Source organism: Streptomyces sp. CRN 30 (genome assembly GCF_034105845.1).
Genome location: NZ_JAVRHI010000184.1, coordinates 1 through 82,229, shown reverse-complemented (window position 1 = coordinate 82,229; position 82,229 = coordinate 1). Strand labels below are relative to the sequence as shown.

At 72.2% G+C, this 82,229-nt stretch carries 70 protein-coding genes, 1 tRNA gene and 2 pseudogenes; 30 read left to right on the top strand and 43 right to left on the bottom strand.

Annotated features, from left to right (window positions below; all coding sequences use genetic code 11):
* Positions 1–1,001 (bottom strand): annotated as a pseudogene (locus UW392_RS18940) (hypothetical protein); the annotation flags it as partial.
* Positions 1,002–1,276: 275 nt separating this feature from the next.
* On the opposite strand from UW392_RS18940, the gene UW392_RS18935 reads away from it, so the two are divergent.
* Together UW392_RS18935 and UW392_RS18930 are read left to right on the top strand one after the other, a co-directional pair.
* The gene (locus UW392_RS18935; RefSeq protein ID WP_414496385.1) at positions 1,277–1,675 is read left to right on the top strand and encodes a hypothetical protein; all 399 of its coding nucleotides are present in this window, start codon (positions 1,277–1,279) and stop codon (positions 1,673–1,675) included.
* Positions 1,676–1,766: 91 nt separating this feature from the next.
* On the top strand, positions 1,767–2,636 hold the full coding sequence (locus tag UW392_RS18930) for a fused MFS/spermidine synthase (RefSeq protein WP_320776205.1): 870 nt from the start codon (positions 1,767–1,769) through the stop codon (positions 2,634–2,636).
* 107 nt (positions 2,637–2,743) lie between these two features.
* On the opposite strand, the gene UW392_RS18925 is transcribed toward UW392_RS18930, so the two are convergent.
* On the bottom strand, positions 2,744–3,343 hold the full coding sequence (locus UW392_RS18925) for a hypothetical protein (RefSeq protein ID WP_320776204.1): 600 nt from the start codon (positions 3,341–3,343) through the stop codon (positions 2,744–2,746).
* A gap of 118 nt (positions 3,344–3,461) precedes the next feature.
* Here UW392_RS18925 and UW392_RS18920 point away from each other — a divergent pair, with 118 nt between their 5' ends.
* From UW392_RS18920 to UW392_RS18910, 3 genes are all read left to right on the top strand, one after another.
* A complete protein-coding gene (locus UW392_RS18920) occupies positions 3,462–4,169 on the top strand; it encodes a response regulator transcription factor (protein WP_320776203.1) in 708 nt (235 codons plus the stop codon).
* The gene (locus tag UW392_RS18915; protein ID WP_320776202.1) at positions 4,166–5,578 is read left to right on the top strand and encodes a HAMP domain-containing sensor histidine kinase; all 1,413 of its coding nucleotides are present in this window, start codon (positions 4,166–4,168) and stop codon (positions 5,576–5,578) included. The genes UW392_RS18920 and UW392_RS18915 overlap by 4 nt, the downstream gene beginning before the upstream one ends.
* A gap of 166 nt (positions 5,579–5,744) precedes the next feature.
* Complete coding sequence (locus UW392_RS18910; RefSeq protein WP_320776201.1) at positions 5,745–7,217, top strand: cellulose binding domain-containing protein; 1,473 nt, start codon at positions 5,745–5,747, stop codon at positions 7,215–7,217.
* A gap of 98 nt (positions 7,218–7,315) precedes the next feature.
* Here UW392_RS18910 and UW392_RS18905 read toward each other — a convergent pair whose 3' ends face one another.
* The 4 genes from UW392_RS18905 to UW392_RS18890 form a co-directional block, all read right to left on the bottom strand.
* Positions 7,316–8,764, bottom strand: a complete 1,449-nt coding sequence (locus UW392_RS18905) for a GH1 family beta-glucosidase (protein WP_320776200.1) — start codon at positions 8,762–8,764, stop codon at positions 7,316–7,318.
* Between the two features lie 145 nt (positions 8,765–8,909).
* Complete coding sequence (locus UW392_RS18900; protein WP_320776199.1) at positions 8,910–9,815, bottom strand: carbohydrate ABC transporter permease; 906 nt, start codon at positions 9,813–9,815, stop codon at positions 8,910–8,912.
* A 12-nt stretch (positions 9,816–9,827) separates the two neighbouring features.
* Positions 9,828–10,835, bottom strand: coding sequence for a sugar ABC transporter permease (locus tag UW392_RS18895; RefSeq protein ID WP_320776210.1), 1,008 nt, complete (start codon positions 10,833–10,835; stop codon positions 9,828–9,830).
* A gap of 5 nt (positions 10,836–10,840) precedes the next feature.
* The gene (locus UW392_RS18890; RefSeq protein ID WP_320776198.1) at positions 10,841–12,166 is read right to left on the bottom strand and encodes an extracellular solute-binding protein; all 1,326 of its coding nucleotides are present in this window, start codon (positions 12,164–12,166) and stop codon (positions 10,841–10,843) included.
* A gap of 358 nt (positions 12,167–12,524) precedes the next feature.
* Here UW392_RS18890 and UW392_RS18885 point away from each other — a divergent pair, with 358 nt between their 5' ends.
* Positions 12,525–13,580 (top strand): LacI family DNA-binding transcriptional regulator, encoded by a 1,056-nt coding sequence (locus tag UW392_RS18885; protein WP_320776197.1) that lies wholly within the window; start codon positions 12,525–12,527, stop codon positions 13,578–13,580.
* A 71-nt stretch (positions 13,581–13,651) separates the two neighbouring features.
* Here UW392_RS18885 and UW392_RS18880 read toward each other — a convergent pair whose 3' ends face one another.
* Positions 13,652–14,464, bottom strand: a complete 813-nt coding sequence (locus UW392_RS18880; RefSeq protein ID WP_320776196.1) for an RICIN domain-containing protein — start codon at positions 14,462–14,464, stop codon at positions 13,652–13,654.
* A gap of 358 nt (positions 14,465–14,822) precedes the next feature.
* On the opposite strand from UW392_RS18880, the gene UW392_RS18875 reads away from it, so the two are divergent.
* Entirely contained in the window at positions 14,823–15,101 is a 279-nt protein-coding gene (locus UW392_RS18875) for a hypothetical protein (protein WP_320776195.1), read from the top strand.
* Between the two features lie 56 nt (positions 15,102–15,157).
* Here UW392_RS18875 and UW392_RS18870 read toward each other — a convergent pair whose 3' ends face one another.
* The 5 genes from UW392_RS18870 to UW392_RS18850 form a co-directional block, all read right to left on the bottom strand.
* Complete coding sequence (locus UW392_RS18870) at positions 15,158–17,836, bottom strand: hypothetical protein (RefSeq protein WP_320776194.1); 2,679 nt, start codon at positions 17,834–17,836, stop codon at positions 15,158–15,160.
* A 231-nt stretch (positions 17,837–18,067) separates the two neighbouring features.
* Positions 18,068–18,140: transfer RNA gene (locus UW392_RS18865), tRNA-His, on the bottom strand.
* 108 nt (positions 18,141–18,248) lie between these two features.
* Positions 18,249–18,851 carry an oligoribonuclease gene (gene orn, locus UW392_RS18860; RefSeq protein WP_320776193.1) on the bottom strand — a complete coding sequence of 201 codons (603 nt, stop codon included), beginning with the start codon at positions 18,849–18,851 and terminating at the stop codon, positions 18,249–18,251.
* 93 nt (positions 18,852–18,944) lie between these two features.
* The gene (locus UW392_RS18855) at positions 18,945–20,183 is read right to left on the bottom strand and encodes a helix-turn-helix domain-containing protein (RefSeq protein ID WP_320776192.1); all 1,239 of its coding nucleotides are present in this window, start codon (positions 20,181–20,183) and stop codon (positions 18,945–18,947) included.
* A gap of 386 nt (positions 20,184–20,569) precedes the next feature.
* Positions 20,570–20,821 carry a hypothetical protein gene (locus UW392_RS18850; RefSeq protein WP_320776209.1) on the bottom strand — a complete coding sequence of 84 codons (252 nt, stop codon included), beginning with the start codon at positions 20,819–20,821 and terminating at the stop codon, positions 20,570–20,572.
* Between the two features lie 523 nt (positions 20,822–21,344).
* Here UW392_RS18850 and UW392_RS18845 point away from each other — a divergent pair.
* On the top strand, positions 21,345–21,872 hold the full coding sequence (locus UW392_RS18845) for a universal stress protein (RefSeq protein ID WP_320776191.1): 528 nt from the start codon (positions 21,345–21,347) through the stop codon (positions 21,870–21,872).
* A 160-nt stretch (positions 21,873–22,032) separates the two neighbouring features.
* Here the strand turns inward: UW392_RS18845 and glmS are convergent, their stop codons facing one another.
* Positions 22,033–23,850, bottom strand: a complete 1,818-nt coding sequence (gene glmS / locus UW392_RS18840) for a glutamine--fructose-6-phosphate transaminase (isomerizing) (protein ID WP_320776190.1) — start codon at positions 23,848–23,850, stop codon at positions 22,033–22,035.
* 14 nt (positions 23,851–23,864) lie between these two features.
* Positions 23,865–24,122, bottom strand: a complete 258-nt coding sequence (locus UW392_RS18835) for a hypothetical protein (RefSeq protein ID WP_320776189.1) — start codon at positions 24,120–24,122, stop codon at positions 23,865–23,867.
* A gap of 165 nt (positions 24,123–24,287) precedes the next feature.
* Between UW392_RS18835 and UW392_RS18830 the strand changes: the two genes are divergently transcribed.
* A complete protein-coding gene (locus UW392_RS18830; RefSeq protein ID WP_320776208.1) occupies positions 24,288–25,856 on the top strand; it encodes a metallophosphoesterase family protein in 1,569 nt (522 codons plus the stop codon).
* A gap of 4 nt (positions 25,857–25,860) precedes the next feature.
* Here UW392_RS18830 and UW392_RS18825 read toward each other — a convergent pair whose 3' ends face one another.
* From UW392_RS18825 to UW392_RS18795, 7 genes are all read right to left on the bottom strand, one after another.
* A complete protein-coding gene (locus UW392_RS18825; protein WP_320776188.1) occupies positions 25,861–26,733 on the bottom strand; it encodes a DUF4429 domain-containing protein in 873 nt (290 codons plus the stop codon).
* A gap of 108 nt (positions 26,734–26,841) precedes the next feature.
* Positions 26,842–27,276, bottom strand: a complete 435-nt coding sequence (locus UW392_RS18820; RefSeq protein WP_320776187.1) for a GNAT family N-acetyltransferase — start codon at positions 27,274–27,276, stop codon at positions 26,842–26,844.
* 67 nt (positions 27,277–27,343) lie between these two features.
* Positions 27,344–28,396, bottom strand: a complete 1,053-nt coding sequence (locus tag UW392_RS18815; protein ID WP_320776186.1) for an ABC transporter substrate-binding protein — start codon at positions 28,394–28,396, stop codon at positions 27,344–27,346.
* A gap of 120 nt (positions 28,397–28,516) precedes the next feature.
* Entirely contained in the window at positions 28,517–29,677 is a 1,161-nt protein-coding gene (locus tag UW392_RS18810) for an acyl-CoA dehydrogenase family protein (RefSeq protein ID WP_320776185.1), read from the bottom strand.
* A gap of 5 nt (positions 29,678–29,682) precedes the next feature.
* Positions 29,683–30,603, bottom strand: coding sequence for a hydroxymethylglutaryl-CoA lyase (locus UW392_RS18805; protein ID WP_320776207.1), 921 nt, complete (start codon positions 30,601–30,603; stop codon positions 29,683–29,685).
* Positions 30,604–30,611: 8 nt separating this feature from the next.
* Positions 30,612–32,525 carry a biotin carboxylase N-terminal domain-containing protein gene (locus tag UW392_RS18800; protein ID WP_320776184.1) on the bottom strand — a complete coding sequence of 638 codons (1,914 nt, stop codon included), beginning with the start codon at positions 32,523–32,525 and terminating at the stop codon, positions 30,612–30,614.
* Positions 32,526–32,539: 14 nt separating this feature from the next.
* A complete protein-coding gene (locus UW392_RS18795; RefSeq protein WP_320776183.1) occupies positions 32,540–34,159 on the bottom strand; it encodes a carboxyl transferase domain-containing protein in 1,620 nt (539 codons plus the stop codon).
* Positions 34,160–34,256: 97 nt separating this feature from the next.
* On the opposite strand from UW392_RS18795, the gene UW392_RS18790 reads away from it, so the two are divergent.
* The 4 genes from UW392_RS18790 (at position 34,257) to UW392_RS18775 (ending at position 38,011) form a co-directional block, all read left to right on the top strand.
* On the top strand, positions 34,257–34,856 hold the full coding sequence (locus UW392_RS18790) for a TetR/AcrR family transcriptional regulator (RefSeq protein WP_320776182.1): 600 nt from the start codon (positions 34,257–34,259) through the stop codon (positions 34,854–34,856).
* A gap of 101 nt (positions 34,857–34,957) precedes the next feature.
* Positions 34,958–36,115 carry an acyl-CoA dehydrogenase family protein gene (locus UW392_RS18785; protein ID WP_320776181.1) on the top strand — a complete coding sequence of 386 codons (1,158 nt, stop codon included), beginning with the start codon at positions 34,958–34,960 and terminating at the stop codon, positions 36,113–36,115.
* A gap of 10 nt (positions 36,116–36,125) precedes the next feature.
* On the top strand, positions 36,126–36,998 hold the full coding sequence (locus UW392_RS18780) for an acyl-CoA thioesterase II (RefSeq protein WP_320776180.1): 873 nt from the start codon (positions 36,126–36,128) through the stop codon (positions 36,996–36,998).
* Positions 36,999–37,003: 5 nt separating this feature from the next.
* On the top strand, positions 37,004–38,011 hold the full coding sequence (locus UW392_RS18775; protein WP_320776179.1) for a cation diffusion facilitator family transporter: 1,008 nt from the start codon (positions 37,004–37,006) through the stop codon (positions 38,009–38,011).
* On the opposite strand, the gene UW392_RS18770 is transcribed toward UW392_RS18775, so the two are convergent.
* On the bottom strand, positions 37,950–38,738 hold the full coding sequence (locus tag UW392_RS18770) for a phosphatase (protein ID WP_320776178.1): 789 nt from the start codon (positions 38,736–38,738) through the stop codon (positions 37,950–37,952). The genes UW392_RS18775 and UW392_RS18770 overlap by 62 nt on opposite strands.
* Positions 38,739–38,899: 161 nt before the next feature.
* On the opposite strand from UW392_RS18770, the gene speB reads away from it, so the two are divergent.
* A complete protein-coding gene (gene speB / locus UW392_RS18765) occupies positions 38,900–39,868 on the top strand; it encodes an agmatinase (RefSeq protein ID WP_320776177.1) in 969 nt (322 codons plus the stop codon).
* Positions 39,865–41,550 (top strand): thiamine pyrophosphate-binding protein, encoded by a 1,686-nt coding sequence (locus UW392_RS18760; protein ID WP_320776176.1) that lies wholly within the window; start codon positions 39,865–39,867, stop codon positions 41,548–41,550. Before speB ends, UW392_RS18760 begins: the two co-directional genes overlap by 4 nt.
* Before the next feature lie 4 nt (positions 41,551–41,554).
* On the opposite strand, the gene UW392_RS18755 is transcribed toward UW392_RS18760, so the two are convergent.
* The 4 genes and pseudogenes from UW392_RS18755 to UW392_RS18740 form a co-directional block, all read right to left on the bottom strand.
* On the bottom strand, positions 41,555–42,349 hold the full coding sequence (locus tag UW392_RS18755) for an endonuclease I family protein (protein WP_320776175.1): 795 nt from the start codon (positions 42,347–42,349) through the stop codon (positions 41,555–41,557).
* A 162-nt stretch (positions 42,350–42,511) separates the two neighbouring features.
* Positions 42,512–44,737, bottom strand: coding sequence for an ArnT family glycosyltransferase (locus tag UW392_RS18750; RefSeq protein WP_320776174.1), 2,226 nt, complete (start codon positions 44,735–44,737; stop codon positions 42,512–42,514).
* A gap of 44 nt (positions 44,738–44,781) precedes the next feature.
* Positions 44,782–45,012, bottom strand: a complete 231-nt coding sequence (locus tag UW392_RS18745) for a DUF397 domain-containing protein (protein WP_320776173.1) — start codon at positions 45,010–45,012, stop codon at positions 44,782–44,784.
* Positions 45,005–45,675, bottom strand: a pseudogene (locus UW392_RS18740) (helix-turn-helix domain-containing protein). Before UW392_RS18740 ends, UW392_RS18745 begins: the two are co-directional and overlap by 8 nt.
* A gap of 110 nt (positions 45,676–45,785) precedes the next feature.
* Between UW392_RS18740 and UW392_RS18735 the strand changes: the two are divergent.
* Positions 45,786–46,067 (top strand): hypothetical protein, encoded by a 282-nt coding sequence (locus UW392_RS18735; RefSeq protein WP_320776172.1) that lies wholly within the window; start codon positions 45,786–45,788, stop codon positions 46,065–46,067.
* Positions 46,068–46,082: 15 nt separating this feature from the next.
* On the opposite strand, the gene UW392_RS18730 is transcribed toward UW392_RS18735, so the two are convergent.
* Positions 46,083–46,727 carry a dihydrofolate reductase family protein gene (locus tag UW392_RS18730; RefSeq protein ID WP_320776171.1) on the bottom strand — a complete coding sequence of 215 codons (645 nt, stop codon included), beginning with the start codon at positions 46,725–46,727 and terminating at the stop codon, positions 46,083–46,085.
* A 129-nt stretch (positions 46,728–46,856) separates the two neighbouring features.
* Here UW392_RS18730 and UW392_RS18725 point away from each other — a divergent pair, with 129 nt between their 5' ends.
* The 4 genes from UW392_RS18725 to UW392_RS18710 all read left to right on the top strand — a co-directional run bounded on the left by UW392_RS18725 (position 46,857) and on the right by UW392_RS18710 (position 53,672).
* The gene (locus UW392_RS18725) at positions 46,857–47,900 is read left to right on the top strand and encodes an esterase-like activity of phytase family protein (RefSeq protein WP_320776170.1); all 1,044 of its coding nucleotides are present in this window, start codon (positions 46,857–46,859) and stop codon (positions 47,898–47,900) included.
* A 58-nt stretch (positions 47,901–47,958) separates the two neighbouring features.
* Positions 47,959–51,678, top strand: a complete 3,720-nt coding sequence (locus UW392_RS18720; RefSeq protein WP_320776169.1) for an ABC transporter ATP-binding protein — start codon at positions 47,959–47,961, stop codon at positions 51,676–51,678.
* A 126-nt stretch (positions 51,679–51,804) separates the two neighbouring features.
* Positions 51,805–52,194 carry a hypothetical protein gene (locus tag UW392_RS18715; protein WP_320776168.1) on the top strand — a complete coding sequence of 130 codons (390 nt, stop codon included), beginning with the start codon at positions 51,805–51,807 and terminating at the stop codon, positions 52,192–52,194.
* 53 nt (positions 52,195–52,247) lie between these two features.
* Positions 52,248–53,672, top strand: coding sequence for a S28 family serine protease (locus UW392_RS18710; RefSeq protein ID WP_320776167.1), 1,425 nt, complete (start codon positions 52,248–52,250; stop codon positions 53,670–53,672).
* A gap of 82 nt (positions 53,673–53,754) precedes the next feature.
* On the opposite strand, the gene UW392_RS18705 is transcribed toward UW392_RS18710, so the two are convergent.
* From UW392_RS18705 to UW392_RS18695, 3 genes are all read right to left on the bottom strand, one after another.
* The gene (locus tag UW392_RS18705; protein WP_414496374.1) at positions 53,755–54,432 is read right to left on the bottom strand and encodes a hypothetical protein; all 678 of its coding nucleotides are present in this window, start codon (positions 54,430–54,432) and stop codon (positions 53,755–53,757) included.
* Positions 54,433–54,554: 122 nt separating this feature from the next.
* Positions 54,555–56,402 (bottom strand): glycoside hydrolase family 3 protein, encoded by a 1,848-nt coding sequence (locus tag UW392_RS18700; RefSeq protein WP_320776166.1) that lies wholly within the window; start codon positions 56,400–56,402, stop codon positions 54,555–54,557.
* A 304-nt stretch (positions 56,403–56,706) separates the two neighbouring features.
* The gene (locus UW392_RS18695) at positions 56,707–57,624 is read right to left on the bottom strand and encodes a LysR family transcriptional regulator (RefSeq protein ID WP_320776165.1); all 918 of its coding nucleotides are present in this window, start codon (positions 57,622–57,624) and stop codon (positions 56,707–56,709) included.
* A gap of 89 nt (positions 57,625–57,713) precedes the next feature.
* Between UW392_RS18695 and UW392_RS18690 the strand changes: the two genes are divergently transcribed.
* The 3 genes from UW392_RS18690 (at position 57,714) to UW392_RS67015 (ending at position 60,187) form a co-directional block, all read left to right on the top strand.
* Positions 57,714–58,625: an EamA family transporter gene (locus UW392_RS18690; RefSeq protein ID WP_320776164.1), complete on the top strand. Its 912-nt coding sequence runs from the start codon at positions 57,714–57,716 to the stop codon at positions 58,623–58,625.
* A gap of 138 nt (positions 58,626–58,763) precedes the next feature.
* Positions 58,764–58,994 carry a hypothetical protein gene (locus UW392_RS18685; RefSeq protein WP_320776163.1) on the top strand — a complete coding sequence of 77 codons (231 nt, stop codon included), beginning with the start codon at positions 58,764–58,766 and terminating at the stop codon, positions 58,992–58,994.
* Positions 58,995–59,005: 11 nt separating this feature from the next.
* A complete protein-coding gene (locus tag UW392_RS67015; protein WP_414496372.1) occupies positions 59,006–60,187 on the top strand; it encodes a hypothetical protein in 1,182 nt (393 codons plus the stop codon).
* Between the two features lie 19 nt (positions 60,188–60,206).
* Here UW392_RS67015 and UW392_RS18675 read toward each other — a convergent pair whose 3' ends face one another.
* The 4 genes from UW392_RS18675 to UW392_RS18660 all read right to left on the bottom strand — a co-directional run bounded on the left by UW392_RS18675 (position 60,207) and on the right by UW392_RS18660 (position 63,843).
* Positions 60,207–61,007: a sugar phosphate isomerase/epimerase family protein gene (locus UW392_RS18675; RefSeq protein ID WP_320776162.1), complete on the bottom strand. Its 801-nt coding sequence runs from the start codon at positions 61,005–61,007 to the stop codon at positions 60,207–60,209.
* A 30-nt stretch (positions 61,008–61,037) separates the two neighbouring features.
* On the bottom strand, positions 61,038–61,970 hold the full coding sequence (locus UW392_RS18670) for a GNAT family N-acetyltransferase (protein ID WP_320776161.1): 933 nt from the start codon (positions 61,968–61,970) through the stop codon (positions 61,038–61,040).
* Positions 61,971–62,087: 117 nt separating this feature from the next.
* On the bottom strand, positions 62,088–62,693 hold the full coding sequence (locus UW392_RS18665; RefSeq protein WP_320776160.1) for a dihydrofolate reductase family protein: 606 nt from the start codon (positions 62,691–62,693) through the stop codon (positions 62,088–62,090).
* Positions 62,694–62,796: 103 nt separating this feature from the next.
* On the bottom strand, positions 62,797–63,843 hold the full coding sequence (locus UW392_RS18660) for a LacI family DNA-binding transcriptional regulator (protein ID WP_320776159.1): 1,047 nt from the start codon (positions 63,841–63,843) through the stop codon (positions 62,797–62,799).
* 195 nt (positions 63,844–64,038) lie between these two features.
* Here UW392_RS18660 and UW392_RS18655 point away from each other — a divergent pair, with 195 nt between their 5' ends.
* The 3 genes from UW392_RS18655 to UW392_RS18645 are packed head-to-tail and all read left to right on the top strand — an operon-like array spanning position 64,039 to position 67,165.
* Positions 64,039–65,190, top strand: coding sequence for a Gfo/Idh/MocA family oxidoreductase (locus UW392_RS18655; protein ID WP_320776158.1), 1,152 nt, complete (start codon positions 64,039–64,041; stop codon positions 65,188–65,190).
* On the top strand, positions 65,187–66,338 hold the full coding sequence (locus tag UW392_RS18650) for a dihydrodipicolinate synthase family protein (protein WP_320776157.1): 1,152 nt from the start codon (positions 65,187–65,189) through the stop codon (positions 66,336–66,338). The genes UW392_RS18655 and UW392_RS18650 overlap by 4 nt, the downstream gene beginning before the upstream one ends.
* On the top strand, positions 66,335–67,165 hold the full coding sequence (locus tag UW392_RS18645) for a sugar phosphate isomerase/epimerase family protein (protein WP_320776156.1): 831 nt from the start codon (positions 66,335–66,337) through the stop codon (positions 67,163–67,165). Before UW392_RS18650 ends, UW392_RS18645 begins: the two co-directional genes overlap by 4 nt.
* Before the next feature lie 183 nt (positions 67,166–67,348).
* Here UW392_RS18645 and rbsD read toward each other — a convergent pair whose 3' ends face one another.
* The 6 genes from rbsD to UW392_RS18615 are packed head-to-tail and all read right to left on the bottom strand — an operon-like array spanning position 67,349 to position 73,678.
* The gene (gene rbsD, locus UW392_RS18640) at positions 67,349–67,738 is read right to left on the bottom strand and encodes a D-ribose pyranase (protein WP_320776155.1); all 390 of its coding nucleotides are present in this window, start codon (positions 67,736–67,738) and stop codon (positions 67,349–67,351) included.
* Positions 67,735–68,637, bottom strand: a complete 903-nt coding sequence (locus UW392_RS18635) for a ribokinase (protein ID WP_320776154.1) — start codon at positions 68,635–68,637, stop codon at positions 67,735–67,737. Before UW392_RS18635 ends, rbsD begins: the two co-directional genes overlap by 4 nt.
* A gap of 58 nt (positions 68,638–68,695) precedes the next feature.
* Complete coding sequence (locus UW392_RS18630) at positions 68,696–70,630, bottom strand: substrate-binding domain-containing protein (protein ID WP_320776153.1); 1,935 nt, start codon at positions 70,628–70,630, stop codon at positions 68,696–68,698.
* Entirely contained in the window at positions 70,620–72,149 is a 1,530-nt protein-coding gene (locus UW392_RS18625; RefSeq protein WP_320776152.1) for a sugar ABC transporter ATP-binding protein, read from the bottom strand. The genes UW392_RS18630 and UW392_RS18625 overlap by 11 nt, the downstream gene beginning before the upstream one ends.
* Positions 72,146–73,174 (bottom strand): LacI family DNA-binding transcriptional regulator, encoded by a 1,029-nt coding sequence (locus tag UW392_RS18620; protein ID WP_320776151.1) that lies wholly within the window; start codon positions 73,172–73,174, stop codon positions 72,146–72,148. Before UW392_RS18620 ends, UW392_RS18625 begins: the two co-directional genes overlap by 4 nt.
* 27 nt (positions 73,175–73,201) lie before the next feature.
* Positions 73,202–73,678 carry an ATP-binding protein gene (locus tag UW392_RS18615; protein ID WP_320776150.1) on the bottom strand — a complete coding sequence of 159 codons (477 nt, stop codon included), beginning with the start codon at positions 73,676–73,678 and terminating at the stop codon, positions 73,202–73,204.
* Between the two features lie 138 nt (positions 73,679–73,816).
* On the opposite strand from UW392_RS18615, the gene UW392_RS18610 reads away from it, so the two are divergent.
* Positions 73,817–74,668 (top strand): helix-turn-helix transcriptional regulator, encoded by an 852-nt coding sequence (locus UW392_RS18610; protein ID WP_320776149.1) that lies wholly within the window; start codon positions 73,817–73,819, stop codon positions 74,666–74,668.
* A gap of 7 nt (positions 74,669–74,675) precedes the next feature.
* Positions 74,676–74,873, top strand: a complete 198-nt coding sequence (locus UW392_RS18605; RefSeq protein ID WP_320776148.1) for a DUF397 domain-containing protein — start codon at positions 74,676–74,678, stop codon at positions 74,871–74,873.
* Here UW392_RS18605 and UW392_RS18600 read toward each other — a convergent pair.
* Positions 74,839–75,519 carry a hypothetical protein gene (locus tag UW392_RS18600; protein WP_320776147.1) on the bottom strand — a complete coding sequence of 227 codons (681 nt, stop codon included), beginning with the start codon at positions 75,517–75,519 and terminating at the stop codon, positions 74,839–74,841. The two genes, UW392_RS18605 and UW392_RS18600, sit on opposite strands and share 35 nt — an antisense overlap.
* A 116-nt stretch (positions 75,520–75,635) precedes the next feature.
* Entirely contained in the window at positions 75,636–76,601 is a 966-nt protein-coding gene (locus UW392_RS18595) for an SGNH/GDSL hydrolase family protein (protein WP_320776146.1), read from the bottom strand.
* Between the two features lie 164 nt (positions 76,602–76,765).
* On the opposite strand from UW392_RS18595, the gene UW392_RS18590 reads away from it, so the two are divergent.
* Complete coding sequence (locus tag UW392_RS18590; RefSeq protein ID WP_320776145.1) at positions 76,766–79,015, top strand: ATP-dependent RecD-like DNA helicase; 2,250 nt, start codon at positions 76,766–76,768, stop codon at positions 79,013–79,015.
* A 238-nt stretch (positions 79,016–79,253) separates the two neighbouring features.
* Entirely contained in the window at positions 79,254–80,564 is a 1,311-nt protein-coding gene (locus UW392_RS18585) for a citrate synthase (RefSeq protein WP_320776144.1), read from the top strand.
* Positions 80,565–81,262: 698 nt separating this feature from the next.
* Here UW392_RS18585 and UW392_RS18580 read toward each other — a convergent pair.
* Positions 81,263–82,229, bottom strand: a 967-nt coding sequence (locus UW392_RS18580; protein WP_320776143.1) for an HAD-IC family P-type ATPase, incomplete at its 5' end; no start/stop codon positions are given.

Below are 82,229 nucleotides of genomic sequence, written 5' to 3'. Positions count from 1 at the left end.
CGCGCGGCGCGCTGCGCGGCCTGCGCGGCCCGGACGGCCTCGCGCGGGCGGCCCGCGTCCCGCGCGAGGAACGCCGTGTTGCAGAAGGCGTGCGCCTCCAGCGCGGGGTCCCCGGTCATCCGCGCGGTCGCCAGGGCCTCCGCGTAGTGGGAGCGGGCGTCCTCGAAGCGGCCGGAGTCGTGCGCCAGCCAGCCCACGGAGAGGGACAGTTCACCGGCGCCCGCGTAGAGCCGGTCCGCCGTCGCCTGGCGCATCGCCCCGGCGTCCAGCAGCGCGTACGCGGCGCGCAGCGGAGCCGCCGAACGCCGGTACAGTCCGTCGGCGCCGTGCCGGTCGTCGAGCAGCCGGATCCGGCGGACGGCGTCCTCCAGGGCACCGGCGTCGCTCGCCCCCGGGCGGCGTACGGGGCGTTCGGCCGCCGCGGCGTCCAGGGCGAGCCCGAGCGGGCCCAGCGAGGCGGCGGCCACGGTGGCGCTCCCGCCCGTCATGAAGGCGCGACGCAGCACGTCGTTCTCCTCGTGGTCGTCGTCGTGCGAGGGGTACGGGGCCCGCGGGGCGCACGGTCCGGCGGGTGCGGGTGCGGGTGCGATCGGGGGTACGGGTGCGGACAGGGGTGCGGGCGTACGGTCGTCCGCGCTGTCGGCCGGACACTGTGTACCGCCACCGCCACCGCCTTGGTCCCTGCCTTCGCCTCCGCCGCCGCGCGAGTGCCGGCCGCGGACGGTCGAGCGGGGCGCGAACCCCAGGTCGGTGAGCGTGCGGCCGGGGAACATGTGCAGGAACACCCGCTCGTAGGCGTAGTTGGGGCAGCGGATCTCGCCCGTCTCCACGCGGCCGACGTACCGCGCGTCGCAGCTGACCCGCTCGCCGATCTCCCGCGCGGCCCGGCGCACCACCGCCGCGAACTCCGCCGGCGAGCGCTGTCCGCGCAGTTGCCGGAAGACGACGTTGGGCCGCGGGGGCCGGTCGGGCTGGGGGGAGGCCGCCGTCGACGACGCCATGGCCGGGTCCTCTCGTGCGAACCGTCGAACCATGCCGGACGCAGGGCGAATTGCCAGGAACATACTGTTTGTCGTCCCGTTTCCGACGCGCACGAACCTACTCGCTGTGACGGTGTCGCCACACGGTGTTCGGCACAAAAGCGGATAACCCCTCCGTGATCCGCCATGAAGTGCCATTCTTTGCGACGGAAACGCCGTAGCCATGGACGGGTGCGGCGCGTTGAACCCTGTGGACCGGGAGACCGCCTCCGGTCCACTCGTCCAAGGAGTGTTCCGTGGTGGAGGCCGGGATGAAGACCAGCCGGATCAGCGACGCCCTCGACACGAGCGACGCGTGGGACGTCGTGACGGTGCCGACCCGGCAGGGACTGGAAGCCGTCGACATTCTCAGACGGGGGGCGGCCGACGCGGTGGGCCCCGTGCTGCACGACGACGGCCGCGGCACCCTCGGCTTCCTGGTGCCGCCGGGCACCGCCGCCGCGTGGGACGTGCCGGGCAGCACCTGTACGGAGACCGACGGCCGCGGCATGGTGCTGACCCCGCGCCGCCCGGTGCGCGGCCCCGGCTGGCTGCTGCCGCCGGAGGAGGCGGACCCGGCCACCGACCCGGCCGTGCTCCGGGCGGCCCTCGGCGAGGCGGCCCGCCTGATCGAGGCCGCGGACAACTGCCGCTGAACGTCCGCTCGCGCGTCGTCCGCTCGCGCGTCGTCCGCTCGTGGCGTCGGTCGCGACCGACGGCGTTCCGTACGCGCGCGATAATGGCCGGATGGGAAAGACCAGCAGGCCCCGGCGCGGGCGAGCCGTCGTGGAGGCCGTCGTCGAGGACGTCGACGGCGGACGCGCGGAGCTGGTCCCCGACCGCGAGCGGCCCCGGGCCCGGACCCTGCTGATCGACGGCGCCCCGCAGTCGTACGTCGACCTCGACGACCCGGCCCGGCTGGCCTTCGAGTACCAGCGGCGCATCGGACACGTCATCGACCTGGTGGCGCCGCCGGACCGCCCCGTCGACGCCGTGCACCTCGGCGGCGGCGCCCTGACCCTCGCCCGCTACGTCGCGGCCACCCGCCCCCGCTCCACCCAGCAGGTCGTCGAGCGGGACGCGGCCCTCGTCCAGCTGGTCCGGCGCGAACTCCCGCTGGACCCCGCCGCCCGTATCCGCATCCGGTCGGTCGACGCCCGCACGGGGCTCACCAAGCTGCCGCACGGCCGGGCCGACCTGATCGTCGCGGACGTCTTCAGCGGCGCCCGCACCCCGGCCCACCTGACCTCCGTCGAGTTCCTCGACGAGGTCCGCCTCGCCCTCGCGCCCGACGGGGTCTACACCGCCAACCTCGCCGACGGCCCGCCGCTCGCGTTCCTGCGGGGCCAGATCGCCACCGCCGCCGCGCGGTTCGCGCACCTCGCGCTGATCGCCGATCCGGCCGTGCTGCGCGGCCGGCGGTTCGGCAACGCGGTCCTCGTCGCCTCGGACCGGCCGCTGCCGGTCGCCGAGCTGACCCGCCGCGCCGCCTCGGACCCGGGGCCCGCACGCGTCGAACACGGCCGAGCGCTCACCGACTTCACCGGCGGGGCCGCACCCGTCACCGACGCCGTGGCGGTGGCTTCCCCCGCACCGCCGCCCTCCGTCTTCCGCTGACTGCTGACCGTGTTGATGGCCGACTGCTGATCGCTGAACCGGAAGCCGCCGAGCCGCCGAGCCGCCGAGCCGCCGAGTCGCCGAGCCGTCGAGTCGCCGAACCATCGTCAGTAGGTACCGATCTCCACGCGCGGCGGCCCGTCGTGCCACGTGCAGAAGACCGACACGCGGTCCGCGCCCGAGGAGAACTCCACCCGGATCCACGACTCCGTCTTCCACACCTGCATCGACCAGCCCGCGTCCGGCGTCGCCGACACCAGCGACGCCGAAGCCGTGCCGAGGTCGAACACCGCCCGCCCGCCGTCGGTGTCGTAGCTCTTCACCTCGCCGGAGGCGTCCGAACCACCGGAACCACCGGAGCCGCCTGAACCGGTCGCCGCGCCGGACGACGAAGGCGACCCGTCGGACGACTTCGACTTCGAGGGCTCGCCGGTCGGCTTACCGGCCGACGCGGTCGCGCCCGGCGCCCGGGAGGACCCGCTGGGCGTCGGCGTCGGCGTCGGGCTGTCCGACGGCGCGGGCCGGCTGGTCGAGGACGCCAGCGGCTTCGACTCCTGCGTGGTCGCCTCGACCGCCGTGATCGGCAGCGCGCGGGGCGGGTCGTACGCCGTGCCCGACATGACCGTGTGCACGCCCCACCACGACAGGGTGACCGCCGCGCCCGTGGCGAGCAGCCAGGCCAGTACGTGAACGAGTCCTCTGCGCATCGCGGCCATACTGCCTCACCCGCCCCACGGGTGTCGCCCGATCACCGACCCGCATCGCACACGCGGAGTTATCCACAGGCCCACACCGGGCCGTGCGGCATGGCGTACGGTGCCGCCCATGGCAAGTGTGCTCGTCGTCGAGGACGACCAGTTCGTACGCTCGGCGCTCATCCGGCATCTGACCGACGCCGCCCACACGGTGCGCAGCGTCGGCACCGCGCTGGAAGCGCTGCGCGAGGTCGCCCATCTCCGCTTCGACGTGGTGATCCTGGACCTCGGACTCCCCGACCTCGACGGCTCCGAGGCCCTGAAGATGCTGCGCGGCATCACCGACGTCCCGGTGATCGTCGCGACCGCCCGGGACGACGAGACGGAGATCGTCCGGCTGCTCAACGCCGGGGCGGACGACTACCTCACCAAGCCCTTCTCCGTGGAGCACCTGTCGGCCCGGATGGCCGCCGTGCTGCGCCGCGCCCGCGGGACCGGGGGCGGCGAGGCCCCGCCGTCCGCCGTGCTCCGGGTCGGCGGCCTCACCGTCGACCCGCTGCGCCGCCAGGCCGAGCTGGACGGGGCCCGACTCGACCTCACCCGCCGCGAGTTCGACCTGCTGGCCTTCCTCGCCGGCCGCCCCGGCGTCGTCGTCCCCCGCAAGGAACTCCTCGCGGAGGTCTGGCAGCAGTCCTACGGCGACGACCAGACCATCGACGTCCATCTCTCCTGGCTGCGGCGGAAGCTGGGCGAGACCGCCGCCCGCCCGCGCTACCTGCACACCCTGCGCGGGGTCGGCGTGAAGCTGGAGCCACCCGGGGCGGAGCTGCCCCGATGAGGTGGGCCCTGGTCAAGGTGTCGCTGGCGGTCACCGCGATGGTCGTGGTCGCCTTCGCCGTCCCGCTCGGACTGGTCATCCGCGAGATGGCCCGGGACCGCGCCTTCTCCAACGCCGAGCGGGAGGCGGCCGCCGTCGCCCCCGCGCTGTCCATCACCACCGACCGCGAGCAACTGGAGCGCGTCGTCGCCTCGGCCGGTTCCGACGACGCCGGCATGGCCGTGCACATCCCGGCCACCGGCGACGCCCCCGACGGCGTCGACATCGGCCACGAACGGGCCGCCGCCGAGGACGTCGCGGCCGTACGGAAGCTGGGCCGCGCCTCCACCACCCGGGTACCCGGCGGCGCCACCCTGCTGTCGCCCGTCGCGCTCAGCTCCGGCGAGATCGCCGTCGTCGAGGTCTACGTCCCCGAGTCCGAGGTCAGCAACGGCGTGGGCACGGCCTGGGCGGTCCTCGCCGCCGTCGGCGCCGCGCTGGTCGTCGGCTCGGTCGCCGTCGCCGACCGTCTCGGCGTGCGTCTGGTGCAGCCCGCCGAGCGCCTCGCCGAGGGCGCGCACGAACTGGGCGAGGGCAAGCTCGGCGTCCGCGTCCCGGAGGAGGGCCCGCCCGAACTGCGCTCCGCCGCCGTCGCGTTCAACTCCATGGCCGACCAGGTCGTCCAGCTCCTCGCCAACGAGCGGGAGCTGGCCGCCGACCTCTCCCACCGGCTGCGCACCCCGCTGACCGTGCTCCGGCTCAACGCCGCCTCGCTCGGCGACTCCCCGGCCGCCGACCAGACCCGCGCCGCTGTCGAGCAGTTGGAGCGCGAGGTCGACACCATCATCCGCACCGCCCGTGACGCCCGCCCGCAGACGGCCGCCGCCGGACCCGGCGCAGGGTGCGACGCCGCCGAAGTGATCCGTGAGCGCATGGGATTCTGGTCGGCGCTGGCCGAGGACGAGGGCCGCAAGTGGCGGATGGCCGGCGCCGACCGGCCGGTGCGGATACCCGTGGCCCGCGCCGACCTGGCCGCCGCCCTCGACGCGCTCCTCGGCAACGTCTTCCGGCACACCCCGGAGGGCACCGCCTTCGCCGTCGACGTGCACAACGGCGAGGACGCGGTGATCGTGCTCGTCTCGGACGCGGGCCCCGGCATACCCGACCCCGAGGCGGCCATGGCACGCGGCCGGGGCTCGGGCAGCGACGGCTCCACCGGCCTCGGCCTGGACATCGTGCGCCGCCTCGCCGAGGCCACCGGCGGGGACGTGCGGATCGGCTCCTCCGTCCTGGGCGGCACCGAGGTGCGGATCTGGGTCCAGCTCGACGGCCGCGCGGCACCCGTGCGGCGCGGGCACCGCGGGTCCGTGCGCAGGCGCAGGCAGCGTCGTCCCGGCCCCACCTTTAACCGCTCCCGATCCGTTCCTTAAGCGCACCCTAAGATCGTCAACGGCCGCCCGGAACAGGCACTTTGCCCGTTTCGGCACCGCTAGCGTGCTGCCGCACCCCCCACCCGGACCGTCCGCCGGACCGGCCACCGGAGTCTTTACCGGACCGCCCGGGGACCCCACCGTGAACAGCGAAGGCAGGCACGCGATGAGCACCCACCGACGACGGATCAGCGGCAGGAACAAGGCGATCGGCGCCGTGGTGGCGGCGGCCGTCGCGGGCGGCGGCGCGCTGCTGTTCACCGGCTCGGCCCAGGCGGCGGGCGTCGCGGCCGCGTACACCACGACCAGCACATGGGGGACCGGGTACAGCGCCCAGTACGTCGTCACCAACAACGGCGGGGAGGCGAAGAAGGACTGGACACTGGAGTTCGATCTGCCCGAGGGCGCGACGCTCGGCTCGCTGTGGAACGGCGAGAAGAGCGTGGACGGCCGGCACATCACCGTCACCGGCCCCAAGTGGGACACCGACGGCCTCGCGCCCGGCGAGTCGGCCACCGTCGGCTTTGTCGTGCAGGGCACCGGCGACCCGGCCGGATGCCTCGTCGACGGCGCCGCCTGCTCCACCGACGAGGGCGCCGCCCCCGAACCGAGCGGCCGCCCGACCGACACCCCGACGGCCACCCCCACCGACGACGCCACCACCGACCCCACCGACGCCCCCACCACCGAGCCCGAACCCACGCCCACCGTGACCGCCACCGAGGACCCCGGCAGCGGCACCACCACCGGCGCCGGGTTCGCGCCGTACGTCGACACCTCCCTCTACCCGGCCTACGACCTGGTGGCGAACGCGAAAGCGACCGGGGTGAAGGAGTACACCCTCGCCTTCGTCACCGACGGCGGCGGCTGCACCCCCAAGTGGGGCGGCGTCACCGACCTGGCGAGCGACGCGGTGGCCGCCCAGATCGGCGACCTGCGCGCGGCGGGCGGCGACGTCCGGGTCTCCTTCGGCGGCGCGGCCGGCTCGGAACTGGCCCTCGCCTGCTCCTCCGCGGACGCGCTGGCGGCGGCGTACGAGAAGGTCGTGGCCGCCTACGACCTCACCAAGGTCGACTTCGACGTCGAGGGCGGCGCGCTGCCCGACACCGCCGCCAACACCCGCCGCGCCCAGGCGATAGCGAAGCTCCAGGCCGGCCACCCCGGCCTGGACGTCTCCTTCACCCTCCCGGTGATGCCCGAGGGCCTGACCCAGCCCGGCGTCGACCTCCTCGCCGACGCCAAGGACAACGGCGTCGCCATCGACACCGTCAACATCATGGCGATGGACTACGGCGCCTCGTACAGCGGCGACATGGGCACCTACGCCGAGCAGGCCGCCACCGCCACGCAGGCCCAGATCAAGGGCGTTCTCGGGCTCGGCGACGCCGCCGCCTGGAAGGCCGTCGGGGTCACGCCGATGATCGGTGTCAACGACGTCGTCACCGAGGTGTTCAAGGTCGAGGACGCCACGCAGCTCGTGGAGTTCGCCGAGGCCAAGGGGGTCGGCTCGCTGTCGATGTGGTCCGCGACCCGCGACAAGGCGTGCGCGGGCGGCCCGAAGCAGCAGGCCGACGCCACGTGCAGCTCCATCGACCAGGCGGACGGCGCCTTCGCCAAGGCCTTCGCCGCGTTCAAGTAAGCGCACCCCGCAAGACAACAGGCGCACCCGGGAAGAACAGTGGGGCGCGGCACCCCGTCGGTGCCGCGCCCCGCTTCCCCGTTCCCCCGGTCAGGTGGTCAGGTGGTCTGGCCGGCCGTCTCCACCGGCGGCAGCGAGCCCGTCCGCGCCGCCTCGCCGTACCACAGGGCGCTCGACTTGGGCGTGCGCTCCAGGGTGACGTAGTCGACGTAGACGCCGCCGAACCGCTTCTCGTAGCCGTAGGCCCACTCGAAGTTGTCCATCAGGGACCACAGGTAGTAGCCCCGCACGTCCGCGCCGTCCGCGAGGGCGCGGCGGACCGCCGACAGGTGTCCGTGCAGGTAGGCGACGCGCTCCGGGTCGTGGACGCGGCCGTCGGCGTCCGGCTTGTCGTCGTAGGCGGCGCCGTTCTCGGTGATGAACAGCTGGAGGCCGGGGGCCTCCCGCGAGTAGCGCATGATCAGGTCGTAGAGGCCGGTCGGGTCGACCGTCCAGCCCATCTCCGTCTGCTCGCCCGGCGTCTGGTGGAAGGCCACGTCGTCGGCGGCCGGCCACGGCGTGAAGGAGCTGCTCCCGTGGCCGTCGGCGCGCGGACCGCGCGCGTCGGCGTCGGCCGCGGAGACCAGGGTCGGGGTGTAGTAGTTCAGGCCGAGCGCGTCCAGCGGCTGGTGGATCGCCGCGAGGTCGCCGTCCTTGACGTGGGACCAGTCGGAGACCGACGCGGTCGCCTCGAAGAGGTGCTCGGGGTAGGCGCCGTGCAGGACCGGGCCGTGGAAGATGCCGCCGGACAGATCGTCGATCTTGCGGGCCGCCACCAGGTCCTCCGGGCGCTGCGACAGCGGCCGGACGACGGAGGTGTTCAGGCTCAGCGCGATCGAGTTGCGGGCCGGCATCACCGAGCGCAGGGCACTCGTCGCGAGGCCGTGCGCCAGGTTGAGGTGGTGGGCCGCGCGCAGCACGGCCGCGTGGTCGGTGCGGCCGGGGGCGTGCACACCGGAGCCGTAGCCCAGGAAGGCGCTGCACCAGGGCTCGTTCAGCGTCATCCACTGCTCGACGCGGTCGCCGAGCGCCTCGCCGACGATCTGCGCGTACTCGGCGAAGCGGTACGCCGTCTCCCGCTCGGGCCAGCCGCCGGCGTCCTCCAGCTCCTGCGGCAGGTCCCAGTGGTAGAGGGTGAGGGCCGGCTTGATGCCCTTCTCCAGCAGCTCGTCGACCAGGCGGCGGTAGAAGTCCAGGCCGCGCTGGACGGCGGGGCCGCGGCCGGTGGGCTGGACCCGGGACCAGGAGACGGAGAAGCGGTAGGCGTTGAGGTTCAGGCCCGCCATGAGCGCCACGTCGTCGCGGTAGCGGTGGTAGTGGTCGACGGCGACGTCACCGGTGTCGCCCCCGGCGGTCTTGCCCGGGGTGTGGCTGAAGGTGTCCCAGATCGACGGGGTACGGCCGTCCTCCCGTACCGCCCCCTCGATCTGGTACGCGGAGGTGGCCGCGCCCCAGAGGAAGGCGGGCGGGAAGGACACCGGGGTCTCCGGTGTGGCGGACTCAGGCATGGAAGCGCTCCCATAGGAGGTCGGCGGAGGTCACGAAGACCGACGGTTCAACGGAAGGAGGGGGGAAGAAGGGGGAGGTGAGGGGCCGGAGCCGCGGTGATCCGGCCCCCGTGCGACAGGATGCCAGCCTTCGGGTGACGCGAGGTCAGCCCTTGACCGCACCCTGCATGATGCCGCCCACGATCTGCTTGCCGAAGATGGCGAAGACGATCAGCAGCGGCAGCGTGCCGAGCAGCGCTCCCGCCATGATCAGGGCCTGGTCGGGGGTGTAACCGCGGCCCAGTCCCGCGATCGCGACCTGCACGGTCGGGTTGCCGTTCTGGGTCAGCACCAGGAACGGCCACAGGAAGTCGTTCCACGTCTGTACGAACGTCAGCATGCCCAGCACGGCCATCGCGGGCCGCGCCGCCGGGAACACCACGTGCCACACCACGCGCCAGCTGCTGGCGCCGTCGACACGGGCGGCCTCGATGATCTCGTCGGGCAGCGCCTGGAGCAGGTACTGCCGCATGAAGAACACACCGAACGCGCTCACCAGCGACGGGAAGATCACCGATTGGAGCTGGTCGGTCCAGCCCAGCTCGGCGACCATCATGTACAGCGGGATGATGCTGAGCTGCGGCGGCACCATCATCGTGCCGACCACGATCAGCATCAGCGCGTTGCGCCCCCGGAACCGCAGCTTGGCGAAGGCGAACCCGGCGATCGTCGACATGACCACGATGGTGAGCGCCGAGACGCCCGCCACGATGGTGGTGTTGAGGAACGCCTCGCTCAGATTGGCGTCGGTCCAGGCCAGCTCCAGCTTGTCGAACAGGTTCGCGCCGAACCAGAGCGGCGGCGGGGTCTGCGCCAGGCGCTGGTTGTCGCGCGAGGCGGCGATCGCCGTCCACACCAGCGGTGCGAGCGAACCGAACGTGAACAGGGCGAGGATGATGTAGGCGATCGGACCGGCGTGCATGTGCCCGCCCGCGCGGGACGCCTTGGAGCCCCGGGCCCGCCGCGGGGGCGGGGCCGGATCGGCCGGGGGTTTGGTCAGGGTCGTCGTCACGGCCGGTTCTCCTTAACTACTGGCGCGCAGCCGGCGCGAGATGACGGAGTTGACGATCCCGATCACGATGAGGATCAGGAACATCGTCCAGGCGATCGCGGAGGCGCGGCCCAGGTGCTGGTTGATCCAGCCCTGCTCGTACAGGTAGAGCCCGAGCGTCTGGAACTGGTGCTGGGAGCCGCCCGAGGCGCCCTTGTTCGCGTCGAACAGCAGCGGCTCGCCGAAGAGCTGGGAGGCACCGATGGTCGAGACGATCACCGTGAACAGGATCGTCGGGCGCAGCGAGGGCAGCGTGACGTGGAGGAACTGCCGCCACCGGCTGGCACCGTCCAGTGCCGCCGACTCGTACAGGTCCTGCGGGATCGCCTGCATCGCGGCCAGGTAGATCAGCGCGTTGTATCCCGTCCAGCGCCAGATGACGATGGAGGAGACGGCGAGCTGCGACGCCCAGTGCTCGTTCTGCCAGTCGATGTTGTCGACGCCGACCAGGCCCAGGACCCAGTTGATCATCCCGTAGTCACGGCCGAACAGCAGCACGAAGACCAGCGACGCGGCGGCGATCGACGTCGCGTACGGCGCGAGCATCGCGACCCGCCAGAACGTCGAGCCACGCAGCTTGTAGTTGAGGATGTGGGCGAGGCCCATGGCCATCAGCAGCTGCGGCACCGTGGAGATGATGCCGATGGTCAGCGTGTTCCGCGCGGCGTTCCAGAAGAACTCGTCGTCGAAGATACGGGTGTAGTTCTTCATGCCGACCCAGCTCATGTCGGTCGGCGCGGTCAGCTCCACCTGGTGCAGCGAGGCCCAGCCCGTGTAGATCAGCGGGAAGAGGCCGAACGCCAGGAAGAGCAGGAAGAACGGCGAGACGAAGGCGTACGGGCTCCACCGCAGGTCGCGCTGCCAGCGCCGGGAGAGCTTGGCCCGCTTCCTCGCCGCCTCCGGTGAGGCCCCGGCCGGCTCACGGCCCGGGGCCGCGCCCCCCTTGACGGGGGGCGCGGCGGTTTCGTGCTCGGTTGCCATTCCGGTCACTGGTCCAGGTTGTTGTCGATGGTCTTGGTGGCCGTCTCCCAGGCCTCCTTGGCCGACTTGCCCTGGGTGACCAGGACGACGCCGTTGTCCGTCAGACCCTGCTGGATGATCTGGTCCTTCGGGCCGATGACCTGGGTCGGGATGGTCTCGGCGGCCTTGGCGAAGATCTCACCGATCGGCGAGTCACCGGTCAGGTCGTTCTTGGCGTCCTTCACCTGCGGCAGGCTGTACGCGCCCGTCGCGCTCGGGAAGCTGCCCATCTCACCGAAGAGCTTGGCCTGCTGCTCCGGCGCGGTCAGCCAGGCGGCCAGCTTCTGCGCCTCCTCGACGTTCTTGCCGCTCTTGGGCACGCCCAGGAAGGTGCCGCCCCAGTTGCCGGACTTCGGCGCCGCGGCCACGTCCCACTTGCCGGCCGCGTCGTCGGCCGACTTCTCCTTCAGGGTGCCGAGCATCCACGGCGGGCAGACCACGGTGGCGAACTTGTTGTTGGCGATGGTCTGTTCCCAGGACGGCTGGAACTGCGTCTGGGACTGGACCAGGCCCTCCTCGGCCGCCTTAGCGGTCAGGTCGAAGGCCGACTTGACCGCCGGGTTGGTCTTGTAGATGACCTTGCCGGAGGTGTCGTAGAACTTCTCGGACTCGCTGCTCAGGATGGCGTTGATCATGCCGCCCGGGGAGTCCATGAAGAAGGTGCCCTTCGGGGCCTTCTCCTTGTACTGCTCACCGGCGTCGACCAGCTTGCTCCAGTCGCCCGCCCAGAGCTTGCCGACCTCCTCGCGGTCGGTCGGCAGACCCGCCTTCTCGAACAGGTCCTTGCGGTAACAGATGGCCATCGGGCCGATGTCGGTGCCCAGACCGATGGTCTGACCGTCCTTGGTGGTGGCCTGCTTCCACTTCCAGTCCACCCAGTCGCTGCTCTTCACCCCCTCGATCTTGGACACGTCGACGAACTTGTCCGCCTGGGTGTCGACCACCTCGGCGATGTTGCCGACTTCGATGGCCTGGATGTCCTGCAGACCGCTGTTGGTGGTGAGGTGGTTGAGCAGAGCGGGGTAGTAGTTCTCGTTCCGCTCGATGACGGTCTGCTCGATCTTGATATCGGGGTTGAGCTTCTCGTACTCCTTGTAGAGGCCGGCCTCTTGGAAGCCCATGGTGCCGAAGAGTCCCAGGGTGATGGTGGTCTTGCCGCTGCCGCCGCCGGACGACGAGCTCTCCTCGTCGCCGCCGTCGTCGGCACAGCCGGCCAGCAGCCCGGCGCCCAGCGCGGCCACGGCCGCCATGGCCAGCGCCCGGCGGGCGGTTGTCGTGCGTGCTGCTCGCATTGCTCCTCCTGTTGCCCTGACGTGCCGACCCCCCGGCCAACTGCATTGTTGGGCCCGTTTGTTCATCGTCGTTCTTCGCTGCGGCTCGGGCGGGGAACGTGCGGGATGTGTAAGTGCCAGGTACTGTGGGAGCGCTCCCACAAGTGATGTGTTGAAGATTCGTCGGTCCGGGCGAGGGTGTCAAGGGAGCGGACACCGTGAGATGCGTTCAGTTATCGGCCTGTTAACTGGAGTTGGCGCGAACCTCACCGCGCGGACCGTCCGGGCCACCGGCGCGGGCGCGGTCATCAAACCGGACGAGCCTGTTAAATTCCAGGCCAGCCGCACCGTGCGGCGGGTCGAGATGGAGGCGGAGCCGATGGCAAGCCACGGAACGCGCGGGCGGAGCGGTGGCCGGCCCACCCTCGAAGAGGTGGCGGCACGCGCCGGAGTCGGCCGTGGCACCGTCTCCCGGGTGATCAACGGCTCGCCCCGGGTCAGCGACGCGACCCGCGCCGCCGTCGAGGCCGCCGTCGCCGAACTCGGTTACGTCCCGAACACCGCCGCCCGCGCGCTGGCCGCCAACCGCACCGACGCGATCGCCCTGGTCGTCCCCGAACCGGAGACCCGGTTCTTCTCGGAGCCGTACTTCTCCAGCATCCTGCGCGGCGTCGGCGCCGAGCTGGCCGACACCGAGATGCAACTCCTGCTGATCTTCGCGGGCAGCGACCGGGAGCGGCAGCGGCTCGCCCAGTACCTCGCCGCGCACCGCGTCGATGGCGTCCTGCTGGTCTCCGTCCACGCCGACGACCCGCTGCCCGACCTGCTCTCCCAGCTGGAGATCCCGGCCGTGATCAGCGGCCCCCGCTCGGCCGCCGAGACCCTGGCGTCCGTCGACTCCGACAACTACGGCGGCGCCCGTTCCGCCGTCGAACACCTGCTCTCCCGTGGCCGGCGCCGCATAGCGCACATCACCGGCCGCCTCGACGTCTACGGCGCCCAGCGACGTATCGAGGGCTACCGCGACGCCCTGCGCGACGCCGGCCACGCACCCGACGAGCGGCTGATCGCCCCCGGAGACTTCACCGAGGAGGGCGGCCGCCGCGCCATGACCGAACTGCTGCGCCACCGCCCCGACCTCGACGCGGTCTTCTGCGGCTCCGACGTGACGGCGGCGGGCGCCCGCCAGGTCCTGCGCGAGGCCGGACTGAGCATCCCGCAGGACGTGGCGCTGGTCGGCTACGACGACTCCGCCATCGCCCGCCACATGGACCCGCCGCTGACCAGCGTCCGCCAGCCCATCGTGGAGATGGGCCGCGCGATGATCGACCTGCTCCTCACGGAGATCGCCGACCGGCGCCCGGCCGCCTCGCGGGGGCTGGAGCGGCACCAGGCGGTACTGGCGACGCAGCTGGTGGAGCGCAAGTCGTCGTAACCCCGGCGCAAGTCGTCGTGACCCCGGCGCGGGGGACGGCCCTCGCGCCGGGGCGGTGCGACCCGATCGGGTCAGGAGAAGACCCACCGCTGGGCGGTGTTCGCGTTCTCGCCGCACGTCATCACCTGGAGCCGGGCGTCGTCACCGGCGGACACGCCGCCGTTCACGCCCAGGCACAGGTTGCTGGCCAGGTTACGGAAGGCGTACGTGCCGCCCGCGCGTGACTCCAGATACCAGAGGTGGTTGTCGTTGCGGGTGGTGTTGCAGGGGAACTCCGCGACCTGGGTGCCGGGTGAGACGGTGCCGTAGTTCGGCAGGTCGAAGCAGAGCCCGTCCTTCACGTTCTTGATGACGAACAGGGCGGCACCGCCGGGCCCGCCGTCCGCGTCCGCGACGTTCAGGTTCCACTGCTGGTTGTCGCTGCTGCCGGGCCGGCAGATGTACTGGGTGACCGGCCCGTTGACCTTCCCCGTGCCGTACGCGGGCAGATCCGCGCACTTGCCGGTCGCGGTGTTCTTCAGCAGCACGGCGTACTGGCTGGACGCGGCGTTCAACCGCTCGCGCAGGGTCGGCCCGGTCTCCTTCTCCGTGGTCGCCTTCTTCTCCGTCGTCGCCTTCTTCTCCGGCTCGGCGTCCTTCGTGGCCTTCGTCCTCCCGGCGGCCGGTTCCTTCTCCTCCGCGACGGCCGGGGGCGCGGCCACCGCCCCGGCGGGTGACGCGGCCTTCGAGGGCGACGTGGACTTCGACGGGCTCGGGGACGCGGACGGCGACTCCGACACCTCCGCCCCGGCGAGGCCGTCACCGGGCGCCTCGGGCGCGAGCGGCGTCCCGCCGACCGGCGCGGTGGCGACGGAGTCACTGTCGCCGTCGCCGAGCCCCGACACCAGGAACGGTACGGCGATCAGCGCGGCCCCGGCGACACCGGCGGCGACGAGGAGGGGGGCGCGGCGGCGGGGGGAAGGGGGAGGGGCGGTGGGGGAGAGGGAGGAGAGGGACGCGGGTCCGGCGGTTGCGGTTGCGGCTGCGTTCTTGGCGTTGCCTGCGGCCGTGGTCCTCCTCGGGGCCTTGGCTCCGGTGGGCTTCGCCGAGGCGGGTCTGGCGGTGAGGGGGGCGGAGCGGGGGCGGACGGGGGACGGGGAAGAGGCGGGGGGTGCCGATTCCGGGGCGGGCGCGGCGGGGGCCTCGGCCGACGTGGCCGGGACCGTCTCGGTCGGTGTATCCGGTGTATCCGGCGTAGCGGGTGTGGCCGGCGTATCCGGTGCCGAGGTTGTCGACGTCTTCGAGGACGCCGGCGGTGTGGCAGGCGGCGGTGTGACGGGCGGCGGCGGTGTCGGCTCCGCCGAGGACTTCGCCTTCGGCTCCGGCTTCGGCTTCGGCTCCGCCTTCGTCTCCGTCGTCGTGGCCGGCACGTCCGGTGTACGCGGCGCCAGCGCGGCGCCGGGATCCTCGTCGGGAGCCGGTACGGCCACGGCCCGCCGGACGGCGATGGGGGACGACGTCCCGGCGGGCGGTCGGTTCTGACGGGGCATGAACACTGCTCCTTGTCGGGGGGTGGGGCGGTGCTTGTCAGGAATGGCTCAGTGGACGCCGACCGGTCCGGCGCAGCGGTCCGGCCAGTCGCCGGGACCGGGCGCCGTACGGCCCGCGAGGACGTGGTCGAGACGGGCGAGCGCGGTCTCGTCCACGTCATCGAGGACGGTCGACTCGGTGGGTACGTCGGGGAGCTGGCGCAGCAGGACGAGCGGAGCCGGGCTGTCGCTCCGTACCGCCAGTACCTTGAAGGCGGTGCCCGGGGCGAAGACGACCTCGTCGCCGTCCGCCCGCAGCCCGCGCACCCGGCGGCCGGTGAGGGACCAGATCGCGTAGCCCACGCCCGCGACCGGCTCCTCGCCCGGTGCGAGAGGGAGGCAGCTCAGCGGCGCGGGGTCGCGCAGGACGGCGCCCGGCCGCACTCCGGCGAGGGCGGCCGGGGTCGCCGGACCACCCGGGCCGCGTACGACGGCGCCCCGGTGCGCGGGCAGCCGCGCGAGCCCGGACGCGAGGCATCCGGCGTACGACAGGAAGCGCTTCTCGCCCGCCCGCAGCGACTTCGTCAGGTCGGTGTGGTCGTGCGGGCCGCCGTCGTCACGGAGGTAGGTGCGGACCGCGATCAGATCCACGCGGGCCGCCTCCCGTTCGGCCTCGGACAGCCGGTCCAGCCCGTCAAGGCCGTCCAGGACCGGCTGGACCGCGTCGCTCTGCCGGTCCCACTCCGGGTCCATCAGTGACCGGAAGGAGGCGCGCTCGATGACGGAGCCGCGGTGCCGGGGCGTGACGGGGACATCCGGCAGCGGCGCGTCCGGCAGCGACACGTCCGACTGCTCGGCCGATGCGGCTGACGCGGCTGACGGGGTCGATGCGGCAGACGCGCCCGGTCCGCCCGGTCCGCCCGGCTCGGGCATCCCGGCGGAGGCCCCCTTCTCCTCCCCGGCGGCGGCCTCGTCCGTCTCCGCGGTCGTCCCGTCTCCGCGTTCCCCGTCGTCCCCGCCGTCCCCGTCCCCGCCGGAGCCGGTCGCGGACGCCGCCGGAGTCGCAGTCGTCGCGGGAGTCGCCGGAGTCGCGGCCGCCGGTGGCGGCGCTGACAACGATGGCACGCCCGCCGTCCGAGGCCCCGGCCCCGGCCCCGGCGTCGGCGTTGGCGTCGGCGCCGCCCCGTCCGGCCCGGACCCGCTCCCCGCCTCCTGCCGCGCCCCGGGGCGAGACCCCGGCCGTGAACCGGCCGTCGCCGTCGCCGCCCTCGCCGTCGTTGTCGTCGTCGTGAACCGGATGACCCGCAGGCCCTGGTCCGCCGCGAGTGTGCGGAGCGCGAGGCCGCCGTCCGTCGGGGTGCCGTGCACGTGGAGGGCGGTGCGGGCGCGCAGGTCGGGGGAGAGGCGGCCGAGGAGCCGGGACAGGACCGGCCAGAGCGACGCGTCGAGGCGTTCGCCGGCGGTGCCGATCTCGACGGTCGGCCCCTCGACGGCCACGGGGCGCGCGCTGCGCGGCGGTACGGGACCGCCGCGGCGGTCCACCCAGAGCCCGGCCCGGGTGACCGTGGCCCGCCAGGTGTCGGAGAGCAGCAGGACGCCGTCCTCGGTGTCCCGGGGGTCCGGCAGCGGCACCGACCAGCGCAGCAGCCGGGGGAGCGGCGCGGGCACCGGCCGCGAGGAGGCGCCGTCGTCGGGAACGGGGCCGGACGCGGGCCCGGCACCCGCCCCGGCCGGCTTCGGCGGCAGGCACAGTACGGCGTCGACGAAGGGCAGCCAGCGCGGCTCGCCGTCCGTACCGGCCAGCACGGACCGCACCCCGTACGCGCCGAGCGGACTGTCTGCGGCGAAGAGCGGCAGCCCCGTGGTGACCTCGACCTCGGTGTTCAGCAGGCCGGCCACCGCCTGGCCCAGCGGCAGCAGATCCCGCCGTCCGCCGGGGACGAGCCGTACGCCGGTCCGGACGGCGGCGGGCAGCGTGGCGAGGACCTCGGCGACCTCGCCCGGCAGGACGTCCTCGCCCCAGGGCACGCCGACGACGACGGCGGGGCGCCGGGGGTCGACCGGGACGGCGTGGAAGAGGTCGCCGGGCCGGGGCGCGGTCGCCTCGGCGGGGCGGACGAGGAGGCCCGCCGGTATACGGTCCACCACACAGCCGTCGGCCGTGCGCAGCGGCGCGTCCCGCAGCGCGTCGTGCCAGTCGGGCGCCGGGGTGCGCGGCCCGAGCGCCTCGGGTTCCTTCCCCGGTGCGAACCGCCACCAGTCGCCGTCCCCGGGCGGTACGAAGACCGAGCCGCCCGGCACCACGAGCACCGGCCCGTCGGGTGCCTCGACCTCCAGGCCCCAGCCGTCGGCGATGCGCCGGGCGGGGGCGGGCCGGCCGGGCCGGTCGTCCCCGGCGCGGGACATCACCAGCCGCACGGAGCGCGTGCCGGCCTCCCGCAGGGAGTCGAGGACCTCGCTCAGCCGCTCCCACAGGCCCGCCGCCGCGTCGTTCCCGGCGACGGCGACGACCGTGACGGTGCCGTCGTTCCTGGCGCGCAGGGCGCGGGCGAGGTCGGCTATGTCGGCGGTGACCAGGGTGTCGTCCGTGGGCGGGCGGAGCAGCAGCAGGCCGTCGTGGTCCTCGACCAGGACCCGGGGCCCGGTCCCCCCGGCCGGGGCGGGCCGGGCCGTCCCCTGTCCGGGACCGCCGTCCGGCGCGGTGGCTGGCGGGCGCCGCCGGGACCGGCGGCCGTTCCAGAGGCTCATGCCGTCGCCTCCCCCGGCACGCTCGCGCGTGTCCCCGTACCGCACCCGAATCTCAAACCGACCCCACCGACCACGTAGCTGCTCCGCAGGCACACAAGAAGCTCACCAGACTCGACCAACTCCGGACACTACTGGTTGCGTTGGAACTGCATGTGAATCGAGTGAATCGCTCAGAGAGAACGGAAAAGCCCCCGGCGCACGTTTCCGTGCGTCGGGGGCTTCCCTTGTCAGGGTGAGTGACGGGACTTGAACCCGCGACTTCCTGGACCACAACCAGGTGCTCTACCAGCTGAGCTACACCCACCATGACCGGCGCTGGGATTCGCGTGGTCTCCCTGACCGGCCGAGAAAAAGTGTACAGGGTCCGAAGGGGTGCTCGCGCACGCCTTTCTGGGCGGGCGCCTGAGGGCCCTCAGTGGGCGGGCAGCACGTGCTTCGCGGCGATCGCCTTCGCGGTCTCGGAGTCCGGTCCGGGCTGCGGCACGAAGACGGCCTCGCGGTAGTAGCGCAGCTCGGCGATGGACTCGCGGATGTCGGCGAGCGCCCGGTGGTTGCCGTTCTTCTCGGGACTGTTGAAGTACGCCCTCGGGTACCAGCGCCGGGCCAGCTCCTTGATCGAGGAGACGTCCACGATGCGGTAGTGGAGGTAGTCCTCCAGCGTCGGCATGTCGCGGAGCAGGAAGCCGCGGTCGGTGCCGACCGAGTTCCCGCACAGCGGCGCCTTGCCGGCCTCCTTGACGTGCTCCCGCACATAGGCGAGGACACGCTCCTCGGCGTCGGCGAGCGTCGTGCCGTGCTCCAGTTCGGCGAGGAGGCCCGAGGCGGTGTGCATCTGCCGCACCACCTCCGGCATCGTCTCCAGAGCCTGGTCCGGCGGACGGACGACGATGTCGACGCCGTCGCCGAGGATGTTCAGCTCGGAGTCGGTGACGAGGGCGGCCACCTCGATGAGAGCGTCGTCGGACAGCGAGAGGCCGGTCATCTCGCAGTCGATCCACACCATGCGATCGTTCATGCGAACACCCTAAGGCTGGCGTCCGATTTTCATGCCCTCGTGACCGGCGTCACCTCGTGGGGACGCCGGTCACGGCCGCTCGGCTCCCGGCGGTCAGGGCGCGCTGCGCTGTCCCGGCAGGCTCGGCCGGCTGCCCGCGTAGGCTCCCTCGCGGCCGGTCTCGGCGGGGGCCGCCGCGGCCGGCAGAGGGGCGGGCGTACGGCGGTTCTGGAACGGCACCCCGCCCTCCGGGTGGAGCCCGGCGGGCGGCGGGCCCATGGCGTCGGCCGGTACCGGGGCCCGTGCCTCACCGCCCTCCGGCGGACGGTCGCCCTGCGGCCGGCGCGCGCGGTACGCGGCCCGGTACGCCGCCGGGGACGAGCCGAGCTGGCGGCGGAAGTGGCCGCGCAGCGCCACCGGCGAGCGGAAGCCGCAGCGCCCGGCGACCTCGTCCACCGAGTAGTCCGACGTCTCCAGGAGCCGCTGCGCCTGGAGCACCCGCTGGGTGATCAGCCACTGCAGGGGAGCGCTCCCGGTGAGCGAGCGGAAGCGGCGGTCGAAGGTGCGCCGCGACATGTACGCGCGCGCGGCGAGCGTCTCCACGTCGAACTGCTCGTGGAGGTGCTCCAGCGCCCAGGCGACGACCTCGGCGAGCGGGTCGGCGCCGATCTCCTCGGGTAAAGACCGGTCGAGATAGCGCTCCTGGCCGCCGCTGCGGCGCGGCGGGACCACCAGGCGCCGGGCGAGCGCGCCCGCCGCCTCGTTGCCGTGGTCCGTGCGCACGATGTGCAGGCACAGGTCGATGCCGGCCGCGGTGCCCGCCGAGGTCAGTACGTCACCGTCGTCGACGAACAGCTCGCGCGGGTCGACGTGGACCGACGGGTAGCGCTTGGCGAGCGTCGGCGCGTACATCCAGTGGGTGGTCGCGGGGCGGCCGTCCAGCAGCCCGGCCGCGGCCAGCACGAAGGCGCCCGTGCAGAGCCCCACTATGCGGGCGCCCTCCTCGTGGGCCCGGCGCAGCGCGTCCAGGGCCTCCTCCGGCGGCGGCGAGGTGATGGACCGCCAGGCGGGCACCACCACGGTCCCGGCCCGCGAGATGGCCTCCAGGCCCTGGGGCGCGGTGAGTTCCAGGCCCCCCGTGGTCCGCAGCGGACCGTCCTCGCCGGCGCACACCAGCAGCCGGTAGCGCGGCACTCCGGCGTCCTGGCGGTCGATCCCGAAGACCGACAGCGGTATGGAACTCTCGAAGATGGGGCCGCCGCTGAACAGCAGCACCGCGACGATCTCCTTGCGGCGTCGCCCGGACAGCTTCCGGGTCGCGGCTTCCGGCGCGGCAGTGGAGTCGTGGCTCATCCTGCTAAGCCCCCCTCGGTGGTCGCGGCGCCCTGGTCCCTTCGGGTCTGTCGCTCCAACACGTTTCCCCTCGGTCCTGCACGAGTCCCCCGCCGTAGACAGTCAAGATCGAATCTACTGCGTCCCGTCGCGCCGGAGTGGCCGGTTCGGCACTTGGGACATTGTCGACATGGCAACTTGGCGTGAAGCATTCGATCACGAAGCGTTGCACTCCCGGGCGTCGCAGGGAAGTGCGCCTTGTGGCGGTGGCCAATCCCCGTAGGGTGCGCGGGGTCCCCGAGACCCTTTTTGTGCAGGTGGAACGGTCATTGGGGGGTGGTCCGGAGGGGGAATGCGCCAACTGTCGAAGTTGGCTGAAAAGAAGCGGGCGCGTGCGCGGAAACCGGTCAGGTGACCGGTGTGTTTCCCCCGGAGTGCCGGCCGCTCCCGCGCGCCCCCGGAGCGGCCCGGTGGTGGCGTCCGCGACGGGCCGCGCCCGCCGCGTCCGCGCCGGCCTCGGAACGGCGCAGCAGGACCCGGCAGGCCGCGGTGACGGCCGCGAGGCCGAGGGCCGTACCGGTGGCGCCCGCGAAGGAGCCACCGCACCACAGGAGCACGACCGGGACCAGCAGGCAACTGAAGGCCGCCCAGCGCACCAGGTCGGTGACGCCGTCCCGGGAGCGTTCGGCGGGGTCGGACGCGCCGGACGCGCCGGACGCGCCGGGGTTGCCGGAGGTGCCGGGAGTGGCCGTGCGGGAGGGGGCCGTGCGGGAGGGGGCCGTGCGGGACGGGGCCGGGCGGGCCTCGCCGAGGGGGCGGGGGTGGTGCGGCGGGTGCATGCGTACTCCCTGAGGGTGATCCACAGGGATTCAACGCGCGTCCGGCCGGTCGGTCACGCCACGTCACGTCCATCCCCGAACCGGCCGCCCAACGGGGCGTACGCGCGCGTGAATCCTGTGCGAACCGCCTGTACAGCGCAGCAACCATTGCGTACCGGGCGCCCCCTCGTGCATGCTCCGGTGAACCCCGGCGTGGACCCGGCCGGGGAACCGGGTGAAGGAGGCGTGCCGCCGTACCCTTGCGGGTAAGGGGTTGGGAAGTAGATTCCCGGACACAGCTCCGCGACACAGCTCCGCCGCACCTGTCGTCCCCTCCATAAAGGATCTGAACGCCGAGACAGTCATGGCCGGTCACGAATCTTTCGAACCCGCGGACCGCAAGCGGCCGGTCGCCGATCCGACGGCGGCCGATCCCCTGGCGGAGCAAGAGCCACGCCATGCGTGCGACCCCGCCTTCAAACACGGCGTCGTCGTGGGCTTCGACGGCTCCACGTCCAGTGAACGCGCGCTCGCGTACGCCATCGGCATGGCGCGGCGGCAGGCGCAGGGCCTGATCATCGTCCACGTGGCGAACCGGCTGCCGACCACGGTGTGGGCCGGCTGCGAGCCGCCCGTCTTCGTGGACGTGCCGGACCACCGCACCGAGGTGCTGGGGCTGGAGCTCGCCTGCGCCGACTATCTCGCCGAAGTGCCCTGGATCCTCGTCGAGCGGGGCGGGGACATCTGCCACGAACTCGAAGAGGTGGGGCGGGAGTACGAGGCCGACGCGATCGTCGTGGGTTCCACCCACGGGCTCGTGGGGCGGATCTTCGGGTCGGTCGCGGGGCGGCTGGCCAAGCGGGCGCAGCGGCCTGTGATGGTCATTCCGTAGCGTTCGAAGCTACTGGCGCGTAGAGGTGTTTGTACCTTTGTGAAGGGTACGTAACCGTCGTGCGTGTCGGGGAGTTGGGCGGCTGCCCCGGCGATCCGACGGCCCTCCACGTGTATCGGTGGCACACGTGGGGGGCCGTTCGGTGTTCGCGCCGGTGTTCTTACTCCACCGTCACCGACTTCGCCAGGTTCCGCGGCTTGTCGATGTCGCGGCCCAGGGCCAGGGCCGTGTGGTAGGCCAGGAGTTGGAGGGGGATGCCCATCAGGATGGGGTCGAGTTCGTCCTCGTTCTTCGGGACCAGGATCGTGTGGTCGGCCTTCTCCTGGGCCTGGTGGGCGACGGCGAGGATCTGGCCGCTGCGGGCCTTGATCTCCTCCATCGCGGCGCGGTTCTTCTCCAGCAGGTCGTCGTCGGGGACGATCGCGACCGTGGGAAGGGCCGGTTCGATCAGGGCGAGGGGGCCGTGCTTCAGCTCGGAGGCCGGGTAGGCCTCGGCGTGGATGTACGAGACCTCCTTCAGCTTCAGGGACGCCTCGCGGGCCACCGGGTAGCCCCGGACGCGGCCGATGAAGAGCATCGAGCGGGCCTCGGCGTACTCGGCGGCCAGCTGCTTGATCTCCTCCTCCTGCTTCATGACCTCGGAGATCTGCGCGGGCAGCTTGCGCAGACCCTCGATGATCCGCTTGCCGTCGCGCACGGAGAGGTCGCGGGTGCGGCCGAGGTGCAGGGCGAGCAGCGCGAAGGCGACCGTGGTGTTGGTGAAGCACTTGGTGGAGACGACGCAGACCTCGGGGCCCGCGTGCACGTACATGCCGCCGTCCGCCTCGCGGGCGATCGCCGAGCCGACGACGTTGACGATGCCGAGGACCCGGGCGCCCTTGCGCTTCAGCTCCTGCACGGCGGCGAGGACGTCGTAGGTCTCGCCGGACTGGGAGACGGCGACGTAGAGGGTGTCGGGGTCGACGACGGCGTTGCGGTAGCGGAACTCGGAGGCAGGCTCGGCGTCCGCGGGGATGCGAGCCAGCTCCTCGATCATCTGGGCGCCGATCATGCCCGCGTGGTACGAGGTGCCGCAGCCGAGGATCTTCACGCGGCGGATCAGCCGGGCCTCGCGGGCGTCGAGGTTGAGGCCGCCGAGGTGCACGGTGGAGAAGCGGTCGTCGATCCGGCCGCGCAGGACGCGGTCGACCGCCTCGGCCTGCTCGTGGATCTCCTTGTGCATGTAGGTGTCGTGGCCGCCCATGTCGTAGGAGGCGGCCTCCCACTCCACGGTGGTGGGCTCGGAGGTGGTCCGGGTGCCCTCGGTGGTGTAGGTGCGGAAGTCGTCGGCCGTGAGGGTGGCCATCTCGCCGTCGTCGAGGGTCACTATCTGCCGTGTGTGGGTGACCAGCGCGGCGATGTCCGAGGCGACGAACATCTCCTTCTCGCCGATGCCGAGGACGACCGGGGAGCCGTTGCGGGCGACCACGATGCGGTCGGGGAAGTCGGCGTGCATGACGGCGATGCCGTAGGTGCCCTCGATGACCCGCAGGGTCTCGCGGACCTTGTCCTCCAGGGAGCCGGCCTGGGCGCGGGCGATCAGGTGGACGAGGACCTCGGTGTCGGTCTCGGAGAGGAACTCGACGCCGTCCGCCTCCAGCTTGCGGCGCAGCTCGGCGGCGTTGTCGATGATGCCGTTGTGGACGACGGCGACCTTGTTGTCGGCGTCCATGTGCGGGTGGGCGTTGACGTCGGAGGGGGCGCCGTGGGTGGCCCAGCGGGTGTGGGCGATGCCGGTGGTGCCCTTGAAGCGCGCGGGGACCTTGGCCTCCAGGTCGCGGACCCGGCCCTTGGCCTTGACCATCTTCAGGCCCGCGGCCTTGGGGGAGGTCACGACGATGCCCGCCGAGTCGTACCCCCGGTACTCCAGGCGCTGGAGGCCCTCCAGGAGCAGGGGCGCCACGTCGCGCTTCCCGATGTAACCGACGATTCCGCACATGGATGTGTTGTCCCTCAGCCGTAGACGATGCGGCGCAGCTGGCGGAGCGTCAGCTCCGGCGGTGCGACCGCCCGGTATGTGAGTTCCGCCCTGATCCGTTCGAAGATCTCCGCGTTCACCAGGCCCTGGGCCTGGAGCTCGCGGTGGCGGCGACGGACGAAGTCCTCGGTCGTCTCGTCGAAGTAGGCGAGCACGTCCTGGATCACCCGCAGCGCCTCGCCCCGGCCGAGGGGTGTGGACCGCGTCAGATGATCAACCAGTTCGTCGTGCACTCGGTAGATCCTGGGGCAGTGCCGGTGCTTTCGCAAGAATCCTGCCCGATTTCGGGCAAGTGGCTGTTGAAACTCTCATGAGGGGCTGTTCGCCGGCTGTCCACCCTGTGGCCGAAATACCGTTGCCTGGGGAGACGAGTTTCAGACGCCATGGACATACCTCGCATGGGCGTTCCCGAGCAGCTCGCCGCCCGGATGAGCATGGCGGAACAGCACGAATACCTTCGCTCCCGGTTCTCGCGCCGCACCCTGGTGCGGGGCGGCGCGGTCACGCTCGGTGCCGTCGTCGGCGGCGCCTACGTGGCCGGCGGAACCGCCCAGGCCGCCGTACCCACCCAGAAGCCGGCGAGCACCGAGACCGTGGACGGCGCGCTCGTCGCCCCCTTCGGCCGCCACCTCGCCTACGGCAACGACCCGCGCACCGAGATGACCGTCTCCTGGCAGGTCCCGGTCGCCGTCAAGAAGCCGTTCATCCGGATCGGCGCCCACCCCTGGGACCTCTCCCGCAAGATCGACGCCGAGGTCCGCGCGCTGCACACCCCGGCCGGCGTCGGCACCAGCGGCGACCACACGCAGTACTACCTGCACGCCAAGCTCACCCACCTCAAGCCCGGCCGCACCTACTACTACGGCGTCGGCCACGCGGGCTTCGACCCCGCCCAGGCGCACCTGCTCGGCACCCTCGGCACCTTCACCACCGCCCCGTCCAGGGCCGAGCCCTTCACCTTCACCGCCTTCGGCGACCAGGGCGTCAGCTACCACGCCCTCGCCAACGACGGACTGATCCTCGGCCAGAACCCGGCCTTCCACCTGCACGCCGGCGACATCTGCTACGCCGACCCGGCCGGGCAGGGCAAGACCTCCGACACCGGCTTCGACTCGCGCACCTGGGACCAGTTCCTCGCCCAGACCGAGACGGTCGCCAAGCAGGTCCCGTGGATGGTCGCGTACGGCAACCACGACATGGAGGCCTGGTACTCGCCCAACGGGTACGGCGGCGAGAACGCCCGCTGGGAACTGCCCGACAACGGCCCCGACCAGGACAACCTCCCCGGCGTCTACACCTTCGTCCACGGCAACACGGCCGTCATCTCGCTCGACGCCAACGACATCTCCTTCGAGATCCCGGCCAACCTCGGCATCTCCGGCGGCACGCAGACCACCTGGCTGGAGCGGAAGCTCAAGGCGTACCGCGCGGACAAGGACATCGACTTCGTCGTCGTCTTCTTCCACCACTGCGCCTACTGCACCTCCACCGCGCACGCCTCCGAGGGCGGCGTCCGCGACGAGTGGGTGCCGCTGTTCGAGAAGTACACGGTGGACCTGGTCATCAACGGCCACAACCACGTCTACGAGCGCACCGACGTCATCAAGGGCGGCGAGGTCGTCAAGAAGCTCCCCGTCGGCGGCACCGCCTACCCCGAGACCGAGGGCGTCGTCTACGTCACCGCGGGCGCGGCCGGCAAGAGCCTCTACGCCTTCAGCGCCGACGAGTCCTACGAGGGCAACGTCAAGGACGACGCGTCCGAGTCCGTCTCGTCCTTCGTCTGCGTCGACGGCGGCAAGCAGAGCGAGACCGTCGCCTGGTCCCGGGTGCGCTACCTCGACTACTCGTTCCTGCGCGTGGACGTCACCCCCGCCGCCCGGGGCCGCACCGCCACACTGAAGGTGCGGGGCATCGCCGAGACCGGCGAGACGGTCGACCACTTCACGGTGGCGCGCAAGGCCAGGTGACGGCTCACATCCGCTTGAGCACCGCCGCCTTCGCCAGGGCGAACTCGTCGTCCGTCAGCACCCCGTCGCGGTGCAGCGCGCCCAGTTCGCGCAGCCGCCGCAGCAGGGCGTCGTGGTCGTCCTCGGCGGCCGGGAGGGAGCCGGCCGCCGAGCCCGGCGCGAGCGCCGGCTCCCGCCCGGCCGGGTGCGGCAGCCGGGCCTGCACGGCGGCGGCGACCAGCGCCATCAGAGGGTCCTTCTTGAACCCCCACAGCTCCACGGCGTTGGGGTCGTACTTGGGCGGGGCCTTGGTCGGCGCGCCCGGCACGGTGAACCGCAGGTGCCCGTTGTCCAGCCCCACCGACGGCAGCCACTCCACGGCCGTTATGTCCGCGAGGGCGAGGGTGCGGGGCCCCGCGGACACCTTGGCGTCCTCCGTCTTCCAGTTCCACTCCAGCCGGACCCGCTCGCCGTCGAAGCTCGCCGTGCCGTCCCCGGCGGAGACGGCGAGCGGCACGGCCGGGCCCGGCAGCAGGTACTCGCCGACCGGGTCGGCGGGGACCTCGTCCAGGAGCAGCGCGTTGCGGACCTCGTCGGTGAAGTACTCGGCGACGCCGTAGCGGTCGGACTCGACGAGCAGTTGGTAGGGGTCGTTCGGCTCGGTGAGCCGCCCGCCGGTGGCGTGCAGCAGCGGGTCGGCGCCGTCGCGCAGCCGCAGTCGCAGCCGCCCGGTCCGCTTCCCCTGCTCGAAGGAGATACCGGCCAGCGCGCCCAGCGGGACGACGAGTTCGCCCAGTTCCTTGCGGAGCAGTGCGACGTTCTTGTCCCGGCCGGGGGTCAGGCGCAGGGCGTCCCCGTCGAAGGCCCAGGTGCCGTCCTTCTGGATGATTTCCGCCATGGAGGGGATTGTCCCCCGGCGGACGCTCCGACGGGCACCCCGGAGGACCGTCTCCGGAGTGCCCGTCTGCTCTGGGGGCGCCCGTCCGTCCGGACGGGCGCGCGGGGCCTACGCGGCCACGCCCGTCGTCGTCGCGAAGAACTGCTCGCGGGTGCAGACGCCGAGCACGGCGGTGTCGACGTCCGCCTCCACGACGACGCGTCCCACCGCCGGGTCCTCGAAGAGGTGCGCCAGTACGGCGGTGAGGACGGAGCGGGCGGACGGGTCGCCGGGGGTACGGGTGGGCGGGGTGAGGAACCGCAGCCCGAGGTCGCCGGGGCCGGCCTCCTCGAACGTCTCCATCAGGAACGCCGGTTCGCCGTCCCGCAGGCCCAGGACGCCCCGGCGGTGCTCGTCGGCGGCCATCCGCATGCAGGCGCGCTCGACGTCCACCAGTTTCGCGTCCCGGGCCATCCAGCGGCCGGTGGTCCTGGGGTGGGTGACCCACCCGTGCACCAGCTCGGCGTCCCGCAACGGGTCGAGGGCCCGGAAGGTGACGGACATGCGAAGCCTCCTGACGTCCGGCGACGGTCGACTTAGGTTAGCCTAACCTAAGTCGACCGTCATCGGGTCAGCCGACCTTCTTCGCGTTCTCGATCGCCTCGGCGAGATTCGTCAGCAGCGGCGTGCACTTGTCGTAGGACAGGATCGGCTCCGGGGAACGGGCGATGACCTGGCCGGCCTTGACCGCGGGCAGCTTCTTCCAGGTGCCCTCGGTGATGTCGGCCGGCTGGATGGTCGAGGAGCGGTCGTCCATGATGATGACGTCGGCCGGGTACTTGTCGACGTTCTCCCAGCTCAGCGACTCGAACCAGCCGCCGGTCGCCTTCTTCGCGGACTCCGGGGGCTCGACGAAGTTCACGCCGAGCGCCTTGAAGTACTCCAGGTCGACCGAGAGGTTCGTACCGGAGACGTAGAACAGCTCGGCGCTCGCGGAGCCGGCCAGCACACGGATCTCCGGGTGGGCCTTCGCGGCCTTGCGGAGCCGCTCGGCGGCCTCCTCGAACTTCTTCTTCGCCTGGACCGTCGCGTCGGCCTTCATGTCCGCGCCGAGCGACTCGGCCAGCTCCCACATCCGCTGGAGCGGCTCGGTCAGCTGCCGGTCGAAGACGGATATCGCCACGCTCGGCGCCAGCTTCGCGATCTTGTCCTTGGAGTCCTCGGGGACGGACCAGAGGGTGCCCGCGTCGTCGAAGGTCGTCGTCACGAGGAGTTCGGGCGCGAGGGCCGCGTACTTCTCGACGTTGAGCTGGCCCCAGACGTTGCCGAGGACCGTCACCTTGTCGACGTCCATGTCGCCGGCCTGGACGTCGGGCTTGCCGTCCTTGGTCGTGGTCGGGCCGAAGACGCCCTTGACCTCGATGCCGTAGTCCCAGAGGGCGGCGGCGACACCGGTGAAGGCGACGATGTCCGCGGGCACCTTGTCGAGCTTCACCGTCTCCCCCCGGTCGTCCTTGAACGACCAGGGGCCGGACTTCGCGGCGGTGTTCCCGCCGCCCGAGCCGGACCCGTCGGAGTCGTCGTCCCCGCAGGCGGCGAGCACGGCCCCGAGGCCGAGGGCGCCGCCGGCCGCGAGGATGCCGCGGCGGGTCAGGTGGGTGGCTCTGGCGCTGGCGTTGGACATGGGTGGCTGCCTTCGAACGGGGCGGAGCACGTCCGCCGGACAATTCGAACGAAGGGTAGCCTAAGTTCGGACCGCCGGACCCGCCGGACCCGGCGGTCCGGCTCACCGGGTCCGCCTGGTTCAGCTCACCAGGCCCAGCTCCCGTGCGATCAGCATCCGCTGCACCTCGCTGGTGCCCTCGCCGATCTCCAGGATCTTGGAGTCCCGCCACATCCGGGCGACCGGGTACTCGTTCATGAACCCGTAGCCGCCGTGCACCTGCGTGGCGTCCCGCGCGTTGTCCACGGCGACCGTCGACGAGTACAGCTTCGCCAGCGCCGCCTCCTTCTTGAACGGTTCGCCCGCCACCAGCCGCGACGCCGCGTCCCGCCAGGCCAGCCGGGCGGTGTGCGCCTTCATCTCCATGTCCGCGATCCTGAACTGGACGGCCTGGTTGGCGCCGATGGGCCGGCCGAAGGCGTGCCGCTCCTTGGCGTAGCGCACCGACTCGTCCACACAGCCCTGGGCCAGCCCCGTCGCCAGCGCGGCGATGGCGATCCGCCCCTCGTCGAGGACGCGCAGGAACTGCGCGTAACCCCGGCCCTCCTCGCCCAGCAGGTTCGCGGCCGGCACCCGTACCTCGTCGAAGGAGAGCTCCCGGGTGTCCGAGGCGTTCCAGCCGACCTTCGAGTACGGCGGGGCGACCGTGAACCCCGGGGTGCCGGACGGCACGATGATCGAGGAGATCCGGGGCGCCCCGTCCGGTTTCCGTCCGGTCACCGCCGTCACCGTCACCAGAGCGGTGATGTCCGTACCGGAGTTGGTGATGAAGCACTTGGTGCCGTTGATGACCCACTCGTCCGTCGCCGCGTCCAGGCGGGCCGTCGTGCGGGTCGCGCCCGCGTCCGAACCGCCGTCCGGCTCGGTCAGTCCGAACGCGCCGAGGATCTCGCCCGCGCACAGCCTCGGCAGCCAGGTCCGCTTCTGCTCCTCGGTGCCGAACAGGTGCAGCGGCATCGCGCCCAGCGAGACACCCGCCTCCAGGGTGATGGCCACCGAGGAGTCCACCCGGGCCAGTTCCTCCAAGGCGATGCCGAGGGCGAGGTAGTCGCCGCCCATACCGCCGTACTCCTCGGGGAACGGCAGCCCGAACAGGCCCATGCGGGCCATCTCGCGGACGATCTCGTAGGGGAACTCGTGCCGCTCGTAGAGGTCGCCGATCTTGGGGGCCACCACGTCGTGGGCGAACTCCTCGACGGTACGGCGCAGTTCCTCCAGTTCGGGGGAGAGCCTGTGGTCCATGCTGATCACCGGTCCTTGTGGGTCAGGGCGCGTACGGTGCGGGAGGGGCTGGGGCGGCCCAGCCGGTCGGCCATCCAGTCGCTCGTGGCGACCAGACGGTCCAGGTCGACCCCGGTGTCGATGCCGAGGCCGCGCAGCATCCACACGAGGTCCTCGGTGGCGAGGTTGCCGGTGGCCGACTTCGCGTACGGGCAGCCGCCGAGGCCGCCCGCCGAGGCGTCGACGGTGGTGACGCCGTGCTGGAGCGCGGCGAGGGTGTTGGCGAGCGCCTGCCCGTACGTGTCGTGGAAGTGCACGCCGAGCGCGCCGGCCGGTACCCCCTCGGCGGCCAGCGCGTCGAGCAGGGCCGTGACATGGCCCGGGGTCGCCACGCCGATGGTGTCGCCGAGGCTCAGCTCGTCGCAGCCCAGGTCGAGCAGGGCCCGGCAGACCCGCACCACCCGCGCGACGGGCACCGCGCCCTCCCACGGGTCGCCGAAGCACATGGAGAGGTAGCCCCGGACGTGGACGTCCGCCACCTTCGCGCGGGCCACCACCGGCGCGAACATCGCCAGTGCCTCGTCCACCGTGCGGTTCAGGTTGGCGCGGGCGAAGGACTCGGTGGCGCTGGCGAACACGGCGACGCGGCGGGCGCCGAGCGCCAGGGCGCGGTCGAGACCCCGCTCGTTGGGGACGAGCACGGGCAGCGCCACCGGGAGGGCCGCCACCCGCGGGTACAGCTCCTCGGCGTCCGCGAGCTGCGGCACCCACTTCGGGTGGACGAAGCTGGTCGCCTCGATCGTGGTCAGGCCCGCCTCGGCCAGTCGCCGGACGAACTCCGCCTTGACCTCCACCGGAACGGTCGCCTTCTCGTTCTGCAGGCCGTCGCGCGGGCCGACCTCGTGGATACGGACCCGGGCGGGCAGACCCGGCGCGGGGATCTCCATCGGCAGCGTCACTGTTCCTCCTCGGCCGGTGCGACGACCGCCAGCACCTGGTCCATGGCGACCGTCGTGCCCGGGGTGACGTCCAGCTCGGTGACCGTGCCGGCGTGCGGGGCGGAGATGACGTGCTCCATCTTCATCGCCTCGACCACCAGCAGGCTCTGACCGGCGCTCACCTCGTCGCCGACGGCGGCCTTCACCACCGTCACCGTCCCCGGCATCGGCGCGGTCAGCGAGTCGGCGCCCGCCCGGTCCTGGCCGGTGAGGGAGGCGGTGACCGGGTCGTGGTCGCGCACGTGCCAGGCGTCGCCGTCGCGGCCGAGCCGGTCACCGGCCCGATGGAAGGTGTGCCGGACGCCGTCCAGCGTCACGGAGACCGTGTCGTCGGTGACGGTGTGGGTGCCGCGCGGGGTGTACTCGACCGGCTCGGTCACCTTCAGGTGGAAGGCGGGCGGCTTCGGCTCACCGCCCGCCCGCCACCCGTCCGGCACCGAGAAGGGGTCCGTCCAGCCGTCACCGGCCGGTGCCAGCGCGTGCAGCCGTACGGCCGCCGCCGCCTCGTACACCTCCTCGGGGACCTCCCCGCCGACCAGGGTGTCCAGCGCGCGCTCCACCAGCCCGGTGTCCAGTTCGCCCGCCGCCACCGAGGGGTGCGCGAGGAGCCGCCGGAGGAACCCGGCGTTGGTCGGCACGCCCAGCGTCACCGTCTCCGCCAGGGCCGCGCGGAGCTTCTGAAGCGCGGTCGCGCGGTCGGGGCCGTACGCGATCACCTTGGCCAGCATCGGGTCGTACAGGCTGCCGACCTCCGTGCCCTCGTCGAGCCCGGAGTCGGTGCGGACGCCGTCGCCGTCCGGTTCGCGGAGGCTGAGGACCGTGCCGCCGGTCGGGAGGAAACCGCGCGCCGGGTCCTCGGCACAGAGGCGGGCCTCCACCGCGTGCCCGGTGAGCACCACCTCGTCCTGGGTGAAGCCGAGCGGCTCGCCCGCCGCCACCCGCAGCTGCCACTCCACCAGGTCGAGCCCGGTGACGAGTTCGGTGACCGGGTGCTCCACCTGGAGGCGGGTGTTCATCTCCATGAAGCAGTACGAGGACGGGTCGCCGCCGGGGACGATGAACTCCACGGTGCCCGCGCCCCGGTAGCCGCAGGAGCGGGCCGCCCGCACCGCCGCCTCGCCCATCGCCGCCCGTGTCGCCGCGTCCAGCAGGACGCTCGGCGCCTCCTCGATCACCTTCTGGTGCCGGCGCTGGAGCGAACACTCCCGCTCGCCCAGGTGCACCACGGTGCCGTGGCCGTCGGCCAGCACCTGGATCTCGATGTGCCGGGGCCGGTCCACCCACCGCTCCACGAGCAGCGTGTCGTCCCCGAAGGAGGCGCGGGCCTCCCGGCGGGCCGCGGCGATCTCCTCGTCCAGCGCCGTCAGGTCCCGCACCAGCCGCATGCCCTTGCCGCCGCCGCCCGCCGACGGCTTCAGCAGCACCGGAGCGCCCAGCGCGCGGGCCGCCTCGGCGAGGTCGGGGTCGCGGCCGCCGGGGACGACCGGCACGCCCGCCGCGCCCACCGTCTCCTTGGCCCGGATCTTGTCGCCCATCAGGGCGATCGCGTCGGCGGGCGGACCGACGAAGACCAGCCCCGCCGCCTCGCACGCCCGCGCGAACTCCGCGTTCTCGGAGAGGAACCCGTACCCCGGGTGGACGGCCTGCGCGCCGGTCCGCGCGGCGGCCTCCAGGAGCCGCTCCGCCGAGAGGTAGCTCTCCGCGGCGGGCGGCGGCCCGATCCGGACCGCCGTGTCGGCCTCCCGGACGTGCCGGGCGCCGGCATCCGCGTCGGAGAAGACGGCCACCGAGCGCACGCCCAGCGCCCGCAGGGTGCGGATGACGCGGACGGCGATCTCGCCCCGGTTGGCCACGAGCACCGTGTCGAACATGCTGTTGCTCCCCCTCACATCCGGAAGACGCCGAAGCGCGGTTCACCGAGCGGCGCGTTGCCGCACGCGGTCAGGGCCAGCCCCAGCACCCGGCGGGTGTCGGCGGGGTCGATGACGCCGTCGTCCCAGAGGCGGGCGGTGGCGTAGTAGGCGTTGCCCTGGCGCTCGTACTGCTCGCGGACCGGCGCCTTGAAGGCTTCCTCCGCCTCGGCCGGCCACTCCTCGCCGCGCGCCTCGGCCTGGTCCCGCTTGACGGTCGCCAGCACGGACGCGGCCTGCTCGCCGCCCATCACCGAGATCTTGGCGCCGGGCCACATCCACAGGAAGCGGGGGGAGTAGGCCCGGCCGCACATCGAGTAGTTGCCCGCGCCGTACGAACCGCCGATCACCACCGTCAGCTTCGGTACGCGCGTGCAGGCGACGGCGGTCACCATCTTCGCGCCGTGCTTGGCGATGCCGCCGGCCTCGTAGTCCTTGCCGACCATGAAGCCGGAGATGTTCTGGAGGAAGACCAGCGGGACGCCGCGCTGGTCGCACAGCTCGATGAAGTGGGCGCCCTTCTGCGCGGACTCGGCGAACAGGATGCCGTTGTTGGCGACGATCCCCACCGGATGCCCGTGGATCCGTGCGAAGCCGGTCACCAGCGTCTGCCCGAACTCCGCCTTGAACTCCGCGAACCGCGAGCCGTCCACCACGCGCGCGATGACCTCCCGCACGTCGTAGGGGGTGCGGGAGTCGGCGGGCACGACACCGTACAGCCCCGACGGGTCGGCCTTCGGCTCGGTGACCGGGCGGACCTGCCAGGGCAGCGGGCCGCGCGCGGGCAGCGTGTCCACGATGGTGCGCACGACGCGCAGCGCGTGCGCGTCGTCCTCGGCGAGGTGGTCGGTCACGCCCGACACGCGCGCGTGGACCTCGCCGCCGCCCAGCTCCTCCGCGGTGACCACCTCACCGGTGGCCGCCTTCACCAGCGGCGGTCCGCCCAGGAAGATCGTGCCCTGGCCGCGGACGATCACCGCCTCGTCGCTCATCGCCGGGACGTACGCCCCGCCCGCCGTGCACGAGCCGAGGACCGCCGCGATCTGCGGGATGCCCGCGGCCGACATCCGGGCCTGGTTGTAGAAGATCCGCCCGAAGTGGTCCCGGTCGGGGAAGACCTCGTCCTGCATCGGCAGGAACGCCCCGCCCGAGTCGACCAGGTACAGGCACGGCAGCCGGTTCTCCAGGGCCACCTCCTGGGCGCGCAGGTGCTTCTTGACCGTCATCGGGTAGTACGTGCCGCCCTTGACGGTGGCGTCGTTGGCGACGATCACGCACTCCCGGCCGCTCACCCGGCCGATCCCGGCGACCACCCCGGCGGCCGGCGCCTGTCCGTCGTACATCCCCTCCGCCGCCAGCGGCGCGAGTTCCAGGAAGGGCGACCCGGTGTCGAGGAGGCGGTCCACGCGCTCGCGCGGCAGCAGCTTGCCGCGCGCGGTGTGCCGGGCGCGGGCCCGCTCGCCGCCGCCGAGGCGGGCCGCGGCCAGCCGGGCGCGCAGCTCCTCGGCCAGCGCGCGCTGCGCCTCCTCGTTGGCCCGGAAGGCCGCCGACGCGGGGTCGGCCGCGCTGGTCAGCTCCGGCGCCTCGTCGTGCATCTCGCGCCCCCTGTCTCGGTGAGCCCGTTGTTAATGAGCGTTAACACGTATGTCCCACAGGTTAACGACCGCTAACCTCCCTGTCTAGAATTGGCGCATGGCCACGAGAACCGACGCCCCGACCCGACGCGAGCAGATCCTGAAGGAGGCCGCGCGGCTCTTCGCCGAGCGCGGTTTCCACGGGGTGGGCGTGGACGAGATAGGGGCGGCGGTCGGCATCAGCGGGCCGGGTCTGTACCGGCACTTCGCCGGCAAGGACGCGATGCTCGCCGAGCTGCTGGTCGGCATCAGCGGTCAGCTCCTGACGGGTGCGAAGCGGCGGCTGGCCGAGGCCGGTGAGGGCGCCCCGGAGGCGGTCCTCGACTCGCTGATCGAGGGCCACATCGACTTCGCGCTCGACGACCGCCCGCTCATCACCCTGCACGACCGCGAGCTGGACCGCCTCCGGGACAGCGACCGCAAGCTGGTGCGCCAGCTCCAGCGGCAGTACGTCGAGCTGTGGGTGGAGGTGGTGCGCGGGGTCTGGCCCGCCGTCGCCGAGCCCACCGCCCGCTCGGCCGTCCACTCGGTCTTCGGCCTGCTGAACTCCACCCCGCACCTCGGCCGCCCCGGCTCGCTGCCGGGCCGGGCGGGCACCGCCTCGCTGCTGCACCGCATGGCCCGCGGCGCGTTCGCGGCGGCGGCGGAGGGGGAGTGACGAGGGTTACCCGCTGGGCACTCTGGACGCCTCTGCCTACCCGCCGGTACGGTGAACTCTGAGCAAGCGCTTAGACAGACGTACCCGGTGGAGGTGGCGGCATGCGCCGTACGGTGTTCAACGAGGATCACGAGGCGTTCCGGGAGACCCTCCGCGCCTTCATCGAGGCCGAGGTCGTACCGGAGTACGACAAGTGGTTCACCGAGGGCATCGTGCCCCGCGAGTTCTACTACAAGCTCGCCGAGCTGGGCCTCTTCGGCATCAACGTCCCCGAGGAGTTCGGCGGCGCCGGCCTGGAGAGCCACAAGTTCGAGGCGGTCCAGTACGAGGAGACCGCCCGCGCGGGCGTCACCTTCGGCGGCTCCGGCGTGCACGTGCTGCTCGCCCTGCCCTACCTCAAGATGCTCGCCACCGACGAGCAGAAGAAGCGCTTCCTGCCCAAGTTCGTCTCCGCCGAGGAGATGTGGGCGATCGCGATGACCGAGCCGGGCACCGGCTCCGACCTCGCGGGCATGAAGTCCACCGCCAAGCTGAGCGAGGACGGCACCCACTACGTCCTCAACGGCGCCAAGACCTTCATCACCGGCGGCGTCCACGCCGACCGCGTCATCGTCTGCGCCCGCACCGCACCGCCCACGGCCGAGGACCGCCGCCACGGCATCTCCCTCTTCGCCGTCGACACCAAGTCCGAGGGCTACTCCGTCGGCCGCAAGCTCGACAAGCTCGGCCTGAAGACCTCCGACACCGCCGAGCTGGCCTTCGTCGACGTCAAGGTCCCCGTCGAGGACCTCCTCGGCGAGGAGAACAAGGGCTTCTCCTACCTCGGCGCCAACCTGCCCTCCGAGCGCTGGGGCATCGCCTTCGGCGCCTACGCGCAGGCCAAGGCCGCCGTCCGGTTCGCCCAGAACTACGTCACCGACCGCACGGTCTTCGGCAAGACCGTCGCGTCCTTCCAGAACACCAAGTTCGAGCTGGCCGCCTGCCAGGCCGAGGTCGACGCCGCCGAGGCCGTCGCCGACCGCGCCCTGGAAGCCCTGGACGCCGGTGAGCTGACCGCCGCCGAGGCCGCCTCCGCCAAGCTCTTCACCACCGAGGTCGCGCACCGCGTCATCGACCGCTGCCTCCAGCTGCACGGCGGCTACGGCTACATGAACGAGTACCCGATCGCCCGCCTGTACGCCGACAACCGCGTCAACCGCATCTACGGCGGCACCAGCGAGGTCATGAAGATGATCATCGCGAAGAACATGGGCCTGTGACCCACCCGGCATGAGCGAGGCTCTCGACTCCCTGCTCGATCTGCTCGACCTGGAGCGGATCGAGCGGGACATGTTCCGCGGCCGGTCCCGGTCCGCCGTCGTCCCCCGCGTCTTCGGCGGACAGGTCGCGGCCCAGGCCATGGTCGCCGCCGGGCGCACCGTCCCCGAGGACCGGCACGCCCACTCCCTGCACGCCTACTTCCTGCGCCCCGGCGACCCCGGCGCGCCCATCGTCTACGAGGTCGACCGGCTCCGCGACGGCCGCTCCTTCACCACCCGCCGCGTCGTCGCCGTCCAGCACGGCAAACCGGTCTTCACGCTGTCGGCCTCCTTCCAGCTGTACGAGGACGGCCTCGACCACCAGGAGCCGATGCCGCCCGCGCCGGACCCGGAGACGCTCCCCACCAACGCCGAGCGGCTGCGCTCCTACCCGCACCTGCCCGCCGCGACGGTCGACCGGTTCCTCGAAGCCCGCGCCGCCGTGGACCTGCGGTACGTCAACGACCCCCCGTACGGCGACTACGGCACCCCCCGCGAGCCGCGCTCCCAGGTCTGGTTCCGCACCGCCGGCAAACTCGCCGACGACCCGCTCCTGCACACCGTCCTCGCCACGTACGTCTCCGACATGACCCTCCTCGACTCCGTGCTCCTCGCGCACGGCCGGGGCGGCTGGGCCGTCGGCGACGTCGTCGGGGCCTCCCTGGACCACGCCATGTGGTTCCACCGGCCCTTCCGCGCCGACGAATGGCTCCTCTACGACCAGCGGTCCCCGTCGGCGCACGGCGGCCGGGGCCTCGGCCAGGCCAGCATCTACACCCAGGACGGGCGACTCGCCCTGTCGGTGATCCAGGAAGGCGTGGTCCGCGTCCCTCGGGAACACTGAGGACCATGGCGGTAAACGATCACCCATCAGGCACGGGCGGCGGCGAGAGCACCACGACGGTCATCGTCGCCGCCGTCGCCAACCTCGGCATCGCCCTGGCCAAAGCCGTCGCGGGCGTCATCAGCGGCTCCAGCGCCATGCTCTCCGAAGCCGCGCACTCCGTCGCCGACACCGTCACCGAGGTCCTGCTGCTGACCTCCCTCAAACGCGGCGCCCGCCCCGCCGACGAGGACCACCCCCTCGGCCACGGCCCCGAGCGGTACATCTGGGCGCTGCTCGCCGCCGTCGCCACCTTCGTCGGCGGCGCCGTCTTCTCGATCTACGACGGCGTCCACACCCTCGCCCGGGGCGAGGAACTCGGCGACCCGCTCCTGTCCTACCTCGTCCTCGCCGTCGCCTTCCTGCTGGAGGGCTACTCCCTGCGCACCGGCGTGAAACAGGCCCGCGGCGAGGCCGCCCGCGCCCGGGTACCGTTCGGCCGCTATCTGCGCCGCACCCCCGACACCGCCGTCAAGGCCGTCGTCATGGAGGACTCCGCCGCCCTCGTCGGCCTGGTCCTCGCCGCCGGCGGACTCCTCGGCGGACAGCTCACCGGCTCGGGCGTCTGGGACGGCGCCGCGTCCCTGTGCATCGGCGCGCTGCTGCTCCACGTCGCCTGGGTGCTCGGCCGGTCCAACGCCGAGTTCCTCATCGGCCGCGCGCTGCCCCGCCCCGCACGCGAACGCATCCGCGCCGAACTGCTGGCGATCGAGCCCATCGACGCCGTACTCGAACTGACCACCCTCGTCCAGGGACCCCGCGAGGCACTGGTCGCCGCCAAGGTCGACTTCCGGGACATCGCGACCGCCGCCCAGGTCGAACGGGCCTCGGAACAGGCCGAGCGGCGGCTGCGGGAACTGTTCCCGATGGTGCGCCGGGTCTACCTGGACCCGACGCCCGGCGGGACCGCGGCTACGCCAGACCCGCCTCCGCCAGCAGATACGCCGTCATCGGGTCGTAGTAGCGGGGGCTGAGGACATGGTCGTCCAGCGGGATCGTCACCTGCACGGTCCCCTCGGACTCGGCGAGGAACAGCGCCGGGTCGTTGCAGTCGGCGTACCCGCACGAGTCCACCCCGTGCTGCCCCGCGTACCCCGCCCAGCCGTGGTCGGCGACGACCAGGTCGGGCAGCGGACGGCCCTCGCGCTCCAGCCCGGTCAGGATCGCCTTCATCGGCTCGCCCGAGTGCGTGTGCCACAGCGTGGCGCCGTGCTCCAGCACCGCCACGTCCGCGAACTGCACCACGTACCCCTCGTCCGTCTGCAACCCCTCCGGGATCACGACGATCTCGCAGCCCGCCGCCCGCAGCGCGGCGGCCGTCGCGCGGTGCACGTCCAGCAGACCCCCCGGGTGACCGGTGGCGAACAGCACCCGCTGCGCACTGTCGGCCGCCTTGCGCAGCCGCCCCGCGAGCCGTTCGAGACCGGCCACGGTCAGCTCCGGGTCGATGGTGTCCTGCCCGTACCGGTGCTCGGCGTCGTCGTCGACGCCGACCCGCTCCGCCATCACCGCGAGCACGTCCTGCTCGTCGGTCCAGCGGTCGCCCAGTTCCAGGCCGAGCCAGTAGTTGCGGTCGCCGTTCGCCAGCTTCCGGTAGTGCGAGAGGTTGTTCTCGCGGGGCGTGGCGACCTCGCCCGCGATCCGGGTACGGACGAGATGGTCGACGAGTTCGGCGCGGCTGGGTGTCACGGGTATCGGCATGACTCCCATTGTGGGGCAGCCGCCGGTACGAGTCCTCGCCACGTCACCCGAGGGGACGCGGGCCACCACCTTCGTTGTGTACGTTCCGGCGGGTGGGCACGGCCCCGGATGGAGGAAACGTACACTTCGCAGCCGCTCCCCGGCCGCCTAGGGTCGAAGCCATGAGCAGCAACGACACCCCCCGCGGACCCGTCGACTCCTCCCGGGTCCCGCGCTACGCCGGGCCCGCCACCTTCGCCCGGCTGCCCCGCCTGGACGAGGTCCCGGCCGCCGACGTCGCCGTCGTGGGCGTCCCCTTCGACTCCGGCGTCTCCTACCGGCCCGGCGCCCGCTTCGGCGGCAACGCCATCCGCGAGGCGTCCCGCCTGCTGCGCCCGTACAACCCCGCGCAGGACGCCTCGCCGTTCGCCCTCGCCCAGGTCGCCGACGCCGGTGACATAGCCGTCAACCCCTTCCGCATCGAGGAGGCCGTCGAGACGGTCGAGGCCGCCGCCGACGACCTGCTCGCCACCGGCGCCCGCCTGATGACCCTCGGCGGCGACCACACCATCGCCCTGCCGCTGCTGCGCTCCGTCGCCAAGATCCACGGACCCGTGGCCCTGCTCCACTTCGACGCCCACCTCGACACCTGGGACACCTACTTCGGCGCCGAGTACACCCACGGCACGCCCTTCCGCCGCGCCGTCGAGGAGGGCATCCTCGACACGTCCGCCCTCTCCCACGTCGGCACCCGCGGCCCGCTCTACGGCAAGCAGGACCTCACCGACGACGAGAAGATGGGCTTCGGCATCGTGACGTCGGCGGACGTCATGCGGCGCGGCGTCGACGAGGTCGCCGACCAGCTCCGCCAGCGCGTCGGCGACCGCCCGCTGTACATCTCGATCGACATCGACTGCCTCGACCCGGCGCACGCCCCCGGCACCGGCACCCCCGAGGCCGGCGGCATGACCTCCCGGGAACTCCTGGAGATCCTGCGCGGCCTGGCATCGTGCAACCTGGTGTCGGCGGACGTCGTCGAGGTGGCCCCCGCGTACGACCACGCGGAGATCACGTCGGTGGCGGCCTCCCACACCGCGTACGAACTGACCACCCTCATGACCCGCACGATTGCCGAGGCGCGTTCCCGATGACCCACGACCACGACCTGGTCCTCCGCCCGACCGCCGCCCAGACGGAGGCCGCGCTCGCCCCGCCCGCCGGCCGCACCGGCGCGGACCTGGTCGTGGAGACCCTCGCGGGCCTCGGCGCGACCACCGTCTTCGGACTCCCCGGCCAGCACGCGCTCGGCCTGTACGACGCCCTGCACCGCTCCTCCTTGCGCTACGTCGGCCTGCGCATGGAGAACAACGCGGCCTTCGCCGCCGACGCCTACGGCCGCGTCACCGGGGAGGCCGCACCCCTGCTGCTCTCCACCGGCCCCGGCGCCCTCATGTCACTGCCCGCGCTCCAGGAGGCCCGCGCCGCCTCCGCGCCCGTACTGGCGATCTCCAGCCAGGTCCCGGTCGCGGGCCTGGGCGGCGGCCGCCACGGCTACCTCCACGAACTCCCCGACCAGGCGGCGTCGTTCCGGGGCGTCGTGAAGTCCGTGCACACCGTCCGCACCCGGTCGCAGATCCCGTCCGCGATCGCCGAGGCGTGGCAGTCCGCGCTGACCGCCCCGCACGGCCCGGTGTGGGTGGAGATCCCGCAGGACGTCCTGGCCGCCGAGGCGGTGCTGCCGGTGGTGACCGGCGTGGACGCCGCCCCCGAGGAACTGGTCCCCCGGGTGGAGCTGACCGCCGTCGCCGCCGACCTGCTGACCCGCGCCGAACGCCCCGCGATCGTCGCCGGCGGCGGAGTGGTCCGCGCGGACGCCTCCCGCAAACTCCGCCAGCTCGCCGAACGCCTCGCCGCGCCCGTCGTCACCACCTTCGGCGGCAAGGGCGCCTTCCCCGCCGCCCACCCGCTCTCGCTGGGCTCCTGGCTGGAGGACCGGCACATCACGGACTTCCTGGAGGACGCCGACGTCCTCCTCGTGGTCGGCTCCGGCCTCGGCGAACTCTCCTCGAACTACCACACGTTCGAGCCCCGCGGCCGGGTCGTCCAGATCGAGGCCGACCTCGGCAAACTGGAGTCCAACCACCCCGCCCTCGGCATCCACGCCGACGCCCGCCTCGCCCTCCAGGCCCTGCTGGAGACGGCCGGGGAGCGCACCGACCCCGGCGCCGCGGAGCGGGTACGCGCCGTACTGGACCGGGTCCGCGCCCGCCTCGACGCCCAGGATCTCGCCCTGGAGCGGAGGGTGCTGGACGCGGTACGCCGCGCCCTGCCGGCCACCGCGCCGTCCTTCTGGGACATGACGATCCTGGCCTACTGGGCCTGGTCGGCGTTTGACGCCAAGGGCCCCAACACCATGCACTCGGCGCAGGGCGCCGGCGGCCTCGGCTACGCCTTCCCGGCCGCGCTCGGCGCGGCCGTCGCCGACCCGACCCGCCCCGTGCTCGCGGTGTCGGGCGACGGCGGCGCGCTGTACTCGACCGCCGAACTCGCCACCGCCCGCCAGCACGGCCTCGACGTCACCTGGCTGATCGTCGACGACGGCGGCTACGGCATCCTGCGCGATTACATGACCGACGCCTACGGCGAGGCCACGGCGACCGACCTGACCGGCCCGGACTTCGTGGCGCTCGCCGAGTCGTTCGGCGTACCGGCGGTCCGCACCTCCCCGGAGACGCTGGAGAAGGACCTCGCCGGGGCGCTGGCCACCCCGGGACCGTCGGTGGTCGTGCTCCCGGCGGTCCTGCGGATGTTCGCGCCGACCCACCTGGGCTGACGGCCTACCAGATCGCCTCGACCCACTCCGGGTGGTCGATGAACGGGTTCCGGTTGTGCTGGTAGCTGTCGTAGATGACCTGGTTGCGCTTCTCCTCGAAGGCGCTGGGCGGGTCCTCGTCGTTCCACTGCTTGAGCACGGAGAGCTTGCCGATGTACGGGTTGCTGCCGTTGTTGACCTTCTCGTTGGGCTCCAGGTCGGCCCAGCCGTCGTCGCCCTCGTAGCGCACGGCCATGTAGAGGATCATCCGCGCGACGTCGCCCTTGTCGGCGTCGCGCGGCTCGAAGGAGTCGGAGTCGGTGAGGCTGCCGCCACCGTTGGACACGGTGCTGCCGCCGTTGTCGAAGTCCTTGTTGCCGCGGACGCTGTTGACCTGGACGTCGGCCGGACGCAGGTGGTGCAGGTCGGTGCCGGGGCCGGTCGCCTCGCCGAAGTCGCCGTGGGACTTGGCCCAGGTGTGCTCGCGGTTCCAGTCGCCGACGTCACCGCCGTTGAGGGACTTGCTGCGGGAGACGCCGCTGTAGAGCAGGATCACGTTGCCGCTGTTGTTCGGGTCCTGGTCGGTCGCCTTCAGCGCGTCCCAGACCGCCGAGTACGAGATCTTCGTCTGGCTGCTGATGATCGTGTGCAGTGAGGACTTGAGGCTCGTCCCCGTCTTGCCGATCGCGTTCTTGTAGTACGTGCTGTCGTAGTCCGTCGTCGTGGCGGTCGCCGTGGGGGATGCGGCGGCGAGGCCGGCGAGGACGACGGCCGTGGCGAGCGCCACCGCGGTGCGGCGCCGTGTGCGTATCGCGAGCATGTGGGGTGTCCGATCTACGCGTGTTGAATGGAGCGGTGACGCGAGAGTGACATGAACATGCGGCGAATGGATGGACTTTGCGTGTCCATTACGTAAGCCGACGCCGGACGGCCCGTCCTCTCCTTCGAAAGAGGACGGGCCGCACATGCGTACGGGGGAGGGTCAGGTGACGTCCGCCGGGTCGAGCCGGTAGAGCGAGGAGGAAGATGACGAGGACTGGCTGCTGTCGCTGTCGTCGCTGTCGGCGCTGTAGTCGCTCGCGTCCACCGCCGTGCCGTGCTTCTGCACCCACTCGGTGACCTCGGTGCTCAGCGAGGAGTCGCCGCCCATGCCTCCGCCGCCCATGCCGCCGCCGGAGAGCTGGATGTAGTGCAGCTGCCCGCTCTTCACCAGCTCCTTGAGCTTGGCCAGGGTCATCGCCTTGTCGCTGCCGGACCAGCCCCACATCGAGATGACCGGCTCACCGCTGCTCAGGATGAGCTGCGCGGCGCTCTGCGAACTGGACACGGCGAGCAGCCACGTCGCACCGTCCTGGTGCTTCTTCAGGTACGAGACGAGTTCGGTGCTGGTTCCGTCCATGCCGCCGCCCATGCCGCCGCCGCCCATGCCGCCACCCGGGCCGCCGGTGCCGTTCTCGGACGTGCCGCCCGCTTCGGAGGAGCCGTCCTCGGACGAGCCGCTGGGAGGCGTGCCGCCGCCCTGGGGGGCGTCGCCCCCGCTGGGGAAGCCGCCGCCCGCCTGGCCGCCGGGCATCTCGCCACCGCCGCCCGGCATCTGGCCGCCGCCCGGCATCTGACCACCGCTCTGCGCGCCTCCCTCTCCTTCTCCGTCTCCGCTACCGCCGCCGGGGCCGCCGGCCATGCCGCCTCCGCCGCCGCCCGGTCCGCCCATCCCGCTGCCGGTCGTCGGACCGGCCGTCGGGTTGGTGCCGCCCATGCCGCCGCCCGAACCGGACGGGACCGACCAGGCGTACGCCGCCGGACCCGCCACGGAGGCGACGACCGCGGCGGCCACCGAGACCGCGAGGAGCCGGACGCGGCGGCCGGAGCGGAAGACCAGCAGGCCCGCGATGGCCAGCGCCATCACCACCGCGATCGCCGGCCACAGCCAGGTGTTCCAGCCCGAGGCGCGGCGCAGCAGCACGATCGCCCAGATCCCGGTGATCCCGAGGGCCAGGGGGAGGACCCACACCCAGCGCCGGTCGGCGCGGAAGGCGCGCAGCAGCATCACGCCGCCGCCTCCGCACAGCGCCGCGATGCCGGGCGCGAGCGCGGTCGTGTAGTACGGGTGCATCGTGCCCTCGGCCATGCTGAACGTCAGGAAGTGCAGCGCGGTCCAGCCGCCCCACAGCACCAGCGCGGCCCGGGTCAGGTCGGTGCGCGGCGCGCGTCCGCACAGCACCAGGCCGCCGACGAGCGCGATGCCCGCGAAGGGCAGCAGCCAGGAGATCTGGCCGCCCAGCACGTCGTTGAACATCCGGCCGATCCCGGCGGTCCCGGCGAAGCTGCCCCCGCCTCCGCCGCCGCCCCCGCCGTTGCCGTCACCGCCGAAGACCCGGCCGAGGCCGTTGTAGCCCATGATCAGGTCCCAGGCGCTGCCGTCGGTGGAGCCGCCGATGTAGGGCCGCGAGTCGGCGGGGACCATGGACACGGCCGCCGCCCACCAGAAGGACGACACCGCCAGCGCGACGGCGGCGAGCACCAGGTTCCGTACCTTCTTCACCCAGCCGAGCCGCGAGGCGTACACGTACACCAGGAAGACGGCAGGCAGCGCGATGTACCCCTGGAGCATCTTCGTGTTGAAGGCCAGTCCGAAGCAGACCGCCGAGCCGAGCAGCGGCAGCAGCCGGTCGGTGCGGACCGCCCGCAGCCCCAGCGCCGCCCCGCTCACCATCAGGAAGACCAGCAGCGTGTCGGGGTTGTTGTCCCGGTTGATGGCGACGGTGATCGGGGTGAGGGCGAGGACCAGCGCGGCGACCGTCGCCGCGCCGTGGCCCCACACCCGCTTCACCGACGTGTGCAGGATCCAGATCGTCGCCAGCGCGGCCACGATCATCGGCGCCATCATCTGCCAGGTGCCGTACCCGAAGACCCGGCACGACAGGCCCATCACCATCAGCGCCAGCGGCGGCTTGTCGACGGTGAGGAAGTTCCCCGCGTCCAGCGACCCGAAGAACCACGCCTTCCAGCTCTCGGTGCCGCTGAGGACGGCGGCGCTGTAGAAGCTGTTGAGTCCGGAGGAGGACAGGTTCCAGGAGTACAGCACCCCGGCCAGGACGAGGATCGCCAGGAGAGCGGGCAGCGACCAGCGGGGCGCGGCGGGCGTGCGCGGGGGTGCCTCGGGGGGCCCGGCGCTCGCGGTGGTCTGGGGATCGGTGGCTGATGTCACCGGACCACCTTCCACACTCGCGATGAGTGCGGACTGTCCCGTGTCTAGGAGCAGTCTGTGAATGCGTGAGCCTGCCGTACGGCTCCGACGAACGCCGCCCACCCCGAGACGGAGAACACCACGGCGGGCCCGTCCCCGACCTTGGAATCGCGCACGGGCACCCCGCCCCCGTATCCGTCGATGACTTCCAGGCAACTCCCCGCCTGGTCATTGCTGTACGAAGACTTCCGCCAGCCGTTCAGCGCCGCGGCGTTGCTCATGGTCCCGTCAGACATGGCGTTCATGCTCCTTCGCGATTGCCCTGAGCAGGGACAGTGTTTCCTCGGCCGGCAGCGCGTTGCCCAGCGTGAAGTCGTAGCGATGCTGCAACTCCTGCACCACGGCCGGAGCGTCGTGCACCTTGCCCATGAACAGGCCCTCTCCGTATGCCACCGGGGGCTGATCCTCGAACCACATCAGCGTATACATGTTGCCCAGGAGGGGATGCGCTCCGACGGCGAAGGGGACGATGTGGAGCTGGATCCGTGCGCTCTCCGCAAGGCGTACGAGATGGCTGATCTGCTCCGACATGACTCCGGGCTCACACGGGGATAAGCCGGGGTGAGAACCGCGCGCGCGTATCTTTCGGTCTGGAGGATGCCCGGGACGAACGACAGGGCGAACTCCCGGATCATCACCGCCTGTTGTTCGAGCAGGCGTACCGCCTCGAAATAGTCGGCGACCGCAGGCTCCCCCTCCGGCAGGAAGCTGCTCAGCACATTCCCCGTGTTCAGGACCGCGTCCAGGCGCCGTGCGTCCTCCGGCGACGGCACACGCCGTCCCGCCTCGATGTGCGCGATGTGTGATCGCGTCATCAGGGCGAGGTCGGCCAGTTGCTGCTGTGTCGCCCCGGCGGCTTCCCGCTGCTGCTTGAGCCAGTTGCCGTAGGTGTTGCTCATCCGTCCGCCCCCGCGTGACAAAGCGCCCGTCACATCCGTACCCCTGGCGAGCCTAGCCGCGACGAATCCACTCTGTGAGCCCATCGCTACTCAGAGAGACGGCGGCCCAAATGACCGACCACTTCCGCATCGCCCGGCGACTTCCCTGGACCGGCCCGGAGGGCTACCCCTGCTACCTGCTGACCGACGGCACAGGACCCCTCTCCCGCCTCGCCGACACCATCGAGACCAAGCAGCTGGAGATGGCCAAGCAACTGCTCGCCCACGCCGACGACCTCCTCGCCGACCCCGGGTCGACATCCGACCAGCTCCGTTACCTCCTCACCTGCATGCGCGACGCCCTGACCGACGTACACCGCATCGCCCTGGACCGGCTCATCGCCAGCCCCTGACCCCGGCGGCTGCCGTCACCGACGCCAGAACAGGTGATGCGTCACCCCGCTCGCGCTCGGCACGACCTCCAGGTGGTACCGGTCGAGCAGTTCCTCGGGCGACTCCCACAGGCGCAGACCCGAGCCGAGAATCACCGGCGCCACCGCCACGTGCAGCGTGTCGACGAGTCCGGCGGTGAGGAACGCGCGGACGGTGGTGACCCCGCCACCGAGCCGTACGTCCTTGCCGCGCGCCGCCTCCCGGGCACGGGCGAGGACCGCCGCCGGGTCGCCGCCGACGAAGTGGAACGTGGTGTCGGAGAGGGTGATCGAGGGCCGCTCGTGATGGGTCAGGACCAGCACCGGCGTGTGGAACGGCGGCTCGTCGCCCCACCAGCCCCGCCACTCGTGGTCCGACCACGGACCCCGCTGGGGGCCGAACTTGTTGCGGCCCATGATCTCGGCGCCGATGTTCCGCGCGAAGTCACGGGTGAAGTAGTCGTCCAGGCCCCGGCTGCCCCCGGGATCGGTCCGCGCCGGCCAGCTCGCGGTGGCTCCGGCCCAGGAGAAGAGCCGTTCCGCGCCGGGCAGCCCGAACGGGTTCTCCAGGCTCTGCCGCTCACCGGCGGCGATCCCGTCGGCCGAGACACAGAAGTTCATGACGCGCAGCAACTGACCCACCGCATCCTCCTCGGTTCCCACGTTCCACATTTCACGGACACGTCGAACGAGAACGCCCCGGATCGACAACGGCCCACAAGTTCCCTTCCGCGCCCACCCCCCGTCACCCACCCGCCGTACCGTGCCGCCATGCACCCCTCCCGTCTGCGTACCGCACTCGCCGCCGTCACCGCCGGACTGGCGGCCGCCACCTGCCTCACGGCGGCCGGCGCCGCCGCCGCCGTGCCCCGCGCGGCCACCGGTACCGCCGCCTGCTCGCCCGCCGCGTCGATCACCGGTTTCTCCGACGCGCTCGACAAGACGACCTACGAGGACACCTACGTCGGCAACTTCTCCGCGCTGGCCACGGACCGCCACGGCACGGTCGCCGCCCTCTCCGACCGCTCCTCCCTCTTCCGCCTCGATGCCAGGACCCTGGAGCCCCGCTCCGTGATCCCGCTCGCCGACGAGAACGGCGCCGCGCTGGACAGCGAGGGACTCGTCGTCGACAGGGACGGCACCTACCTGGTCTCCTCCGAGACCGAGCCCTCCGTACGCCGCTACTCCCGGACCGGGAAGATCCTCGACCGCCTCCCCGTGCCGGACGCGCTGCGGACCGCCCCCGCCGGGCGCGCCCGGTCCAACGGCAGCTTCGAGGGGCTGACCCTGCTCGCGGACGGCCGGACCCTCGTCGCGTCGATGGAGTACGCGCTGAGCGGCGACGACACCGGTCTCGTCCGCCTCCAGACCTGGCAGCGGACGGAGAGCGGCCACTGGCGGCTCGGCGCGCAGTACGCCTACCCGGTCGACGACGGCCTCGGCGTTCCCGAGATCACCGCCACGCCCGACGGGAGTCTGCTCGTCCTGGAGCGCGGCTTCACCTCCGGCGTCGGCAACACCGTCCGCCTCTACCTGGCCGACACCCGCCGCGCCACGGACACCAGCCGTACGGAGACCCTCACCGACCGTGTCCGCGCGGTCCGCAAGACCCTCCTCACCGACCTCGCCTCCTGCCCCTCCCTCGGCGCCACCGCCAAGCAGCCCCAGCCCAACCCCCTGCTGGACAACATCGAGGGCATGGCGGTCACCGGCCGGACCAAGGGCCGTCTCGACGTGCTCCTCGTCAGCGACGACAACGAGAACGCCACCCAGACGACCCGCTTCTACCGGCTGCGAATTGTTGCGGCGGGATGAAATCGCCTCGTCGCGGCGTTGGTGACTCCGGCAGATCAGGACGACCGGAGGGCACCGCGTGGACGAGCAACAGGGCTGGGCACGGCGACTGGCGGGTTACGCCTGGCGGCACCCCAAGGACGTCGTCCTCGCCCTCGGCGCCTCGCTGGGCGGCATGGCCGTCATGGCGGTCGTCCCGCTGATCACCAAGGTGATCATCGACGACGTCATCGGGGACGGGACCCGGTCCATGGGGACCTGGGCCGGGCTCCTGGTCGGCGCCGCGATCATCGTCTACGCCCTCACCTTCGTCCGCCGCTACTACGGCGGCCGGCTCGCCCTGGACGTCCAGCACGACCTGCGCACCGACATGTACGGGACGATCACGCGGCTCGACGGGCGGCGGCAGGACGAACTGTCCACGGGGCAGGTCGTCGGCCGCGCCACCAGCGACCTCCAGCTGATCCAGGGCCTGCTCTTCATGCTGCCGATGACCATCGGCAACCTCCTGCTGTTCCTGATGTCCCTGGTGATCATGGCGTGGCTGTCGCCGCCGCTCACGCTCGTCGCCCTCGCCGTGGCACCCGCGATCTGGTTCATCGCCCGGCGCAGCCGCACCCGGCTGCACCCGGCCACCTGGTACGCGCAGGCCCAGGCGGCGGCGGTGGCCGGGGTGGTCGACGGCGCCGTCAGCGGCGTACGCGTGGTGAAGGGCTTCGGGCAGGAGGAGCAGGAGACCGGGAAGCTGCGGGGGATCGGCCGGAAGCTGTTCGCGGCGCGGCTGCGCACCATCCGCCTGAACGCCGCCTACACCCCGGCGCTCCAGGCGGTGCCCGCCCTCGGCCAGGTCGCCATGCTCGCCCTCGGCGGCTGGCTGGCCGTGCACGGGCACATCACCCTCGGCACGTTCGTCGCGTTCTCCACCTACCTCGCCCAGCTCGTCGGCCCGGTGCGGATGCTCGCCGTGGTCCTCACCGTCGGCCAGCAGGCCCGCGCCGGCACGGAACGCGTCCTGGAGCTGATCGACACCGCACCCGGCATCGAGGACGGCACCAAGGCGCTGCCCGCCGACGCGCCCGCCACCGTCGAGTTCGACGACGTGTCCTTCGGCTACGAGCCGGGCCGCCCGGTTCTCGACGGGCTGTCCCTCACGATCCGGGCCGGCGAGACCCTCGCCGTCGTCGGCGCCTCCGGCTCCGGCAAGTCGACCGTCTCGATGCTGCTGCCGCGCTTCTACGACGTGACGGGCGGCGCGGTCCTCGTCGGCGGGCACGACGTGCGTGAGCTGACCCTGGACTCGCTGCGGGCCGCGATCGCGCCGGTCCCGGAGGACTCCTTCCTCTTCTCCGACACCGTCCGCGCCAACATCGCCTACGGGCGGCCGGACGCGAGCGACGAGGAGATCGAGGCCGCCGCGCGGGCCGCGCAGGCCGACGGGTTCATCAGGGAGCTGCCCGACGGCTACGGCACGTCCGTCGGCGAGCAGGGACTGACGCTCTCCGGCGGTCAGCGCCAGCGCGTCGCTCTGGCCCGTGCGATCCTCACCGATCCCCGGCTGCTGGTCCTGGACGACGCGACGTCCGCCGTCGACGCCCGGGTGGAACACGAGATCCACGAGGCGCTGCGGGAGGTCATGCGGGACCGCACGACGCTGCTGATCGCGCACCGCCGTTCCACTCTGAACCTCGCCGACCGCATAGCCGTCCTCGACGCGGGCCGCCTAGCCGACATCGGTACGCACGAGGAACTCCAGGAGCGCTCCGCCCTCTACCGGCGGCTGCTCACCGACCCCGACGAGCTGGGCGGCGTCTCGCCCGGTCACACCGCGAGGACCGCCGCGCCCGCCGAGGACACCTCCGTCCGCGACGAACTGGACGCCGAGTTCGACGCGGAACGCGGCATCACCCCCCGGCTGTGGACCGGCGAACGCACCCCCAGGGACGCCGCCCTCGCCGGTACCCCCGCCACCCCCGAGCTGCTCGCGCAGGTCGACGCGCTCCCGCCGGCCACCGGCACCCCGGACATCGACGAGCGGGCCGCCGTACGGCCCGAGAAGTCCTACGGGCTGCGCCGCCTCCTGCGCGGCTTCGGCCGGCCCCTCCTCGTCAGCCTCGCGCTGGTCGCCGTCGACGCCGGGATGGGCCTGCTGCTGCCGGTGCTCATCCGGCACGGCATCGACGACGGCGTCACCCGGGCCGCGCTCGGCGCGGTCTGGGCCGCCTCGCTGCTCGGCCTGGTCGCGGTGCTCGCGCAGTGGACCGCGCAGCGCGGCGAGATCCGGATGACCGGCCGGACCGGCGAACGCGTCCTGTACTCGCTGCGGCTGAAGATCTTCGCCCAGCTCCAGCGGCTCGGCCTCGACTACTACGAGCGCGAGCTGACCGGCCGGATCATGACGCGGATGACGACGGACGTCGACGCGCTGTCGACGTTCCTCCAGACCGGCCTGGTCACCGCGTTCGTCTCCGTCGTCACCTTCTTCGGCATCATGGGCGTCCTGCTCGTCATCGACCTCCAGCTCGCCCTCGTCGTCTTCGCGACGCTGCCGCCGCTGATCATCGGCACGTACTTCTTCCGCAAGGCCAGCGTCAAGGCGTACGAACTGGCCCGGGAGCGGGTCTCCACGGTCAACGCCGACCTCCAGGAGACGGTGGCCGGACTCCGGATCGTGCAGGCGTTCCGGCGGGAGCACGACGGCGGGCGCCGGTTCGCCGAGCGCAGCCTGAGCTACCGCGAGGCCCGCATCCGCGGGCAGTGGCTGATCTCGGTCTACTTCCCGTTCGTGCAGCTGCTGGCGTCCGTCGCCGCGGCGGCCGTCCTCGTCGTGGGCGGCGGCCGGATCGACGACGCGACCCTGACCATCGGCGCGCTGGTGGCGTACCTGCTCTACATCGACCTGTTCTTCGCCCCCGTGCAGCAGCTCTCCCAGGTCTTCGACGGCTACCAGCAGGCGTCCGTGTCGCTCGGCCGCATCCAGGAGCTGCTGCGCGTACCGACGTCGACGAAGTCCGCCGACGAGCCCCTCGACGTGGAGTCGCTGCGCGGCGAGATCGCCTTCGAGGACGTGCGCTTCGCCTACGGCGCCGACGAGGAGGCCCTCACCGGCGTCGACCTGCGCATCCCCGCCGGGCAGACCGTCGCCTTCGTCGGCGAGACCGGCGCGGGCAAGTCGACACTGGTCAAGCTGGTGGCGCGGTACTACGACCCGACCGGCGGCCGGGTCACCGCCGACGGGCGGGACCTGCGCGACCTCGACCTGACCGCCTACCGGCACCGGCTCGGCGTCGTCCCCCAGGAGGCGTACCTCTTCCCCGGCACCGTCCGCGACGCCATCGCCTACGGCCGCCCCGACGCCGGCGACGCCGAGGTGGAGGCGGCGGCCCGCGCGGTCGGCGCGCACGAGATGATCGCCACCCTCGACGGCGGCTACCTGCACGAGGTCGCCGAACGCGGCCGCAACCTCTCCGCCGGCCAGCGCCAGCTCATCGCGCTGGCCCGCGCCGAACTCGTCGACCCCGACATCCTGCTCCTCGACGAGGCGACGGCCGCCCTCGACCTGGCCACCGAGGCGCAGGTCGACCAGGCGGCGGAACGCCTGGCGGGACGGCGTACGACACTCGTCGTCGCGCACCGGCTGACCACGGCCGCCCGCGCGGACCGGATCGTCGTGATGGACCACGGCCGGGTCGCCGAGGACGGCACCCACGAGGAACTCCTCGCGCGCGACGGGCGGTACGCGCGGCTGTGGCGGGCGTTCACCGGCGCCGCCGAACCCGAAGAGCCGGTCGCAGTGGGCTGACGACGGCGCGTACGCGGCGAAGGGCCGCGCAACCGACGGAGGTACGCCACGCGTCCGTAGCTCCGTACGTCAATGACCGTCGTACCGAAGGGGACCACCGTGGGCTCTCGCCCTGGTATACGCGGTGTGCGCGACCTACGCGCCGTACGCGGGCGGCTGGCACTGGCCACCGCCGTGCTGACCGCCGCCGGACTGCTCACCGTCGCCACACCGCACACGGCCGAGGCGGCCGCCGCCTGTCCGGGCCGCAAGGTGCGCACCGTTCCGTTCTCCACCGGGTCCGTCGTCCTGTACAAGCGCGGCGGGTACGTCTGCGCGGTCACCCTCCCCAAGAAGGCCGGCAAGAAGCGGAAGATGTCCGTCAGTCTGAAGGCGCGCGGCGGCCGGCCGGTCGTCGACGAGGGGAAGTTCACCTACCGCGCGGGACCGGTCACGGTGCACGCCGGGAGGCGCTGCGTGTGGACCGAGGGCAGAGTGGGCGGCGGGAAGGTCAGCTCCGGCTGGATCCTGTGCTGAGCCACAGCCTTCTGCTAGCTTCCGGCGGACGTCAGTTACCCAGGGGAGGGTGCATGCGCAAGGCGTTCAGATGGCTGCTGGCACTGATGGTGCTCATAGGCACCGTCGGTACGGCGGGTACCGCCACAGCGGCCCGGCCGGAGGCCACCGACATCAAGGACCGACTTCTCGCCGTACCGGGGATGAGCCTGATCGAGGAGAAGCCGTACACCGGCTACCGCTTCTTCGTCCTGAACTACACCCAGCCGGTCGACCACCGGCATCCGTCCAAGGGCACCTTCCAGCAGCGGATCACCGTCCTGCACAAGGACACCGCCCGCCCGACGGTCTTCTACACCGGCGGCTACAGCGTCTCCACCACACCCAGCCGCCGCGAGCCGACCCAGATCGTGGACGGCAACCAGGTCTCCATGGAGTACCGCTTCTTCACCCCGTCCCGGCCCGACCCGGCCGACTGGTCCAAGCTGGACATCTGGCAGGCCGCCAGCGACCAGCACCGCATCTTCAAGGCCCTCAAGGGCATCTACTCCGAGAACTGGATCTCCACGGGCGGCTCCAAGGGCGGCATGACCGCCACCTACTACGAGCGCTTCTACCCGCGTGACATGGACGGCGTCGTCGCCTACGTCGCCCCCAACGACGTGGTGAACAAGGAGGACTCGGCCTACGACCGGTTCTTCGAGACGGTCGGCACCCCCGAGTGCCGCGCCCGGCTGAACGGCGTGCAGCGCGAGGCACTGGTGCGCCGCGCCCCGCTGGAGGAGAAGTACGAGGCGTACGCCGCCGAGAACGGCTACACCTTCGACACCATCGGCTCCCTGGACCGCGCCTACGAGGCGGTCGTCCTCGACTACGTCTGGGGCTTCTGGCAGTACAGCACCCTCGCCGACTGCGACACGATCCCGGCCGACGCGAAGAACGCCACCGACCAGGAGATCTGGGACTCCGTCGACACGATCTCCGGCTTCTCCTTCTACACCGACCAGGGCCTGTCCCCGTACACGCCGTACTACTACCAGGCTGGCACCCAGCTCGGCGCGCCGACGATCCACTTCCCGCACATCGAGAAGAAGTACATCCGCTACGGCTACCAGCCGCCGCGGAACTTCGTGCCCCGTTCCATCCCGATGCGGTTCGAGCCGTTCGTCATGGACGACGTGGACTCCTGGGTGAAGCGCAACGCCCGGCAGATGCTCTTCGTGTACGGGCAGAACGACCCGTGGGGCGCCGAGCCGTTCACGGTCGGCAAGAAGGCGAAGGACAGCTACGTCTTCACCGCGCCCGGCATGAACCACGGCGCCAACGTCGCCGGTCTCGTCCCCGAGGAGAAGGCCCTCGCCACGGCCCGCGTCCTTGACTGGGCGGGAGTCGCCCCGGCGTCGGTCCAGGCCGACCCGTCGGCGGCGAAGCCGCTCGCGAAGTACGACGCCCGCCTCGACACGAGGGACGTCGAGCGCGAGCCCGCACTGCGCCCATAGCTACGTAGCCCCGTAGCCCCGTAGCTCCGTGGCTCCGTGGTTCCGCAGCTCCGTGGTTCCGGGCTCGACAGCGCCCCGCCGTTCACAGCGGCAGGGCGCAGCCCACCGGGCGCGCCCCGCCGAGACGGACGTACAGCGCCGTCGCGGCGGGGCAGCCGGCCCGCTCCCGCACGGCCTCGGTCACCCGGTACTCCGGGGCGTCGTCGCCCGTGGCGGCGCAGGACGTCTCGCGGACCTGCCCGTCGGCGGCCTCGTGCACGCAGTCGCCGACGATGGTGCGGGGGCCGCCCCCGCCGCCGGGGTCGCCGGGGTGCGGCGGCTGGAGGTTGCGCATGCAGGCGTAGCCCAGCTCGACCGCGCCGTCGCCCTTCTCGGTGGGGGACGGGCGCTGGGCGCTGATGTGCAGCACGAAGTCGGTGGTCGCCGGGCAGAGCGGGCCGTCGGCGGGGCGGCCGTCGTGCCGGGCCACGACCCGGGCCGCCGCCCGCTCACTGGAACACGCCACCTCGGTGAAGCTGGTCGTGCCGAACGAACTGCACTCGTCGATCCCGAGGAACACCGCCCCGTACCCGGAGGGCCGCGCCGTCGACGAGGCCGACGAGGCCGGCGAGGACCCGCCGCCGCCCCCGGCCGTCGCCCCGGACGTGCTCTGACACCCCGCCAGGACGGCCACGCACGACGCCGCGAGGACGGCCGCCCGTCCGCCGCCGAACAGTACCCGGGGCACGCCCGGCACCCTCGCCGACCAGTTCCGACGCATCGTCGCCCCCGCATCCCCCGAACCCACCGTCCAGCGTGACCCGCCGCGACCGGCGCACGCCAGCCGCGTGAGGTGTATTGCGCCGGGTGCGGGGAGCGCCCGGGACGTGCGGCGTACGCGCGCTACGACCGGTACGACAGCCCGTGCCCGACGGGGAGGAGCACCGTCGCCGGGTCGTCCGCCCGCATCACCGGCACCGGCAGCCTGCCGCGCGGCCGGACCCGGCCCGCGACGACCCGGGCGGCGGCGCGGACCTCGACGTCCGTCCAGCCGTAGGAGGCGAGGACGGCGTCGGCGTCGGCGAGGTGGGCGACGTCGTAGGGGTTGCGGACGGCGACCGCGACCACCGGCCGGCCGGTCGCCGCCAGCTCCCGTACGAGGGTGATCTGGGCGCTGTTCGCGGTGACGTTGTAGGTGACGGCCACGACGGCGTCGGCGTCGGCGGCCGCGGCGACGGCCCGCGCGACCCCGGCGGCGGTCGGCGCCGTACCGGTGGAGAGCGCGGTCGCCGCGAAGCCCAGCTCGCCGAGGGCCGCCGCGAGCACCCCGGTCGGCGGGCCCGTCGTGCCGGTCGGGGAGGCCGGGTCCGCGCCCACCACGAGGAGCCGCGGGGTGCGGCGCCGGGAGAGCGGCAGCAGCCCGCTGTCATCGGCGAGGAGGGTCGTCGTGCGCTCGGCGATCCGGTCGGCCGCCGCGAGGTGCGCGCGGGTGCCGACGGCGCGGTCCACCCCGTGCGGCGGGGTGGCGGCGGACCGGAACAGACCGAGCCGCGCCTTCAGCCGCAGCACGCGCAGGATCGATTCGTCCAGCCGGGCCTCGGTGAGTTCGCCGTCGCGTACGGCGGTCAGCACCGCGTGCCACGCCAGGTCCAGGTCGGGCGGGTTGAGGAGCTGGTCGACGCCCGCCTTCAGGGCCAGCACCGGCACCCGGTCGTCGCCGTACTTCACCCGGACACCCTCCATCGCGAGGGAGTCGGTGACCACCACCCCGTCGTAGCCCAGCTCCTCGCGGAGCAGCCCGGTGAGGATCGGCCGGGACAGGGTCGCCGGGTCGCCGGAGTCGTCGAGGGCCGGGACGACGAGGTGGGCGGTCATCACGACGTCGACACCGGCCGCGATCGCCGCCCGGAACGGCGGCGCGTCCAGCTCCTCCCACTCGGCGCGGCTGTGCGTGATGACGGGGAGACCGGTGTGGCTGTCGACGGCGGTGTCGCCGTGCCCGGGGAAGTGCTTGGCGCACGCGGCGACGCCCGCCCCCTGGTACCCGGCGACCTCGGCGGCCACCAGCGCGGCGACCGCGTCCGGTTCGGAGCCGAAGGAGCGGACGCCGATCACGGGATTGGCGGGATCGACGTTGACGTCGGCGTCGGGGGCGTAGTCCTGCCGGACGCCCATCGCGCGCAGCTCGGTGCCGGAGATCCGGCCGAGGGCGCGGGCGTCGGACCGCGAACCGCCCGCGCCGATCGCCATCGCGCCCGGGAACAGCGTGGCCGGTGCGCCGATCCGGGCCACCGCGCCGTGCTCCTGGTCGGTGGAGATGAGCACCGGCAGCCCGCGCTCCAGCTCCAGGGAGGCCCGCTGGATGCCGTCGGACAGCTCCGCGATCTGGTGCGGGTCACGGGTGTTGTGCGCCCAGGCGAAGTAGATGACGCCGCCGACCCGGTACTTCGCGATCAGCTCGGCGGCGGTGCGGACGCCGATCTCCTTCAGGTTGGCGTCGACGTCGGCCTGGTCGGGGTCGGTGGCGGAGTGGCCGTAGACCCGCATGACGAAGAGCTGGCCGACCTTCTCCTCAAGGGACATGCGGGAGACGAGGGCGCGGAGCCCGGCGTCGGAGGGGACGGCGGCCCGCGCCGACGCGGGGGAGCCGGCCGCGAGGGCCGCGGTCACCCCGGCGGTGACGCCCGCACCGGCGGCGAGGAGGGTACGTCTGGAGGGCTGAGCGGCGCTTGACGTGCTGCTGTCGGGCACGAGCGCTCCTTCCGGACTGAAGGAAACTTCCGAGCTGTCAGCAATATCCGGGAAGTTTTCGCCAGTCAAGGGAACGCACAGGGACCGGGAGACGGGCCGGGCGAGGGGCCGCCACCGGCGCAGTCGGAGGGGCGCGCCGGTGGCGGCACGCTGCCGGCCGCGGTACGGCGGAGAGGGTGGTCAGCGATCGCAGCCAGCAGCGAGGGCCGACACCGCACCGCGGAGACTCGTCCGGCAACGCGCGGATTGGACGAGCGGGGACGGGCCGGGGTTCCCGGCTCCCCGCAACTCGGTGCGGGTGCGCTCAGTGGGGCGAGTGGGCCGACGCCGCCGGCCAGTGGGCGCACAGCGCCCGCACCGTCTCGGCGATCGCCGGGCGCCGGGCCGCCCCGGTCCGCCACAGCGCGTACAGCCGCCGCACCGGCATCGGCTCCAGCGGTACCTCGACCACCCCCGGGGGCAGCGGGCCGCGCCCCAGCCGGGGGATGAGCGCGACGCCGAGGCCCGCCGCGACCAGCGCGACCAGCGTCGGGTTCTCGTCGGCCTGGTGGGCGATGTCCGGCTCGTGCCCGGCGGCGCGCAGCGTGCGCAGCAGCCAGTCGTGGCAGACCCGGCCGGGCGGCTGGCAGATCCACCGCTCGCCGCCCAGCTCCTCCCGCCGCACCGCGCCCCGCCCGGCGAAGGGATGGCCCTCGGGTACGAGGAGGTCGCACAGGTCGTCGCCGATGACCGCCTGCTCCACCCCGGCCGGGGCGGGCAGCGGCGCGATGTCCCAGTCGTGCGCGACGACCAGGTCCACCGCGCCCTTGGCCACGAGGTCGACGGAGAGGTGCGGGTCGACCTCGGTGAGGCGCGCGTCGAGCGCGGGGTGCTCACGGGCCAGCTCGGCCAGGACCCCGGGCAGCAGACCGCGCGCCGCCGACGCGAACGCCGCGATGGTCAGCCGTCCCGCGGGCCGCCCCCGCCGCTCCTCAAGCGCCGTCTCGGCCCGTTCCACGATCGCCAGCAACTCGCGTGCGGTGAGGACGAGTTGACGGGCCTCGTCGGTGAGCCGGACGCCGCGCCCCTCCCGCTCCAGCAGGACGGTGCGGGTCTCCCGTTCCAACTTGGCGATCTGCTGGGACACCGCTGAGGACGTGTAGCCGAGCGCCGTCGCGGCGGCGCCGACCGTGCCGTGCACGGAGACCGCGTGCAGGGCCCGCAGACGCTGGAGGTCGAGCATGAACACCCCTCTTCCGGTAAGCAGCGCTTCATCCAACCATGCAGTAATCATCGCTGGTGCTTCACGGTCGCGGCGGAGATGCTCGACGCATGCGACCGTCTCACCTCGCCCTCGCCGTCTCCGTCGCCGTCGTCTGGGGCGTCAACTTCACCGTCATCGAGATCGGCCTCGGCCACTTCCCGCCGCTGCTCTTCTCCGCCCTGCGGTTCCTGGCCGCCGCCCTGCCCGCCGTGTTCTTCGTGGGCCGCCCGAAGGTGGCCTGGAAGTGGATCGTGGCCGTGGGGCTGGCGCTCGGCGTGGCCAAGTTCGGCCTGCTGTTCGTCGGCATGGACGCGGGCATGCCCGCCGGGCTGTCCTCCCTCGTCCTGCAGATCCAGGCGGTCTTCACCGCCGTCATCGCCGCCGTCGTCCTCGGCGAACGGCCCACGCGGGTACGGGTCGCCGGCATGGCGGTGGCTCTCGCCGGCATCGGCGTCGCGGCCTGGGACGAGGGCGCCTCGGGTCCGCTGGGCGCCTTCGCGCTGGTCATCGCGGCGGCCGTCTGCTGGGGCGTCTCCAACGTCCTCACCCGCAAGGCGTCCCCGCCCGACTCGCTGAACTTCATGGTGTGGGTGAGCACCGTCCCCGTCCTGCCCCTGCTGGCGCTGTCCCTGCTTCTGGAGGGACACGACCGCGACCTGGCGGCGCTGCGCGCGCTGGACTGGCAGGGCGCGGGCACCGTCCTCTACGTCGCCTGGGTCACCACCGTCTTCGGGTTCGGCGCGTGGGGCTGGCTGCTGCGCCGCCACCCGGCCTCGGCGGTCGCGCCGTTCTCGCTGCTGGTGCCCGTCTTCGGCATGTCGTCGGCGGCCCTGTTCCTCGGCGAGTCGGTCTCCCCGGCCCGCTGGTGCGCGGCGGCCCTCCTGGTGGGCGGGGTCGCGCTGACCTCGCTGCCGCCCCGACGGCGCGCCGGGGGGCGCGCGGAAAAGGCGCCCGACGGTGATTTCGTGCTCCGGCGCTGAACCCTCGTCCGCTGTAATTCAAATAAGAATGACACCCTCGGGATAAGCGACTTGTCCGGCTTATGGTTCACTCATCTGCCGCGCATCCAACTGAGTGACGCGGCAGTTGGTCGGGATATGAGCAAGGTGACTGGGTGCATGGCCACGCCGAACGTGGTCTTCCTGGGTTCCTACGCATACATCCAGGCCCCGGTGCACTCGGCGGCCACGGTGAACGGAACTCTGACGAGAGGCGGACGCCCTGTGACGCTCAGGGAGTCGGAGTCTATTCTGTGCGAATTTCTGGACGTGCTGGGGGAGCTTCAGGAGGATTTCACCAGACGCCTGGGTGTGATCAAGGAATGCCCCGTCCGCACGCGAGCCGAGTGAGCGGGCCTCATATGTACGACGAAGAACTCGCGTACGGCCGGGGATATCCGGGAAACCACCCGCCCTACTCCGGGTCTCATCAGGACCCGTACCAGGATCCGTACCAGGACCCCTACCAGAACTACTACCGCGACGAGCCGATGGCCCGCGGCCGGCACCGCGGTCCCGCCGGGGACGATGCCGTGCCCCTCGCCCCGGACATGTCCTGGGACGAGGAACTGGCCGTCATGCTCCAGGACGCGCTGGACGAGCAGCGTCCGCCCGACTCTCCGCGGCCGGAAGCGCACGACGGCCCGGCGGAGACCCCGGCCGCCGCCCCCGAACCCGGCAGCCCTCTCGGCAACCTGCGGGACATCACGGAGGAACTGCCGCCGCTGCGGGAGCCCGCGGCCGTCACCCGCAGCCACCGCAAGACCCGCCCGCCACGCGGACCGCGCGGCGCCGAGGCCGTCAGCTACGCCACCGCCGCGCTCGCCACCGTCATCGCCTCCGGTGTCAGCGTGCTCAGCGGCATCGTCGCCTACGACCCGCTGCGCGTCATCGCCCTGCCCCGGACGGAAGCCGGGATGGTGGCCTGGTGGCCGCTGCTCGTCTACGGCCCCTGGCTGGTGGCGTCGCTGTCCGTGCTGCGGGCGGCGCTGCACCAGCGCCGGGCCGTGCACGCCTGGTGCGTCGTCCTCGGCTTCTCGCTCATCGCGGTGTTCCTGTGCGTGGTGCAGGCGCCCGCCACGGTCGTCGACTTCGCGGCCGCCGCCCTGCCGGGACTCGCGGCGCTGGCCTGCTTCCAGCAGCTCGTACGCCAGATCACGCTGACCCGGCCGCCCCGCCGGAACACGCCGCGTCACCGGGTGCGGTCCGAACCCCGGCCGCCGGCGGACCCGGAGACGACCGCCGGGACGTGCGAGGACAGCGCGAGCGGCGCGGAGCCGGCCGGAGCCTCCGGCGACCCCGAGACCGCCGCCACGCCGGACCCCTCCACCGCGCCCGGCACCGCATCCTCCACCGCACCCGGCACCGCCTTCGCCGACCGGCCCGACGGACTCCGGGCCGCCCGGCGGCCGGAACCCGTCCAGGAGTCAGCGCCCCGCGCGCCGGAGCCTGTGCGGACGTACATCATCAGCGACGGCCACCGGCTGCGCGGCCAGGAGACCGGCTGGCCGGGCCCCGTCCCGGGGCCCCGGCGCGCCCGCTGAGGGACCGACCCGATTCAGCTCAGGCCGATTCGTTGAGCAGGCGCCCCAGGTGACGCCGCCCCGCGCCCAGCAGTCCGGGCAGCGGGGCGGCCTTCTCGTACCACCGCTTCTCGTACTCCCAGCACAGCCAGCCGTCCCAGCCGTGCCGGGAGAGCAGGTCCACGCACTCGGTGAGCGGCAGGACGCCCTCGCCGAGCGCCAGCGGGGTGGTGTCCCCGGCGGAGGCGATGTCCTTGACCTGGACATAGCCCAGGTGCGGGGAGAGCGCGGCGTAGGACTCGGCGGGCTCCTCGCCGCCTAGCCAGGTGTGCATCACGTCCCACAGGACACCGGCCCGCAGATGCCCGACGAGACCGAGCACGCGCATCGCGTCGGCGCCGGTGCGGTGCGAGTCGTGGGTCTCCAGCAGGACGGTGACGCCCGCCTCGGCGGCGTACTCGGCGGCCGTGCCCAGCCGCCGGGCGGCGGTCGCGTCCGCGTCGGCCGGGCTCTGGTCGGTGCCGCCGCCGGGGAACACCCGCACGTACGGGGCGCCGAGGTCACGGGCGAGGTCGACGAGCGCGCGGACCTCCGCGAGGACGGGGCCGTCGTCGCCGGGCGCCGCGACACGCGCGTAGCCCGCGACACCGAGGACCGTGATCCCCGCCGCCTCGAACTCGGCGCGCACCGCTCCCCGTTCGTCGGGGGAGAGGCCGGGATGGACCGGTTCCTCGGGGTGGGCGCGGAGTTCGACGCCGTGCCAGCCGTGCTCGGCCGCGAGCCGCAGCACGTCCGTCACGGGCAGACCGGGGACACCGAGGGTGGAGAACGCCAGCTTCATGACCTCGGACCCTACCCGCCGGCGCCCGCCTCACTCCCGTGTCGCCGTGAGGTCGAGGCGCCAGTCCTGGCCGACCAGGTCCTTGCCGAAGGAGTGGTGCGGTTCCTCGGCGACGAGGACGAAACCGTGCCGCTCGTAGAGACGCCGGGCCGCGCCGAGGACGTCGTTGGTCCACAGCACCAGCTGCTGGTGGCCGGTCTCCCGGGCGAAGGCGACGACCGCCGCCACCAGCCGGTCCCCGATGCCGAGCCCGCGCGCCTCCGGCTCGACCAGCAGCAGCCTGAGCCGGGCGGTGGCGGGCGCGGAGTCCCGTACGCACAGCACGCAGCCCACCGGCCGGCCGTCCAGCTCGGCGATCCACACCCGTTCCCGGCGCGGGTCCCGGTGCTCGGCGTGGTCCGCGACGATCCGGGCGACGAGGACCTCGTAATCGGCGTTCCACCCGTACTCGGCCGTGTACAGCGCGGCGTTGCGCTGCACGATCCAGCCCAGGTCGCCGGGGTACGGCTCGCGCAGGACGACGTCCTCGGGGCCGGGGCGCCGCTTGTCCGCGAGGATGTCCCGGACGGTGCGCAGCGCGTCGGAGAGCCGGGCGCGGTTGGCGGCCGGGACCCCTGAGAGCAGCGAGCCGGCCGACTCGTCCGCCCGCTCGTTCAGCAGCGCGGCCGTCTCCCGCCCGCGCGCGGTCAGGGTCACCCTGACCCGGCGGGAGTCCTTGCGGGACGGGGCCCGTTCGACCAGTCCGTCCCCTTCGAGCCGGTTGAGGACGCGGCTGAGGTAGCCCGCGTCCAGGAGCAGCGCGGCCCGCAGGTCGGCGGCGTCCGTGCGCGGCGAGTGCGCCAGCTCGTACAGGACGCGGGACTCGGTGAGGCTGTACGGCGCGTAGAGGCTGCGGCCGTAGTCGAGGGCGCCGATGACGCCCGTGTAGAAGCGGTTGAAGGCGCGGAAGTCCTGGACGGTCATGGTCGTCGCCCCCGAGCGGTCGACTCCTTCACCCCTGACTCTCTGACTCGGTCAGAGGTCCCGTGGCCGGGAGAGTAACCGCCCGGCGGCGACCCGTCCATGGCCCCGGCCGCGCGCTCAGGAAGCGGGCGCCGCCAGGTAGCGGCAGACCTGGGCCCCCGTGGGCGCGGCGGCCGAGGAGGCCAGCCGGAAACCGCGCAGCACCCCGTCCCCGGGGAAGATCGTCTTGCCGCCGCCGAGGATCACCGGCATGACGATCAGCAGCAGTTCGTCGACGAGGCCCTCGTGCAGCAGCAGCCGGGCGAGCGAGGGACTGCCCATCATCAGCAGCCCGCCGCCTTCGCCCTCGCCGCCCTCGGCGCGCAGCTTGCGCAGGTGGGCGGCGGCCTCCGAGCCGGGCACACGGGTGGTGTTCCAGACCATGTCGGCGTCGGTGAGGCTGTCGGAGACGACGTACTTCGGGGCGGCGTTGATCCGGTCGGCGAAGGGGTCGCCGGCCTGCGCGGGCCACGCCTGCGCCATCACCTGCCAGGTCCGCCGCCCGTACAGCAGCGCCTCCGTCTGGGTCAGCGCGGTGTAGAACGCCCCGCCGACCACCTCGGGGTCGAAGTACGGCCCCGTCCACCCACCGTGCGCGAACCCTCCGTCGGTGTCCTCCTCCGGCCCTCCGGGGGCCTGCACGACCCCGTCGAGACTGATGAACTCACTGATCACGATCCGCATGGGTTACCTCCTGTCTCTCAGCCCGTCCGGCGTTCGAGGACGAGGCCGTTCAGGCCGAAGCGGGGGCGCGGGGGCGCAGCCCCCGACCGTGACCGGAACTGTCTCAGACCCGCGGCTGCCCGGACGACCCCCGCACCATCAATTCCCCGCGCACGGTCGCGATCCCCCCGGGCGGCGCCTCCTCCCGCCCCATGGCGATCCGCCCCGCCCGCGCCCCCGCCTCGGCCAGCGGCAACCGCACCGTCGTCAGCGCCGGCACCGCGTCGACGGAGAACGGCAGATCGTCGAACCCGGCCACCGACACGTCCCCCGGAATGCCCAGCCCCGCCTCGCGCAGCGCCGCGCACGCTCCCAGCGCGACGGAGTCGTTCGCGGCGACCACCGCGGTCAGCGACGGGTCCCGCCGCAGCAGCTCCAGCGTCGCCTCGTAGCCGGACCGGCGGTCGTAGCGGCCGTGGACCGTCCAGCGCGGGTCCTCCTCGATGGAGTGCGCGGCGAGCGCCGCCCGGTGCCCCTCCAGGCGGTGCCGGGTCGTGGTGCGCTCCTGCGGCCCCGCGATGTACCCGAGCCGCCGGTGCCCGAGCCCGATGAGGTGCTCGGTCAGCTCCTTCCCGCCGCCCCGGTTGTCGAAGGTGAGCGCGATCGCCCCGGTCTCCGGCGCCGGGGGCCGCCCGCAGAGCACCACCCGCGTCCCGGCCTCCGTCAGCTTGCGCAGCTTCGCCGCGACGGCCGCCTGGTGCGGCGCGTCCTCCATCGCGCCGCCGGTCAGCACCACGGCCGCGGCCCGCTGCCGTTGCAGCAGGGTGAGGTAGGTCAGTTCGCGCTCCGGGGTGCCGCCCGTGTTGCAGACGACGGCGAGCCGCTCCCCGCCGGCCCGGCCGCCCGGTCCGCCGATCTCCGACTGGATGGCGCTCGCCATGATCCCGAAGAACGGGTCGGCGATGTCGTTGACCAGGATGCCGACCAGGTCGGAGGTGGCGGCGGCGAGCGCGCTCGCCGGGCCGTTGAGCACGTAGTCCAGGTCGTCGACCGCCTTCAGCACCCGCTCGCGGGTGGACGCGGCCACCGGGTAGTTCCCGTTCAGCACGCGCGACACCGTCGCGGGTGAGACCTGTGCGCGGGCCGCCACGTCCGCCAGGGTCACCGTCATGTCCTCGTCCTTCCGCCTCGTCGTCCAGGGGTCTGTTCGTCCCCTCGAACAACTCGCCCCGGCGGCGGTCTTGTCCGGACCACCGTGCACAGGCTAGCTTCGTATCAGATAGAAAGCGCTTGCTGTGTCACTCACCAGTCAGCCAGTGAACGGTGGGGCGTACGCGGCACGCGGACCGCGTACGAAGGGAATGACGTGACACGCAAGACGGTGCGCATCGCCATGAACGGCGTGACCGGACGCATGGGCTACCGCCAGCACCTCGTCCGCTCGATCCTCGCCCTGCGCGACCAGGGCGGACTCGACCTCGGCGACGGCACGGTGCTGTGGCCGGAGCCGGTCCTGGTCGGCCGCCGCGAGTACGCGCTCAAGGCGCTCGCCGAGCGGCACGGCCTGGAGCACGTCTCGACGGACGTGGACGCGGTCCTCGCCGACGACAGCGTCGACATCTACTTCGACGCCCAGGTGACCTCCGCCCGCGAGGAGGCGATCAGGAAGGCGATCGCCGCGGGCAAGCACGTCTACACCGAGAAGCCGACCGCCACCGGCCTCGACGGCGCCCTGGAACTGGCCCGCCTCGCGAACGCGGCCGGCATCAAGCACGGCGTCGTCCAGGACAAGCTGTTCCTGCCGGGCCTGCTCAAGCTGAAGCGCCTCATCGACGGCGGCTTCTTCGGCCGCGTCCTCTCCGTGCGCGGCGAGTTCGGCTACTGGGTCTTCGAGGGCGACTGGCAGTCCGCGCAGCGCCCCTCCTGGAACTACCGCTCCGAGGACGGCGGCGGCATCGTCGTCGACATGTTCCCGCACTGGGAGTACGTCCTGCACGAGCTGTTCGGCCGCGTGAAGTCCGTCCAGGCCCTCACCGCCACCCACATCCCGCAGCGCTGGGACGAGAACGGCAAGCCCTACGACGCCACCGCCGACGACGCCGCGTACGGCGTCTTCGAGCTGGACGGCGGCGCGATCGCCCAGATCAACTCCTCCTGGGCGGTCCGCGTCAACCGCGACGAACTGGTCGAGTTCCAGGTCGACGGCACGGAAGGCTCGGCGGTCGCGGGCCTGCGCGACTGCCGCGTCCAGCACCGCAGCGCCACCCCGAAGCCGGTCTGGAACCCCGACATCCCCGCCACCGAGGCCTTCCGCGACCAGTGGCAGCAGGTCCCCGACAACGGCGAGTTCGACAACGGCTTCAAGGCCCAGTGGGAGCTGTTCCTGCGCCACGTCTACGCCGACGCCCCCTACCACTGGGACCTCCTGGCCGGCGCCCGCGGCGTCCAGCTCGCCGAACTGGGGCTCAGGTCCTCGGCGGAGGGCCGCCGCCTCGACGTGCCGGAGATCGCGCTGTGACCCTCCACCTGCCGGGCGCGGACGGCCGCCCGCGCGTCTACGAGCCCCGTACCGAACCCCTGGCCCTCTCCGGAGGAAGCGCTTTCACCTCCCGTACGGTCTTCTCCGCCGCGCACGTCGTCGCCGACCCGTTCGCCGATGTGTCGCCGGACTCCCCGGCCGCCGTCGACTGGGACGCCACCCTCGCCTTCCGCCGCCATCTGTGGTCCCACGGCCTGGGCGTCGCCGAGGCCATGGACACCGCCCAGCGCGGCATGGGCCTGGACTGGGCGGGCGCCGCCGAGCTGATCCGCCGCAGCGCCGCCGAGGCGAAGTCCGTCGGCGGCCGCATCGCCTGCGGCGTCGGCACCGACCAGCTCGCCGCGGGCACCCTGGCCGACATCCGCGCCGCCTACGAGGAACAGCTCGCCGTCGTGGAGGAGTCGGGCGCCCAGGCCATCCTCATGGCCTCCCGCGCCCTCGCCGCCACCGCCCGCGGCCCCGAGGAGTACCTGGAGGTCTACGGTCACCTGCTGCGCCAGGCCGCCGACCCCGTGATCCTGCACTGGCTGGGCCCCATGTTCGACCCGGCCCTTGAGGGCTACTGGGGCTCGTCCGACCTGGACGCGGCCACCGACACCTTCCTCCAGGTCATCGCCGCCCACCCCGACAAGGTCGACGGCATCAAGGTCTCCCTGCTCGACGCGGAGCGCGAGGTCGACCTGCGCCGCCGTCTGCCGCAGGGCGTCCGCTGCTACACCGGCGACGACTTCAACTACCCCGAGCTGATCGCTGGCGACGACCAGGGCTTCAGCCACGCCCTGCTCGGCATCTTCGACCCGCTGGGCCCGCTCGCCGCCGAGGCGGTCCGCGTCCTGGACACCGGCGACACCGACGGCTTCCGCGCCCTCCTCGACCCCACCGTCGAACTCTCCCGGCACCTCTTCCAGGCGCCCACCCGCTTCTACAAGACCGGCGTGGTGTTCCTGGCCTGGCTCTCCGGCCACCAGTCCCACTTCACGATGGTCGGCGGCCTCCAGTCGGCCCGCTCCCTGCCGCACCTCGCCCGCGCCTACGAACTCGCCGACTCCCTCGGCCTGTTCCCCGACCCGAAACTGGCGGAGGACCGGATGCGGACCCTCCTGTCGCTGCACGGAGTGAACCAGTGACCGACCTGTCCCGCTTCTCCATCAACCAGATGACGGTCAAGCAGCTCTCCCTGCCCGAACTCGCCGACGCCTGCGCCGGACTGGGCGTCACCAACGTCGGGCTGTGGCGCGAGCCCGTACAGGAGTACGGCGTGGAGGCGGCGGCCAAGCTGGTCCGCGACGCGGGCCTGACCGTCACCACCCTGTGCCGGGGCGGCTTCCTGACCGCGTCCGACCCGGGCGAGCGGACGAAGGCCCTGGCCGACAACCGCCGAGCCGTCGACGAGGCCGCCACCCTCGGCACCGACACCCTCGTCCTCGTCTCCGGCGGCCTGCCCGCCGGCTCCCGGGACCTGCACGGCGCCCGCGAACGCATCGCCGACGCCCTCGCCGAACTCGGCCCCTACGCCGAGCGGCACGGCGTCCGCCTCGCCATCGAGGCACTGCACCCGATGTACGCCTCGGACCGCTGTGTCGTCTCCACCCTGACCCAGGCCCTGGACCTCGCCGAGCGGTTCCCCGCCCACCAGGTCGGCGTCACCGTGGACACGTACCACATCTGGTGGGACGACCGGGCGCCGGAGCAGATCGCCCGCGCGGGCGCCGGCGGCCGCATCCACACCTTCCAGCTCGCCGACTGGACCACCCCGCTCCCCGAGGGCGTCCTCAACGGCCGCGGTCAGATCGGCGACGGCGCGATCGACATGCGGGAGTGGAAGGCGTACGTCGAGGAGGCCGGCTACACCGGCCCCATCGAGGTGGAACTGTTCAACGAGGGCCTGTGGGCGCGGGACGGCCGCGAGGTCCTGGCGGAGACGGCCCGGCGGTTCGTGGAGCACGCGGTGTAGGCGCGACGGACCGCGCGAAAAAAAATTCTGGAAGCCGTGCAACCCTTTCCGCACCCAGCGTGTCGTACTTGGCATCAGGACACCCGCAGGGGGAGATCTGGGGGGATCGCGGAGTCCTGGGGGAGGGGAAACGCGAGGGGGCCCGGTCGGTGAACCGGGCCCCCGAAGTGTTTCCGCACCAGGTCAGAAGAACACGCCGCAGCGGAGCAGGACGTTGGCGTACGGGCGGGCCTCGCCGGTCCGCACCACCAGCCGGGCGTTCCGCGACAGGTCCTTCAGCCTCTCGTGCGGGACGGCTTCCAGCGCGGGCACCCGGGCGTCGAGCAGCGCGGACGCCTCCGGGTTCGCCTCCCGGACCTCGGTCGCCGCCGTACCGCCCTCGACGACCAGCTCCTCCAGGAGCCCCTCCAGCACCTCGGCGAAGGACGGCACCCCGGCCCGGAACGCCAGGTCCACGACGCGCGGCCCGTCCGGGATCGGCATCCCGGCGTCGCACACGAGGACGCCGTCCCCGTGTCCCAGCTCGGCGAGCGCGCCCGCGAGGTGGCGGTTGAGTATCCCGGCCTTCTTCACAGTGCCTCGACCTCCGTCGCCGTCGGGTACGACTCCTGCGCCCCCGCTTTCGTCACGGCCGCCGCCCCGACCCGGGCCGCGTACGCCGCCGCCTCGGCGAGCGACGCGCCCGTGCCCAGCCGGTAGGCGAGCGCCGCTGTGAACGCGTCACCCGCGCCGGTGGTGTCCACGGCCTCCACCGCCACCGACTCCACCCGCGTCACGCCCTCGGCCGACGCCACCAGCGCGCCCTGAGCCCCCAGGGTGACGACCACCGACCGGGGGCCCTTCGCCAGCAGGATGCGGGCCCAGTCCTCGGGTTCGTCGCTCACGGCCGAGGCGCCGAGGATGACCTTCGCCTCGTGCTCGTTGACGATGAGCGGGTCGCAGGCGTCCATCACCTGCCGGGGCAGCGGACGCGGCGGCGACGGATTGAGGACGAGGCGACTGCCCGGCGCGAGGCTCCGTACGACCTCCTCGACCGTCTCCAGCGGGATCTCCAGCATCACGGAGACCACCCGTGAGGCGTGGAACAGGCTGGTCGCGGCCCGGACGTCGGCCGGGGTCAGCCGGCCGTTCGCGCCCGGCGAGACGACGATGCTGTTGTCGCCCGACGGGTCCACGGTGATCAGCGCGACCCCGGTCGGCACGTCGCCCACCAGCACACCCACCGTGTCGACACCGGCCGCGCGCTGTGAGTCGAGCAGCAGCCGGCCGTGCTCGTCGTCGCCGACCTTGGCCAGCAGCGCGGTGCGCGCCCCCAGCCGGGCGGCGGCGACCGCCTGGTTGGCGCCCTTGCCGCCCGGGTGGACGGCCAGGTCGGTGCCGAGCACCGTCTCGCCGACGGCCGGCCGGCGTTCGACGCCGATCACCAGGTCGGCGTTGGCCGACCCCACGACCAGCAGGTCGTAGTCGTACATGAGTCAGTCTCCCGCTCGATGGATGGAGCCTCGATGAATGGAGCCTCGACGGACGGGCTCAGCCGTCGAAGCCGGCCACGTTGGCCGCGGTGACGACCTTCACCGGTACCTTCACCGTCTCCTCGGTCTTCTTGCCCTCGGCGGCGCGCAGCGCGTTCTGAACGGCGATCCGGCCGAGCTGCTTGGGCTGCTGGGCCACCGACGCGTACAGCGTGCCGTTCTGTACGGCCTTCAGCCCGTCCGGCGTGCCGTCGAACCCGACGACCTGCACCGACTTCCCGGCTTTCGAACCCAGCGCCTTGATCGCGCCGAGCGCCATCTCGTCGTTCTCCGCGAAGACGCCCTTGATGTCGGGGTGCGCCTGGAACAGGTTGGTCATCACGTCCAGGCCCTTGGTGCGGTCGAAGTCCGCGGGCTGCTTGGCGACCACCTTGATGCCCGGGTACTCCTTCAGCCCGGCGGCGAAACCGGCGCCGCGCTCCCGGCTGGCGGACGTACCGGCCTGTCCCTGGAGGATCACGATGGTGCCCTTGCCGCCGAGCTTCTCGGCGAGGGCCTTGGCGCCCAGCTCACCGCCCTCGACGTTGTCGGAGGCGACCAGCGCGGCGGTGTCGGCGTCGGTGACGCCCCGGTCGACGGCGACGACGGGGATGTCCGCCTTGTTGGCCGAGCGCACCGAGGGCCCGGCGGCGTCGGAGTCCACCGGATTGACGATGACCGACGACAGCCCCTCACTGGTGAAGTTCTGCACCTGGTTGGCCTGCTGGGAGGCGTCGTTCTGCGCGTCGGTGACGGTCAGGTCCACGCCGCGCTTCTCCGCCTCCTCCTGCGCGCCGGCCCGGATCTGGACGAAGAAGGGGTTGTTGAGCGTGGACAGCGAAAGCCCGATCTTCTGCTTCTTGCCCTCGTCCGACCCGCCGTGCAGCAGCGAGGTCGCGCCGACGACGGCCACGGCGACGACGGCCGCGAGGACGTAGGTGAGCGCCTGCTTCTTCCTGCCCCCGCCGGAGGCACCGGCCGGAGCGGGACTGGCCCCGGCCTTGCGGCGCACCGTGTCCAGGAGCACCGCCAGGGCGATGACGACACCGATGACGACCTGCTGCCAGAACGCGGAGACGGAGAGCAGGTTGAGCCCGTTGCGCAGCACCGCGAGGATCAGCGCGCCGATCAGGGTGCCGGACGCCTTGCCGGTACCGCCGGCGAGCGAGGCGCCGCCGATGACGACGGCGGCGATGGCGTCGAGCTCGTACCCCTGGGCGGCCTGCGGCTGCGCGGAGGAGAGCCGGGAGGCCAGCACGATGCCCGCGGCGGCGGCGAACAGTCCGGAGAAGGCGTAGACGGCGAGCTTCTGCCGCTTGACCCGCAGCCCGGACAGGCGCGCGGCCTCCTCGTTGCCGCCGATGGCGTACATGGACCGGCCGATGTACGTCCGTCCCAGCACGAAGGCGGTGACGAGCCCCATCACGACCATGACAAGGACGGGCACCGGCAGCCAGCCGCCGAGGGTGTCACCGAGGTGCGAGACGGAGTCGGGGAACGGGATCGGCGAGCCCTGCGAGATGACGAGCGACAGTCCACGCCCCACCGACAGCATCGCCAGCGTCGCGATGAACGGCGGCAGTTTCCCGTACGAGACGAGGAAGCCGTTGACGAGACCGCAGGCGATACCGGTGACGACGGCCAGCAGCACCGCTATGGGCACCGGCACGCCGCCCTCGGCGGCGGTCCAGGCGAGCACGGTGGCGGAGAGCGCGGCGACGGACCCGACCGACAGGTCGATGCCGGCCGAGACGATGACGAAGGTGACACCGAAGGCGAGGATGGCGGTCACGGCCGCCTGGACGCCGACGTTGAGCAGGTTGTCCGTGGTCAGGAAGTCACCGGACAGCGCCGACATGGCGATGACGAGGACGATCAGCGCGGTGAGCGCGCCGTTGTCGAGCAGGAGGCGGCGCAGGCCGCCGGGCTTGCTGTCGAGAGTGTCAGTGGCCACCGTTGGCCCCCGTTCCGTTGCTGTGGTTCGTGTTGCTCACGGCGAGTGCCATGACGGCGTCCTGGCTGGCCTCTTCGGCAGTCAGCTCGCCGGCGATCCGGCCCTGGGCCATGACCAGCACGCGGTCGCTCATGCCGAGCACCTCGGGCAGGTCACTGGAGATCATGAGGACGGCGGCGCCCTGTGCGGTCAGTTCGTTGATCAGCTGGTAGATCTCGACCTTGGCGCCGACGTCGATGCCGCGCGTCGGCTCGTCGAGGATGAGCACCTTGGTGTCGGCGAGCAGCCACTTGCCGATGACGACCTTCTGCTGGTTGCCGCCGGAGAGGGTGCGGACGTGCTGGCCGAGACCGGCCATGCGCACGCCGAGCTGTCCGGCGATCCGGGCGGCGGCGGTGTGCTGCCCCTTGAGGTCGACGAGCCCGCCCCGGGAGGTGGAGCGCAGTGTCACCAGTCCCAGGTTCTCCTCCACCGAGGCGTCGAGGACGAGCCCCTGCCCCTTGCGGTCCTCGGGCACGAGCCCGATCCCGGCGGCCATGGCGGCGTTGACGTCGTGCGCGCGCAGGGCGGCGCCCGCGACCCGCACGCTCCCCTGGTCGTAGGGATCGGCCCCGAACACGGCCCGGACGACCTCGGTCCGCCCGGCCCCGACGAGCCCGGCGATCCCGACGACCTCACCGGCGCGCACGTCGAAGCTGATGTCGTGGAAGACACCGTCGCGGGTGAGCCCCTCGACCTTCAGCAGCGCGTCGCCCGCGCCGTCGCCCCGCTCCCTGGGGTACTGCTGCTCGATGGAGCGTCCCACCATGAGCCGGACGAGTTCGTCCTCGGGGGTGGAGGCGGGCACCTGCCCGACGCTCGCGCCATCGCGGATGACGGTGACGCGGTCACCGAGGGCGGCGATCTCCTCCAGGTGATGGGTGATGAAGACGATCCCCACCCCGTCCTCGCGCAGCCGCCGCACGATGGCGAAGAGCTTCTCGACCTCCTCGGAGGTGAGGACGGCGGTCGGCTCGTCCATGATGAGCACGCGCGCGTCGAGGCTGAGCGCCTTGGCGATCTCGACCATCTGGAGCCGCGCGATACCGAGTTCGCGGACGCGGGTACGGGGGGACACGTCGACCCCGACCCGCTTCAGCAGCTCGGCCGCGTCGGCGTCCATCGTCTTCCGGTCGATCATCCCGAGCCGCCGGGGCTGCCGTCCGAGGAAGATGTTCTCGGCGACGGTCAGCTCCGGCACCAGGTTGAACTCCTGGTAGATGGTGGCGATCCCGAGCCGCTCGGAGTCCTGCGCACTGTTGATGCGCACCTCCTCGCCGCCGACCAGGATGCGGCCGGCGTCGGGTGTGTGCGCACCGGAGAGCGTCTTGATGAGGGTGCTTTTCCCGGCACCGTTCTCACCGAGCAGTACATGCACCTCGCCGCGGCGCAGATCGAAGTCCACGCCGTCGAGCGCGATCACGCCGGGGAAGGTCTTGCGGATGCCCTCGATGCGCAGCAACTCGTCAGGGTTGCTCACGTCGTACTCCTTTGTACGGGGGATTGCTGTGGTGGTGCTTCGCCGCAGGAACGGCGTACGACGAGCCGCGCCGGCAACGTCACGGACTCGCCGGGCCGCCCGGCGATGCGGTCGACCAGCGCGCGCACGGCGGCCCGCCCCAGCCGGTGGGTGGGCTGGGCGATCGCGGTGACCGGCGGGTCGGTGTGCACGAACCAGGGGATGTCGTCGAAGGCGGCGAGGGCGAGATCGTCGGGTACGCGCAGGCCGCGGGCGCGTACGGCGTCGAGCGCGCCGAGCGCCATCAGGTTGTCGGCGGCGAAGACCACGTCCGGCGGCTCGGGCAGGTCGAGGAACCCCTCGGTGACGCGCCGCCCGCTGCCGGCCCGGAAGTCGCCCTGCCCGATGTAGGCGTCCGGGAGCGGAAGCCCGTACGCGGCGAGCGCGTCCCGGAACGCCTCCACGCGCTCGCGGCCGGTGGTGGTGGCGGCGGGCCCGGCGATGATGGCGAGGCGCCGGTGCCCGAGGCGGTGCAGATGCGCGACGAGGTCCCGCACGGCGGCCTGCCCGTCGGAGCGCACCACGGGCACGTCGACGCCCGGTATCCACCGGTCGACGAAGACCATCGGGGTACCGCCCCGGGCGGCCTCCAGCATGCGGGGCGACCCACCGTCGGTGGGTGACACCAGCAGCCCGTCGATCCGCCGGTCGAGCAGCGTCGTCACATGGTGGTCCTGCAGATCGGGCCGCTCGTCGGCGTTGCCGATGATGACGCTGTACCCGAGCGCGCGGGCCTCTTCCTCGACGGAGCGGGCCAGCTCGGTGAAGTACGGGTTCATGACGTCGCTGATGACCAGGCCGAGGGTGCGGGTCTGGTCGGTCCGCAGCGACCGGGCGACGGCGTTGGGCCGGTAGCCGAGCGCCGCGACGGCGTCCCGCACACGCTGCCGGGCACCGTCACTGACGGACGGGTGCCCGTTGAGCACGCGCGACACCGTGGCGACGGAGACGCCCGCCTCGGCGGCGACGTCCTTGATGCTCGCCATCGCCGTTCCACCTCCTCGTGGAATCGATTACAGAGAGGGATTGGAATCGATTACATGAGCGGCTGGCAAGGGGGTGAGGGTGGCCGAGACCGAATCGTGACTTCCCAGCTCGCACCAGACGTACTTGCCCCGGTTGCCGTCGGCGGCCAGCGGATGCCACCCCCAGAGATCGGAACAGGCCCGTACGAGGGTGAGTCCGCGCCCGTCCTCGGAGTCGTCCGGGGCGGGGAGTGCCGGGGGCGACTCGGGAGGCTCGGGATCGGTGTCCCACGCTCCGATCCGCAGCGTCCCGGGCGGGGCCCACCGCACCCGCAGGGCGGCCGGCCCCTTGGTGTGCCGCACGGCGTTGGACACCAGCTCGGCGGCGAGCAGCTCGGCCACGTCGACGAGCCGGATGAGCCCGTGCATCGTGAGGATGAGCCGGAGGGTGCGTCGGCTGACGGTGACGGCACGGAGGTCGTTGGGGATGTAGAGGGAGTATTCCCAGGGTTCGTTTCCGGACATGCGGCATCGACTCCGTCGGGTGAGGGGGAGAGGGACGCACTGTGTGCGTTACGTCACCGACGGTAAATCTAAATCTAGAGATGCCGCAAGCCGGTCGCGTAATCTGACCCCGAACGAGTCGCGCTCGCGGGCGCGTTGATGCAGGGAGCGATCGAAGCTTTGAGGCGCGAACCAACAGCACGGCAGATGCGCTTGGCCACGGAGTTGCGGCGGCTCCGCGAGGCGGCAGACCTCACCTCACGCCAGGCGGCGGCACTGCTGGGCGTGAGCCCGGCCCAGATCACCCACATCGAGTCGGCGCTCGCGGGCGTGAGCGAGAAGCGGCTGCGCCGTCTGGCGTCGCACTACGCCTGTGTGGACGAGGAGTTCATCGACGCCCTCGTCGCGATGGCCACGGACCGGACACGCGGGTGGTGGGAGGAATACCGGGGCTTGCTGCCCACGTCGTTCCTGGACCTGGCCGAGCTGGACCACCACGCCACGTTCCTGCGGGAGGTGGCGATCCTGTATGTACCCGGGCTTCTCCAGACGGAGGACTACGCCCGCGCGGTCTTCTCGGCCCGGGTACCGCGACTGGCGCCTGACGAGCTTGAGATGCGTGTCAACCACCGCATGCGACGCCAGCAGTTCACGATGCCGTACGAGCTGGTGATCCACGAGTCGGCACTGCGAATCAGAGTGGGTGACCGTGCTGTCACCCAGACGCAACTGGCAAAACTGGTGCACCTATCCGAGACGGACCGTGTGACCGTGCGCGTCATCCCTTTCGACTTGGACGGCTTCGCCGAGGCCGCCAGCACGATGAGATATGCGGGCGGCCCCGTGGCCAAGCTGGACACAGTGGTCCGCGATGTGCCGCATGGCTCGGCCTTCATCGATGCCGAGGCGCAACTCCGTGCGTTTCGAGCGCGTTTCCGTAGAGTGGAAGCAGCGTCACTCGACCCGAAACGGTCGCGCGATTTCATCAGTCAGCTGGCGAGCGAGCTGTGAGGCACCCATGGACAACTGGCGTAAGTCGTCTTACTCGGGCCCGGACGACGGCAACGACTGCGTAGAGGTCGCTGTCGGCATCTTCCAGACAGGCGTCCGCGATTCCAAGGCCCCGACCAGGGCCACCCTCACCTTCGGGAACGCCGCCTTCGCCCCGTTCCTGACGGCGCTCAGGACTTCTTCACCGACCGCAGCGCCTCGCTGATCGCCTCCTCGCCCTGGCCCCAGACCGCCTTCTCCAGTCTGTTGTCGTCCTTGCGGGAGAACCGTTCTCCCAACCGGACGTCGTCCTTGGACAGAACCCGCCCGCACCACTCGCCCTGCCCGGCGACCCCGTCGTCGAAGGGGACCGCCGCGCCCTCGCCGAGGACGACCCACGCGTCGTCCACCCACCGCAGAGCGAGGACGTACGTGTGGTCCGGCTCCAGACGGGGCGCTGCCGCCGCCGTCCGCTTCACGCGCGTGCCGCTCTTGTAGACCCGCCAGCCGGGGGCCGTCATGTCGAAGCCGTCGCCCATCGCCCGGCGCGGCGATCCGGCCGACCACACGACCTTGTCCGTGCGGAAGGACACCTGACGGTCGGCGGTGTACTGGACCGTGCCCTCCGTGAGGTCCTCCCGGTTGACCTCCTTCTCCGAGGTGGGCGTCGCGACGACGACATGGTCCGCGTTGGCCACCCAGTCCGACGCGGTCTGCGAGGCGTACGCGTCCTGCGCGATCCCGCAGCCGACGACCGTGTCGAGGCCGCCCTGTCCGACGTAGACGCCGGCGAGGACGCCACAGGCGGCGAGGACCGCGGCTATCGGGCGGGCAGGCAGGCTGTCGAAGAGGGCGGGACGCGTGGCTCTCATTCAGGGACACCGTTCTCGGACTGCGGACGTGACGTCCGAGAAGACGTGCGACGGGCCCGCACGGTGGCGCTCGAAGATCGACATCTTCGTAACAACCGCCGTGCGGCAGCGGCGTCTCAGGTGAGCGCGTTCAGGATCGCCGCCTCGACGTGATCGGCGGCGTTGCGGTGGCCGAGGACATTGGGGTGCACGTTGGTCTGCCGGCCGGAGCGTGTGACGAAGCCCTCCACCCACTTGTCGGCGTCGCAGACGCTGTGATCTCGGGAGGAGTCGGCGAGGTCGACGTACCCGGCGGCCCCGTGCGCCGCGGCCGAGGTCTCGATGATCTCGTTAAGGGGATCGAGGAGGTTCCGGCGCAGCCAGTCCAGGTCGCCACGGGTGATCGTGCCGAACTGCGTCGGGTCGCCGTAGCGGCACTTGGACACGTCCTCGGGGACGACCGTGGGGTAGCCGACGGCCAGGATCTTCGCACCGGGGGCGCGCTCCCGGAGCACGGTCAGCATCTGGTCGTAGTCCTGGCGCGTCTTCTCCAACTGGGCCGGGAGGTTAGCTGCCAGGGCCGCCTTGCAGGGCGTGCCCAGGCCGAGGGTGAGCAGGCCCAGCGGGGGGCATTCGGAGAGCATCTGGCCGAAGCCGGCGGTGTTCCCGCCGACGCCGACGGTGATCACGTCCGTGTCCGGGCCGACCGCCGCGGACTGGGGCGGCACCGGGGGGAAGGGGTACTCCGGGTCCGTCTGGAAGGGCGGCGAATTGCGGCCGGTCGGCTCCTGGGGGACGTCGGTGACGTTCTCTACGGTGGCGCCACCGCAGCTGACGTTGGTCAGGTCAAGCAGCGAGCCGAGGTCGCGGTCGATGACCTGGGGGTAGGACCGGTCGGTGCGCTCGCAGCCGTCGCGCGGATACTCGAAGACCTCGCCCGCGGCCTTGACGACCCCGGCGGTGTAGGAGTCACCCAGGGCGGCCCACTGACGGTCGGCCGCGGCGGCGGGCCGCGCCCCGGCGACCTGCGCGGGGACGACAGCACCGGCGACGAGGACCGCGGCCATGCCGAACAGGGCCGAACGCGTGCGGAAACGTGCCACGATTCCTCCAGGGATGCGGCGTTGGGGTACATCCGGCCGTAGATGACCTGTTGCTCACGGTTGCACAGTGAATGCGGTAAGTCATCAACGGGAGGAAGAAAGCGCCTCTGTGGGTGACGGCAGGCGGACCGCCCCGTGTCACACCCCACCGGTACCGTCGGATCATGCCCAACCATCCCGCCGCGCCCCCCGGTGAACGGCGACTCGCCGTCCTCGAAGGCGTCCTGGAGCGCATCACGTACGCCAACGAGGAGAACGGCTACACGGTCGCCCGCGTCGACACGGGCCGCGGTGCCGGTGACCTCCTCACGGTCGTCGGTGCGCTGCTCGGCGCGCAGGCGGGGGAGTCCCTGCGGATGGAGGGCCGCTGGGGCTCGCACCCGCAGTACGGCAAGCAGTTCCACGTCGAGAACTACACGACGCTCCTGCCCGCCACCGTCCAGGGCATCCGGCGCTACCTCGGCTCCGGCCTGGTCAAGGGCATCGGCCCGGTCTTCGCCGACCGGATCACCCAGCACTTCGGAGTGGAGACCCTCCAGATCATCGAGGAGGAGCCGCGGCGGCTCATCGAGGTTCCGGGGCTCGGGCCGAAACGGACGAAGAAGATCGCCGACGCCTGGGAGGAACAGAAGGCGATCAAGGAGGTCATGCTCTTCCTCCAGTCGGTGGAGGTCTCCACGTCCATCGCCGTCCGGATCTACAAGAAGTACGGCGACGCCTCGATCTCCGTCGTCAAGAACCAGCCCTACCGGCTCGCCTCCGACGTCTGGGGCATCGGCTTCCTCACCGCCGACAAGATCGCCCAGTCCGTCGGCATCCCGCACGACAGCCCGGACCGGGTGAAGGCCGGACTCCAGTACGCCCTCAGCCAGGCCACCGACCAGGGCCACTGCTACCTCCCCGAGGAGAAGCTCATCGCGGACGCGGTGAAACTCCTCCAGGTCGACACCGGCCTCGTCATCGAGTGCCTCGCCGAACTCGCGGCGGAACCGGCGGACGGCGAGGACCCCGGCGTCGTACGGGAGAAGGTGCCCGACCCCGCCGGCGGCGACCCCGTCACCGCCGTCTACCTCGTCCCCTTCCACCGCGCCGAGCTGTCCCTGGCAGGGCAGTTGCGCCGTCTGCTGCGGGCCGACGAGGACCGGATGCCCTCCTTCCGCGACGTCGCCTGGGACAAGGCGCTCGGCTGGCTGAAGCGCCGTACCGGCACCGACCTCGCGCCCGAGCAGGAACAGGCCGTGCGGCTCGCCCTCACCGAGAAGGTCGCCGTCCTCACCGGCGGCCCCGGCTGCGGCAAGTCGTTCACCGTACGGTCGGTCGTGGAGCTGGCCCGTGCGAAGAAGGCCAAGGTCGTGCTCGCGGCGCCGACCGGGCGGGCCGCCAAGCGCCTCGCCGAGCTGACCGGCGCCGAGGCGTCCACCGTCCACCGGCTGCTGGAGCTGAAGCCCGGCGGCGACGCGGCGTACGACCGGGACCGCCCGCTCGACGCCGACCTGGTCGTCGTCGACGAGGCGTCCATGCTGGACCTGCTCCTCGCCAACAAGCTGGTCAAGGCGGTGCCTCCGGGCGCCCACCTCCTCTTCGTCGGAGACGTCGACCAGCTCCCGTCCGTCGGGGCCGGCGAGGTGCTCCGGGACCTGCTGGCCGACGGCGGCCCCGTACCGGCCGTCCGCCTCACCCGCGTCTTCCGGCAGGCCCAGCAGTCCGGCGTCGTCACCAACGCCCACCGGATCAACAGCGGACAGCACCCGCTGACCGACGGGATGAAGGACTTCTTCCTCTTCGTCGAGGACGACACGGAGGAGGCGGGACGGCTCACGGTCGACGTCGCGGCCCGCCGCCTCCCCGCCCGCTTCGGCCTCGACCCGCGCCGCGACGTACAGGTACTCGCCCCCATGCACCGGGGACCGGCCGGCGCGGGCACGCTCAACGGACTGCTCCAGCAGGCCGTCACCCCCGGTCGCCCCGACGTCCCGGAGAAGCGCTTCGGCGGCCGGGTCTTCCGCGTCGGCGACAAGGTCACCCAGATCCGCAACAACTACGAGAAGGGCGAGAACGGCGTCTTCAACGGCACCGTCGGCGTCGTCACCGCGCTCGACCCGGTGGAGCAGCGCCTCACGGTCCTGACCGACGAGGACGAGGAGGTCCCGTACGAATTCGACGAACTGGACGAACTCGCCCACGCCTACGCCGTGACCATCCACCGCTCCCAGGGCAGCGAGTACCCGGCGGTCGTCATCCCCGTCACCACCGGCGCCTGGATGATGCTCCAGCGAAACCTGCTCTACACGGCGGTCACCCGGGCGAAGAGGCTCGTCGTCCTCGTCGGCTCGCGCAGGGCGATCGGACAGGCCGTGCGCACGGTCTCCGCCGGGCGCCGGTGCACGGCACTGGACCACAGGCTCCTCGTATGACCTCCGGTGTACGGCCTCCGGCTCCGTAAGAGCTTCGGTCACGTAACAAATGATCGATCAAATGAGTCGTGAAGGTCACAGACCACTTCCCGAAGGGGGACCGAGGGGGCAGGATGAGCAAGTTGGCGGCACTCAGTGCCGCCAATGGGCCCGATGGTCGACCCCGAGTGCACTCTCCTGAGCCAAGTGGGGGATGGTAGAGACAGTCAGGGCACCTCGAAGATGAGGCACTACGTCGGTGAGGGATGACGTGAGCGAGCACACCAACAACTCGGTAGTACTGCGGTACGGCGATGGCGAGTACACCTACCCGGTGATCGACAGCACCGTCGGCGACAAGGGCTTCGACATCGGGAAGCTCCGCGCCCAGACCGGTCTGGTCACCCTGGACAGCGGCTACGGGAACACCGCCGCCTATAAATCCGCCATCACGTACCTCGACGGCGAGGCGGGCATCCTCCGGTACCGCGGCTACCCGATCGAGCAGCTGGCCGAGCGCTCCACCTTCCTGGAGGTGGCCTACCTGCTGATCAACGGCGAGCTGCCGACGGTCGACGAGCTGTCGTCGTTCAAGGACGAGATCACCCAGCACACCCTGCTGCACGAGGACGTCAAGAACTTCTACCGCGGCTTCCCGCGCGACGCCCACCCGATGGCCATGCTGTCGTCGGTGGTCTCCGCGCTGTCCACGTTCTACCAGGACAGCCACAACCCCTTCGACGAGCAGCAGCGCAACCTCTCCACGATCCGGCTGCTCGCCAAGCTTCCGACGATCGCGGCGTACGCGTACAAGAAGTCGGTCGGCCACCCGTTCGTCTACCCGCGCAACGACCTCGGCTACGTCGAGAACTTCCTGCGCATGACGTTCTCCGTCCCGGCCCAGGAGTACGAGCTGGACCCGACGGTCGTCGCCGCCCTGGACAAGCTGCTGATCCTGCACGCGGACCACGAGCAGAACTGTTCGACCTCGACGGTCCGCCTCGTCGGCTCGTCGCAGGCCAACATGTTCGCGTCGATCTCCGCCGGCATCAACGCGCTGTGGGGCCCGCTGCACGGTGGCGCCAACCAGTCGGTGCTGGAGATGCTGGAGGGCATCCGCGACTCCGGCGGCGACGTCGACACCTTCATCCGCAAGGTGAAGAACAAGGAGGACGGCGTCCGCCTGATGGGCTTCGGCCACCGGGTCTACAAGAACTTCGACCCGCGCGCCAAGATCATCAAGGCCGCCGCGCACGACGTGCTCTCCGCCCTGGGCAAGTCCGACGAGCTGCTGGACATCGCCCTGAAGCTGGAGGAGCACGCGCTCTCCGACGACTACTTCGTCTCGCGCAGCCTCTACCCGAACGTCGACTTCTACACCGGTCTGATCTACCGGGCCATGGGCTTCCCGACCGAGATGTTCACGGTCCTGTTCGCCCTCGGCCGGCTGCCGGGCTGGATCGCCCAGTGGCACGAGATGATCAAGGAGCCGGGTTCGCGCATCGGCCGCCCGCGCCAGATCTACACGGGCGTCGTCGAGCGTGACTTCGTCCCGGTCGAGGCGCGCTGAGCCGCTGCCCCGCCCCGTGAGTCCCGTACCGCCCCGCGCGGTGCGGGACTTCTGCGTATGGCCGTAGGGCTGTACGTCGTCCGTAGGGCCGTAGGGCCGTAGGGCCGTAGGGCTGTACGGCCGGGTGCCCGTGTGCCGGGCAAGCGGAAGGCGCCCCAGCGCCGGTCCCCCCACGGGCCGACGACCAGGGCGCCTTCCCGTGTCCCGGTGCGGATTCCCCCCACGGGATCCGGCCGGGCGTCTGTGGAAACCAGCGCCTGAATCGCTGTTGTTGCACAACTGCCGTTGTCACTGCGTACTGCTCGTACTGCTGTGTCGTACTGCGTACTGCTGCGGTCTGCCGGGACAGCGCACCTCCGGGAGGGCCGCTCAAAGCTTCCCGGTGTACGTGCCCCGGCAACGCATCCCCGGAGACGTCCCCCAAGACATCCCCGGCTGTCAGTTCACGCCCCCCAAGACGCTCCCTGACAGTGTCAATTTAGACCTTCGAACCCCTTCGATGGTTACGTTCGGATCACTGTGATCCGCGTCTCCTGCACATGTCCGGTAGATGAGCAAGAGGGCGATTCGACCCGAACGGAAACCAGCGTAAGGAAGATGCGCGATCCTTGTGAAGAGTTTATGGGAGGGACGTGCCGGACTCCAGAGGCAATGGCAGTTTCGGCCGCGATGAAGCCCGTCCTCGCCGAAATGTGACCTCAGCGAAATCTGCGCAGCCGAAGGCTGTTGGTCACGACGAACACCGAGGAGAACGCCATCGCCGCGCCCGCGATCATCGGATTGAGCAGCCCGGCGGCGGCCAGCGGCAGCGCCGCCACGTTGTAGCCGAACGCCCAGACCAGATTTCCCTTGATCGTGGCGAGGGTGCGGCGGGAGAGCCGGATGGCGTCCGCCGCGACCCGCAGGTCACCGCGGACCAGCGTCAGATCGCTCGCCTCGATCGCCGCGTCCGTCCCGGTGCCCATCGCGAGTCCGAGGTCGGCGGTGGCGAGCGCGGCGGCGTCGTTGACCCCGTCCCCGATCATGGCGACCGTACGCCCCTCGGCGCGCAGCCGCTCGACCACGGCGACCTTGTCCTCGGGCAGGACCTCCGCGATCACCTCGCCGATGCCGACGTCCCGCGCGACCGACTCGGCGACGGCCCGGTTGTCGCCGGTGAGCAGAACGGGGCGCAGCCCCAGCCGCCGCAGCTCCGCCACGGCCTCCGCGCTGCTCTCCTTGACGGTGTCGGCCACCGCGAGGACGCCGCGCGCCACGCCGTCCCAGCCGGCCAGGACGGCCGTACGTCCGTCCTCCTCGGCCTCGCGGGCGGCGGCCGCCACCTCGGGCGGTACGGAGTCGAAGAGACGGCCCACGGTCACGTCATGGCCCTCCACGCGCGCGTGCACGCCGCGTCCGGGGACGTTCCGGAACCCCTCGGCGGCGGGCAGGGCGCCCAGGCGTTCGGCGGCACCGGCCGCGATCGCCCGGCCCACGGGGTGCTCCGAGGCGTGTTCGACGGCTCCCGCGCGGCGCAGCAGTACGTCCTCGTCGACGCCGTCGGCGGTGTGGACGGCCAGCAGGGTCATGCGGCCGGTGGTGACGGTGCCGGTCTTGTCCAGGACGACGGTGTCGACGCGGCGGGTGGACTCCAGGACCTCGGGGCCCTTGATGAGGATGCCGAGC

Excerpts from the sequence above, each read along its gene's own strand:
- UW392_RS18930 (WP_320776205.1), top strand. The coding sequence starts at position 1,767 with ATGGGAAAGACCAGCAGGCCCCGGCGCGGGCGAGCCGTCGTGGAGGCC.
- UW392_RS18925 (WP_320776204.1), bottom strand. The coding sequence starts at position 3,343 with ATGCGCAGAGGACTCGTTCACGTACTGGCCTGGCTGCTCGCCACGGGC.
- UW392_RS18920 (WP_320776203.1), top strand. The coding sequence starts at position 3,462 with ATGGCAAGTGTGCTCGTCGTCGAGGACGACCAGTTCGTACGCTCGGCG.
- UW392_RS18915 (WP_320776202.1), top strand. The coding sequence starts at position 4,166 with ATGAGGTGGGCCCTGGTCAAGGTGTCGCTGGCGGTCACCGCGATGGTC.
- UW392_RS18910 (WP_320776201.1), top strand. The coding sequence starts at position 5,745 with ATGAGCACCCACCGACGACGGATCAGCGGCAGGAACAAGGCGATCGGC.
- UW392_RS18905 (WP_320776200.1), bottom strand. The coding sequence starts at position 8,764 with ATGCCTGAGTCCGCCACACCGGAGACCCCGGTGTCCTTCCCGCCCGCC.
- UW392_RS18895 (WP_320776210.1), bottom strand. The coding sequence starts at position 10,835 with ATGGCAACCGAGCACGAAACCGCCGCGCCCCCCGTCAAGGGGGGCGCG.
- UW392_RS18890 (WP_320776198.1), bottom strand. The coding sequence starts at position 12,166 with ATGCGAGCAGCACGCACGACAACCGCCCGCCGGGCGCTGGCCATGGCG.
- UW392_RS18885 (WP_320776197.1), top strand. The coding sequence starts at position 12,525 with ATGGCAAGCCACGGAACGCGCGGGCGGAGCGGTGGCCGGCCCACCCTC.
- UW392_RS18870 (WP_320776194.1), bottom strand. The coding sequence starts at position 17,836 with ATGAGCCTCTGGAACGGCCGCCGGTCCCGGCGGCGCCCGCCAGCCACC.
- orn (WP_320776193.1), bottom strand. The coding sequence starts at position 18,851 with ATGAACGATCGCATGGTGTGGATCGACTGCGAGATGACCGGCCTCTCG.
- UW392_RS18855 (WP_320776192.1), bottom strand. The coding sequence starts at position 20,183 with ATGAGCCACGACTCCACTGCCGCGCCGGAAGCCGCGACCCGGAAGCTG.
- UW392_RS18845 (WP_320776191.1), top strand. The coding sequence starts at position 21,345 with ATGGCCGGTCACGAATCTTTCGAACCCGCGGACCGCAAGCGGCCGGTC.
- glmS (WP_320776190.1), bottom strand. The coding sequence starts at position 23,850 with ATGTGCGGAATCGTCGGTTACATCGGGAAGCGCGACGTGGCGCCCCTG.
- UW392_RS18830 (WP_320776208.1), top strand. The coding sequence starts at position 24,288 with ATGGGCGTTCCCGAGCAGCTCGCCGCCCGGATGAGCATGGCGGAACAG.
- UW392_RS18825 (WP_320776188.1), bottom strand. The coding sequence starts at position 26,733 with ATGGCGGAAATCATCCAGAAGGACGGCACCTGGGCCTTCGACGGGGAC.
- UW392_RS18820 (WP_320776187.1), bottom strand. The coding sequence starts at position 27,276 with ATGTCCGTCACCTTCCGGGCCCTCGACCCGTTGCGGGACGCCGAGCTG.
- UW392_RS18815 (WP_320776186.1), bottom strand. The coding sequence starts at position 28,396 with ATGTCCAACGCCAGCGCCAGAGCCACCCACCTGACCCGCCGCGGCATC.
- UW392_RS18810 (WP_320776185.1), bottom strand. The coding sequence starts at position 29,677 with ATGGACCACAGGCTCTCCCCCGAACTGGAGGAACTGCGCCGTACCGTC.
- UW392_RS18805 (WP_320776207.1), bottom strand. The coding sequence starts at position 30,603 with ATGGAGATCCCCGCGCCGGGTCTGCCCGCCCGGGTCCGTATCCACGAG.
- UW392_RS18800 (WP_320776184.1), bottom strand. The coding sequence starts at position 32,525 with ATGTTCGACACGGTGCTCGTGGCCAACCGGGGCGAGATCGCCGTCCGC.
- UW392_RS18795 (WP_320776183.1), bottom strand. The coding sequence starts at position 34,159 with ATGCACGACGAGGCGCCGGAGCTGACCAGCGCGGCCGACCCCGCGTCG.
- UW392_RS18790 (WP_320776182.1), top strand. The coding sequence starts at position 34,257 with ATGGCCACGAGAACCGACGCCCCGACCCGACGCGAGCAGATCCTGAAG.
- UW392_RS18785 (WP_320776181.1), top strand. The coding sequence starts at position 34,958 with ATGCGCCGTACGGTGTTCAACGAGGATCACGAGGCGTTCCGGGAGACC.
- UW392_RS18780 (WP_320776180.1), top strand. The coding sequence starts at position 36,126 with ATGAGCGAGGCTCTCGACTCCCTGCTCGATCTGCTCGACCTGGAGCGG.
- UW392_RS18775 (WP_320776179.1), top strand. The coding sequence starts at position 37,004 with ATGGCGGTAAACGATCACCCATCAGGCACGGGCGGCGGCGAGAGCACC.
- UW392_RS18770 (WP_320776178.1), bottom strand. The coding sequence starts at position 38,738 with ATGCCGATACCCGTGACACCCAGCCGCGCCGAACTCGTCGACCATCTC.
- speB (WP_320776177.1), top strand. The coding sequence starts at position 38,900 with ATGAGCAGCAACGACACCCCCCGCGGACCCGTCGACTCCTCCCGGGTC.
- UW392_RS18760 (WP_320776176.1), top strand. The coding sequence starts at position 39,865 with ATGACCCACGACCACGACCTGGTCCTCCGCCCGACCGCCGCCCAGACG.
- UW392_RS18755 (WP_320776175.1), bottom strand. The coding sequence starts at position 42,349 with ATGCTCGCGATACGCACACGGCGCCGCACCGCGGTGGCGCTCGCCACG.
- UW392_RS18745 (WP_320776173.1), bottom strand. The coding sequence starts at position 45,012 with ATGTCTGACGGGACCATGAGCAACGCCGCGGCGCTGAACGGCTGGCGG.
- UW392_RS18735 (WP_320776172.1), top strand. The coding sequence starts at position 45,786 with ATGACCGACCACTTCCGCATCGCCCGGCGACTTCCCTGGACCGGCCCG.
- UW392_RS18725 (WP_320776170.1), top strand. The coding sequence starts at position 46,857 with ATGCACCCCTCCCGTCTGCGTACCGCACTCGCCGCCGTCACCGCCGGA.
- UW392_RS18710 (WP_320776167.1), top strand. The coding sequence starts at position 52,248 with ATGCGCAAGGCGTTCAGATGGCTGCTGGCACTGATGGTGCTCATAGGC.
- UW392_RS18705 (WP_414496374.1), bottom strand. The coding sequence starts at position 54,432 with ATGCGTCGGAACTGGTCGGCGAGGGTGCCGGGCGTGCCCCGGGTACTG.
- UW392_RS18695 (WP_320776165.1), bottom strand. The coding sequence starts at position 57,624 with ATGCTCGACCTCCAGCGTCTGCGGGCCCTGCACGCGGTCTCCGTGCAC.
- UW392_RS18690 (WP_320776164.1), top strand. The coding sequence starts at position 57,714 with ATGCGACCGTCTCACCTCGCCCTCGCCGTCTCCGTCGCCGTCGTCTGG.
- UW392_RS18685 (WP_320776163.1), top strand. The coding sequence starts at position 58,764 with ATGGCCACGCCGAACGTGGTCTTCCTGGGTTCCTACGCATACATCCAG.
- UW392_RS67015 (WP_414496372.1), top strand. The coding sequence starts at position 59,006 with ATGTACGACGAAGAACTCGCGTACGGCCGGGGATATCCGGGAAACCAC.
- UW392_RS18675 (WP_320776162.1), bottom strand. The coding sequence starts at position 61,007 with ATGAAGCTGGCGTTCTCCACCCTCGGTGTCCCCGGTCTGCCCGTGACG.
- UW392_RS18670 (WP_320776161.1), bottom strand. The coding sequence starts at position 61,970 with ATGACCGTCCAGGACTTCCGCGCCTTCAACCGCTTCTACACGGGCGTC.
- UW392_RS18665 (WP_320776160.1), bottom strand. The coding sequence starts at position 62,693 with ATGCGGATCGTGATCAGTGAGTTCATCAGTCTCGACGGGGTCGTGCAG.
- UW392_RS18660 (WP_320776159.1), bottom strand. The coding sequence starts at position 63,843 with ATGACGGTGACCCTGGCGGACGTGGCGGCCCGCGCACAGGTCTCACCC.
- UW392_RS18635 (WP_320776154.1), bottom strand. The coding sequence starts at position 68,637 with ATGTACGACTACGACCTGCTGGTCGTGGGGTCGGCCAACGCCGACCTG.
- UW392_RS18620 (WP_320776151.1), bottom strand. The coding sequence starts at position 73,174 with ATGGCGAGCATCAAGGACGTCGCCGCCGAGGCGGGCGTCTCCGTCGCC.
- UW392_RS18615 (WP_320776150.1), bottom strand. The coding sequence starts at position 73,678 with ATGTCCGGAAACGAACCCTGGGAATACTCCCTCTACATCCCCAACGAC.
- UW392_RS18610 (WP_320776149.1), top strand. The coding sequence starts at position 73,817 with ATGCAGGGAGCGATCGAAGCTTTGAGGCGCGAACCAACAGCACGGCAG.
- UW392_RS18605 (WP_320776148.1), top strand. The coding sequence starts at position 74,676 with ATGGACAACTGGCGTAAGTCGTCTTACTCGGGCCCGGACGACGGCAAC.
- UW392_RS18600 (WP_320776147.1), bottom strand. The coding sequence starts at position 75,519 with ATGAGAGCCACGCGTCCCGCCCTCTTCGACAGCCTGCCTGCCCGCCCG.
- UW392_RS18590 (WP_320776145.1), top strand. The coding sequence starts at position 76,766 with ATGCCCAACCATCCCGCCGCGCCCCCCGGTGAACGGCGACTCGCCGTC.